General features: G+C 71.7%; 118 protein-coding genes, 1 tRNA gene, 1 pseudogene and 1 riboswitch (1 of these 121 only partly in view). Of the genes and pseudogenes, 55 read left to right on the plus strand and 65 right to left on the minus strand.

Going from position 1 to position 110,899, the window contains the following annotated elements:
• Window positions 1-88: 88 nt before the first annotated feature.
• The 3 genes from N553_RS0104590 to N553_RS0104600 are packed head-to-tail and all read left to right on the plus strand — an operon-like array spanning window position 89 to window position 2,051.
• On the plus strand, window positions 89-844 hold the full coding sequence (locus N553_RS0104590; RefSeq protein ID WP_369796669.1) for an alpha/beta fold hydrolase: 756 nt from the start codon (window positions 89-91) through the stop codon (window positions 842-844).
• Window positions 844-1,332 carry a RidA family protein gene (locus N553_RS0104595; RefSeq protein WP_028045553.1) on the plus strand — a complete coding sequence of 163 codons (489 nt, stop codon included), beginning with the start codon at window positions 844-846 and terminating at the stop codon, window positions 1,330-1,332. The genes N553_RS0104590 and N553_RS0104595 overlap by 1 nt, the downstream gene beginning before the upstream one ends.
• Window positions 1,332-2,051: an alpha/beta fold hydrolase gene (locus N553_RS0104600; protein WP_034620623.1), complete on the plus strand. Its 720-nt coding sequence runs from the start codon at window positions 1,332-1,334 to the stop codon at window positions 2,049-2,051. Before N553_RS0104595 ends, N553_RS0104600 begins: the two co-directional genes overlap by 1 nt.
• An 81-nt stretch (window positions 2,052-2,132) precedes the next feature.
• On the opposite strand, the gene N553_RS0104605 is transcribed toward N553_RS0104600, so the two are convergent.
• Window positions 2,133-2,969, minus strand: a complete 837-nt coding sequence (locus N553_RS0104605; RefSeq protein ID WP_028045555.1) for an alpha/beta fold hydrolase — start codon at window positions 2,967-2,969, stop codon at window positions 2,133-2,135.
• 130 nt (window positions 2,970-3,099) lie between these two features.
• Between N553_RS0104605 and N553_RS0104610 the strand changes: the two genes are divergently transcribed.
• The 4 genes from N553_RS0104610 (at window position 3,100) to N553_RS21095 (ending at window position 5,314) form a co-directional block, all read left to right on the plus strand.
• A complete protein-coding gene (locus N553_RS0104610; protein WP_028045556.1) occupies window positions 3,100-3,678 on the plus strand; it encodes a TetR/AcrR family transcriptional regulator in 579 nt (192 codons plus the stop codon).
• Window positions 3,679-3,757: 79 nt separating this feature from the next.
• Window positions 3,758-4,351 (plus strand): TetR/AcrR family transcriptional regulator, encoded by a 594-nt coding sequence (locus tag N553_RS0104615; protein WP_028045557.1) that lies wholly within the window; start codon window positions 3,758-3,760, stop codon window positions 4,349-4,351.
• Between the two features lies 1 nt (window position 4,352).
• Window positions 4,353-4,796, plus strand: coding sequence for a hypothetical protein (locus tag N553_RS0104620; RefSeq protein WP_028045558.1), 444 nt, complete (start codon window positions 4,353-4,355; stop codon window positions 4,794-4,796).
• 59 nt (window positions 4,797-4,855) lie between these two features.
• Window positions 4,856-5,314, plus strand: coding sequence for a GNAT family N-acetyltransferase (locus N553_RS21095; RefSeq protein WP_051639824.1), 459 nt, complete (start codon window positions 4,856-4,858; stop codon window positions 5,312-5,314).
• 27 nt (window positions 5,315-5,341) lie between these two features.
• Here the strand turns inward: N553_RS21095 and N553_RS0104630 are convergent, their stop codons facing one another.
• The 4 genes from N553_RS0104630 to N553_RS0104645 all read right to left on the minus strand — a co-directional run bounded on the left by N553_RS0104630 (window position 5,342) and on the right by N553_RS0104645 (window position 11,196).
• A complete protein-coding gene (locus N553_RS0104630) occupies window positions 5,342-7,003 on the minus strand; it encodes a diguanylate cyclase (RefSeq protein ID WP_156043701.1) in 1,662 nt (553 codons plus the stop codon).
• Window positions 7,004-7,133: 130 nt separating this feature from the next.
• Window positions 7,134-7,619, minus strand: coding sequence for a hypothetical protein (locus N553_RS0104635; RefSeq protein WP_028045560.1), 486 nt, complete (start codon window positions 7,617-7,619; stop codon window positions 7,134-7,136).
• A gap of 95 nt (window positions 7,620-7,714) precedes the next feature.
• Entirely contained in the window at window positions 7,715-10,156 is a 2,442-nt protein-coding gene (locus N553_RS21100; protein ID WP_231505160.1) for a bifunctional diguanylate cyclase/phosphodiesterase, read from the minus strand.
• Between the two features lie 146 nt (window positions 10,157-10,302).
• Window positions 10,303-11,196, minus strand: coding sequence for an alpha/beta hydrolase (locus tag N553_RS0104645; RefSeq protein ID WP_028045561.1), 894 nt, complete (start codon window positions 11,194-11,196; stop codon window positions 10,303-10,305).
• Between the two features lie 93 nt (window positions 11,197-11,289).
• Between N553_RS0104645 and N553_RS0104650 the strand changes: the two genes are divergently transcribed.
• From N553_RS0104650 to N553_RS0104670, 5 genes are all read left to right on the plus strand, one after another.
• Window positions 11,290-11,730, plus strand: a complete 441-nt coding sequence (locus N553_RS0104650) for a MarR family winged helix-turn-helix transcriptional regulator (RefSeq protein ID WP_028045562.1) — start codon at window positions 11,290-11,292, stop codon at window positions 11,728-11,730.
• Between the two features lie 110 nt (window positions 11,731-11,840).
• Complete coding sequence (locus N553_RS0104655) at window positions 11,841-12,440, plus strand: PilZ domain-containing protein (protein WP_034620629.1); 600 nt, start codon at window positions 11,841-11,843, stop codon at window positions 12,438-12,440.
• A gap of 408 nt (window positions 12,441-12,848) precedes the next feature.
• Complete coding sequence (locus tag N553_RS0104660; protein ID WP_231505161.1) at window positions 12,849-16,148, plus strand: glycosyl hydrolase; 3,300 nt, start codon at window positions 12,849-12,851, stop codon at window positions 16,146-16,148.
• Window positions 16,149-16,253: 105 nt separating this feature from the next.
• Window positions 16,254-17,444 (plus strand): M4 family metallopeptidase, encoded by a 1,191-nt coding sequence (locus tag N553_RS21105; RefSeq protein ID WP_034620632.1) that lies wholly within the window; start codon window positions 16,254-16,256, stop codon window positions 17,442-17,444.
• Window positions 17,445-17,477: 33 nt separating this feature from the next.
• Window positions 17,478-17,795: a protealysin inhibitor emfourin gene (locus tag N553_RS0104670; RefSeq protein ID WP_028045565.1), complete on the plus strand. Its 318-nt coding sequence runs from the start codon at window positions 17,478-17,480 to the stop codon at window positions 17,793-17,795.
• On the opposite strand, the gene N553_RS21110 is transcribed toward N553_RS0104670, so the two are convergent.
• The 5 genes from N553_RS21110 to N553_RS0104695 form a co-directional block, all read right to left on the minus strand.
• On the minus strand, window positions 17,754-18,857 hold the full coding sequence (locus N553_RS21110; protein WP_051640006.1) for an ABC transporter ATP-binding protein: 1,104 nt from the start codon (window positions 18,855-18,857) through the stop codon (window positions 17,754-17,756). The two genes, N553_RS0104670 and N553_RS21110, sit on opposite strands and share 42 nt — an antisense overlap.
• Entirely contained in the window at window positions 18,854-19,699 is an 846-nt protein-coding gene (locus N553_RS0104680) for an ABC transporter permease (protein WP_028045566.1), read from the minus strand. Before N553_RS0104680 ends, N553_RS21110 begins: the two co-directional genes overlap by 4 nt.
• A 15-nt stretch (window positions 19,700-19,714) precedes the next feature.
• The gene (gene modA, locus N553_RS0104685; RefSeq protein WP_028045567.1) at window positions 19,715-20,521 is read right to left on the minus strand and encodes a molybdate ABC transporter substrate-binding protein; all 807 of its coding nucleotides are present in this window, start codon (window positions 20,519-20,521) and stop codon (window positions 19,715-19,717) included.
• A gap of 18 nt (window positions 20,522-20,539) precedes the next feature.
• Window positions 20,540-20,950, minus strand: a complete 411-nt coding sequence (locus tag N553_RS0104690; protein WP_028045568.1) for a molybdopterin-binding protein — start codon at window positions 20,948-20,950, stop codon at window positions 20,540-20,542.
• Between the two features lie 89 nt (window positions 20,951-21,039).
• The gene (locus N553_RS0104695) at window positions 21,040-22,209 is read right to left on the minus strand and encodes an ROK family protein (RefSeq protein ID WP_231505162.1); all 1,170 of its coding nucleotides are present in this window, start codon (window positions 22,207-22,209) and stop codon (window positions 21,040-21,042) included.
• 84 nt (window positions 22,210-22,293) lie between these two features.
• Between N553_RS0104695 and N553_RS0104700 the strand changes: the two genes are divergently transcribed.
• From N553_RS0104700 to N553_RS0104715, 4 genes are read left to right on the plus strand one after another with little or no spacing between them, the layout of a single operon-like run.
• Window positions 22,294-24,477 (plus strand): alpha-galactosidase, encoded by a 2,184-nt coding sequence (locus N553_RS0104700; protein ID WP_051639825.1) that lies wholly within the window; start codon window positions 22,294-22,296, stop codon window positions 24,475-24,477.
• Between the two features lie 33 nt (window positions 24,478-24,510).
• Window positions 24,511-25,800, plus strand: coding sequence for an ABC transporter substrate-binding protein (locus N553_RS0104705; RefSeq protein WP_028045571.1), 1,290 nt, complete (start codon window positions 24,511-24,513; stop codon window positions 25,798-25,800).
• Between the two features lie 2 nt (window positions 25,801-25,802).
• The gene (locus N553_RS0104710; RefSeq protein WP_081844357.1) at window positions 25,803-26,747 is read left to right on the plus strand and encodes a carbohydrate ABC transporter permease; all 945 of its coding nucleotides are present in this window, start codon (window positions 25,803-25,805) and stop codon (window positions 26,745-26,747) included.
• Complete coding sequence (locus N553_RS0104715; protein WP_028045573.1) at window positions 26,747-27,649, plus strand: carbohydrate ABC transporter permease; 903 nt, start codon at window positions 26,747-26,749, stop codon at window positions 27,647-27,649. The genes N553_RS0104710 and N553_RS0104715 overlap by 1 nt, the downstream gene beginning before the upstream one ends.
• Window positions 27,650-27,756: 107 nt before the next feature.
• Here the strand turns inward: N553_RS0104715 and N553_RS0104720 are convergent, their stop codons facing one another.
• On the minus strand, window positions 27,757-28,104 hold the full coding sequence (locus N553_RS0104720) for a hypothetical protein (protein ID WP_028045574.1): 348 nt from the start codon (window positions 28,102-28,104) through the stop codon (window positions 27,757-27,759).
• A gap of 53 nt (window positions 28,105-28,157) precedes the next feature.
• The gene (locus N553_RS0104725) at window positions 28,158-29,240 is read right to left on the minus strand and encodes a winged helix DNA-binding domain-containing protein (protein WP_028045575.1); all 1,083 of its coding nucleotides are present in this window, start codon (window positions 29,238-29,240) and stop codon (window positions 28,158-28,160) included.
• Window positions 29,241-29,330: 90 nt separating this feature from the next.
• On the opposite strand from N553_RS0104725, the gene N553_RS0104730 reads away from it, so the two are divergent.
• The 3 genes from N553_RS0104730 (at window position 29,331) to N553_RS0104740 (ending at window position 31,525) form a co-directional block, all read left to right on the plus strand.
• Entirely contained in the window at window positions 29,331-29,702 is a 372-nt protein-coding gene (locus N553_RS0104730; RefSeq protein WP_197029905.1) for a DUF4406 domain-containing protein, read from the plus strand.
• Window positions 29,703-29,756: 54 nt separating this feature from the next.
• Entirely contained in the window at window positions 29,757-30,179 is a 423-nt protein-coding gene (locus N553_RS0104735; protein WP_028045577.1) for a DUF4259 domain-containing protein, read from the plus strand.
• 101 nt (window positions 30,180-30,280) lie between these two features.
• Window positions 30,281-31,525 carry an MFS transporter gene (locus N553_RS0104740; RefSeq protein ID WP_028045578.1) on the plus strand — a complete coding sequence of 415 codons (1,245 nt, stop codon included), beginning with the start codon at window positions 30,281-30,283 and terminating at the stop codon, window positions 31,523-31,525.
• 37 nt (window positions 31,526-31,562) lie between these two features.
• On the opposite strand, the gene N553_RS21115 is transcribed toward N553_RS0104740, so the two are convergent.
• From N553_RS21115 to N553_RS21120, 4 genes are read right to left on the minus strand one after another with little or no spacing between them, the layout of a single operon-like run.
• Window positions 31,563-32,330 (minus strand): ABC transporter permease, encoded by a 768-nt coding sequence (locus N553_RS21115; protein ID WP_051639827.1) that lies wholly within the window; start codon window positions 32,328-32,330, stop codon window positions 31,563-31,565.
• Window positions 32,327-32,692 (minus strand): CrcB family protein, encoded by a 366-nt coding sequence (locus N553_RS0104750; protein ID WP_231505163.1) that lies wholly within the window; start codon window positions 32,690-32,692, stop codon window positions 32,327-32,329. Before N553_RS0104750 ends, N553_RS21115 begins: the two co-directional genes overlap by 4 nt.
• Window positions 32,692-33,105 carry a CrcB family protein gene (locus N553_RS0104755; protein ID WP_028045579.1) on the minus strand — a complete coding sequence of 138 codons (414 nt, stop codon included), beginning with the start codon at window positions 33,103-33,105 and terminating at the stop codon, window positions 32,692-32,694. The genes N553_RS0104750 and N553_RS0104755 overlap by 1 nt, the downstream gene beginning before the upstream one ends.
• A complete protein-coding gene (locus tag N553_RS21120) occupies window positions 33,102-33,626 on the minus strand; it encodes a universal stress protein (RefSeq protein WP_034620636.1) in 525 nt (174 codons plus the stop codon). Before N553_RS21120 ends, N553_RS0104755 begins: the two co-directional genes overlap by 4 nt.
• 87 nt (window positions 33,627-33,713) lie before the next feature.
• Here N553_RS21120 and N553_RS0104765 point away from each other — a divergent pair, with 87 nt between their 5' ends.
• On the plus strand, window positions 33,714-34,343 hold the full coding sequence (locus tag N553_RS0104765) for an NADPH-dependent F420 reductase (RefSeq protein ID WP_028045580.1): 630 nt from the start codon (window positions 33,714-33,716) through the stop codon (window positions 34,341-34,343).
• A 20-nt stretch (window positions 34,344-34,363) separates the two neighbouring features.
• Here the strand turns inward: N553_RS0104765 and N553_RS0104770 are convergent, their stop codons facing one another.
• A complete protein-coding gene (locus tag N553_RS0104770) occupies window positions 34,364-34,798 on the minus strand; it encodes a DUF6194 family protein (protein WP_028045581.1) in 435 nt (144 codons plus the stop codon).
• Window positions 34,799-34,844: 46 nt separating this feature from the next.
• Window positions 34,845-35,264: a MarR family winged helix-turn-helix transcriptional regulator gene (locus N553_RS0104775; protein WP_028045582.1), complete on the minus strand. Its 420-nt coding sequence runs from the start codon at window positions 35,262-35,264 to the stop codon at window positions 34,845-34,847.
• Window positions 35,265-35,328: 64 nt separating this feature from the next.
• Between N553_RS0104775 and N553_RS0104780 the strand changes: the two genes are divergently transcribed.
• On the plus strand, window positions 35,329-36,069 hold the full coding sequence (locus N553_RS0104780) for a cyclopropane-fatty-acyl-phospholipid synthase family protein (RefSeq protein WP_028045583.1): 741 nt from the start codon (window positions 35,329-35,331) through the stop codon (window positions 36,067-36,069).
• Window positions 36,070-36,071: 2 nt separating this feature from the next.
• Window positions 36,072-36,887, plus strand: coding sequence for a bifunctional 2-polyprenyl-6-hydroxyphenol methylase/3-demethylubiquinol 3-O-methyltransferase UbiG (locus N553_RS0104785; protein ID WP_034620639.1), 816 nt, complete (start codon window positions 36,072-36,074; stop codon window positions 36,885-36,887).
• Here the strand turns inward: N553_RS0104785 and N553_RS21125 are convergent.
• The 5 genes from N553_RS21125 to N553_RS24115 form a co-directional block, all read right to left on the minus strand.
• Complete coding sequence (locus tag N553_RS21125) at window positions 36,878-37,732, minus strand: alpha/beta fold hydrolase (protein WP_034620642.1); 855 nt, start codon at window positions 37,730-37,732, stop codon at window positions 36,878-36,880. The genes N553_RS0104785 and N553_RS21125 overlap by 10 nt on opposite strands.
• Window positions 37,729-38,337, minus strand: coding sequence for a TetR/AcrR family transcriptional regulator (locus N553_RS0104795; protein WP_028045585.1), 609 nt, complete (start codon window positions 38,335-38,337; stop codon window positions 37,729-37,731). Before N553_RS0104795 ends, N553_RS21125 begins: the two co-directional genes overlap by 4 nt.
• A 75-nt stretch (window positions 38,338-38,412) precedes the next feature.
• Window positions 38,413-38,775, minus strand: coding sequence for a hypothetical protein (locus tag N553_RS0104800; RefSeq protein WP_028045586.1), 363 nt, complete (start codon window positions 38,773-38,775; stop codon window positions 38,413-38,415).
• Window positions 38,776-38,894: 119 nt separating this feature from the next.
• Complete coding sequence (locus N553_RS0104805) at window positions 38,895-39,539, minus strand: response regulator transcription factor (protein ID WP_028045587.1); 645 nt, start codon at window positions 39,537-39,539, stop codon at window positions 38,895-38,897.
• Window positions 39,536-40,804, minus strand: a complete 1,269-nt coding sequence (locus N553_RS24115) for a sensor histidine kinase (protein ID WP_051639828.1) — start codon at window positions 40,802-40,804, stop codon at window positions 39,536-39,538. Before N553_RS24115 ends, N553_RS0104805 begins: the two co-directional genes overlap by 4 nt.
• Before the next feature lie 140 nt (window positions 40,805-40,944).
• Here N553_RS24115 and N553_RS0104815 point away from each other — a divergent pair, with 140 nt between their 5' ends.
• The 3 genes from N553_RS0104815 to N553_RS21135 all read left to right on the plus strand — a co-directional run bounded on the left by N553_RS0104815 (window position 40,945) and on the right by N553_RS21135 (window position 43,312).
• The gene (locus N553_RS0104815) at window positions 40,945-41,289 is read left to right on the plus strand and encodes a VOC family protein (RefSeq protein WP_028045588.1); all 345 of its coding nucleotides are present in this window, start codon (window positions 40,945-40,947) and stop codon (window positions 41,287-41,289) included.
• A 121-nt stretch (window positions 41,290-41,410) separates the two neighbouring features.
• A complete protein-coding gene (locus N553_RS0104820) occupies window positions 41,411-42,463 on the plus strand; it encodes an NAD(P)-dependent alcohol dehydrogenase (RefSeq protein ID WP_028045589.1) in 1,053 nt (350 codons plus the stop codon).
• A 57-nt stretch (window positions 42,464-42,520) separates the two neighbouring features.
• Window positions 42,521-43,312, plus strand: a complete 792-nt coding sequence (locus N553_RS21135; RefSeq protein WP_081844360.1) for a YqjF family protein — start codon at window positions 42,521-42,523, stop codon at window positions 43,310-43,312.
• Window positions 43,313-43,319: 7 nt separating this feature from the next.
• Here the strand turns inward: N553_RS21135 and N553_RS21140 are convergent, their stop codons facing one another.
• A complete protein-coding gene (locus N553_RS21140; RefSeq protein ID WP_051639829.1) occupies window positions 43,320-44,057 on the minus strand; it encodes a PadR family transcriptional regulator in 738 nt (245 codons plus the stop codon).
• Window positions 44,058-44,231: 174 nt separating this feature from the next.
• Window positions 44,232-44,939 carry an SDR family NAD(P)-dependent oxidoreductase gene (locus N553_RS0104835; RefSeq protein WP_034620647.1) on the minus strand — a complete coding sequence of 236 codons (708 nt, stop codon included), beginning with the start codon at window positions 44,937-44,939 and terminating at the stop codon, window positions 44,232-44,234.
• 129 nt (window positions 44,940-45,068) lie between these two features.
• Here N553_RS0104835 and N553_RS0104840 point away from each other — a divergent pair, with 129 nt between their 5' ends.
• From N553_RS0104840 to N553_RS21145, 4 genes are all read left to right on the plus strand, one after another.
• Window positions 45,069-45,413: a YciI family protein gene (locus N553_RS0104840; RefSeq protein ID WP_028045591.1), complete on the plus strand. Its 345-nt coding sequence runs from the start codon at window positions 45,069-45,071 to the stop codon at window positions 45,411-45,413.
• An 86-nt stretch (window positions 45,414-45,499) separates the two neighbouring features.
• A complete protein-coding gene (locus tag N553_RS0104845; RefSeq protein ID WP_028045592.1) occupies window positions 45,500-45,865 on the plus strand; it encodes a YciI family protein in 366 nt (121 codons plus the stop codon).
• Window positions 45,862-46,092 (plus strand): hypothetical protein, encoded by a 231-nt coding sequence (locus N553_RS0104850; protein WP_028045593.1) that lies wholly within the window; start codon window positions 45,862-45,864, stop codon window positions 46,090-46,092. The genes N553_RS0104845 and N553_RS0104850 overlap by 4 nt, the downstream gene beginning before the upstream one ends.
• On the plus strand, window positions 46,089-47,423 hold the full coding sequence (locus tag N553_RS21145; protein ID WP_369796672.1) for an RNA polymerase sigma factor: 1,335 nt from the start codon (window positions 46,089-46,091) through the stop codon (window positions 47,421-47,423). The genes N553_RS0104850 and N553_RS21145 overlap by 4 nt, the downstream gene beginning before the upstream one ends.
• A 15-nt stretch (window positions 47,424-47,438) precedes the next feature.
• Here the strand turns inward: N553_RS21145 and N553_RS0104860 are convergent, their stop codons facing one another.
• Window positions 47,439-48,683, minus strand: coding sequence for an Nramp family divalent metal transporter (locus N553_RS0104860; protein WP_028045594.1), 1,245 nt, complete (start codon window positions 48,681-48,683; stop codon window positions 47,439-47,441).
• A 135-nt stretch (window positions 48,684-48,818) separates the two neighbouring features.
• On the opposite strand from N553_RS0104860, the gene N553_RS0104865 reads away from it, so the two are divergent.
• On the plus strand, window positions 48,819-49,919 hold the full coding sequence (locus N553_RS0104865; protein WP_028045595.1) for a GNAT family N-acetyltransferase: 1,101 nt from the start codon (window positions 48,819-48,821) through the stop codon (window positions 49,917-49,919).
• On the opposite strand, the gene N553_RS0104870 is transcribed toward N553_RS0104865, so the two are convergent.
• Window positions 49,909-50,874, minus strand: a complete 966-nt coding sequence (locus tag N553_RS0104870) for an AraC family transcriptional regulator (protein ID WP_028045596.1) — start codon at window positions 50,872-50,874, stop codon at window positions 49,909-49,911. The two genes, N553_RS0104865 and N553_RS0104870, sit on opposite strands and share 11 nt — an antisense overlap.
• An 80-nt stretch (window positions 50,875-50,954) precedes the next feature.
• Here N553_RS0104870 and N553_RS0104875 point away from each other — a divergent pair, with 80 nt between their 5' ends.
• On the plus strand, window positions 50,955-51,749 hold the full coding sequence (locus tag N553_RS0104875) for a hypothetical protein (protein WP_028045597.1): 795 nt from the start codon (window positions 50,955-50,957) through the stop codon (window positions 51,747-51,749).
• A gap of 18 nt (window positions 51,750-51,767) precedes the next feature.
• Here N553_RS0104875 and N553_RS0104880 read toward each other — a convergent pair whose 3' ends face one another.
• On the minus strand, window positions 51,768-52,535 hold the full coding sequence (locus tag N553_RS0104880; protein ID WP_028045598.1) for a hypothetical protein: 768 nt from the start codon (window positions 52,533-52,535) through the stop codon (window positions 51,768-51,770).
• A 165-nt stretch (window positions 52,536-52,700) separates the two neighbouring features.
• Here N553_RS0104880 and N553_RS0104885 point away from each other — a divergent pair, with 165 nt between their 5' ends.
• Window positions 52,701-54,011 carry an APC family permease gene (locus tag N553_RS0104885; RefSeq protein ID WP_028045599.1) on the plus strand — a complete coding sequence of 437 codons (1,311 nt, stop codon included), beginning with the start codon at window positions 52,701-52,703 and terminating at the stop codon, window positions 54,009-54,011.
• Between the two features lie 20 nt (window positions 54,012-54,031).
• On the opposite strand, the gene N553_RS0104890 is transcribed toward N553_RS0104885, so the two are convergent.
• Genes N553_RS0104890 through N553_RS0104900 form a run of 3 tightly spaced genes read right to left on the minus strand, consistent with a single transcriptional unit; the run spans window position 54,032 to window position 57,832 of the window.
• Window positions 54,032-55,000, minus strand: a complete 969-nt coding sequence (locus N553_RS0104890) for an ABC transporter ATP-binding protein (protein WP_034620652.1) — start codon at window positions 54,998-55,000, stop codon at window positions 54,032-54,034.
• A gap of 8 nt (window positions 55,001-55,008) precedes the next feature.
• Entirely contained in the window at window positions 55,009-56,751 is a 1,743-nt protein-coding gene (locus N553_RS21150) for an iron ABC transporter permease (RefSeq protein ID WP_051639830.1), read from the minus strand.
• A 7-nt stretch (window positions 56,752-56,758) separates the two neighbouring features.
• Window positions 56,759-57,832: a thiamine ABC transporter substrate binding subunit gene (locus N553_RS0104900; RefSeq protein WP_028045601.1), complete on the minus strand. Its 1,074-nt coding sequence runs from the start codon at window positions 57,830-57,832 to the stop codon at window positions 56,759-56,761.
• A 69-nt stretch (window positions 57,833-57,901) separates the two neighbouring features.
• A riboswitch (TPP riboswitch) is annotated at window positions 57,902-58,019 on the minus strand.
• A gap of 59 nt (window positions 58,020-58,078) precedes the next feature.
• Here N553_RS0104900 and N553_RS0104905 point away from each other — a divergent pair.
• From N553_RS0104905 to N553_RS0104915, 3 genes are all read left to right on the plus strand, one after another.
• Window positions 58,079-58,348, plus strand: a complete 270-nt coding sequence (locus tag N553_RS0104905) for a DUF4235 domain-containing protein (protein ID WP_028045602.1) — start codon at window positions 58,079-58,081, stop codon at window positions 58,346-58,348.
• An 88-nt stretch (window positions 58,349-58,436) separates the two neighbouring features.
• Window positions 58,437-58,853, plus strand: a complete 417-nt coding sequence (locus tag N553_RS0104910; RefSeq protein ID WP_028045603.1) for an SRPBCC family protein — start codon at window positions 58,437-58,439, stop codon at window positions 58,851-58,853.
• A gap of 74 nt (window positions 58,854-58,927) precedes the next feature.
• Window positions 58,928-59,284, plus strand: a complete 357-nt coding sequence (locus tag N553_RS0104915; RefSeq protein ID WP_231505164.1) for a MarR family winged helix-turn-helix transcriptional regulator — start codon at window positions 58,928-58,930, stop codon at window positions 59,282-59,284.
• Window positions 59,285-59,347: 63 nt separating this feature from the next.
• Here the strand turns inward: N553_RS0104915 and mnhG are convergent, their stop codons facing one another.
• Genes mnhG through N553_RS21165 form a run of 6 tightly spaced genes read right to left on the minus strand, consistent with a single transcriptional unit; the run spans window position 59,348 to window position 65,663 of the window.
• Complete coding sequence (gene mnhG, locus N553_RS21155; protein ID WP_034620655.1) at window positions 59,348-59,740, minus strand: monovalent cation/H(+) antiporter subunit G; 393 nt, start codon at window positions 59,738-59,740, stop codon at window positions 59,348-59,350.
• Window positions 59,737-60,135, minus strand: a complete 399-nt coding sequence (locus N553_RS24120; protein ID WP_051639831.1) for a monovalent cation/H+ antiporter complex subunit F — start codon at window positions 60,133-60,135, stop codon at window positions 59,737-59,739. Before N553_RS24120 ends, mnhG begins: the two co-directional genes overlap by 4 nt.
• Entirely contained in the window at window positions 60,132-60,683 is a 552-nt protein-coding gene (locus tag N553_RS0104930; protein ID WP_028045605.1) for a Na+/H+ antiporter subunit E, read from the minus strand. Before N553_RS0104930 ends, N553_RS24120 begins: the two co-directional genes overlap by 4 nt.
• Window positions 60,680-62,230 carry a Na+/H+ antiporter subunit D gene (locus tag N553_RS0104935; RefSeq protein WP_028045606.1) on the minus strand — a complete coding sequence of 517 codons (1,551 nt, stop codon included), beginning with the start codon at window positions 62,228-62,230 and terminating at the stop codon, window positions 60,680-60,682. Before N553_RS0104935 ends, N553_RS0104930 begins: the two co-directional genes overlap by 4 nt.
• Window positions 62,227-62,694 carry a Na(+)/H(+) antiporter subunit C gene (locus N553_RS0104940; RefSeq protein ID WP_028045607.1) on the minus strand — a complete coding sequence of 156 codons (468 nt, stop codon included), beginning with the start codon at window positions 62,692-62,694 and terminating at the stop codon, window positions 62,227-62,229. The genes N553_RS0104935 and N553_RS0104940 overlap by 4 nt, the downstream gene beginning before the upstream one ends.
• Entirely contained in the window at window positions 62,691-65,663 is a 2,973-nt protein-coding gene (locus N553_RS21165) for a Na+/H+ antiporter subunit A (RefSeq protein WP_034620658.1), read from the minus strand. Before N553_RS21165 ends, N553_RS0104940 begins: the two co-directional genes overlap by 4 nt.
• A 135-nt stretch (window positions 65,664-65,798) precedes the next feature.
• Here N553_RS21165 and N553_RS0104950 point away from each other — a divergent pair, with 135 nt between their 5' ends.
• Window positions 65,799-67,892 carry a (Fe-S)-binding protein gene (locus tag N553_RS0104950; RefSeq protein WP_028045608.1) on the plus strand — a complete coding sequence of 698 codons (2,094 nt, stop codon included), beginning with the start codon at window positions 65,799-65,801 and terminating at the stop codon, window positions 67,890-67,892.
• Between the two features lie 18 nt (window positions 67,893-67,910).
• Here the strand turns inward: N553_RS0104950 and N553_RS0104955 are convergent, their stop codons facing one another.
• Entirely contained in the window at window positions 67,911-69,398 is a 1,488-nt protein-coding gene (locus N553_RS0104955) for a PQQ-binding-like beta-propeller repeat protein (RefSeq protein ID WP_028045609.1), read from the minus strand.
• Window positions 69,399-69,504: 106 nt separating this feature from the next.
• On the opposite strand from N553_RS0104955, the gene N553_RS0104960 reads away from it, so the two are divergent.
• Window positions 69,505-69,966 carry a pyridoxamine 5'-phosphate oxidase family protein gene (locus tag N553_RS0104960; RefSeq protein WP_028045610.1) on the plus strand — a complete coding sequence of 154 codons (462 nt, stop codon included), beginning with the start codon at window positions 69,505-69,507 and terminating at the stop codon, window positions 69,964-69,966.
• Here the strand turns inward: N553_RS0104960 and N553_RS0104965 are convergent.
• Both N553_RS0104965 and N553_RS21170 read right to left on the minus strand, forming a co-directional pair.
• Window positions 69,963-71,228 (minus strand): threonine/serine exporter ThrE family protein, encoded by a 1,266-nt coding sequence (locus tag N553_RS0104965; protein ID WP_028045611.1) that lies wholly within the window; start codon window positions 71,226-71,228, stop codon window positions 69,963-69,965. The genes N553_RS0104960 and N553_RS0104965 overlap by 4 nt on opposite strands.
• Window positions 71,229-71,265: 37 nt before the next feature.
• Window positions 71,266-71,688, minus strand: a complete 423-nt coding sequence (locus N553_RS21170; protein WP_034620661.1) for a MarR family winged helix-turn-helix transcriptional regulator — start codon at window positions 71,686-71,688, stop codon at window positions 71,266-71,268.
• Window positions 71,689-71,781: 93 nt separating this feature from the next.
• On the opposite strand from N553_RS21170, the gene N553_RS0104975 reads away from it, so the two are divergent.
• Genes N553_RS0104975 through N553_RS0104990 form a run of 4 tightly spaced genes read left to right on the plus strand, consistent with a single transcriptional unit; the run spans window position 71,782 to window position 75,783 of the window.
• Window positions 71,782-73,674, plus strand: a complete 1,893-nt coding sequence (locus N553_RS0104975) for an ABC transporter ATP-binding protein (RefSeq protein ID WP_028045612.1) — start codon at window positions 71,782-71,784, stop codon at window positions 73,672-73,674.
• Window positions 73,671-74,018: a VOC family protein gene (locus N553_RS0104980; protein ID WP_028045613.1), complete on the plus strand. Its 348-nt coding sequence runs from the start codon at window positions 73,671-73,673 to the stop codon at window positions 74,016-74,018. Before N553_RS0104975 ends, N553_RS0104980 begins: the two co-directional genes overlap by 4 nt.
• Window positions 74,015-74,923: an RNA polymerase sigma factor gene (locus tag N553_RS25295; protein WP_028045614.1), complete on the plus strand. Its 909-nt coding sequence runs from the start codon at window positions 74,015-74,017 to the stop codon at window positions 74,921-74,923. Before N553_RS0104980 ends, N553_RS25295 begins: the two co-directional genes overlap by 4 nt.
• A 44-nt stretch (window positions 74,924-74,967) precedes the next feature.
• A complete protein-coding gene (locus N553_RS0104990; RefSeq protein ID WP_028045615.1) occupies window positions 74,968-75,783 on the plus strand; it encodes an MBL fold metallo-hydrolase in 816 nt (271 codons plus the stop codon).
• On the opposite strand, the gene N553_RS0104995 is transcribed toward N553_RS0104990, so the two are convergent.
• The 5 genes from N553_RS0104995 to N553_RS21175 form a co-directional block, all read right to left on the minus strand.
• Entirely contained in the window at window positions 75,780-76,127 is a 348-nt protein-coding gene (locus N553_RS0104995) for a hypothetical protein (RefSeq protein ID WP_156043703.1), read from the minus strand. The genes N553_RS0104990 and N553_RS0104995 overlap by 4 nt on opposite strands.
• Window positions 76,128-76,227: 100 nt before the next feature.
• Entirely contained in the window at window positions 76,228-77,352 is a 1,125-nt protein-coding gene (locus N553_RS0105000; RefSeq protein ID WP_028045617.1) for a hypothetical protein, read from the minus strand.
• Window positions 77,352-77,927, minus strand: a complete 576-nt coding sequence (dcd, locus tag N553_RS0105005) for a dCTP deaminase (protein WP_028045618.1) — start codon at window positions 77,925-77,927, stop codon at window positions 77,352-77,354. Before dcd ends, N553_RS0105000 begins: the two co-directional genes overlap by 1 nt.
• 22 nt (window positions 77,928-77,949) lie before the next feature.
• Window positions 77,950-78,597, minus strand: coding sequence for a response regulator transcription factor (locus N553_RS0105010; protein ID WP_255346998.1), 648 nt, complete (start codon window positions 78,595-78,597; stop codon window positions 77,950-77,952).
• Window positions 78,594-79,718, minus strand: coding sequence for a sensor histidine kinase (locus N553_RS21175; protein ID WP_051639833.1), 1,125 nt, complete (start codon window positions 79,716-79,718; stop codon window positions 78,594-78,596). The genes N553_RS0105010 and N553_RS21175 overlap by 4 nt, the downstream gene beginning before the upstream one ends.
• A 166-nt stretch (window positions 79,719-79,884) precedes the next feature.
• On the opposite strand from N553_RS21175, the gene N553_RS0105020 reads away from it, so the two are divergent.
• The 6 genes from N553_RS0105020 (at window position 79,885) to N553_RS0105045 (ending at window position 85,957) form a co-directional block, all read left to right on the plus strand.
• Window positions 79,885-80,274 (plus strand): DUF6069 family protein, encoded by a 390-nt coding sequence (locus N553_RS0105020; RefSeq protein ID WP_028045620.1) that lies wholly within the window; start codon window positions 79,885-79,887, stop codon window positions 80,272-80,274.
• A 100-nt stretch (window positions 80,275-80,374) separates the two neighbouring features.
• Window positions 80,375-81,379, plus strand: coding sequence for a hypothetical protein (locus N553_RS21180; RefSeq protein ID WP_051639835.1), 1,005 nt, complete (start codon window positions 80,375-80,377; stop codon window positions 81,377-81,379).
• 276 nt (window positions 81,380-81,655) lie between these two features.
• Complete coding sequence (locus N553_RS0105030; RefSeq protein ID WP_028045621.1) at window positions 81,656-84,106, plus strand: GH36-type glycosyl hydrolase domain-containing protein; 2,451 nt, start codon at window positions 81,656-81,658, stop codon at window positions 84,104-84,106.
• 75 nt (window positions 84,107-84,181) lie between these two features.
• Entirely contained in the window at window positions 84,182-84,748 is a 567-nt protein-coding gene (locus N553_RS21185; RefSeq protein ID WP_034620665.1) for an RNA polymerase sigma factor, read from the plus strand.
• Window positions 84,745-85,707, plus strand: coding sequence for a hypothetical protein (locus N553_RS0105040; protein ID WP_028045622.1), 963 nt, complete (start codon window positions 84,745-84,747; stop codon window positions 85,705-85,707). The genes N553_RS21185 and N553_RS0105040 overlap by 4 nt, the downstream gene beginning before the upstream one ends.
• 179 nt (window positions 85,708-85,886) lie before the next feature.
• Window positions 85,887-85,957: transfer RNA gene (locus N553_RS0105045), tRNA-Gly, on the plus strand.
• 46 nt (window positions 85,958-86,003) lie between these two features.
• Here the strand turns inward: N553_RS0105045 and N553_RS0105050 are convergent.
• Together N553_RS0105050 and N553_RS21190 are read right to left on the minus strand one after the other, a co-directional pair.
• Complete coding sequence (locus tag N553_RS0105050; RefSeq protein WP_034620668.1) at window positions 86,004-86,684, minus strand: hypothetical protein; 681 nt, start codon at window positions 86,682-86,684, stop codon at window positions 86,004-86,006.
• Window positions 86,685-86,915: 231 nt separating this feature from the next.
• On the minus strand, window positions 86,916-87,521 hold the full coding sequence (locus tag N553_RS21190; protein ID WP_051639837.1) for a GNAT family N-acetyltransferase: 606 nt from the start codon (window positions 87,519-87,521) through the stop codon (window positions 86,916-86,918).
• A gap of 56 nt (window positions 87,522-87,577) precedes the next feature.
• Between N553_RS21190 and N553_RS0105060 the strand changes: the two genes are divergently transcribed.
• Window positions 87,578-89,491, plus strand: a complete 1,914-nt coding sequence (locus N553_RS0105060) for a glycoside hydrolase family 15 protein (RefSeq protein ID WP_028045624.1) — start codon at window positions 87,578-87,580, stop codon at window positions 89,489-89,491.
• Between the two features lie 62 nt (window positions 89,492-89,553).
• The gene (locus tag N553_RS0105065) at window positions 89,554-90,222 is read left to right on the plus strand and encodes a hypothetical protein (protein WP_028045625.1); all 669 of its coding nucleotides are present in this window, start codon (window positions 89,554-89,556) and stop codon (window positions 90,220-90,222) included.
• Window positions 90,223-90,253: 31 nt separating this feature from the next.
• Here the strand turns inward: N553_RS0105065 and N553_RS0105070 are convergent, their stop codons facing one another.
• The 7 genes from N553_RS0105070 to N553_RS0105100 are packed head-to-tail and all read right to left on the minus strand — an operon-like array spanning window position 90,254 to window position 93,140.
• Complete coding sequence (locus tag N553_RS0105070) at window positions 90,254-90,631, minus strand: nuclear transport factor 2 family protein (RefSeq protein ID WP_034620670.1); 378 nt, start codon at window positions 90,629-90,631, stop codon at window positions 90,254-90,256.
• Between the two features lie 46 nt (window positions 90,632-90,677).
• Window positions 90,678-91,256 carry a hypothetical protein gene (locus N553_RS24125; RefSeq protein WP_051639838.1) on the minus strand — a complete coding sequence of 193 codons (579 nt, stop codon included), beginning with the start codon at window positions 91,254-91,256 and terminating at the stop codon, window positions 90,678-90,680.
• The gene (locus N553_RS0105080; protein ID WP_028045627.1) at window positions 91,253-91,786 is read right to left on the minus strand and encodes a DUF6286 domain-containing protein; all 534 of its coding nucleotides are present in this window, start codon (window positions 91,784-91,786) and stop codon (window positions 91,253-91,255) included. Before N553_RS0105080 ends, N553_RS24125 begins: the two co-directional genes overlap by 4 nt.
• Window positions 91,783-92,172 (minus strand): Asp23/Gls24 family envelope stress response protein, encoded by a 390-nt coding sequence (locus tag N553_RS0105085; protein ID WP_028045628.1) that lies wholly within the window; start codon window positions 92,170-92,172, stop codon window positions 91,783-91,785. The genes N553_RS0105080 and N553_RS0105085 overlap by 4 nt, the downstream gene beginning before the upstream one ends.
• On the minus strand, window positions 92,165-92,344 hold the full coding sequence (locus N553_RS0105090) for a hypothetical protein (RefSeq protein ID WP_028045629.1): 180 nt from the start codon (window positions 92,342-92,344) through the stop codon (window positions 92,165-92,167). The genes N553_RS0105085 and N553_RS0105090 overlap by 8 nt, the downstream gene beginning before the upstream one ends.
• A gap of 17 nt (window positions 92,345-92,361) precedes the next feature.
• Window positions 92,362-92,646: a hypothetical protein gene (locus N553_RS0105095; RefSeq protein ID WP_034621085.1), complete on the minus strand. Its 285-nt coding sequence runs from the start codon at window positions 92,644-92,646 to the stop codon at window positions 92,362-92,364.
• A gap of 47 nt (window positions 92,647-92,693) precedes the next feature.
• Window positions 92,694-93,140 carry an Asp23/Gls24 family envelope stress response protein gene (locus N553_RS0105100; protein ID WP_028045631.1) on the minus strand — a complete coding sequence of 149 codons (447 nt, stop codon included), beginning with the start codon at window positions 93,138-93,140 and terminating at the stop codon, window positions 92,694-92,696.
• A gap of 153 nt (window positions 93,141-93,293) precedes the next feature.
• Between N553_RS0105100 and N553_RS0105105 the strand changes: the two genes are divergently transcribed.
• Window positions 93,294-95,867: a circularly permuted type 2 ATP-grasp protein gene (locus N553_RS0105105; RefSeq protein ID WP_028045632.1), complete on the plus strand. Its 2,574-nt coding sequence runs from the start codon at window positions 93,294-93,296 to the stop codon at window positions 95,865-95,867.
• Window positions 95,864-96,781, plus strand: coding sequence for a transglutaminase family protein (locus N553_RS0105110; protein WP_051639839.1), 918 nt, complete (start codon window positions 95,864-95,866; stop codon window positions 96,779-96,781). Before N553_RS0105105 ends, N553_RS0105110 begins: the two co-directional genes overlap by 4 nt.
• Here N553_RS0105110 and N553_RS24130 read toward each other — a convergent pair.
• The 3 genes from N553_RS24130 to N553_RS0105125 form a co-directional block, all read right to left on the minus strand.
• Entirely contained in the window at window positions 96,778-97,641 is an 864-nt protein-coding gene (locus N553_RS24130) for a hypothetical protein (RefSeq protein ID WP_231505165.1), read from the minus strand. The two genes, N553_RS0105110 and N553_RS24130, sit on opposite strands and share 4 nt — an antisense overlap.
• A 379-nt stretch (window positions 97,642-98,020) precedes the next feature.
• Entirely contained in the window at window positions 98,021-98,551 is a 531-nt protein-coding gene (locus N553_RS0105120) for a DinB family protein (RefSeq protein ID WP_028045634.1), read from the minus strand.
• 294 nt (window positions 98,552-98,845) lie between these two features.
• Window positions 98,846-100,129 (minus strand): helix-turn-helix domain-containing protein, encoded by a 1,284-nt coding sequence (locus tag N553_RS0105125; protein ID WP_028045635.1) that lies wholly within the window; start codon window positions 100,127-100,129, stop codon window positions 98,846-98,848.
• A 223-nt stretch (window positions 100,130-100,352) separates the two neighbouring features.
• Here N553_RS0105125 and N553_RS0105130 point away from each other — a divergent pair, with 223 nt between their 5' ends.
• Both N553_RS0105130 and N553_RS21205 read left to right on the plus strand, forming a co-directional pair.
• Window positions 100,353-100,958 carry a TetR/AcrR family transcriptional regulator gene (locus N553_RS0105130; RefSeq protein WP_028045636.1) on the plus strand — a complete coding sequence of 202 codons (606 nt, stop codon included), beginning with the start codon at window positions 100,353-100,355 and terminating at the stop codon, window positions 100,956-100,958.
• A gap of 1 nt (window position 100,959) precedes the next feature.
• Window positions 100,960-102,087: a methyltransferase gene (locus N553_RS21205; protein WP_231505166.1), complete on the plus strand. Its 1,128-nt coding sequence runs from the start codon at window positions 100,960-100,962 to the stop codon at window positions 102,085-102,087.
• On the opposite strand, the gene N553_RS24970 is transcribed toward N553_RS21205, so the two are convergent.
• Window positions 102,084-103,001: a hypothetical protein gene (locus N553_RS24970; RefSeq protein ID WP_028045637.1), complete on the minus strand. Its 918-nt coding sequence runs from the start codon at window positions 102,999-103,001 to the stop codon at window positions 102,084-102,086. The genes N553_RS21205 and N553_RS24970 overlap by 4 nt on opposite strands.
• Window positions 103,001-103,582 carry a SigE family RNA polymerase sigma factor gene (locus tag N553_RS0105145; protein WP_081844368.1) on the minus strand — a complete coding sequence of 194 codons (582 nt, stop codon included), beginning with the start codon at window positions 103,580-103,582 and terminating at the stop codon, window positions 103,001-103,003. The genes N553_RS24970 and N553_RS0105145 overlap by 1 nt, the downstream gene beginning before the upstream one ends.
• Window positions 103,583-103,669: 87 nt before the next feature.
• Between N553_RS0105145 and N553_RS21210 the strand changes: the two are divergent.
• Window positions 103,670-105,632 (plus strand): annotated as a pseudogene (locus tag N553_RS21210) (NHL domain-containing thioredoxin family protein).
• A 7-nt stretch (window positions 105,633-105,639) separates the two neighbouring features.
• On the opposite strand, the gene N553_RS0105155 reads toward N553_RS21210, so the two are convergent.
• The 4 genes from N553_RS0105155 to N553_RS0105170 form a co-directional block, all read right to left on the minus strand.
• Window positions 105,640-107,076: a diguanylate cyclase gene (locus N553_RS0105155; RefSeq protein WP_028045639.1), complete on the minus strand. Its 1,437-nt coding sequence runs from the start codon at window positions 107,074-107,076 to the stop codon at window positions 105,640-105,642.
• Window positions 107,077-107,271: 195 nt separating this feature from the next.
• Window positions 107,272-107,487, minus strand: coding sequence for a hypothetical protein (locus N553_RS0105160; RefSeq protein ID WP_028045640.1), 216 nt, complete (start codon window positions 107,485-107,487; stop codon window positions 107,272-107,274).
• A gap of 39 nt (window positions 107,488-107,526) precedes the next feature.
• Window positions 107,527-108,528: a hypothetical protein gene (locus N553_RS0105165; RefSeq protein WP_028045641.1), complete on the minus strand. Its 1,002-nt coding sequence runs from the start codon at window positions 108,526-108,528 to the stop codon at window positions 107,527-107,529.
• Window positions 108,529-108,627: 99 nt separating this feature from the next.
• The gene (locus N553_RS0105170) at window positions 108,628-109,353 is read right to left on the minus strand and encodes a YafY family protein (protein ID WP_028045642.1); all 726 of its coding nucleotides are present in this window, start codon (window positions 109,351-109,353) and stop codon (window positions 108,628-108,630) included.
• A gap of 94 nt (window positions 109,354-109,447) precedes the next feature.
• On the opposite strand from N553_RS0105170, the gene N553_RS0105175 reads away from it, so the two are divergent.
• On the plus strand, window positions 109,448-110,137 hold the full coding sequence (locus N553_RS0105175) for an alpha/beta fold hydrolase (protein ID WP_231505167.1): 690 nt from the start codon (window positions 109,448-109,450) through the stop codon (window positions 110,135-110,137).
• Window positions 110,138-110,284: 147 nt separating this feature from the next.
• On the opposite strand, the gene N553_RS25555 is transcribed toward N553_RS0105175, so the two are convergent.
• The gene (locus N553_RS25555) at window positions 110,285-110,611 is read right to left on the minus strand and encodes a DUF6458 family protein (protein WP_231505168.1); all 327 of its coding nucleotides are present in this window, start codon (window positions 110,609-110,611) and stop codon (window positions 110,285-110,287) included.
• A gap of 95 nt (window positions 110,612-110,706) precedes the next feature.
• Window positions 110,707-110,899, minus strand: the final stretch of a protein-coding gene (locus N553_RS0105185; RefSeq protein WP_028045644.1) for a prolyl oligopeptidase family serine peptidase. The gene runs 1,868 nt beyond the window's last position; 193 of the gene's 2,061 nt are visible here — the last part of the coding sequence; its start codon lies off the right edge, out of view — the gene reads right to left on this strand; its stop codon occupies window positions 110,707-110,709.

Genomic DNA, 110,899 nt, shown 5'->3' on the forward strand with positions numbered 1-110,899 from the left:
CACGAGACGAAGGACGAGTGACATTCCGTACATCACCATTTCCGACGGGACCGAGATCTACTACACCGCGCAGGGTAGCGGTCGGCCGGTGCTCTTCAGCCACGGTTGGCCGTTGAGCTCAGACGCCTGGCAGGTCGAGCTGAAGCTGTTCGCCGACGCGGGATACCAGGCCATCGCGCACGACCGCCGGGGCCACGGCCGGTCGTCGAAGACCTACGCGGGCAACGACATGGACACCTACGCCCGTGACCTGGCCGAGCTGGTCGAGGCGCTCGACCTTCGCGACCTCGTCGTGGTGGGCCACTCCACCGGCGGCGGCGAGGTGGTCCGGTACGCCGCGCAGCACGGCGTCGGGCGCGTCTCGAAGGTCGTCACCGTCGGCGCCGTGCCGCCGATCATGGTGAAGTCCGAGAGCAACCCCGTGGGTCTGCCCATCGACGTGTTCGACGGCATCCGTGCCGGGGTGCTGAACGACGCGTCGCAGTTCTACCAGGACCTGACGACCCCGTTCTTCGGTGCGAACCGCGAGAACGCGAACGTCTCCCAGGGCGCGAAGGACGACTTCTGGCGTCAGGGGATGCTGGTCAACCTCGCGGCGGCCTACGACTGCGTCAAGGCGTTCTCCGAGACGGACTTCACCGAGGACCTCAAGGCGCTCGACGTGCCGATCCTCATCGCGCACGGCGACGACGACCAGATCGTCCCGATCGGTGGCGCCGCTCTGCTGTCCGCCGAGCTGGTGAAGCACGGCACCCTGAAGATCTACCCGGGGGCACCGCACGGCATCTCCGGCGACTTCCAGAAGCAGCTGGACGCCGACATCCTCGCGTTCGTGGCCGACTGATGGCCGGCATCGAGGCTCGCCTCGCCGAGCTCGGCATCACGCTGCCGCACCGTTCACCGGCACCGGCCGGCACCTACGTCCCGGCCGTGCTCAGCGACAACCTCGTCTTCACGGCGGGGCAGCTCCCGTTCGTCGACGGTGCCCTGCCGGTGACCGGCAAGGTCGGCGCGGCCGTGAGCGCGGACGACGCACGCGAGTGCGCCCGGACGGCAGCACTCAACGCGCTGTCGGCCGTGGCCGAGGTCGTGGGCTCGCTCGACCGGGTCGTCCGCATCGTCAAGGTCGTCGGCTTCGTGGCCTCCGACCCCGGCTTCACCGCACAGCCAGGCGTGGTCGACGGAGCCTCGACCGTCCTGGGCGCGATCTTCGGCGACGCCGGAGTGCACGCCCGGAGCGCCGTCGGCGTCGCGGTCCTGCCGCTCGACTCCCCGGTCGAGATCGAGCTCATCGTCGAGGTCTCACCCCCACTCACCCCCAAGGAGAACTGATGTCTGCCGCACCCACCGTCGTCCTCGTCCACGGCGCCTTCGCCGAGTCCGCCAGCTGGTCGGGCGTCATCGCCCGCCTCGTCGACCACGGCGTCTCCGTGGTCGCCACGCCCAACGAGCTGCGCAGCGTCACCACCGACGCCGCGAACGTCCGGTCCGCCGTCGAGGGGATCGGCGGGCCCGTCCTGCTCGTCGGCCACTCCTACGGCGGTGCAGTGATCACCGAGGCCGCGGTCGACAACCCCGCCGTGGTCGGCCTCGTCTACGTCGCAGCCTTCGCCCCGGACCACGGGGAGAACGCGCTGCAGCTGACGGGCCAGTTCCCCGGAAGCACCCTCGGCGAGACGGTCCGGCCCTACCCGCTCGGCGACGGCACGCATGACCTGTTCGTCGAGCGGGACCTGTTCCCGAACCAGTTCGCAGCCGATGTCGCGCCCGCAGAGGCCGCTATCCAGGCTCGGACGCAGCGACCCATCCGGGACTTCGCGCTGGGTGAGCCGCAGCCGGCGGCCACACCTGCGTGGAAGTCGCTGCCGTCGTGGTTCATCTTCGGCGACGCCGACAAGAACATCCCCGTGGAGGGCCTGCGCTTCATGGCGGAGCGCGCCGGAGGGCTCGCGACCGTCGAGGTTCCGGGCGCGTCGCACTCGGTCATGGTGTCGCAGCCCGACGCCGTGGTCGCCCTGATCCTGCAGGCGATCGAGCACCTCGCCGCGTAAGCACGAACGACGGCATCCCGGTCCCCTGGGTGGGGGCCGGGATGCCGTGGGTGGCGCGCCGCGCCTCGCCCAGCGGTCGGGTCAGCGCGCGAGGAAGGCCAGCAGCGCCTCGTTGACCTCGCCGGTGTGCGTGGTCAGCAGACCGTGCGGGGCGCCCTCGATCTCCACGTACTCGGCCGACGGCAGCGCCTTGACGAACCGGCGGGCCGTGGCGTCGACCGGCAGGATGCGGTCGCCGGTGCCGTGCAGGATGAGGGCCGGGACGTCGACCTTGGGGATGTCGGCACGGAAGTCCGTTCCCCAGGTGAGGGGCGCGGCCGCCGAGGCGACCGATCCCGAACCCGCTGCGACGTCCCACGCGTGACGGACCTGCTCCTCGCTGATGCGGGTGCCCAGGTTCTCATCCAGGTTGAAGAAGTCCTGGTAGAAGGCGGTGAAGTAGGCGTACCGGTCCTTGCGGACGCTCGCCGAGACACCTTCGAAGAACGAGGCCGGGACCGCACCCTCGGGGTTGTCGTCCGTCTGGGTGAGGAAGGGCTCGAGCGACGCGAGGAACGCGGCCTTGGCGACGCGGGCGGAGCCGTACGTGCCGAGGTAGCGCGCCACCTCACCGGTGCCCATGGAGAAGCCGACGAGCACGACGTCGTTCAGGTCCAGGGTCTCGAGGACCGTGTTGAGGTCGGCCGCGAAGGTGTCGTAGTCGTAGCCCACCGACGGCTGGCTGGACTGACCGAAGCCCCGGCGGTCGTACGTGATGACGCGGTAGCCGGCGTCGAGGAGCGCGGCCGTCTGGCCCTCCCAGGAGTTCCCGTCGAGCGGGAAGCCGTGGATCAGCACGACGGGCTGCCCGGTGCCCTTGTCCTCGTAGTGCAGCTCGATGTCGACCGAGTTCTCCGTGCCCACCGTGATGCGACCCATGATCTGTCCCTCTTCCTCCAGGGAGAACGGTCGTTCTCCTGCGGTGTCGCCTACAGTAGAGAACGCACGTTCTCAGCGCAAGTGCTGCGAGTGAACACGGGGCGACACCTCGGCGAAGGAACGGTGGACCATGACGAACGCGACCGATCCGACCAGCGAGACACGCGACCGCGTGGTCGCGACGGCCGACGCGCTGTTCTACGCCCGCGGCATCAACGCGGTCGGGATGGACGAGGTGCGCACGGCCGCCGGCGTCTCCCTCAAGCGCCTCTACGCCGAGTTCCCGGGCAAGGAGCAGCTCGTCCTCGCCGTGCTCGCATCGCGCCACCGGCAGTGGGAGGACGGCCTGGCGCAGACGGCGTCCGGCCTCGACGACCCACGACAGCGCCTTCTCGCAGTGTTCGACTTCCTCGAGGTGTGGTTCCGGGACGACACCTTCCGCGGCTGCGGCTTCATCAACGCCTTCGGCGAGCTGGGCGCCACGTCGCCGGCCGTCGCGGCTGCGGCACGCGAGCACAAGCAGTCCTTCCAGGACCGGATCGCCCACCTCGCCGTCGAGGCGGGCGCCGACGAGGCGCTCGGGCTGCAGCTCGCACTGCTCGCCGAGGGCGCTCAGACCACGGCGGCCATCGCCGGGCGCGCCGACGCCGCCGTCCAGGCTCGCCGCGCCGCCGAGACGCTCGTCGCCGCCGCCCTCGACGGACGCTGACGAGGCCGCCCGGGATCCCGGACCGCGCGACGAGGAGCCGACTCTTGCCAGATTTACTTAGCTGAGTAATGTGTGACGCGTGGAAGCCGCACGCGTCTACCGGAAGTCCACCGATCGCCGTCGGGAGATCCTCGACGCAACGATCGGAGCGCTCGCCGAGCACGGCTACACCGGTGCGACCTTCGAGCGCATCCGGGAGAACGCCCAGCTGAGCAGCACCCGGATGATCTCGTACCACTTCGCCGACAAGGCCGCACTGATGGCCGCGGTGGTCGAGACCGTCGTCACCGACGCTGCCGCGCAGATGGTGCCGGCAATGGGACGCGAGGAGACCCTCCGGGGCAAGCTCGCGGCCTACATCCGCTCCAACCTGCGCTATCTCGCAGACAACCGGGCAGCCGCACGTGCGGTGATCGAGGTGATCTCGAACGCTCCCCGCGCCGACAGCTCCCTGCGTGAGGACACGTCCGCCCTGCTCCTGGCCCTGCTCCTGACCCAGGGCCAGGAGGCAGGCGAGCTCCGCGACTTCGACGCCGCCGTCGTCGCCCGCTCCATCAGGGCCACGATCGACGCCTTCGCCACGCGCATGCCCGAGGGGCAGGCCGCCACGCTGCGTGCGATCGACGAGATCGTCGCGCTCTACGACCGTGCAACCCGACCGGAAGGACACTGACATGACTCTCGAGACGACGAAGAACGCCCCGGTCGCGACCGCGCTGGGCAAGGTCAGACGACTGTGGCTCGCCTGCGGCGTCCTATCGGTCATCACCCTGGCGGTCGCAGGCGTGCTGTCGGCGATCGACCCCGAGCTGGTCAACTGGGTCGTCTGGCTCCGCGGGAGTGTCGTGGCAGCTGCCTGCTTCGTGCTCGTCGCGGCCACGGCCGCGGCAGCCCGCGGAAGCCGGACGGCCTACGTCCGCATGCGGTGGATCTCGCTCCTGGCTCCGATCGGGATCGTGGCCATCGTCCTGGCGCCCGACACCGGCTACCCCGCCTGGATGAAGGTCGAGCAGGTCCTTCTGGGCGTCCTGATCGTGCTCATCGCCGTACAGCTCAACCAAGGTGCTGTGCGCCGCGCGTTCGCCAAGGAGCGGCCGGGGTCCACCTCGTCGCTGTGAGATGACGCTCCGCCGCACTGTCGCTTCCTCCTCGTCCGCGCGTTCGAGATGATCGGTCCATGAGCCGCGTGACGACCAGGCGCCTCACCCGGGGCGACGGCGACCACGCTCGCGCGATGTTCGCCACCATGGCCGCGGCGATCGACGAACCTGCCGAACCGCTCAGCGACGACCAGGTCGACCGGCTGCTGTGCTCGGACTCCTTCTGGGCGGTCGCCGCGTTCTCGGGCGATCGCGTGGTCGGCGGGATCACCGCGCACACGATCCCGATGACCCGGTCGCCCTCCGCGGAGCTCTTCGTCTACGACCTGGCGGTCCACGGCGACTTCCGGCGGCAGGGCATCGGCAGGCAGCTGGTCGTCACCCTGCGCGCCCAGGCTGCCGAGACGGGCATCACCGAGGTCTTCGTGCCGGCCGACGAGGATGACGACGAGGCACTCGCGTTCTACCGGTCGCTGGCCGGGCAGGAGTCACCTGTGCGCATCTTCGCGTGGGATGCCGCACCCGGAGAACGGTGAGCCCGCCCACCGCGAGCGGCGCACACGTCAGGCCTCGGCGACGACGACCCGGTCCTTGCCGGCCTCTTTGGCGGCGAGCAGCGCGAGGTCGGCGGCATGCAGCGGGTGGTCACCCTCGAGGAGTGGTCCGACGCCCACCGAGACGGTGACGGCGAGACCAGGTGCGAGCTCACCCCAGGCACGGCGCCGGACGAACTCGTGGACGCGCCGGGCAACCGTCTGGGCAGCCATCGCTCCCTCGCTGGGCAGGATGACGAACTCGTCCCCGCCGTAGCGCGCGACCACGTCGCCGCGGCGCGACGCGGCACGCAGGATCTCCGCGACGGTCTGCAGGACAAGGTCGCCGACCGAGTGGGACCACGTGTCGTTGACGAGCTTGAAGTTGTCGATGTCGATGAAGACCGCCCACGCCCCGACCGGCGCCGCGGCGAACGCCTCCGGGAGACCTCTGCGGTTGGCGAGCTGCGTCAAGGGGTCCTGACCGGCCGCGCGGCCGGCCCGGAAGGTCTCCGACGCCAGGCGGCGCAGGTCGTGCCGGTCGCGCAGCGCGGAGTAGCGGGCCTCTCGTTCGGCCCACTCCCGCTCGAGGGCCGCCTGGGCGGTCTGCCGCCACAGGTCCATCGCCGGTTGAGGTCCGTGCTCGGCGACCATGAGGTCGGCCATCTCGGCGCGAGCGTTCGCCGCCCACACCGCCCGGCTCGGGCTCTGCGTCGCCTCGAGCACGGCGTCGAGCTGTTCCGTCGCCGCGCGGTAGTCCTTCGCGGCGCAGTGCGCTCGGGCCAGGACGAGGTGCAGCAGGTGCGTCTCGAGGAGCTCCGGCCGGGCGGAGAAGCCCTCCGCGGCGGCCCGGGCGCGGCTGAACGCCAGGTCCGCCTCGCCCAGGTGCAGCAGTGCGTACGCCTCGATGACCCCGGCACGGGCCTCCATCGACGGCAGGGACGCTCTGCGCGCGAGCCGGCGCATCCACGTCGCCCGGCCGAGGGTCCGCACGAGGTGGGCGGCGGCCTCGTCCGCGCGCCCCTGGGTGATCAGGGCGGTCGCCCAGTACGCGCTCAGCAGCGCCGACTCCTGGGCGACGAGGAGCTGCGGCTCGGGCTGGTTGTCGCGCGTGATCGCGGCGAGCGCGGCCTCCGACTGCTCGACCAGGTGTGCCGACCGCATCGCCAGGGCCACCGCCATGCTCGCCGACAGGTGGCCGTAGCTGCCGGCCGGGACGTCCTGGAGCAACCAGTCCGCCTCAGCCATCGCGGCGATGGAGACGCTGTGCTCCCCCAGGTGGTTGCTGGCCTCCGCGATCACCGCGAGCGCCTTGGCCCGCCACGCGGGCATGGGCTCCTCGCCCAGGGTGTGCAGGAGCGCCTGGGCGGCCGCGACGGCGGTGCGGTGCTCACCGAGCTCCTGCAGGGCGATCGCCTCGATGTAGCGCAGGTAGCGCGAGGTGGAATGGTCGCCTGCGGCGTCCGTGACGAGGACCCACTGGCGGCACTGCGCCACAGCCCGGGTGGAGAACCCTTCGAGGTAGCTCTCGTGCGCCACGTCGGACAGCCCGTCCAGCGGTCCGAACTCCGGCACCAGGACGAGCTCGCGGGACACCCGCGCAGACGTGCGTGCCGCCTCGTCCAGGACGGGCTCGTCGTGCCCGCTCAGGCGCGCCAAAACCGCGTCTGAGTCGGCATCTGTGAGAGCCACGACCCCTCCATCGGGGAGACGAGTGCCACGAGCGGTGCGTCAGTCGACGCCCGAGTGGCCTATCGGCAGCTCGGCTCGATTTTCCAGCATTCTCCTGCGGCCGACCGCTCGCGTGTGGCGAAAGGGCGGGCTAACTCTGCGCGGGACCGCTGCCGCGCAGGAACGTCATCTCCCAGTTGACCGCCCACGTCGACCCGCCGTCCCACGAGAAGGCCTGCTGCCACCGTGGGTCCGGCTGCTCGGTGAACCACTCGAACCGCACCAGCACGTCGGTGTCCCGGATCCGCTGCACCGCGTCGAACACGCCGTGGCCGTCGACGAACCTTCCGACCACCGGCTCGTCGAGCACGCCCGGAGCGCGATCGGAGCTCCACCAGATGCGCCACAGGTCCTCGTCGGGCGAGTACAGCCGTAGCGCCAGTCCCTCGAACGCGCCGAGCGGCGACTCGTGGACGATGAGGCGATCGACGTTCCCGCCGCCTGAGAGCACCGGCTCGCAGGTGCCGACGCCGACGAACTCCACCCACACCGTGCCGTCGGGGTCGGTGACGTCGCGGAGCCGGCGGTTCTGCACTGCCCACTCGCCGTGCAGGAAGTCGAAGTCGGTCGAGGTCATGGCGGGCAGGCTACGGGCGACCCCCGACAACGCTGCCCGTCGTCGCCGAGCGCCCAGGCGGCTCCTCTCGTCGCCGCACCTCAGCGCGAAGCAGCTCAGGCGACCTCGACGGGGCGCGTGGGTGCCACGAGCTCGTCGGCCGGGGGCCGCGACGGCGTGGGGATCAGCGGGCGAGCACCCAGCGCCGCCCCGATCTCGGTGGCGGGCACGGGCCGGCCGAACAGGTAGCCCTGACCGTGCTCGCAGCCCAGTCCCCGCAAGGCGTCGGCCGCCTCGGTGGTCTCGATCTGCTCGGCGACGGCGGGCAGCTCCAGGCTCGCGCACAGGTCGACGATCGCGCGAGCGAGCGCACGGCGCCGACGGGCCTCCGGGTCGGAGCCCGACGACAGCTGGGTGAACGCTCCGTCGATCTTGACGATGTCGACAGGGAGGTCCTGCAGGTAGGCGAGCGACGAGTAGCCGGTCCCGAAGTCGTCGATGGCGACGCGCACGCCGTGTGCACGCAGCTCCGCCAGGTGCGCGACGCCGAGCGAGCTCTCCCCTCGGCCGGGGCCGAGCAGGGTCGTCTCGGTGAGCTCGACCACGAGGGCGCTCCCCGGCAGACCCGCCGCCTCGAGCGCATCCAGCACCGTCGATACGATGTCCGGCCGCCGCAGCTGACGCCCTGACACGTTGACGTGCAGTACGACGCCGTGCTGGTCGAACCAGGGCCGTGCGTCCAGGCACGCCCGACGCAGCACGTGCTCGCCGATCGGCACGATGAGCCCGGTGTCCTCGGCGACAGGGATGAACTGGTCCGGCATCACGAGCCCGCCCGGCGCTTCCCAGCGCGCCAACGCCTCCACCGCGACGACCCGGTGGTCGTCGAGGGAGACGACGGGCTGGTACCGCACGATGATCTCGTCGCGGCTCACCGCGTGCCGGAGCTCCTCCGCCAGCTGGAGCCGACCGAGCTGCTCGACCCGCAGCCCGGTGTGGAACACCCGAACCTGGTTCTTGCCCGCAGCCTTCGCCGCGTAGAGCGCGAGGTCGGCGTCGCGCAGCACCTCCTGCGAGGCGTCGGAGCGGTCGACGAGGCGGACGCCGACGCTTGCGGTGATCCGAAGCGCGCGCCCGTCCACCACGAAGACCTCGGCCAGCGCGCGGACCACCTTCCCGGCGACCGCGACGGCCTCGTCCTCGCTGACCCGCTCGAGCACGACGGCGAACTCGTCGCCACCGAGGCGGGCAACCGTGTCGCCCTGGTAGACGACTTCACGGAGCCGGCGTCCCACGTGGACGAGCAGCTCGTCCCCGACCGGGTGGCCGTGCTCGTCGTTGGCGTCCTTGAACCCGTCGAGGTCGACCATGAGGACGGCGCGGCGCGTGTCGTCTCCGGTCGGCACGGTCGAGAGGCGTTCGGTGAAGTAGGCGCGGTTGCCCAGCCCGGTCAGCGAGTCGTGCTGCGCCTGGTGCAGGAGGAGCCGCTGGAGCCCGCTCTGCTCGGTCAACGCCTGCGAGAGCTCGGCCGACTGACGGTCCAGCTGGATGGCGCGCCGCTGCGCGATGCTGGTCCCTGCGACCAGACGTGCGACGAGGAACGCGGAGAGCAGCGAGACGGTGACCAGCGGCACGGCGAGGTCGGACCAGGCCACCGTCACGAGCGAGCCGGGCCGGAAGGTCAGGAGGAACGTGAGCGGGCCGACCGTCGAGATGACGACGAAGACGCCACCTCGGGCCACGGTCAGTCCGACGCTGGGCACGGCGTCGGCCGAGCCCTTGACACCGGGGTGCAGCGCGGCGGCGCCGAAGAGCACGAACCACACGAGCCAGCTCGCGCTCCCGATGCCTTCGGCGAGCGACGTGTCGAGCAACGAGATGCCCGGGCTGCCGTCGCCCATGAGCGTCACGGTGTAGAGCATGTCCGCGACCGTGGATGCGCAGATGCCGGCGCCCACGAGGGCGTAGGCGACGTTGCCGTTGCCGTAGCGGAACCACAGCCGCGAGCCCATGAACAGGACGCCCAGTCCCATCGCCAACGAGGCGACGGCGATCAGGCGTCCCGGATCGGCCAGCACGTCGTCACCGAGGAAGCTGCGGTACACCAGCGCCCAGTAGAGGAGGCCCATGCCGACGACCACGACGAAGGCGTCCTTCGTCGCGCTCTCGTGCCTGCTGCGCAGGGAGTTGCGGGGCAGCAGGCACAGGCCGATCGTCAGCAGCGGGTAGGTGAGCGCGTAGACCCCGTCGAGCCAGAGCGGGACCAGGTCGTCATCCCCGACGACGACGTACCACGTGGTCCAGAGCAGGTCTGTTGCCGCCCACCACGCTGTGCCGGCGATGAGCCACCACCACGCCGCAGGGGCGGCGGGACGCCGACGGCGTACCCCGATCACCATCGCGACGACGCCCAGCACCGGAACGACGTCCCAGAGGACCTCACCGGGCCAGCCGGGAACGACCATGACCATGCCGGTGACGACGAGGCCGGCGACGAGGAAGACCAACCAGGGCGGTCCAGGAAGGGTCGCGAGCCGGCGGCGCGAGGTCGCAGCCAATCGTCACCTCCGGTCGTCCGTGGGGTCATGGGTCGCGACGCGACCACCCGGTCGGCCTCAGGAGAGGCCCCGCCGTCCGATCGGCCGGTCGAGGCCGAGGATGAGGAGCTGCGCCGGATGAACCAGGCAGCTGCGGCCGTCGCCTCCTACGAGCCGCTGGCCCTCACGTGGCTCGCCAGGAACCGCCCCGCGCGGTCGAGCGCGCGGTCGGCCTCGTCGAGCCGGCCGGCGAAGTGCTGGAACACGTGGGGCGCCCGGGCGACGACCTCGAGCGTCACGTCCAGGTGCGCCGCGGCTGCGCGCGTCGCGAGCCGGGTCGAGTCGTCGAGCAGGACCTCGTTGGTCCCCACCTGGACGAGCATCGGGGGCAGCCCACGGAGGTCGGCCAGGAGCGGGCTCACGCGTGGGTCGCCGGGATCGTGCTCTGCGACGTACGTGGACGCGTACTCGGCGATGTCCACCGCGTCGAAGATCGCGTCGTCCGCCTCCTTGGAGTGCAGGCTCTCCCCCGCGAGGGTCAGGTCTACCCACGGCGACATGAGGGCGACGGCCGCAGGCTGCCGCAGGCCGTGGTCCCGTGCGGAGAGCAACAGCGCGAGTGCGAGGCCACCGCCGGCCGAGTCGCCCGCGACCACCACCTGCGACGCGTCGTGCCCGGAGTCCAGCAGCGCCCGGTATGCCGCGAGGCCGTCGTCGAGGGCGGCGGGGAACGGGTGCTCCGGCGCGAGGCGGTAGTCGAGCGAGTAGGCGACCGCGTGCGCGCGGCGGGCCAGGGCGGTCGCCAGTCCGGCGCCGGAGCGAGCGGACCCCTTGAGGTAGCCGCCGCCGTGCAGGTAGAGCAGCACCGCGGTCTTTGCGCGCTCCGGCTCCAGCCGCAGCGCCGGCACCCCGCCGAGCCGGACGTCGGTGACCTGGACGTCCGGCTCGACCGGGCGCGAAGCGAACTGCTCGAAGCCGGCGCGCTGCTCCGCGAGGGAGGCAGGGCCTTGGGATCCGCTGCGCAGTGCGACGTCGATGGCGGTGAGCTGGTCCTGGGACATGTCGGCCTCCTGGTGACCTCGAGATAGATTCCTGGGCAACCATCTGGAGGCGGGATGCATTCCCAGGAATCTATTTCTCGAGAGGGTGGACTCATGGCGGTCGATCTCGGGTCGGTGCTCATCGACCTCGTCCGCGTCGAGACGCGGCTCTACAACGGCGTGGACGCGCGTCTCAAGGACGCCGGCGGCCTCACGCTGCCGCAGCTCGAGGTGCTCAGCCTGATCCGCGACGTACCGGGCTGCCGCGTGCTCGACATCTCGCGGACGATCTCCATCACGGTCGGTGCGGCGAGCAAGGCCGTGGACCGCCTGGAGGAGCAGGGCTGGTGCCGGCGCACGGTGGACCCCACCGACCGACGCTCGTCCGTGCTGTCACTGACTGCCGACGGCGCGACCGCGGTCGACGGCGCCACCCCGGTGTTCGAGGCCGCCACGCGCGACACCTTGGGCGGGCTCCTGCCCGAGCCGGACCTCGAACGACTGGCGCACCTCTTGCGCACGCTGCGTGCCGCACTGCAGCCCACCACGGACTGACTCGCGGCCGAACCTCAAGAACGCCCCCGAACAGCCGATTGGACGTTCGCAGGACCAGTAGCCCTTGCCGCAGAGTGCGGCCGCGCCGATCGGACGGGACAGACCTGACCATGCACGACCTCGCACACTGCACCCTCGAGGCTGGCGACCGAGAGCTCGCCGGCTACGTGGTGACGTGCGCGGACGGGAACCTGACCTTTGCCGCAGAGCGGGGTGTCATGGGCACCTTCCGCACCGGCGACGACGTCCAGGCGCTCGTGCTCGACGACGTGCGCGGTGAGGTCAGGTACGCCGGCTACGTCTCGCAGGTCGGCGTGACGACGGTGCGCATCCAGGGTCTCGAGCTCACCTCGATGCTGCAGAAGCGCAAGGTCGCGCGGGTGAACATCGCGCAGCTGTGCACCGGCGTCGCCGTGTCACCGGACGGGACCACGCGCGACATCTCGTTCGTGGTCGTCGACATCAGCGCGCACGGCATGCGCATCTCCACGACCACCGAGCTCACCGACGACGAGCGGGTCGTGTTCGAGTTCCCGGCCACCGACCGCATCGTCCCGCTCGACGCCGAGGTGCTCCGCGTGCAGCACACCGGCAACAAGCTGATCCAGTACGGCTGCCGCTTCGTCGACCTTGCGGAGAAGGACATGGACGTGCTGTTCCGCTTCGTGCTCCAGACGCAGGGATCGCACCGGCGCAACCGGCTCGGCTGACCCAGCCGGCGACCCCAGCACGCGCCGCGACACGCTCCGTCGTCACCGCGGGTGATGTCTTCAGCAATGCTTGCACTTGACCTCATCGACATGCTGAGCGACTCTGGGTTTGCAGCCTGTTGGCACACGTCAGTGCCGACACGTTCCAACGGGCGGGGCACCTCAGCGTGGAGGGAGCGCTCCCATCGGGGCAACCCTGCTCGACCTCGGTCGCTGAAGCAGGCACCGAGTCCGTCCTGGACGGCCGTCGTGAGACGTTCCGTCACCTCGCCAGCGGTCCCGCTGCGGTCGACAACCCCGTCGGCCGTGGCGCGAAGCAGCGAGCGTGGAGACAACTCAATGTCAAGTCAAGCAGGCCTCGAGCGCACGGGGCCATGGACTGTTCAGGGCGGTCGCCGGTGGGTGGCCATGATCGTGGCCGGCGCCTTGCTGGCTTATCTCGTGCAGGTGATGGTCCTCCCGCTGCCCCGGGCAGCTGCGGCCGTCGGCGTCGGCTCCGGGAGCTACGCGGAGGGGACACCGACCGGCGGCGCGGTGCCCACCGAGTGCAACGACGCACCGGTGACGGACCCCAAGGCGCACGTCACGGCGAACTTCCCGGCGGGCGCGGTCCCCACCAACGACTGGTGGACGTCGCTGCTGTGGCGCAAGTTCAACTGTGCGTCGATCTCCGAGAACCTCATGGCCCACCCCCTGGCGCTGCACGCGTTCACCGACGGGCTCGGCGTGAGCTACCCGACGACCGCGACCATCTCGGGCACCGCGACCGGCGTCGGCGAGTACCACTACCCGTACGCCGAGGACTTCCGCCTGGGCATCGCCGGGCTGTCCGCCGATGGCAAGGTCGACGGGTACTCCGACTGGACGGTCAGCGAGCTGTGGACCAACGGCAGCAGCAGCCTCCGGACCACGTTCGGGCACGGCCTGCCGTTCGTGTACGCGACGAAGACCGGCGGGAACGCGACGCTGACCGGAGCCGCGGCCCCGACGGTGTGGAGCAACGGGAACGCGGCCGTCGGCTACACCATCAACGGGCACGACTACGCCGCGTTCGGCCCGACCGGCTCCACCTGGTCGGTCTCGGGCAACACGATCAGCTCGTCGCTCAACGGCGGCTCGTTCTTCTCGGTCGCCGTGCTTCCGACCACGCCGAGCAGCAGCGCGGCCGACCGCGTCGCCGCGCTCAACGCCTTCGCTCCGTACGCCCACAACCACGTGACCGGCACCAAGGTGACGTGGTCGTACGACGAGGCCACCGCGCGCATGACCGCGTCCTACGCCTTCACCACGACGGCGAAGCAGGGATCCGGCACCGGCACCGTGTACGCGCTGTACCCCCACCAGCGGGACAACCTGTCCGGTGCGAACCTGACCGGGTACTCCTACGTCTCCCCGCGCGGCCCGATGAGGGTCGTCGTCGGGAGCTCGCAGTTCCAGACCGTCACGCCGTTCAACGGTGTGCTCCCCCAGCTGGCCAACACCGGGTTCCCGGCCGGGTCGGCGGACGCCGCCCAGCTGGGCAGCTACGTCGACCAGGTGGCCACGGGCGACCCGTTCGCCGGGTTCGGAGACGACACCTACTGGACCGGCAAGGCCTTCGGGCGGATCTCGCAGGCGGCCCAGATCGCGAACATGACCGGGAAGCCGGCCGCGCGCGACCAGCTGGTCGGCGCCATGAGGACCCGGCTCTCCGACTGGCTCACGGCCTCACCCGGGGAGACGACCAGGTCGTTCTGGTACAACAAGTCGTGGGGCACCCTGATCGGCTACCCCGCGTCGTACGGCTCCGACACGGACCTGAACGACCACCACTTCCACTACGGCTACTTCGTGGTCGGTGCGGCGACGGTGGCGGAGTTCGACCCGGCGTGGGCGGCCGACTCGGCGTACGGCGGCATGCTCAACACCGTCATCAAGGACGCAGCCAACTGGGACCGGTCCGACACGCGGTTCCCGTTCCTGCGGGACTTCGACATCTACGCGGGGCACGACTGGGCCGCAGGGCACGGGGCCTTCGCCGCGGGGAACAACCAGGAGTCGTCGTCGGAGGGCATGAACTTCGCCAGCGGCCTCATCCAGTGGGGGCAGACGACCGGCAACAAGACGGTCCGTGACCTCGGTATCTACCTGTACACGACGCAGGCGTCGGCCATCCAGAACTACTGGTTCGACACCGACGACGAGGCGTTCCCGGCGGCGTTCGGGCACTCGACGGTCGGCATGGTGTGGGGCGACGGGGGCTCGTACTCCACGTGGTTCTCCGCCGAGCCCGAGATGATCCAGGGCATCAACCTGCTGCCCAGCACCGGCGGGCACCTGTACCTCGGGTACGACCCGGCGTACATCACGCGCAACCTCGCCGAGCTGGAACGCAACAACGGCGGGCCCGCGACGGTGTGGAAGGACATCCTCTGGGAGTTCCAGGCGCTGGCCGACGCCCCGACGGCGCTGACCCAGTTCCGATCCCAGGCCGACTCCTACGCGATCGAGGAAGGCGAGTCCCGGGCGCACACGTTCTACTGGCTCAAGAACCTCGCCGGGCTGGGGACCGTGGACAGGTCGGTCACCGCGAACACGCCGCTGCACGCGGTGTTCGTGAAGAACGGGGTGCGGACGTACCAGGCCGCGAACCCGAGCGGGTCGGCGATCACCGTGACGTTCTCCAACGGCGTCACCCTTGCGGTCCCGGCCAGGTCCGTGGCCAGCTCGAACACCACGGCACCGCCCGCGGACACGACCGCACCGTCGACCCCGACGGGCCTGACCGCCTCCGGGACGACGTCCACGTCGACCAACCTCGCCTGGTCGGCCTCGACCGACGCCGTCGGCGTCACCGGGTACGAGGTCCTTCGGGCCGGCGCAGTCGTCGGCACCGTGTCCGGGACCACCTACGCGGCGACGGGCCTGAGCCCGTCGACGGCGTACGGCTTCACGGTCCGGGCGCTCGACGCGGCAGGCAACCGCTCCGCGAGCAGCGCCACGGTCACCGTCACGACGGCCGGGTCCGGCGGTGACACCACGGCACCGTCCGCGCCGTACGGTCTGGCCGCCTCGGGCACCACGTCGTCGGCGACGACGCTCGGGTGGACCGCCTCGACCGACAACGTCGCCGTCACGGGGTACGAGGTGCTCCGCAACGGGACGGTCGTCGGCTCGACCGCCGGGCGGACGTACACCGCGACCGGTCTCGCGGCGTCGACGGCCTACACGTTCACCGTGCGGGCGTACGACGCGGCAGGCAACCGGTCCGGCGCCAGCAACGCCGTCGCGGTCACGACCACGGGTACGTCGACGGGCGGTGTGGACGCCACGTCACGGATCCAGGCCGAGGCCTACAACGGCATGGCCGGAGTCGCGAAGGAGACCACGCAGGACGTCGACGGCGGCCAGGACGTCGGCTGGATCGCGAACGGCGACCACATCCGGTTCGACAACGTGAGCTTCGGCGCAACGGCGCGGTCGACCCTCGTCGCCCGGGTGGCGTCCGGTGCGGCCGGCGGCATCAGCGGGCTGGTCAACGTGCGTCTCGACAGCCTCACGGGTCCGTCGATCGGCAGCTTCGCGATCGCCAGCACGGGCGGCTGGCAGAGCTGGCAGACCGTGCCGGCCAACATCGTGCCCACCACGGGCACGCACACCGTGTACCTGACGTTCGACTCCGGGCAGCCGGCCGACTACGTCAACGTCAACTGGTTCACGTTCCAGTAGCGCACGGCTCGGGACTACCCCCCACGGGTGCTGCACCGGTATCAGGCGGTTCTGGCCGACCTCTTCCAGTCGCAACCTTTTCGCAGGCACCCGAGGGGGGTAGTCATGAGCACCAAGGAGCACGCCAACTGCATCACACCGCCTTTCCTGCTCGAGAAGCTTCTGGAGTCACCCGATCCTCAGATCAGCGACGCGGCACGGCGGACCCTGCTGACCAGCGCCCAGCTGCGCGGTGAGCGTCTGACCGCCGCGCCGTTCGCCGCTGCCGCGCTGTTGTCCGCACCGGGCACCGGCACACGGCGCATCTTCGACACCGAGCACCGGGAGAACACCGCAGGCCCGCTCGCGCGGTCCGAGAAGGGGCAGGCCGTCGCCGACGCGTCGGTCAACCAGGCGTTCGACGGGCTCGGCCTGACCCGCACGTTCTACCTCGACGTCCTGGGCCGCAACGCCATCGACGGGCGGGGTGGCCGGCTCGACGGCTACGTGCACTACGGGACGGCGTTCAACAACGCGTTCTGGGACGGCCGGCAGATGGTCTTCGGCGACGGGGACGGCCGGATCTTCTCCGATCTGACCGGTTCCATCGACGTGATCGCGCACGAGCTCACGCACGGCGTGACCGAGGCGGTCGCCGGTCTCGAGTACCACGTCCAGCCGGGCGCCCTCAACGAGTCGGTCTCCGACGTGTTCGGCTCGCTGGTCAAGCAGTACGGGCAGCACCAGACCGCGGAGGACGCCGACTGGCTCATCGGGAACGACATCTTCACGCCCGGCTTCGCGGGTGACGCGCTCCGGTCCCTCAAGGCTCCCGGCACGGCCTACGACAACCCGACGCTCGGCCACGACCAGCAGCCGGCGCACATGAAGGACTTCATCGTCCTGCCCGACACCGGTTCCGGTGACTGGGGCGGCGTGCACTACAACTCCGGGATCCCCAACAAGGCGTTCTACCTCGTCGCGACCGCGATCGGCGGGTACGCGTGGCAGGCACCGGGCCACATCTGGTTCGAGGCCCTCAAGGCGTCACGCCCGAGGACCGACTTCGCGGAGTTCGCGCAGATCACCCTCGAGAAGGCCGGCCACCTGTACGGGGCGTCCTCGACGGAGGCGAGCGCCGTGGCGGACGCGTGGAAGCAGGTCGGCGTCAAGGTCGTGCGCCCCAAGGCGTCCGTCTCGGCGTCGGTGGCCGCGGTGGACCCGATGCCGGACCTCACGGAGCGGCTGGACCGCATCTCTGCGAGCATCGACGCTCTGACGACGCTCGTGCGCGAGTCGACCAGGGAACCCGTATGACGCGCGCGCTGCCGCACAACTGAGGGAGGCACCGTGGCCACGAAGGTCACCCTCCAGACCGCCGGGGGCATGGCGGCACCGTTCGCTCCGCCCCCGACGGTCGTCGAAGCGGACGACCTGGACGAGGCCGCGCAGCAGGACCTGCACCAGCTGGTGAAGGCCGCGGATGCGCGCGACCCGGCAGCGGACGATGACGGGCCGGGTCTGCGCCGTGACGCCCAGTCGTACGAGATCACCGTCGAGGACACCGACGGGTCGGTCGTGGTGCTCTCTGCCGTCGACGGCGCAGTGACCCCGCAGTTCGCGCAGCTACGGGACTGGATCCGGGACCACGGCCGTGCGGGGGGCTGACGGGCCGTAGACCTCGAGCTCGGTGGCCTTGGCCGACAGCCACACCTGTCCCCCGGGTCGCAGGCCGAGGTCGGCGACGGCTGCCGGGGTCACGTCCACGAGGACCGACGGCTCACCGTGCAGGTCGAGGCGGACCCGGTCGGTGAGCAGCGTGAGGCCCTCGATCGTGGCCGGCCAGGTGTTGCGTGCGCTGGAGACGTCCGGACGGTGCGGGCTGACGATCACGGCAGACGGGCGCAGCGCGACGAGGACGGCGCCGTGCTGACCGTGGTCGGGGACGACGAACGTCCCGCCCGCGTCGAGCGTGACCTGGTCGCCGTCGGCGGTCCCCGTGTAGAGGTTCAGGCCGACGAGCTTGGCGACGTACTCCGTGGCAGGCCGGCGCGCGACGTCCGCCGGGCTGCCTTCCTGGACGATCCGCCCGTGCTCGAGCACGACCAGGCGGTCGGCCAGGACGAGGGCCTCCACGGGGTCGTGCGTCACGACGAGGCAGGGTCCGTCGAAGCTGGACAGGTGACGCTTGAGCTCGGACTGCACGTCGAGCCTCGTGCGCGCGTCGAGGGCGGACAGCGGCTCGTCGAGCAGCAGCAGGGCCGGGTCACCCGCGAGGGCGCGACCCAGGGCCACGCGTTGCGCCTGGCCACCGGACAGGTCGCCGGGCCGCCGCCCGGACAGCTCGGTCAGGCCGAGCCGGGCCAGCCACCGGTCGGCCGTCGTACGGGCGTCGGAACGGCTCATCCCCCGTGCGCGCGGAGAGAACGCGACGTTGTCCCGCACGCTGAGGTGGGGGAAGAGCCGGTAGTTCTGGAAGACGAGCCCGACGGGCCGGTCGGCGGCCTCGACGAAGGTGCCGGTCCCGGCGTCGTCCAGCACCGCCCCGTCGAGCAGGACCTGGCCGCCGGAGATCGGCGTGAGGCCTGCGAGCGCGCGGAGCAGCGTCGACTTCCCTGACCCGTTGGGACCGAGGACCGCCACGACCTCACCTGGCGCGGCGACGAGGTCCACGTCGAGCGTGAAGCCGCCGCGGGCCACTCGTGCCCGAACCGCGAGCCCGGCCGTCATGCGGCGACCCCACCCCGGAGCCACCTGTCACGCAGGGCGACGAGCACCGCGACCGACACGAGGAGCAGGACGAGGCTGAGCAGGATCGCGGCGTCGGGCTCGGTCTCGAGGGCGTAGTACACCGCGATGGGCAGGGTCTGCGTGCGGCCGGGAAAGCTGCCGGCGAACGTGATCGTGGCCCCGAACTCTCCGAGCGCGCGTGCCCAGCAGAGCACCGCACCGGCCACGAGCGACGGCCCGATCAGGGGCATCGTGACCCGCCGGAACACGGTCATGCGGCTCGCACCGAGCGCCGCCGCGGCCTCGTCGAGTCCGCGGTCCGCGGACCGGAGCGCGCCTTCGACGGTCACGACGAGGAAGGGCATCGCGACGAACGTCTGGGCGATGACGACGGCCGCCGACGTGAAGGGCAGGGTGATGCCGAACCACTGGTCGAGGAGCTGCCCCACGAACCCGGTGCGCCCGAACGCGAGGAGCAGCGCGACGCCACCGACGACGGGCGGCAGCACCAGCGGGAGCGTGACCAGGGCGCGCACCACCCGAAGACCGGGGAACTCCGTGCGCGCCAGGACCCACGCCATCGGCACACCGACCGCCAGCGAGATCGCCGTGGCCGTGGTCGAGGTCCACAGCGACAGCCGCAGCGCCTCGCCCGCCGCCGACCCGTGCAGGATCGTCCACGCGTCGCCCCAGGGCGCGCGGATGGCGAGGCCGGCCAGCGGGACCACCAGGAAGAGGATCCCCACGAGCGCCGGTAGCAGGAGCGGGAGCGGCGCCGACCGCGACCCTCCCCCGGTGGTCGCTCGGCGCGCGCGCTCCTGCGGGCTGAGCGTCGATGGCATCGTCTTGTCCTCCGGTCAGGGCTTCTGGAAGCCGAGCGTGGACAGCACGTCCGCAGCGTCGGACGAGAGGACGAAGTCCACGAACGCTGCCGCGACGTCGGCGTGCTCGCTGCGGGCCAGCGACGCGACCTGGTAGCTCGTCGAGGCGTTGACGTCGTCCGGGATCTCGATGCCCGTGACCTTCTCGCCCGCGGCGACCACGTCGGTCACGTACACCACGCCCGCGTCCACCTCACCGAGCTGCACCTTGCTGAGCACCGACTTGACGTCCGGCTCGAGCGTGACGGGGGTGACCGTGATGGCCGCGCTGGTGAAGACCTTCGCGGCCGTCGCACCGCAGGGCACCTGCGGCTGGCACAGGGCAGTCGTCACCGCCGGGTCGCTCAGGTCGTCCAGGTCCGCGACCCGGCCGGGGTTCGCCGGTGGGACCACGATCTCCATGCTGTTCGTCGCGAAGACCACGGGCGAGGCGGCCGCACCGGCAGCGACGACGTCGTCCATCGTCGCCGCACTGGCCGACGCGAAGACGTCGGCGGGGGCTCCGTCGGCGATCTGGGCGGCCAGCGTCGAGCTCGCGGCGAAGCTGAACGTCACCGTCACACCCGGGTTCGCCTCCTCGAACTGCTCGCCGATCGTGGTGAACGACTCGGTGAGCGACGCGGCCGCGAGGACCGTGATCTGACCGTCGAGCCCCGGAGCACCGGACGGCGTGCCGGAGGTGGTGGCCCCGAGGTCCGAGGCGTCCGAGCACCCGGCGAGGCTGAGCCCCGCGCCGAAGCCGATGACCACGGCGACGAGCACGGGAACGGGACGACGACGCATCAGCGAGCTCCTCGACGGTCAGTGCGCGCGCGGGATCTCGACGGACACGTTCGTCGCCTTGACCGCCGCGACGGCGAGCACGCCGGGCTCCAGACGCAGCTCGTCGGCGGCCTCGCGGCTCATCAGGGACACGAAGCGGTGCGGCCCCGACTGGATCTCGACCTGGGCCATCACGGTGTCCTTGACGACGCGGGTCACCAGGCCCGTGAACCGGTTGCGGACCGACGCCGCCGCGATGTCACCGGGAGCGAGCTGTGCGGCGTCGCGCGCGAGCTCCTCCGCGAACCGTGCCAACGCCGCACCGTCGACCGCCTGCCGACCGGAGGCGTCTGTCGTCGTCTCGATCCGACCACTCTCGGCCCAGCGGCGCACGGTGTCTGCGCTGACGCCGAGCAGGTCGGCTGCCTCTTTGATCCGGAACGTTGCCACGCACGCAGCGTAGCCGCAGATGCGGTCGACGAGTTCTGTTGCGCACGCATTCGCACACGGACGGGCTGCTGGAAGAAGCAGGTGCGCGCTCAGGGAGTCAGCAACCCGGTCCCGGGCCGGTCGAAGCGGATCCGGTCGAACGCGTACTGGATGGCCACGGCCGCGGCCCCGCGAGCCCAGGCGGTGAAGCTGGACTCGTCGACGTACAGCTCGACCTTCGTGGCGCGCGGGTCACGGTTGGCGGCCAGTGCAGCACGGACCCGGTCGTCGGCCACCGACATGAGGCCGATGCCGTCACCCGCGAGCACGACCGCCGGCTGCAGCGTGAGGTTGGCGGCCAGCGCGACGAACCGACCGAGCGCGTCTGCGGCCGAGTCGACGACCGTCCGCGCGGCCGGGTCGCCGACGGCGGCGAGTTCCAGGACCTCCTCGTAGGTGACGGCGCGCTGCAGGGCCGCGGACACCTGCGACGCGATCGACCCTGACGTGAGCATCGCCTGGGCGCACCCCCGGTGACCCTCCTGGCAGACGGGTCCGGTCGCACTCAGGGGGATGTGGCCGCCGAGCCCCACGCCCGCATCCGGCGACCGGACCACCTCACCGTTGACGACGAGGGCGTAGCCGATGCCAGCGCCGATGGTCAGGACGACGAAGCCTGGGATGTCTCGGCCCAGGCCGAACCACCGCTCGGCCTCGGCGAGCGCGACGAGGTCGTTCTCGAGGACAGTCGGCACTCCCAGCCCCGCCTCGACGAGCTCGGCGAACGCGACGTCGTGCCAGCCGAGGAACGGTGCGAACTCGACGCGGCCGTCCCGGACGGTTCCACCGAGCGACACCCCCACCCCGGCGATCCGGGAGACGCCCAACGCGCGGACAGCGGCCACGAGGTCAGCGGCGACGCTGGCGGGCTCGGTCCCGGTGAGCGGCCGCGTGCCGGTGGCGAGGAGCCCGGCACGGACGTCGGTCGCAACGACGTGCACAGCATCACCCGTGAGCTTGGCACCGGCGAACGACGCGAGACCCGGGGCGACGTCGAGGGGCTGTGCGGGACGGCCGACCGACCCGGACTTGTCCTCGAGCTGGACCATCAGGCCGTGGTCGAGGAACGGCTTCGCGAGGCGCGTGAGGCTCGGCGCGGACAGGTTGAGCCGGCTGGTCAGGGCGGTGCGTGAGATCGGCCCATGGATGAGGACGGCCCGGGCGAGGGCCTTCTCGGTCTCGGTGAGCATGCTCTCGTGCGGCTGCATTGGTTCCATCATGGCACCAACACTCGCGGCGCACGCGCGGATCCGGCTGCGCACGATCTCTTGCGGCAGTTCTTTTTTTCATGTTAGAACTAATGCATGAGCCACCCCTCCCCCTCGACCGACCGCGACGACGCCGTCGGCACCCCCGCGCCGGCGACAGGGCACGTGCTGCACCTGCACCGTGGAGGCACCAGCGTCGTGCTCGACCTCGGCACCGCACCGCACCCGACGCTCGTGCACTGGGGCGAGGAGCTCGTCGGCTCCACCGATGCCAGCCTCGCCGACCTCGCCGTCGCGGCGCGGCCGCAGCGCGTGTCGGGAGGCCTCGACGAGCCCGCCCGCCCCACACTCGTGCCCACCCCCGCCGGTGGGTGGCTCGGCACGCCCGGCATCGAGGGACACCGAGACGGCGCCTCGTTCAGCGTCCTGCTCCGGCTGGTCGACGTGCAGGCCAACGACCACCGGGCACTGCTCTCGCTCGTCGACGACGAAGCCGGCCTCGGCGCCCAGCTGGAGCTCCGGGTCGGTCCCGCCGGCCTGGTCCACCAACGGATCACCCTGCGCAACACGGGCACCACCGCGTACACGGTCCAGTCGCTCGCCCTGTCGTTCCCGGTGCCGTGGGACGCCACCGAGCTGCTCGACACCACCGGCCGTCACCTGCGGGAACGCTCGCCTCAGCGGCGCGGGTTCACCCACGGCGCGCACGTGCGCGAGAGCCGTCGCGGGCGGCCGGGCGCCGACTCGACCCTGCTCCTCGCGGCGGGCCGTCCCGGCTTCGGGTTCGAACGGGGACGCGTCCACGGGATCCACGTCGCCTGGAGCGGCAACCACCGGGTGCTCGCCGAGCGGTCCTCCACCGGCGACGCCGTGCTCATGGGCGGCGAGCTGCTCGTCGCGGGCGAGGTCCTCCTGGCCCCGGGCGCCTCGCTCACGTCGCCGACGGTCATCGGGTCCTGGGGGGACGGGCTCAACGCACTGTCCCATCGGTTCCACGACGAGTGGCGCCGCCGCCCGGCCCATCCCCGGCGCCCCCGACCCGTCACGCTGAACACCTGGGAGGCCGTGTACTTCGACCAGGACCTCGGCCGTCTCACGGCGCTCGCGGACGTGGCGGCGCAGGTGGGCGTCGAGCGGTTCGTCCTCGACGACGGATGGTTCGACGGCCGCCGGGACGACACGACCAGCCTCGGCAGCTGGTACGTCGACACGCAGGTGTGGCCCCACGGGCTGCACCCGCTCGTCGACCACGTCCGGTCGCTCGGCATGGAGTTCGGGCTCTGGGTCGAGCCGGAGATGGTCAGCCCGGACAGCGATCTCGCGCGTGCGCATCCAGACTGGATCATGCGCGGACGCATGGGCATGCCGCCGTCAGCCAGGCACCAGCAGGTCGTCGACCTCACTCACCCCGAGGCGTACGACTACATCGCGCAGCGGCTGAACGCGCTGCTCGACGAGTACCCGATCACGTACCTCAAGTGGGACCACAACCGCGACCTCGTGGACGCCGGAAGCGGTCCGCAGGGCGTCGCCCGAGTCCACGAGCACACCCTGGCGCTGTACCGGTTGATGGACTCCCTCAAGCAGGCGCACCCCGGCCTGGAGATCGAGAGCTGCGCATCGGGCGGCGCGCGCGTCGACCTGGGGATCCTCGAGCGCACGGACCGGATCTGGACCAGCGACACCCTCGACCCGCTCGAGCGGCTGGACAACCAGCGGTACACGGCTCTGGTGGTGCCGCCGGAGATGATGGGCATGCATCTCACGAGCCCCGTCGTGCACTCGACCGGCCGGACGGTCGACGTCGACTTCTCTGCCGCGGTCGCCCTGTTCGGGCACTTCGGCATCGAGTGGGACCTCACCGCGACGGACGAGAGCACTCGCGGCCGCATCGCGTCCTGGGTGGCCTACGCCAAGCAGATCCGTCCCCTCGTCGCGAGCGGACGCACGGTCGATGTGGACCACACGGACCCCGGCATCGACGTGCGCGGCATCGTCGCAGCGGACCTGAGCAGCGCGGTCTTCACCATCACGCAGACGGCGACGACCGCGGCCTACCCGCCGGGCCGCGTCCGGCTGCCGGGCCTCGACCCGGCACGCCGCTACCGGCTCCGCACCCTCGACCCCACCGGCCCTGGGCACGACGCCGCCCAGTCACCCCTGGCCTGGCGCGCACACCCTGTCGCGCTGACCGGCCACGAGCTCGACGCCGTCGGCGTCCGGCCCCCTGTGCAGTTCCCGCAGCAGTCCACGGTGGTCGAGCTCACGGCCACCGCCTGACCTGCTGCTCCATCAAGCGCGAGGAGGCGCACGATGAGACACCCCACGAGGAGACGCGGGCGACCGCTCGCGGCCGCCGTGCTCGTTGCCGCACTGGCTGCGGTCGGCGGATGCGCGTCCGGCCCGTCCGACGACGCGACCGAGCTGAACTTCTTCCAGTTCAAGGGCGAGGCGCTCGAGGACTTCAACCAGATCATCACGGACTTCGAGGCCGAGAACCCCGACATCCACGTCGTGCAGAACCAGGTCGCAGACGCCGACACGGCGATCCGGACCCTGCTCGTGAAGGGCAAGGCGCCCGACGTCATCACGCTCAACGCGAGCGGGAACTTCGGCAAGCTGGCTCAGGCCGGCGTGTTCCACGACTTCTCCGACGACCCGCTGCTCGACACGATCAACCCTGCGGTCCAGGACATCATGCGTGACCTCGGGACCCACGGTGACGAGGTCAACGGTCTGGCGTACGTCAACAACGCCGACGGGGTCATCTACAACCAGGCCATCTTCGAGCAGCAGGGGCTGGAGGTCCCCGAGACGTGGAACGAGCTCATCGAGGTCTGCGAGAAGCTGAAGGCAGCGGGGATCACCCCGTTCTACGGCACTCTCGGCGACTCCTGGACCGCGATGCCGTCGTTCAACGGCCTCGGTGCCTACCCCGCGCAGGGCGGCTTCTTCGACAAGATGCGCGAGCAGGGCGAGGGCGTCGGCAAGGCGTCGCCGGTGTCCTTCGAGAAGGACTTCGCCACGACGCTCGACCAGCAGGCGCAGCTGTACTCGTACATGCAGGACGGGTACCGCGGGAAGACCTACGACGAAGGGAACGCGGCGTTCGCGAACGGTGAGGTCGCGATGCTCCTGCAGGGCATCTGGGCGCTGAGCCCGGTCAAGGCCGTCAACCCCGACATCCAGGCCGGCATCTTCCCCTACCCGGCGACCGAGGACCCCGACGACCGGGTCCTCGTGTCCGGCGTCGACGTCGCCGTCACGGTCCCGAAGAACGGTGCGAAGCACGACGCGGCCATGCGGTTCGTGAACTACCTGTTCCAGAAGGACGTCCAGGAGAAGTTCGCCGCATCGCAGAACATGATCCCGTCCGTGAAGGGGACGCAGATCAGCGACGAACCCGCACTCCAGTCCGTGAAGCCGTACTTCGACGAGGGGCGGCTCGCCGGGTTCATCGACCACCAGATCCCGCCGAGCATCCCCCTCACCCCGACCGTCCAGCAGTTCCTCTACGACGGGAACGCGCAGGCCGCGCTGGCCACCCTCGACAGCGAGTGGCGCAAGGTCGCCGCGCGCACCATCCCCGTGACGGGAGACTGACCATGGCTGCATCCGTGCCCGCTGTCCGGGCAGGTACCACCAGCACGCGCGAGAGTAAGGCGACACGCGAGACCGCCGTGCGCGTCAAGAACAAGCGCGCCCACTCCACCTACTACTGGATGGTCTGGCCGGCGGTCATCGCCTTCGCCCTGTTCCACACCGTTCCGGTCATCACCGGCGTCTTCTACTCGCTGACCAACTACGCCGGCTACGGCGAGTGGAACTTCGTCGGCCTGTCCAACTACGTCAACCTGTTCAAGGACGACCGCGTCCTGCAGGCCTACGGGTTCTCGTTCCTGTTCGCCATCGTCGCCACCGTCCTGACGAACGCGATCTCCCTGGCGATCGCCATGGGGCTGAACGCGAAGATCGTGGCGCGCAACTTCTTCCGCGGCGTCTACTTCGTGCCGTACGTCCTGGCGATCCTGGTCATCGGGTACGTGTTCCAGTTCTTCTTCTCCAGCTCGCTGCCGAAGATCCTGTCCGGCATCCCGCTGATCCGGGACAACATCCTCACCAACGAGACGTGGGCGTGGACGGCGATCGTCGGGCTGGCCGTCTGGCAGGCGTGCGCCTTCACGATCATCATCTATCTCTCGGGCCTGCAGACGATCCCCCGCGAGCTGTACGAGGCGGCATCCCTGGACGGCGCCCCGGCGTGGCGACAGTTCAGGTCGATCACGTTCCCACTGATCAGCGCGTTCTTCACGATCAACGTCGTGCTCTCGCTCAAGGGCTTCCTCCAGGTGTTCGACCCGATCGTCGCCCTCACCAACGGCGGCCCGGGCACAGCCACCGAGTCCGTGACGCTCCTGATCTTCCGGGGCGGGTTCTCCGGCGGGGAGTTCGCCTACCAGACAGCGAACGCGGTGATCTTCTTCATCGTCATCACCATCGTGTCGCTGTTCCAGTTCAAGGTCCTGCAGCGCAGAGAGGCGGACTTCTGATGACTGACGCCGTTGCCACCTTCGGCCAGGCCGAGCAGGTCGTGCCCGAACGCCGTCGCCGCTCGAAGCCGTCCGACGACGACACCCGCAAGATCAACTGGTGGGCCACCGCTCTCATCGCGGTGTGCGCCCTGACCGTCGTCGTGCCGCTGTACCTGGCGGTCGTCGTCGCACTCAAGACGCCGGACCAGCTGGCGTCCGGCACCGGCTTCGAGTGGCCGAACCCGATCCGGTGGGCGAACTTCTCCGAGGCGTGGTCCCGCACCAACTTCTCGCAGGCCCTGACCAACACCGCGCTCATCACCGTGGGGTCGGTCGTCTTCACGCTCCTGACCAGCTCGGTGGTCGCGTACGCCCTGGCCCGCAACATGCACCGGCCCTTCTTCAAGGGCGTGTTCTTCTACCTGCTCGCGGCGCTGTTCATCCCGTTCCCGATCATCATGCTTCCCCTGGTCAAGCAGACCGCGTTCCTCGGCCTGGACAACCAGGGCGGCATGATCCTGCTCTACACGATCTACGGGCTGTCGCTGAACATCTTCATCTACACGGCGTACATCCGGTCGATCCCGATCGAGCTGGAGGAGGCCGCCCGCGTCGACGGGGCAAGCACGTGGAGGGTGTTCCGCCAGATCATCTTCCCGCTGCTCATGCCCATGAACGCCACAGTCGGGATCCTCACGTGCGTGTGGGCGTGGAACGACTTCATCATGCCGCTGGTCGTGCTGACCGACCCGGCGGCGCGGACCCTGCCGCTCGCGCAGTACGTGTTCCAGGGCCAGTTCAACACCGACTACACCGTCGCCTTCGCGTCCTACCTGATGGCGATGGCTCCCCTGCTCGTGGTCTACATCTTCTCCCAGCGCTGGGTGATCTCCGGCGTGACCCGGGGGTCCATCAAGTAGCCGGGGGTCCATGTAGCAGGCAGCCCTCAGCCGGCCGGCGCTCGCGGGAGCCACCCGTCGGGCGCCGGCCAGGCATCGGCTACCTCTGCCGGCGCGGGACCGGTCGGTCAGCCCCGGCGGCTCCAGGTCAGCATGACGAACAGGTCGCGGTCGCCCGTTCCGCCTTCCAGCACCGCGCGGGCGAGCGCCGGTCGGCCGGCCTGCTCGCACGACCAGAGCTCGAAGTCCATCCTCTGCGACCACGCGGGTGCCAGGAACCCGAGCACCGTCTCGCCGTCCATGACCTTGACGACGCCGTGCGAGGTACGGGCCAGCTGCACGGCGAACCCGCGGTCGGAGCGGTATGCGCGGCCGGGCGCCGTCGAGGGGAGGAACCCGTGGACGCGCACGGGCACGTGCCCCCCGCCCGTGGGTACGAGGCGACCGGGCAGCCGGGTCGAGGACGTCGGGTCCATGCGCGGAAACTACTCCACCTGTCGCGTCGCGACACGCCGGAACGGTGCGAGCACTACTCGATGACGACCCGGTCGCTGTCACCGTCGGACAAGAACGACGCGGTCGCGGCGCCCTCCTCGGCGAGCGCGCCCAGCTCGTGGGCGCTCAGGGCACGCACGGGTGTGACAGTCACGGTGTCCGCCTGGACCTTCCACGTCGCCGAGACGCGTCCGTCGACGAGGACGACGCGGGTGCCGGCCACGGACAGGCCGCGGTGGGCGTCGTCGACGATGCGTGTGCGGTCGTCGTAGCCGAGCAGCGCGTTGTCGAACGCGGGCAGGAACCGGACCGGCGCCGGCGTCTCGGGATCGGGGCGCGGGGCGCCGGGCAGGTCCCACAGGACGCGGCCGCGCTCGTCGCGGAACGACACGAGCTCGTCGCGCATCGCCTTGACGGCACCCGGCAGCCCGGCGATGCCCGACCAGGACCGGATGTCGGCGGTGGCAGCCGGGCCGTACGCGGCAAGGTAGCGGCGCACGAGGGCCTGGCCCACGAGGTCGTCGGCGGTGAGCGGGTCGATCTCCCTGCCGAGCCATGACGACAGCAGTGCGACCTGCACGCCGGCCTTGACGCGCCACAGTCCGCGTGGCGGTGTCTGGGCGACGGGGACGAGGCATGCGATCGCGAGCTCTGCATGGGCGCGCGGCCGGGGTACGGGCCATCGCGCGACGAGCACCTGAGCGAGCTCGGACATGGATCGCGGTTCGCCGTCCGCCAGGAAGTCGCGGGCCACCTCGGCGAACTGGACCAGGTCGACGCCGTCCAGCTCGGAGCGGTAGATGCCGAGCATCCGGCCGCGGAGCATCGCGTCGTGCCGGGCCCGCCAGGCCAGCATGTCCTGCGAGGTGACCAGGTGGACGGTGCAGCGCATGAGGTGGGCCCGCACCACCTGGCGTCCGACCACGAGTGCATCCAGGGCGGACGGGTCGAACCCGTGCAGCCGGGACCACAGGCCGACGAACGGCTCCTGGGGCTCCTGCGCCTGCAGTCCGCCCAGGTGCGCGACGGCCGCAAGGACGTCGAGGTCCGCGCGTTCGAGCAGGAGCTGCCTGGCGAGCGTCGCCCGGTTCAGCGCGGGCAGTGTCAGGACGGTCACCGGACCCAGGATGGCTGGTCGACTACTGGGACGTCGAGGTCGTCTGCACGCTCTTGCACGTTTTTTCCGACTATTGCATACTCGGTCGATATGACGACCCCACTGATGATCCTGATCGCCGGCCCGTACCGCTCCGGCACGGGCGACGACCCCGCCCTGATGGCCCAGAACCTCGAACGGCTCGAACAGGCCGCCTGGCCGATCTTCCGCAGCGGCCACGTGCCGATGATCGGCGAGTGGGTGGCACTCCCCGTCCTCAGCAGCGCGGGCGCCGCCGGTCCGTTGAGCGCACTCGCGCCGAGCGTCATGTACCCGACCGCGGAGCGCCTGCTGCAGCACTGCGACGCGGTCCTGCGCCTGGAGGGTGAGTCGACCGGTGCCGACCAGGACGTCGCGATCGCGCACGAACGCGGCCTGCCGGTGTACCGCCGGGTCGAGGACATCCCCGGCTACGTGGCGTAGGGCACGGGGTGGCTCGTCTGTGCGACCCCCCGCGCACCGGCTACCGTTTTTGTCATGGGGACCTGGGGATTCGGACCGTTCGACAACGACACCGCCGCCGACTGGGCCGGCCACCTCGACGGGGCCGCCCCCGCTGCCCGGCCCGCACTGATCCGCGAGGCACTGACAGCCGTCGTCACGGCGAAGGACTACCTCGATGCCGACGACGCCATGAGCGCGATCGCCGCCGCCGCCGTCATCGCCGGGACACGCCCCGACGGCCCCGAGATCGACCACAACTACGGTCCGGACGCGGGCACGCTCGCCGCTCTGCAGCTCGACCGCGACCTGGACACGCTGGCCACGCAGGCGCTCGTGCGCGTCATGGACGAGGGGTCCGAGTGGCGGGAGCTGTGGGAGGAGGCGGACGAGTTCGACGACGCCCGTCGCGTGCTCGACGCGCTGCTCGCAGCCATCGAGAGCGACGGGACGTCCTGAGCCGGCCGCCGCCTGGCTCGAGGGCCGTGGCCAGGGCCACACCGCTCCGCGCAGGAATGGATCGGGCTCATCCGGCCATCCGGGGCTAGCGTCTGGTCCTTGTGAGCCGGTTGACCGACGTCGTCGTGCCGCCACGGCTGGGCAACCGGTTCCGTTGGCTGCTCGCCTCGTCGTGGACCTCGAACCTAGGCGACGGGATCCTGCTCGCGGCAGGTCCGTTGCTCGTGGCCTCACGCACCGACGACGCCTTCCTCGTCGCACTGGCTGCTCTGCTGAACTGGCTGCCGCCGCTGGTGTTCGGCCTGTGGGCCGGCGCGGTGACCGACCGGGTGGACCGGCGACGCCTGGTGATCACGGTCGACTGCGTCCGCGCGACTCTCGTGGCGGTGCTGGCGGGGTCGATCTTCGCGGACGTCGCCACGATCGGGGTGGTCCTCGTCGCGATCTTCCTGCTGGCCACCGCCGAGACGTTCGCGGACACGGCGTCGAGCACCCTCGTCCCGATGCTCGTCCAGCGCGACGACCTCGCACTGGCCAACTCACGGATCCAGGCGGGGTTCGTCACCGTGAACCAACTGGTCGGACCGCCGCTGGGCGCACTGCTGTTCGCAGCCGGGCAGGCGTTGCCGTTCGCCGCCGACGCCGTCCTGGTGGCCGCGGGAGCGCTGCTGATCTCGCGCATCTCGCTACCGCCCTTCCGCAGCGAGCACCACGACACCCACATCCGGCACGACATCGCCGAGGGGCTGCGGTGGGTGCGGCACCACGCGGCCGTGCGGACCCTGGTGCTCACGATCCTGATCTTCAACGTGACGTTCGGTGCCGCGTGGTCGGTGCTCGTCCTCTACGCGCGCGAGCGGCTCGGGTTGGGGGCCATCGGCTTCGGCCTGATCACGACTGTCGGCGCGCTCGGCGGTCTTGCCGGGACGCTCTCCTACGGCTGGATCACCGCGCGGGTGTCACTGGCCAACCTCATGCGCGTCGGTCTGGTGATCGAGACGTTCACGCACCTCGGCCTCGCCCTGACCACCACCCCGTGGGTCGCGCTCGGCATCTTCTTCGTGTTCGGTGCGCACGCGTTCGTCTGGGGCACGACGTCGGTCACCATCCGGCAGCGAGCGGTCCCGACGGCCCTGCAGGGGCGGGTGGGGAGCGTGAACCTCGTCGGGGTGTACGGCGGTCTCGTGCTCGGCGCGGGCATCGGCGGCGCCCTCGCGCAGCGGTACGGGATCACGGCACCGTTCTGGTTCGCCTTCGTCGGGTCGGCGATCTTCGTGGCGCTCATCTGGCGCGAGCTGCGGCACGTCGCCCACACCGATGCCCAGGACGCACCCGACCCGGTGTAGCCGACCCGGTGTAGCCGACCCGGTGTAGCCGGCGGGATCAGCCGCTCGCGCCCTGACCCGGTGGCACGGGCGTGCGTGAGCCGAGACGGTGCGCGAGCAGCTGAACGGTGACCACCGCGGCCACCGACTCCGCGGCGAGCAGGCCGACGAGCACGAGGAGCTGCACCTGGGCCGCCCCGGCCGGTGACAGGCCACCGAGCAGGAGCCCCACGAACGCACCCGGCAGCGTCACGAGCCCCGCGCTGCGGGTCTGGTCGAGCGCGGGGACGAGCGATCGCGCGACCGCTCGGCGGGCCTGTCCCGCGACCGCCTGCCGAGGGGTCGCACCCAGGGACAGCCACGCCTCGACCTGGTCCCACTCAGCGCGCAGGTCGTCGCGCAGCCGCCCGCCGGACAGGGAGACCGCGGTCATCGCGCCGCCGATGACCTGCCCGGAGAACGGCACGACGGTCTGCGCCTGGAACGGCAGGGCGCCACTGGCGAGCACGGGAACCACGGCGGCGAGCGCACCGAGGACGATCGCGAGCGCGACGGGGGGCCACGTCCCACGGCCCAGCCCGATCCGCCGCACGGCCGTCCACGACGCTGCTCCGAGCATGAGCAGGAGGTACACCACCACCCCGCCGGGGTGCTCGAACACCCAGGCGATCACCAGCGCGACGAGCGTCAGCTGGACGGCCGCCCGCCCTACCGCGACAAGGGCGTCCCGGCGGACACGCACCCGGGCGACGGTCAGGACCGCAAGGACGATGCCGACGAGGACGGCGAGCGCGAGCGCGATCCGCCACGCGGGGACCACGGTCACAGCGCAGCCATCACCGCGACCCCGAGCGCCGCGGCCCCGAGGCAGAGAAGCACCGAGCCGACGGCGTTCACCGTCGCCCGGCGCACCTCGCCCGCCTGGATCAGGCGGACGGTCTCCACCATGGCCGTGGAGAACGTGGTGTACCCGCCGCAGAAGCCGGTCGCGGCGACGGTCAGGGCCGTCGAGCCGAGGCCGTGGTAGAAGTGCGCACCGGCGAGCAGACCGATCAGCAGGGAACCGGAGACGTTGACCAGCAGCGTCGCAAGGGGGAAGACGCGGGTCCAGCGGGCACGGATCGAGCCGTCGACGACGAACCGGGTGGCGGCCCCGACACCGCCGAGCACGGCGATCAGCACGACCATCAGGCGGTGCCCCGACGGGCGGCCAGCGCGATGCCCGCGACGCAGCCGAGGATCCCGAGCACCAGGCTCGCTGCGGCGTACACGAGCGCGGTCGTCACCTGGCCTGCCGCGAGCAGCCGCTCGAGCTCGAGCGCCAGGGCGCTGAACGTGGTGAAGCCGCCGAGCAGACCGGTACCGAGGCCCAGCCGCAGCACGCGACCGCGCCGGCTCTCCGCACCGCGCCGTAGCAGCGCCTCGAGGAGCGCACCGAGCAGGAAGGAGCCCACGACGTTCTCGACCAGGGTCGCCGTCGGGAAGCCGTTCGCGGACGAGCCGATGGCGTGGGTGACGGCCCACCGTGCCGTCGTGCCGACCGCGCCGCCGAGGGCCACGACCGCGATCAGGCGCGGGTCGTGGTGCGGCGGACGGGTCACGGGCTCTCCTTGGGGTGCTGGGGGACGATCGTGACGGGAACGGGCTGCGTGTGCGCCAGGCGTCCAGCGGTCGACCCGCCCACCAGGTGGTTCATCCAACCTCCGAGGCCTGCCCGACGACTCCCCACGGCGATCATCCACGCGTCGTGCTCGGCAGCGACGCGTGCGAGGGCGTGTGTCGGCTCCCCGACCGTGTAGACGAACCGCCATGGGCCCGTGTAGCCGCTCAGGTTCTCGGCCACCTCCGCGGCGCACTCGTCGTCGGCGAGCACCCGGTCCTCGCCGGCGTCGACGTGGTCGGGGTCCAGCGGAGTCGACTCCAGGGACCCGTCGCCGTGGGCCGCGACGAAGGTCCGGGCCAGGTCCGACCACACGCACACGAGGTTCGCGCCGAGCGCCTGGGTCAGCTCTGCGGCAGCGTGCACGACCCGCTGGGACTGGCCCGGCACCACACCCACGACCACCGCGCGCGCACCCTCGACCGGGGTGCCGTGCCAGGGGTGCGGTGCCGAGCGAGCCATCGTGTGCAGCCTCCGGATGTGACGTTACCGTCGCTTCTCGGTGGCGACTTTCGGAACAGCGGAGGCTCCGGTTCGGTTGGCCACGGCATGACCACCATCGGATTCATCGGAGCGGGCCAGATCGGCGGCACGCTCGCCAGGCTCGCCATCGCCCGCGGCTACGACGTCATCGTCAGCAACTCGCGCGGCCCTGCCACCCTCACGGAGCTCGTTGCGGAGCTCGGTGACCGCGCTCGCGCCGGGACACCGGCCGAAGCCGCCGCGGAGGGCGACCTGGTCGTCGTCACGATCCCGGTGAAGGCGGTCCCGTCTGTGCCGGTCGCCGAGCTGGCCGGCAAGCTCGTCATCGACACCAACAACTACTACCCGCAGCGCGACGGCCAGATCGGGGCCCTCGACGACGGCTCGACGACGGTCTCCGGCTACCTGCAGCAGCACCTCCCGACGTCGGCCGTGGTCAAGGCGTTCAACAACATCTACTTCGGCGACCTCGGCACGCTCGGCGTGCCGACGGGCACCCCGGGCCGGATCGCCCTGTCCGTGGCCGGCGACGACCCGGAGGCGCGCGAGACGGTCGTCGCGTTCATCGACGAGCTGGGCTTCGACGCCGTCGACGTGGGCCCGCTCTCGGAGAGCTGGCGGTTCGAGAAGGACCACACCGCGTACGGTCTGAAGTCCGACGTCGCGGGCATGACCAAGGCGCTCGCGGAGGCCTGAGGGCCCGGCCGCCGCGCGGGCTACACGTCTGCGCGGCGGTCCCAGCGAGCGCGCGCCGCGGCATGGGCGCGATCGAGCAGCTCGACGACGACCGCGCCCGTGCGCTCGGCGGGGTTGGTCACCGCGACCCAGCCGAGCTCGCCGTAGACGGGATGCCGGTGGACCACGTCCGCCTCGGCAGGGTCCGCCGGCGGGTCGGGCACCGCACCGCGGCCGACGTGGATGTTGACCCGCCAGCGGCCGTCGTCGTCCAGCTGCGACGTGTCGTCGTCCGGGTAGTCCTTCGTCACGATCGTGGCGAACGGCTGGGTGGTCGCCGGGATCTCGCCGTCCGGCGCGTAGTAGAAGAAGTAGTCGCCCCACGCGATCTCGGGGAACTCGCTGCCGACCGTCGGGGCGAGCACGAGGATCCCGTCGAGCGACCGGAGATGGCTGAGGACCTGGTCGAGTTCCATGGCGTCGATCTTGCGACTGTCCGGGCGAGCGCGCTCGGGGACGGCGTCAGGCGCTGCCGAGGCGACGCAGGACGTCGATGGCGCCCTGGAGTGTCGCGCGGTCGTGCTCGTCGAGCGTCCCGACCGCCGAGGCCAGCCAGGTGTTCGTCGCGTGCCGGTCGGCGTCGACCGCGGCGCGGCCTGCGGCCGTGATCTCGATGATCATGCGGCGCCCGTCGGCCGGGTCCGGGGTCTTGCTGACCTGGCCGGCACGTTCCAGGTCGGCGACGATCACGGCCATCGACTGGGGCGTGATGCGCTCGCTCGCCGCGAGCGCAGACGAGGTGGCCGGACCGTGGTTCGAGAGGCGGTTCAGCGCGCGGCTCTGCCCGAGGGACAGCGACTTCTCGGCGATCAGGCGGCGGTAGATGGGGCCGAGGGCGTCGCGCAGCTCGAACGCGAGCTCGGCGGTGTCGGTGGTCGTCACTCGCGCAGCCTACGGAGCGTCTATTCGCTCGTCGCCGCGGAGGCGCGGACGTACCGTCCCGCTCATGGACATCCCTCGGCAGCACACCATCCGCGAGGCCAACCACAGGATCCTCGACCCCTTCACCGACGAGAAGCTCGCGACGCTGGGGCGTGCGTTGCGACTCACCCCCGGCACCTCGGTCCTCGATCTCGCGTGCGGCACCGGCGAGATGCTGTCCACCTGGGCACGGGCCCACGGGACGGTCGGCACGGGCGTCGACAGGAGCTCGGTCTTCATCGCGCGGGCGCGTGAGAGGGCCACGTCCTTGGGCGTCCAGGTCACCTTCGTCAACGGCGACGCGTCCGGCTACGTCGCGGAGCGCCCGGTCGACGTCGCGGCGTGCCTCGGCGCGAGCTGGATCGGCGATGGCGTCGTCGGAACCCTCGACCTGCTGGAGAAGTCGCTGCGGCCGGGCGGCCTCGCGCTGCTGGGCGAACCTTTCTGGCGCGAGGACCCGCCCGACGAGGCGACCGTGCAGGGCAGCGGCGCACCGTCCCGCGACCGGTTCCGCTCTCTGCCGGCGCTCGTGGAGTCGTTCGGGGAGGCCGGCTGGGACCTGGTGGAGATGGTGCTTGCCGACGAGGACAGCTGGGACCGGTACGTGGCCGCGCAGTGGCTGACCACACGGCGGTGGCTCGACGAGAACCCGTCCGACGAGCTCTGGACCGAGATGCGCGCGGAGCTGGACACCGCGCCGCTCGCCTACGTCACCTACCAGCGGCGCTACCTCGGGTGGGGCGTGTTCGCGCTCATGCGTCGCTGACCGTGGACGCCGTCCAGAGGTACTACTCCGAGCAGCGGCTGCACGAGCGCGACCGGCTGCTCACGCCCGAGGGCTGCCTCGAGCGTGTCCTCACCACACGTCTGCTGGAGCCGCACCTGGGCGAGCCGGGCGTCGCCCTGGACCTCGGCGGGGGCACCGGTCCGTACTCGGTGTGGCTGTCCGAGCTCGGCTGGGACGTCACGCTGGCCGACCTCTCGCCCGACCTGCTGGCCATCGCCCGCGAGGAGCTGCCACCGGGCACCGTCCGGGACGTCGTGCAGGTCGACGCACGAGACCTGTCACGGTGGGATGACGACACGTTCGACGCCGTCGTGAGCCTCGGCCCGTTCTACCACTTGACCACCGTGGACGACCGTGTGGCCGCCGTCCGCGAGCTGGCGCGGGTCACCCGCCCCGGCGGTCTGGTCGCCGTTGCGCTGGTTCCCCGCTACGGGCTCGTACGCAGGGTGCTCGCGCTCGCCGACGAGCGGTGGCAGCTGGCCGCGCCTGCGTTCGTCGACCGCCTGCTCGAGGACGGCGTGCTCGACAACGCGCTCCCCGCCCGGTTCACTCACGTCTACGGTGTGCAGCCCACCGAGGTCCGCCCGTTCTTCGAGGGGCACGGGTTCTCGACCGTCACGCTCGCCTCCACGCACGGGTTCCTCACCGGGGTCGAGGACGGGCTCGAGGCGCTGCGGCTCGCACACCCGGACGCCTACCTCGACCTGCTGGACCGGCTCGTCACCACCGCCGACGACCCCGCCGTGCTCGGCACGGCCGGCCACCTGCTGTATGTCGGACGACCTGGTCAGAGGTAGTCGACGACCGCCGCGATCGTCTCCGCGTCCCGCAGGATCCGTCGGTGCCCCAGGCCGTCGCTCAGCCTGACCTCGGCGTCGGGCCACGACTCCGCGATCAGGAGGCCGTCCGCGGGGTCGGTCTCCTTGTCCGCGCTGTCGGCGACGACCAGCAGCGGCGGCAGGTCGGTCCGGCCCGCCGCGCGCTGCGGCACGGCGAGGGTGTCGAGCGACCGCTCGGCCAGGACCTCCATGCGCTGCAGCAGGAGCTGACGGGTGCTCTCCTTGAACCCGAACGCGCTGGCGAACGCCCGCGTGTACTCGACGGGCTCGGCCGGCGGCGCGATCAGGACGAGCCGATCGGTCACGGTGCCGTCCAGCACCGCGAGCGCGGCCGCCGCGGCGCCGAGCGAGTGCCCGATGACCGCGTGCGCGTGGCCGTGCGCGGCGATGACCGTCTCGATCGCGTCCATCATCTCGATCAGGCTGCTGCGCTTGCGCCCCAGCCCGCCCGCGCCGGAGGCACCGTGGCTCGGGGCGTCGTACGCGATCACCTGGAACCCGGCCGCCACGAGCGGCTCGACGAACGCAGCCATCTGCGCCCGGTGGCCGCCCCACCCGTGCACCAGGTACACCCGCGGGCCCTCGCCCCAGGTCTCACCACTGATACCGCCGGCCAGCTGCCACGGCGTCGACCCCGGAACCGCCTCACCGGGCTTGGCGTGGGTCGGGGTGCACCACATCCGCAGGGCGCCGCGCGCGACGAGGCTGGGGGCGACCTTGTCGAGCGTCTGCACCGAGATCCGGAGCCTGCGCGGGACCTGCGCCCGAACGAACGTGCTTTTCTGCGTGGCTGTCTGGGTCATGAGGTCTGTGCTGCCTTCTGGGAGACGACGATCGAGTCGAGCAGCCGCTCGAACGCGTAGCGCGCCCGGTCGTCGGCCGTCGGGTCGTGCAGGAGCCGGCGCGCGTGGAAGTGCGCCAGCATGAGGCCGTGCAGGTCGTGCGCGAACTGCTCGGGGGCCAGGTCGTCGCGCAGCTGCCCGTCCTTGGCGCCCGAGCGGTACATCTGCGCGAGCGAGTCGGCCAGGTCCCAGTGCTCGCGGACCAGCTGGTCACGCACCACGCCGGGCTGGTCGTCGAACTCGGTGGACGCCGACACGAACAGGCAGCCCGCGGACCCGTCGTTCGAGAGTTCGAGCCACCGCTCGAACACGGTGCGGATGCGGGGGATGCCCCGGGGAGCCGCGAGCCCGGGCAGGATGACCTGCTCGACGAACCGCTCGCGCGCCTGACCCAGGACGGCGAGCTGCAGCGACTCCTTGGACCGGAAGTGCGCGTACAGGCCGCTCTTGGACAGTCCCGTGGCGGTGGCGAGCGACCCGATGGTCAGTCCGGCGACGCCGAGACGCCCGGCGATCTCGACCGCCTGGTCCAGCACCGCCTGCCGCGTCTCTTCGCCCTTGCTCACCGCCGAAGAATAGCACGATCGTGCTGCTCGCCGCCGGCGGTCGCGCAGGACGTCACGGCCGGCCGGGACGGGACGTCACCCGCGACCGTGCGACACGTCTTCGCACACGCGCGTATCGCTGTTGCCGGGCGCGTCGCACAGGTCCTCGAGGTACGAGCGCAGCTCCGCTTCGGTCGATCGCACGTCAGCCTGCATGCCGGTGCGCATCCACTCCTCGGCCGTCGCACACTCTGTGAGCGTCGCACTCTCGGCATCAGCGAGGCTCAGCGCGCTGCTCTCCCCCGACGCCGAGAGCTGGACCGCCTTCAGCGCGGCCTCGCAGGTCGTGATGACGCCGATCGGATTGACGGGCGGATCGCTCTGGCACGCGCTCATGGCCAGCACGATGAAGGCCCCCGCGCCGAGTCCGAGTACCCGCCCCGAGCGTCCGGCACTCACGGCCGTCCCTCCATGTCGCGCACTCCTGTGGTGATGGACCCCGGCCTGTCGAACCCCGGTCCGATCCCAGCATGTTCCAGGATCGGGCGCACGGCCCCCGAGCCGCTCCTGGATACCGCCTACGCCACCAGCCCTGACTCGTAGGCAGCGATCACGAGCTGGACGCGGTCCCGGCAGCCGAGCTTGCGCAGCGCCTCCGAGACGTGCGACTTCACCGTCGGCTCGGCGATCCACAGCTCCGCGGCGATCTCGCCGTTCGACAGCCCACGCGCGACGGCCAGCAGCACCTCACGCTCCCGAGGCGTCAGGTCGCCGATGCCGTTCACGGGCGTCCGGGCGGGCGTCCGGGCAGCGAAGTCCTCGACCAGGCGCCGGGTGACCGTCGGGCCCAGCAGCATCGACCCGTCGGCGACCAGCCGCACGGCCTCGACCAGGCGGTCCGCGGTGACGTCCTTGAGCAGGAACCCGCTGGCCCCGGCGCGCAGGGCGTCGTAGACGTACTCGTCGAGGTCAAAGGTGGTGAGGATCAGGACGCGCGTTCCGGGGTGCTCGGCCGAGATGCGCTCCGTCGCCGCGATGCCGTCGAGCACGGGCATCCGGATGTCCACCACGGCGACATCGGGCTTCGTCGTCGCGACGAGGCTCAGCAGCGCGCGACCGTCGGCAGCCGAACCGACGACGCTCAGATCCGGCGCGGCACCGATGATCGCCGCGAACCCTTGGAGGACCACTGGCTGGTCGTCGGCCACGACGACGGTCGTCACGCGGGCACCGGCAGCGCGACCTCGAGCAGGAACGTGCCGTCGACCGTCTCCGTGCGCAACGTCCCGCCGAGCGACTCCACCCGCTCCCGCATCCCGATCAACCCCCGACCGGGCTCGTCCTCGGAGCGAGCCGTCGTCGGGCCGACCGGGTTCGTGAGCGCGAAGCCGACGCTACCCCGCGACTGGCGACGCTCCAGCGTCGTCGTCGCACCCGGTGCGTGCCGGCGGACGTTGGTGAGCCCCTCCTGAACGGCCCGGTAGAGCACGTACCCGTGCCCAGGGCCGACGTCCTGCCACGTCCCGACGACCTCGACCGGCTGGCCGGCGGCCACCGCCGAGGCCACGAGCTCGTCGACGTCGCACGCGGTCGGCTGAGGCGCGCGGTCGTTGACATGCTCGGTCCGCTGCAGGACGACGAGCACCTGCCGCAGCTCCGTCAGCGCCTCGCGGGCGTCGGCCGCGATGGCTGCGAGCACGGCGCGCGCCTCGTCGTTCAGGCTCGGGTGCACGAACGGCGCCGACTCCGCACGGACCGCGACCAGCGACACGTGGTGCGCCACGACGTCGTGCAGGTCCCGGGCCAGCCGGGCGCGTTCACCGGCCAGCGTGTCCACCTCGTGCGCGTGCAGCTCGAGGACGACGGCCGAGTCCCGGCGAGCCCGCGAACGTCTGCTCGCACCCGCGGCGGCTGCCGACGCCACGAAGCCGAACATGACGACCATCCCCGACGCGAAGCCGATCCAGGCGTAGTCGCGCGTCCCGGAGTTCGTCGCACCGATCGGGACCGCGATGTAGAGCGTGTCCGTCGCGCAGAACCGGGCTGCGAGCAGGGCCGCGACCACGAAGGGGAGGATCGCGCGCCGGACACCGTCGATCGCCGCGAGGAACGAGACCGCGGCGACGCCGAGCCACCATCCGAAGGCGGGCTGGGCGCTCGAGGCGAACAGCACCAGCACGAAGGGGGCGAACGTCAGCAACGTCCCCCGCCCGGGCCACCACCGGCCGACCAGGACTCCGGTGATCGTGAGCAGGAAGGCGATGCCGAACACCGGGTCGGTGTACCAGCGCACGTTCGTCTCGTAGCTGACGGAACCGCCCGAACCCGTGCCTGCGTAGAACCCGACGTTGCTGACCACCGGCGTCGTCACGAGCACCCAGCCCACGATCGCGGCCACGAGCACCGAAGGCCCCCAGTCGCGCCAGCCCGCCCCCTGCGCGGGCCGGAGGGTGGGGGCCTCGGCACTCATTGCGTCGACGCTCGTCATGTGGTCATCGTGACCGATCACGCATCCCCGCCGACACCGTCCCGAGACGGATCTCGGAGCGGTCGTCACACTTCGCGGGAATGATTCGTCAGGTGGAGGACGGCGGACATCCGCCCCTGATACACGGAAGAAGGACGAACATGACGGACGGACTGAAGATCGTCGTGGTGCCGGTCAAGGACCTCGACGCGGGCAAGGCGTTCTACGGCGCGCTCGTGGGCGTCGAGCCCATGACGGACGAGCCCTACTACGTCGGGTACGAGACCGCGGGCATCCACCTCGGGCTCAACCCGCACGGTCACGAGCAGGGCATGACGGGTCCCACGTACTACTGGATCGTCGACGACCTCGAGGCCTCGCGTGATGCACTCGTCGCGGCCGGCGGCTCGGTCCTGCAGGACGTCACCGCGGTGGGCGGCACCCGCACCATCGCGACGGTCGCCGACGCCGACGGCAACGTCATCGGGCTCGCGCACGACGCCTGACCGACCGCACGCAGAACGGGGGTCCGCACGGGCCCCCGTTCGTGCGCCGGGCAGCATCGGGCGCGAGGGCGCAGGCTGGCGCATGATGGTGCTCCCCGCCGTCATCTCGAGGAGATCCGCTGTGCCCCTGACCGTCCCCGCCCTGCTCGCTCGCTCCGCCGGTGCGAAGTTCGAGCGCGGCACCATCGAGCGCCGCGAGCTCGGAGAGCACGACGTCCTCATCGACATCGCCTACGCCGGCATCTGCCACTCGGACATCCACCAGGCGCGCGAGGAGTGGGGCTCGGCCACGTTCCCGATGGTCCCCGGGCACGAGATCGCCGGCGTCGTCTCGGCTGTCGGGTCCGGCGTGACCACGCGTTCCGTGGGAGACCGCGTCGGGGTGGGCTGCTTCGTCGACTCGTGCCGCGAGTGTGCTCGCTGCCAGGCGGGCGAGGAGCAGTTCTGCGAGCGCGGGATGGTCGCCACCTACAACGGGCGCCAGTACAGCGGTGAGCCCACGTACGGCGGGTACTCCACGCAGATCGTCGTCGACGAGAACTACGTCCTGCGCATCCCCGACGAGCTCGCGCTCGACGTCGCCGCGCCCCTGCTGTGCGCAGGCATCACGCTCTACTCACCGTTGAAGAACTGGGGCGCGGGTCCCGGTCGTCGCGTCGCGATCGTCGGCATGGGTGGTCTCGGGCACATGGGCGTCCAGCTCGCGCACGCGCTCGGCGCCGAGGTCAGCGTGCTCAGCCAGTCGCTGTCCAAGGAGGCGGACGGCCGTTCCCTCGGCGCTGACCGCTACTACGCGACCAGCGACCCGGAGACGTTCGCACGGCTCCGCGGGCAGTTCGACCTGATCATCAGCACCGTCTCGGCGGACCTCGACATGGACGCCTACCTGCGCATGCTCGCGTTCGAGGGCTCGTTCGTCTTCGTCGGCCTCCCGGAGAACAAGCAGTCGTTCCGCGTGTTCTCGCTCACCGCGGGACGCCGCTCGATCTCCGGGTCGAACATCGGCGGCATCCGCCAGACGCAGGAGATGCTCGACTTCTGCGCGGCCCACGGGATCGCGTCACTGGTCGAGACCATCACCGCCGACGACGTGGACACCGCCTACGACCGGGTCGTCGCCAGCGACGTCCGCTACCGCTTCGTCATCGACACGTCGACGATCCCCACGAGCTGACGCGTCCGGCCCGGTCGGGGCTCCGCCGGGTGATGCAGCGGGCCTAGGTTGGCCAGCATGGACCCCATCCAGGCCGTCCCGCCGCCGCTGACCGGGCGCGCGATCCTCACGCAGGAGTGGCAGCGGGTGAGCATCCTGCACTGGCGGGTGAAGTCGGCCGACATCGGCCGGTTCTACCCGCCCGGCACCCGTCCCGACGAGTTCGACGGCTCGTCGTGGGTGGGTCTGCTCGCGTTCCGGCTGGCACGGTTCCGCATCGTCCCCGGACCGCGTCTGCCGTACATCGGCGACTTCCCCGAGACGAACGTGCGGCTCTACACGGTCGACGACGACGGTCGGCGCGGGGTGCTGTTCCGGTCGCTCGAGGCGTCGCGGGTCCTCACCGTGCTGGGTGCGCGGACGGTCATGAACGTGCCGTACCAGTGGGCCCGGATGTCGCTGGACCGGGTCGACGACGTCCTCGACTACCGATCTACCCGGCTGACCGGCACCCGGCCGTCCTCCCGGATGGTGGTGCGGCCGTCGTCGGAACCGGTCGTCGGCGACCCGCTCTCCGACTTCCTCACCGCCAGGTGGGGCGCGCACACCGTCATCCGCGGGCGGACGCGGTTCGTGCCCATCGAGCACGAACCGTGGCCGCTGCGCCGCGCCGAGCTGGTGTCGCTGGACGACGAGCTCGTCGCCGCGGCAGGCATCGCCGTCGACGGCCCGCCGCCGTCGGTCCTGTACTCCCCCGGTGTCCACGCCCGCTTCGCGGTCCCGCAAGGAGTTACGCGGCCTCGGCGGGATGACCAGGGCGGAGACGGCGACGGCCCCCCGGCCGTGATGTCGGGGGGCCGTCGGTCATGAGGTGTCGTCAGGCGTCCTGGACCGGCGCGTCGGACACGGGCGCATCCGTCACGGGCGCGTCCGTCACGGGCGCGCCCGTCACCGGGTCACCGGCGAGGATCAGATACAGGTCCCGACGCGAGCGCTCGAGGACCGCGAGCGCCTGGGTCGCCTGGTCGTCCGTGCCGGACCGGGCGACCTGGTGGGCTGCCGCGGCGAGCGCCTCGAGCGCGCCCCGCAGGTTGCGGCCGGGCGACGAGGGCCGGCTCGCGGCGTCCTCGAACGGGCTGCCCAGCTGCTCGGAGTTCTGGGCGACGTAGGCGGTTCCGGCGTCCGTGAGACGTGCGAGCTTGCGCCCCGACTCGGCGGTGATGGTCACCAGACCCTCGTCCTCGAGCAGGTTGAGCGCCGGGTAGATGGCGCCCGGGCTCGGCCGCCACTGGCCGCCGGACCGCTCGCCGATCTCCTGGATCAGCTGGTAGCCGTGCATCGGCTGCTCGTCGAGCAGCAGCAGGACCGCCGCGCGGATGTCACCCCGTCCGGCTCGCCGGCCAGGACCACGGCCGCCGGGGCCGAAGCCACCGAAACCGGGGCCGCCGAACCCGCGGGGGCCTCGCGGGCCGCCGTGGTGCTCGCCGTGCGGGTAGAAGACGCCGCGGGGGCCGCCGCGTCCAGGGTCGAAGCCCTCCTCGAAGGGAGCGCTCGGGAAGTCGCCGCGGCGCTGCCGGCCGCGAGGATCGGACGTGTCGTTGTGGTGGTGTCGCATGAGTGGTTCTCCTTGGAAGACGTCGGTGCCCGGGCCGGTGCGGCCCGGGGGCGTCGCCGGCTGGCGCGAGAATCGCGTCGGCTCTGCGGCGTCCGGGAGGTGGTGCTCTCCACCGGATGGTCGTAAAGATATATCGTTGATAGGACGTTGACAAGTCCTATCGATACATCGGTCTCAGAGCCGCGCGAGCACCGCACCGCCGTGGACGCCGAGCACCTGCCCTGTGGTCCAGCCCGCGTCGGGCGACACCAGGTAGGCCACCGCGGCCGCCACCTCCTCCACCGTCCCGGGACGGCCGGCGGGGATGCGCGCGACCCTGCGGGCCTGCTCGTCGTCGTCGAGACGGCCCGTCCAGAACTCGGTGTCAGGGACGAAGCCCGGAGCCACGGCGTTGACGGTGATCCCGTCGGCGGCCACCGACGCTGCGGTGCCCGTCACCCAGGAGTTGACCGCGGCCTTCGCCGCACCGTACGAACCCGCGCCGCGCAGGGCGGCCACCGAGCTGAGCGCGACGATCCTCCCGCCGGGCCGCGTCATCCTGGGCAGCAGCGCCTCGCCGAGCAGCACGGTCGTCAGCACGTTCAACCGGAACTCGTCGAGCCACACCTCGGCCGTCGCCTGCAGCCCGTCACCGGTCCGGGCGAGCATGCCGCCGGCGTTCAGCACGAGCACGTCGACCGCGCCGAGCCGGTCCGCGAGCGCCTGGACCTCGTCCGGCTCCCTCAGGTCGGCCACCTCGACACCCATCGCCCCGGCGGACGCCCGCTCGAGCACGTCCCGCCGGCGCCCGACGATCACCACCTCGTCGCCGTCGGCCAGCAGCCGCTGCGCCACGGCCAGGCCGATCCCCGTGCCGCCACCTGTCACCACTGCACGTCTCATGGAACGAGCGTGCCGGGACGCGTCCCGGCAGGCGATCCGAGAGGGGTCCGTGCCGGCCTGCAACGTCGCCTGGGCCCGGTCGATCGAGCGCCGGCTGGCGCGTCATGGGGATGACGAAAGGATTGACGCATGACCGAGTACCTCATCACCCTGCGCGGAGACGCCAGCGTCTGGGAGACACCGGACGGACCGCGCCTCCAGGCGTGCCACACCGCCCACGACGACTTCTACCGGGCGTGCGCCGCGCAAGGCCACACGGTCGTCGCGAACGCGGAGCTGGACCACTGGAGGTCCACCGTGGTGCGGATCCGGGAAGGGGTCCTCTCGATCACCGACGGCCCGTTCACCGAGCCGACGGAGGTGCTCGCAGGGGTCTACCGGATCGCCACCGACGACCTCGACGGGTTGGTCCCGCTGATCGGCGACCTGCTCCGGGTGACCGGGGAGACCGCCGAGGTCCGGGCCATCATCTGACGGGTGTCGATCCGGCGAACCCTCGCGCGTCATCCCGCCGACGGGGCACAGTAAGGGAGCCCCGACCACGACCGAGGAGATCAGCGATGGCCGCGAAGTGGATGGTGCTCCTGTACGGCAACGAAGGGTTCTGGTCGTCGGCGACCCAAGAGATCGCCGACCGGATCATGGAGGAGCACCGCGCGTACGGCGCGGCCTGCGCCGAGCGGGGCTACACGCTGCTCGGGGGTGAGGAGCTCGACTTCTCGTCCAAGGCGTTCAGCACCCGTCGTTCTCCGGGTGGCGCGGTGCAGGTGACCGAGGGGCCCTACAGCGAGACCGTGGAGTACCTCGGCGGGTTCTACATCGTCGAGACGGACGACCCACGCGGCCTGGCTCAGCTCACGGGCGAGATCCTGGTGACCGACGGTGGGGGCGGCGTCGAGATCCGGCCGGTGGTGCTGCACCCGTGAGGTTCGTCGTCCTGGCGTTCGGGTCCTCCGCACGGTCGGACGTCGCGCTCGCCCCCGCCGAGACCGGGACGCTCGTCGTCGACGGTGCCGTGCACCCCGCAGGTTTCGACGGCGCTGCTGCAGCGCTGACCGGGTTCTCGCTGGTCGAGGCCGTCTCGCTGGACGACGTCCTGGACGCACTGCCGCCGCGGGGCACCTTCGAGGTTCGCCCGGCGGACGTCACGTGACGAAGCAGTCCACGACCGCTCGCGCGTCGGACGACGAGTCCGGGGTGCTGGCACAGGACTCGTCAGCCGCGCTCGCCGACGCGTGGCAGACGTCGTGGTCGCGGTTGATCGGCCTCCTGATCGGGCAGTACGCGCGGCCGGACCTGGCCGAGGATGCCGTCTCCGACGCGTTCGAGGCCGCGGCCCGCCACTGGCCGGTCGACGGTGTGCCCACGAACACCGGCGCCTGGCTGCTCACCGCCGCGCGCCGTCGCGTCCTCGACCGCCTCCGCTCCGAGGCGGTCCACCGCCGGAAGGAGCCGTTGATGGTTGTCGACGACGAGATGCGTGCCGCGGCCGCCGCCGTCGTCGACCCCGGCGCACACGTGGCCGACGAGCAGCTCCGGCTGATCTTCGCGTGCTGCCACCCCGCCATCGCACCGGACGACCGCGTCGCCCTGACGCTGCGTTTCGTCGTCGGTCTCACGACCACGGAGATCGCCCGCCTCCTGCTCGTCCAGGAGACCGCGATGGCCGCCCGGCTGACGCGCGCCAAGAAGCGGCTCGCCTCCTCGGGCATCCCCTTCGCGACCCCACCGGCGGCCCACCTCGACGAGCGCCTCGACGTGGTCGCGACCGTCGTGTACCTCGCCTTCACGTCGGGGTACCACCCGGGTGCCGGCGAGACGGCGCTGCGCGTCGACCTCGGCGACGAGGCGATCCGGCTGCTGCGCGTCCTGGACTCGCTGCTCCCTGACAGGCCCGTGGTGCGCGCCCTCCTGGCCTTGCTGCTCCTGCAGCACTCGCGCCGCGACACCCGTCTCGCCCCCGACGGAACGCTGGTCCTGCTGCCCGACCAGGACCGCACCCGGTGGCACCACGCGGAGATCGCGGAGGGCGTCGCGCTGCTCCAGTCCCTCCCGTTGTCCCCCGTCATGACGGAGGCGGACACGTCGTTGGTGACGCGCCTTGCTCAGGAGTACCGCCTCCAGGCTCTGATCGCGGCCGAGCACGCCACCGCCCCGACCGCCGAGGACACGCGCTGGGACGTCATCGCCGGTCTCTACCTGCAGCTCGAGCGCCTCACGGGTTCGCCGGTCGTCCGGCTGGCCCGGGCGGTCGCCGTCGCGGAGGCGTCCGGCCCCGACGCCGGTCTGCTGCTGCTCGAGGGCCTCGAGGACGCCCTCCCCCGACACCACCGCGTCCCCGCGGTGCGCGCCGAGCTGCTGGTCCGGTCCGGCAACCCGACCGCGGCCGCGACCTCCTACCGCGAGGCCCTGACGCTGGTCACCAACCCCACGGAACGCGCTCACCTGGAGTCGCGCCTGGCTGCGCTGGCCGGCGCCGAGTGACCGCGGTCTGAGGCGTCAGCTCAGGGCCAGCAGGACCAGAAGGGTCAGGTTCAAGGCGACGACGAGCCCGACCACCACCAGGAGCGTCGCGTGGAGTCGCGGGCCGTTGCGGTAGCTCCCCATGACTGCGGCGGACCGGGTGAGCCGGACCAGCGGGATGACCGCGAAGGGGATGCCGAAGGACAGGATCACCTGGGACACCACGAGGGTCCAGGTCGGGTCGGCGCCCATCGCGAGGAGCAGGAGCGCCGGGATGAGGGTGACCGCGCGCCGCACCACCAGGGGAACGCGCCGGTGCAGGAGTCCTTCCATGATCGTCGCGCCCGCGTAGGCACCGACCGATGTCGAAGCCAGACCTGAGGCGAGCAGCCCGATGGCGAACGCGATGCCGATGCCGATGCCGAGGGCCGCCACGATCGCGTCGTACGCACCGGGGATGGAGTCGGTGCCCTCGACGCCTCGAAGCGCGGACGCGGCGAGCAGCAGGAGCCCGATGTTGACCACGCCGGCGATCGCGAGCGCGCACCCGACGTCCCAGCGGGTCGCTCTCAGCACCCGCGGCACGTCCCCGCGAGCTCCGTGGCGGTCGCGGGCGAGCGCTGAGTGGACGTAGATCGCGTGGGGCATGACGGTCGCACCGAGCATCGACGCGGCCAGCAGGACGGAGCCGGGGCCGTCGAACCGCGGCACCAGGCCGGACAGCACGCCGCGCGCATCGGGCGGCACGACGAACAGCCCGGCCAGGAAGCCGATGGAGATGATCGCGAGCAGGCTCACGATCACGAGCTCGAACCGCGACTGCCCGTACCGGTTCTGCGTGAGCAGCAGGAGCAGCGAGACGACGCCGACGATGAGCCCGCCCAGGGCCAAGGGAGTCCCGAAGAGCAGGTTCAGGGCGATGGCCCCACCGACCACCTCGGCGATGTCCGTGGCGGCGGCGACGAGCTCCGCCTGCGCCCAGAACGCGAGCCTGGGCCCACGTCGCAACCGCTGGCCCAGCAGCCCCGGAAGCGACTGCCCGGTGACGAGCCCGAGCTTCGCGGACTGGTACTGGACGAGCACGGCCATGGCGTTGGCCACCACGAGCACCCAGAGCAGCAGGTAGCCGTAGCGTGCTCCGGCGGTGAGGTTCGCGGCGACGTTGCCCGGGTCCACGTAGGCGATCGCGGCCACGAACGCCGGCCCGAGCAGGAACGCGAACCGGCGCCGGGCCGCGGCGGCGGGCGCCCGGTCGACGTCGACGGTCGTTCTGCTCTGCATCCTGCGCTCCAGAAGTTCGGCCTACCGAACTTATGGTACCGGAGCGTCGCAGTTCCGCCATGGCGCCGGACCCCCCCGGCCGCGCCCCGGACAATTGGATCGACCGCGGAGAGACGGCGCGCGAGGGTGGTGAGCATGACGACGTGGTCCCTCCGCGAGGTTCCCGCACTGGAGAGCACGAGCTCCCCGGGTTCCTGGCTGCTGGACGGATTCGTGCGGGCCACGAACGCGGTCCTCCTGGACAGCTGGGGCAACCACGACCTCGACCGGTCGGCGCAGGAGATCCTCGGTGCGCTGCACGACGCGAGCTACGTCCGCAAGATCCGCCTGGTCGCGGTGGCCGACGGCACCACCGACGACCCGGACCGGGTGCTCGGCTACGCGGCGCTGGACATGCCGCTGCGCGACAACACCCACCTGGGCATCGTGGACATCGGGGTCCGCCCCGACCACCGCCGCCGGGGCATCGGTTCCGGCCTGCACGACGCCGTGATCGCGCGTGGGACCGAGGCCGGTCGATCGACGTTCCAGGCGTCGACCGACCAGCGGGTCGAACCTCCCGACGGTCCGGACGTCCTCACGCCGTCGACCGGCGAAGGTCGGGTCTCGGCCACGGCGGACGGAACGCGCTTCGCGAGGACGCACGGGTACGCGCTCGCCCAGGTGGCCCGGTACTCGGTCTTCGACCTCCCCTTCGACCAGGACCATGTCGGACGCCTGCGACGGGATGCCGACGAGCACGCCGGGCCCGACTACCGCCTGGTGTCCTGGTCGGACCACTGCCCCGAGGAGTGGGTCGAGCACTACGCCGTGCTCGTCGGGCGGATGAGCACGGACACACCCGTGGGTGGCCTGGACTACGGCGAGGAGGGCTGGGACGGCGAGCGGATCCGCACGACGGAGAAGCAGCTCGAGGAGCGCGGGGTCGGTCTCCTGGTGATGGCAGCCGAGCACGTCCCGACGCACACGCTCGCCGCGTTCACCGAGTTCAAGACGATGCCGCACGCACGGGACTTCGTGCACCAGAACGACACGCTCGTGCTCCAGGAGCACCGCGGGCGTCGGCTGGGGATGCTGGTCAAGGCCGCCAACCTCCAGCGGCTCGCGGCGCAGCGGCCGCTCGTCCGGCGCGTCGGCACGTGGAACGCCGAGGAGAACAGCTACATGCTGGGCATCAACGTCGCGCTCGGCTTCCGGCCGGCGGGCGGGTCGGGCGAGTGGCAGCTCACCCGGTAGCCGCGACGAGGCTCGCACGGTACTGCTGCGGGCTGACCTGGTGCTCGCGCTTGAACGCCGTGCTGAACGCGAACGGCGTGCCGTACCCGACCTGGCGCGCAACCGACGCGACTGTCGCGTGCGGCTCCTGCAGCAGGTCGGCGGCCAGCGACATCCGCCAGCCGGTCAGGTACGACAACGGCGGCTCGCCGACGAGCGCCGTGAACCGTCGCGCGAACGCGGCGCGCGACAGCCCGGTGCTCGCGCCGAGCCGCTCCACGGTCCAGGGTGCGGCCGGCTGCTCCTGCATCAGCAGCAGCGCGCGCCCGACGACCGGGTCGGCCGATGCCCGGTACCAGCCGGCCGCACCGGCGCTGCTGGACGACGTGGGCTGCTGCGCCGCGAACCACCAGCGCAGCACCGCGATCAGGACGAGGTCGAGCATCCGGTCCAGCACGGCCGCCTGTCCCGGTTCGTCGCGGGAGATCTGGGCGGCGAGGTAGTCGATCAGGGCACTGGGGACGTGCTCACGTGGCGCGACGACGACCGGCGGAAGTCCCGCGAGGACGCGCCGGCCGACCATGCTCTGCGACTCGTAGGTGCCGTTGAGCAGCAGGGTGCTGCCGTCGGGCGCGTTGCCCCAGGTCCGCACCCCGACGTCGGTCATCGGCGGGGTGCCCGGACCCGCCAGCGGGACGCAGACCTGGCCGGGACCGATGCGCACCTGCGGGGCTGTCGCGGGGTCGTCGGCGACCGTGTAGTCCGAGGTCCCGCGGATGACGGCGACGTCCCCGGCACGCAGGAGCACGGGCTCGCACCCTGTCGCCAGGATGTACGCCTGCCCGCGCACCAGCGCGACGACGGTGAGCGGTGCCCGGTCCTCGATCCGCATCGCCCACGGCGGCTCGAGCGAGCACCGCAGCACGAACGCGTCCCGGGCACTCGGTCCGGCGAGCACAGCCGACAGCGGGTCCATCGCCTCACAGTAGACGCCTACGTATGCTCGCGCGCTTCTGAACGATTGAGACGCTCCCGAGCAGGCATTCAGATAGACGCATGACAACATTCATCGCAGGAGGCACCGGCAAGACCGGTCGCCGCGTCGCAGCTCGTCTCGAAGCCCTGGGACACAGCACCCGGATCGGCTCGCGGAACGGCACGCCGCCGTTCGACTGGGACCGACCCGACACGTGGGACGCAGCCCTCGACGGCGTGGAGCGCGCCTACATCGCCTACGCACCCGACGTCGCAGTACCGAGCGCACCGGAGCACCTGGCGATGTTCGGGAAGGCGGCTGCCCACCTCAGTGCCATCACCCTGCTCTCCGGTCGAGGGGAACCGCAGGCGCAGGAGGCCGAAGCGGCGCTCAGGAGCAACGCACCCCAGAGCACCGTCCTGCGTGCGAGCTGGTTCGCGCAGAACTTCTCCGAAGGCCTGTTCGTGGACGACATCGTGACTGGTCGTCTGGCACTGCCCGTCGGGGACGTCGGCGAGCCGTTCCTCGACGCCGACGACCTCGCCGACGCAGCCGTGGCGACCCTCGTCGAGAAGGGTCACGCGGGACGGCTCTACGAGCTCACCGGGCCACGCCTGCTGTCGTTCGCCGATGCCGTCCACGAGATCGCGGACGCCGCGGGCCGCGCGGTGACGTTCCAGACCGTCACGCCGCAGGAGTACGCCACGACCCTGGAGGGCGCCCCGCCGGACGTGGTCGAGCTGGTCCTGATGCTGTTCCGCGAGCTGTTCGACGGACGCAACGCGCACCTGGAGACGGGCGTGGCAGACCTCCTCGGCCGCGAGCCCCGCGACTTCCGGGCGTTCGCGCAGGCGAACCGGGAGGCGTGGCGGTGAGGCGCGGCCCGGGACCCGTCAGGTCGTCCTGACGGCCTTGGGCATGGACATGGACCACCAGCGCCCCCACCGGTCCTCCACCTCGGCGAACGTGACGTCGTCGAGACCGTAGGTGGACAGGATCGCGTTGACGGTCCCGTGGGGCGGGGTGGCCGCGGCGGGCACCTCCATGATGACGAAGTAGATGGCGCTGATCCCGTGCAGCCGCAGCCCGAACTGCAGCGGTGTCATGTAGTCGACCGTCCCCCCGAGCAGCGTGCCGTCCGGGCGGCGGGCCTGCACGTGACCGCCCACGGGGACGCTCCGGATGCCCGCGATCCCGGCGTTGTCGAGCAGCCGGTCTCCGGGGGTGCCCGCGTCCAGGCCGAACGTCGACAGGGTCCGACGGTCCTCCCCCGGGTGGACGGTGATCGCGAACGCGAGCTGGTGCACGAACGCGATCCACTCCTCGTCGACCACGTCGCGGACGCCGTCGAACGAGGAGGTCCCCTGGTGGCTTCGGCGGGTGACCGTCAGCCGGGTGTGGCCGGGGACCGAGACCGTCGACCGTGCGGTGATGATCACGTCGTGGTGCGGCCACGTGAGCGTGTGGATCGTCTCGTTCCCGACGACGTCGTGCGCCTCGACCGGTCCGACCGCGAACAACGCCTGGATCTCGGCATCGAGCCCGTCGTGGTCCCACCGGTACCACCGGCGCACCAGCTGAGGTTCACGCAGGTGGGGCCACACGGCCGCGAGCGGGACCGGGATGTCGACCGACACGACCTCACGGAGCTCCAGCGTCATCGCTGCTCACCTCGCCCTCCGACAACGACGTTAGTCAGGGATGGGCGAGCACGCTCGTCGGGCAGCCACAGGCTCGCGCGGCGCATGACGAGCACAGCACGACGCGACGGGTCTATCGTCGGGCGTGCCGGCCGCGGCACCGGCGGCATGACCCGAGGGAGTCGCATGTCCGAGCCGGTACCCGCCGCGAAGGCGCACCTGAGCGTGCGAGGAGCCATCGTGCTCGGCGTCGGCGCGATGGTCGGTGCCGGGATCTTCGCGCTGCTCGGCCAGGCCGGTGCGGTGGCCGGCTCCGCCGTGTGGCTCTCGTTCCTGCTGGCCGGGATCATGTGCACGGCGCTCGGGTACACGCTCGTGAAGTTCGCGATGCGCTGGCCGTCGTCCGGCGGGATCATCGTGTACCTGTCGCACGGATTCCGCAGCCGTCGGCTCGTCGGGGTGGCGGCGTGGTTGGGGTACCTCACCGCGATCGTCGTCGTGGGCGCCATGGTCGCCGCGTCGTTCGGGGACTACGCGGCGGACGTGATCGCCGACGGCCCGTCCGGCGGCTGGTTGTCCAAGGTGTGCGCCGTGCTGCTCATCGCGTTCGGCACCTGGCTCACCATCGCCGGCCCGCGTCTGGTCGACAGCGTTCAGTCGGTGATCGTCGGCCTGCTCCTGGTCGTGTTCGCCGTGTTCATCGTGGGCACGTTCTCCCAGGTCGACTTCGCGCTGCTCGCGCCGAGCACGTACCCGAGCGTCAACGACATCATCGCCAGCATCGCCCTGACGTTCTTCGCGTTCCTCGGCTTCGCGGTCATCTCCTTCGTGGGCGACGACCTGCCCGAGCCTCGACGGCAGATGCCGATCGCGCTGTACGCCGCTCTGGCCATCACGACCGTGCTGTACGTGCTGGTCGCGGTGTGCGTGTTCGGCACGCTCCCCGTCGACGAGGTGGTGGCCGCGGGACCCCGGGCGCTCGCCGTGGCTGCCGAGCCCACCTTGGGGCAGGCGGGCTACACGATGATGACGATCGCCGCACTGCTCGCGACCTCGTCCAGCGTCACCGCGATCCTCTACAGCTCACGCGCGCTGACCGGCGCGCTGGCGGACTCGGGCACGTTCCCACCGGCCTTCGGTTCGCGGACACGGCTGGGGAGCCACGGTGGGCTGCTGATCACCGCCGGGCTGACGATCCTGTTCGTCACCGTGCTGGGTCTCGGCGCGCTCGCATCCGTCGGTAGCGCGGTGTCCCTGGCGGTGTTCCTGCTCGTTGCCATCGCGGCGTTCCGGCTGCGGTCGGAGCTGAACGCCTCGACGCTGCTGACGGCCGCGGCGACGGTGATCTCGGCCGTGGTGCTGGCCTGGTTCGTCGTCGACCTGTTCCGGGCACAGCGGCGCTCGTTCTGGTTCATGATCGTGCTGATCGTGCTGGCCGTCGTCGTCGACGTGGTGTGGACACGACGACGACAGTCAGCTCAGGACCAGCCGGCCTGACAAGGGCCCGGGGGCAGCCGTCAGAGCGGCAGGACCGCCAGAGCATCCGGTTCCACGCCGAGCTCGACCACGTCGCCTTGCGCCCAGCGGCCGCCCACCGGACCGAGAGCCGTCACCGCACCGATGCCGTCGACCTCGACGCGGACCTCGGACCGCCCGCGCCGGGACGCGACGCCGGTGACCGTGCCCTTGGCGGCCCCGGCGCGTCCGACCACGAACGCGCCCTCGGCGAGCGCGATCGTGGCATCCGCGACCGATCGGGATCCCAGCGCCTCACGCAAGGGCGCGGCAGCCGCCGCACCTACGGGCACGAACGCCTCGTAGCCGAGGAACGACGCGACCTCCCGTGACACCGGGGAACGCCACAGCTCGGCGGGGGCCGCGACCTGCAGCAGGCGGCCACCCGACATGACGCCGACGCGGTCGGCCACCGCGAACGCCTCGTCGTGGTCGTGCGTGACGAACAGGGCGGTGGTCTCCGTGGAGACGAGCGCCGCGCGCAGGTCGACGGCGAGCCGCTCGCGCAGGGTGCGGTCGAGGGCGGACAGGGGCTCGTCGAGGAGGAGCAGCCGTGGCTGCGGGGCGAGCGCGCGGGCGAGCGCGACGCGCTGGCGTTCGCCGCCGGACAAGGTGGTGACCGACCGGTCGCCGAAGCCTGCCAGGCCGACGAGCTCGAGCAGCGCGTCGACCGAGGCGCCCCGGGGCAGCCCGTAGCCGACGTTGCCGCTCACGGACCGGTGCGCGAACAGCTGCCCGTCCTGGAACAGGAGCCCGAACCCGCGCCTGTGGACCGGAACGCCCGCGAGCGAGGAGCCGTCCCAGCTCACCGAGCCGCCGACGAGCGGCTCGAGGCCCGCGACCGCCCGCAGCAGCGACGACTTCCCGCACCCGGACGGCCCGAGGAGCGCGACGACCTCACCGGTCTGGACGGCCAGGGAGACGTGGTCGACAGCCGTCGCGGCCCCGTACCGCACGACGACGTCCTCCATGTGGAGTGTCACCAGTCACCTCCGGATCCGGTGGTCCGCAGCCGCTCGCACGTCGCGACGATGAGTGTGGTCAGCACCGCGAGCACCACCGACGCCGCGAGTGCCATCCCGTAGTTCTCCGGTCCGGGCCGGCCGATCAGCCGGAAGATCACCACGGGCAGGGTGGGCCGGTCGGGCCGGGCCAGGAACGAGGTCGCCCCGAACTCGCCCAGCGACGCCGCGAACGCGAACCCGATCGCGAGGCCCAGCGCGCGAAGCGACAGGGACAGGTCGACCGTCCGCAGGACGCGGAACGGGGAGGCACCGAGGGTCGCCGACACCTCGCGAAGACGTGGGTCGATCGCGCGCAGCACGGGCAGCACGGTCCGCACCACGAGCGGCACCGCGACCACGGCCTGCGCGATCGGCACCAGCAGCGGGCTGGTCCGCAGGTCCACCGGCAGCCCGAACGGGTGGTGCATGGACAGCAGGAACCCGAACCCGACGGTCACCGCGGACACGCCCAGCGGGAGCATGAAGAGCGCGTCCAGCCCGGTGACGGCTCGCCGAGCAGAAGCACGGCGTGGGCGACGTGACACGACGAGCGCCACCAGCCCGCCCACGACGAGCGCGATCGTCGTGGCGTCCAGCGCGATCCGCAGCGAGTTCAGCGCCGCCTGCCACACGGTGACGGTCAGCGACCCGCCGGTGGTGCCCAGCGCCGTGTAGTTGTCGAGGCCCCAGCCGCGGGGGGTCTGCAGCGAGCGGACCACGAGGTTGACCAGAGGCGTCGCGATGAGCAGGACGACCACGCCCGTGACGCCTGCGGCCACCAGCGAGAGCGCGTGCCCGTCACCGGGCGGCATGCCCGGCGGACGACGCCACGACAGGACGCGCACCGCCAGGGCCGGCTCCGACAGGTCCAGTGCGCGCTCACGTCGCGACCGCGCCCGACCTGCCACCACGAGCACCCCGGCGACGACGACGAGCTGCACCACCGACAGCACGGCGGCGGCCCGCAGGTCGAGGAACTGCGTGGTCTGGATCCAGATCTCGGTCTCGATGGTGCCGAACTGCAGCCCGCCGAGGATCAGGACGGTGCCGAACGCGGTGGCGCAGAACAGGAAGGTCAGAGACGCCGCAGACGCGATCGCGGGCGCCAGCTGCGGCAGGGTGACCGTGCGGAACGCCTTCCAGGGCGACGCCCCCAGCGCCCGGGCGGCCTGCTCGGCGCGCGGGTCGAGGCGCTCCCAGAGGCCACCCACCGCCCGGACGACGACCGCGTAGTTGAAGAACACGAGCGCCGAGACGATGGCGGCCAACGTCCCGTCGAGGTGCAGGAAGCCGAGGGGTCCCCCGTCGACGAGCAGCGAGCGGAACGCGACACCGACCACGACGGTCGGCAGGACGAAGGGCACGGTGACCAGTGCGCGGAGCACCCCGCGCCCCCGGAACGCATGGCGGTAGAGCACGTACGCGCCGGGCACGCCGAGCAGCACCGAGATGGCCGTGCCCAGCGAGGCCTGTGCGATCGTCAGGCCGATGATCCGCCAGGTCCGCGCTTGCGTGAACACGTCGGCGAACCCGGACAGATCCAGGTGCCCGTCGACGACGAACCCCTTGCCGACCATCACGGTGACCGGCCACACGAAGAAGACGGCGAGGAACGCCAGCGGCACGGCGACCGCGAGCGTCCAGAAGGCGACGACGCGCGCCCGTCCCGACGGCGCTGCGGGAGCGGTCGTCGTGGGACGGGCGAGCGTCGTGGTCATGACCGGATCACCCGATGACGGTCGCGGACCACTGCTTGAGCCAGTCCGCTCGGTTCGTGGCGATGTCGGCGGGCGGCACCTCGAACGGGTCGGTCGCCAGCGGCGCCCAGGACGCCCACTCGGCGGGAAGCTCCGCGGCCGAGCTCACCGGGTACATGTACATCGAGTCCGGGATGTCAGCCTGCACGTCGTCCGACAGCAGGAAGTCGAGCAGCTTCTCGGCACCGGTCGGGTTGGCGGCGCCCGTGAGGACGCCCGCGTACTCGACCTGCCGGAAGCACGTGTCGAGCAGTGCGCCGGTGGTCGGCTCGGTGCCGCCCTCGGGCACGGTGAACGGCGGCGACGACGAGTACGACAGGACGATCGGACGCGGCCCGCCGCCCCCACCACCGGAGAAGTCGGTCTCGTAGGCGTCGGTCCACCCGTCGGCGACCTGCAGGCCATTGGCCTTGAGGTCGTTCCAGTACTGCAGGTAGCCGTCTTCGCCGAACGCGCCGATGGTGGCCAGCAGGAACGCGAGCCCGGGCGACGACGTCACCGCGTTGGGCACCACGGTCAGGTCCTTGTACTCGGGCTTGGTGAGGTCCTCGAGGGTGACCGGCTCGGCCAGCTGGTGCGCCGTGAACCAGGCGTGGTCGACGTTGATGCAGACGTCGCCGTCGTCGATCGCGGTCAGGGCGTCGGACCCGTCGACCGCGTACTGTGCAGCGTCCTTGGCGGCCGGGACCTTCGAGACGTAGGACTGCACGACGCCCTCGTCGATCGCGCGCGACGCGAACGAGTTGTCGATGCCGTACACGAGGTCGCCCAGGGGTGCGCTCTTGGTGAGCACGAGCTGGTTGACCAAGGTCCCCGCGTCACCGGGCTGGACCACCTTGACCGTCAGCCCGGTCTTCTCGGTGAACGAGTCCAGCAGCCCGTCGGACAGCCCGAACGAGTCGTGCGTGACCAAGGTGACGGTGCCGTTCCCGCCGGAGGACGGTTCGTCGCTGCTGCCGATGGCCGAGCACGCGGTGAGTGTGGCGGCCGTCGAGGCCGCGACGACGGCCATGACCGCGGTGAGCGAGAAGGTTCTCGCCATGTGTAGTGCTCCTCCTTGGTCGAAAAGGAGGGGGTCCCCGTGGAGCGCCCACAACGGGTGCGACCACGGAGACTGAGAAGCCCGACTCCCTACGCCGGTATCAACCGGATCAGGTTCGAGGGTCTGCGGAGGCCCGCACTCTCAGCGTCCAGGCCATGTCGCACCTGACGCTCCCCTGTCGTTCGTCGGTGATCCTACGCCCGTTCGGGCAGCGCCCGGGGGGCCTCGCCCGCTAGCGTTACCTGCATGTCCGACAAGCCCAAGGCCACCATCCTTGCCAAGGTCATCGGCGCGGTCGCCACCGTCGCCGCCGCGTGGCTGGCGCAGAAGGTCATCAGCAGCGTGTGGAAGGCCCGAACGGGCCACAAGCCTCCGACCGTGGAGGACACCGGCGACTCGCGGTTGCCGGAGATCGTCATCGCTGCCGCCCTGACCGGCGCGTTCGTCGCGATCTCCCGGGTGCTGGCGACCCGTGGCGCCGCCCGTGTGGTGGCCCGGATCGAGGACGAGGACTAGGTCCTTCTCGCAGGAGCGCGATCGTGCTTGCGTCGCATTAGTCCGTGCGCCTATAGTCGCCGCACGGACTACATCAGGAGGAAGAACCATGTGGACGACCGAGCACACCGCCGAGACCGACCTGCCCCGCGAGACCGTCTGGGCCGCGCTGGCCGACCTGCACCGCGGGGTCCTCACCTACGACGGCGCCGACACGTTCGAGCTGCGCGGCCCGTTCGAGGTCGGGAGCACCGTGGCCGTGACGCCGGTGGGCCAGGGCACGTTCGAGTCGCAGATCGTCGACCTGGTCGAGCCGGCCACCTACGCCGACCGCACCTCGTTCGGTGACGTGACGCTGCTGTTCCGGCACACGCTGGTCGCGCTCGACGGCGGCGGCTCTCGCGTCACGCACCGGCTCGAGATCGACGGCCCGTCGGCCGACCAGGTCGGGCCCGAGCTCGGGCCGCAGATCAGTGGCGACTTCGGCGAGTCGATGCAGGCCCTGTTCGCCGCCGCCCGCCGGTGACCCGGTTCGCCGGAGGTCCGTCGCAGAGCCCGGGGTTCCTGCTCTGGCACACGACGATGCGCTGGCAACGGGTCATGACCGCCACGCTCGCCCCCCTCGACCTGACGCACGTGCAGTTCGTCCTGCTCGCGTGCGCCTGGTGGCTGGGCGAGCACGGCGACCCGCCGCGGCAGTCGCAGGTCGCGGCCCAGGCGGGTACGGATCCGAAGATGACGTCCGACGTCGTCGCCCGCCTTGAGGCCAAGGGGCTACTGCGCCGGGAGCAGGACCCCGCGGACGCACGGGCCAAGTTCGTGCTCGTCACGCCCGCCGGCGCGGCCCTGGCCGCTCGGGCGATCAAGGTGGTCGAGGACGCCGATGCGTCGTTCTTCACCGAGGTCGACTCGACGGCCCTGGCCTCGACGCTGAGGACGCTGTCGGGCATCGGCTGACGGTCGGCCACCCGGGGTCCCGCTCGGCTCGACCGTGTGCGGTCGCGCCGATCGGGCACCGGCTCACGTCGTCGGCGGGTCCGCCGCAGGGGCGTCGGTCAGCTGCTCTGTCGCGCGCTCCATGTCCGCGGTCAGCTCGTCGACCACCAGCAGGTCGTCGCGGATCTTGCCGGTCCGGTAGCCTGCCCGGCCGACCATCTGAGCGGCGACGGGCGCCGTGAGCATCTGGAACACCGCGACGAGCACGAGCGCCCACACGGCACCGCCCGACCGCAGCCGCAGCGCCAGGCCGATCAGGACGAGCACCAGACCGAGCACCTGCGGCTTGGTTCCGGCGTGCATGCGGGACAGCAGGTCGGGGAAGCGCAGCACGCCGACCCCCGCCGCGAACGCGAGGAACGCACCGCCGATCAGGCAGATGGCCGACACCACGTCGGCGACCGCGGTCCAGGTCATCGGACCTCCCCGTCATGGCGCTCGTCGGCCGACTCGCGACGCCCGAGCCTGCGGGCCTCCTCGGCCTCGTCCTCGGCGGCGATCCGCTCGGCCTCTTGCGCGGCGATCTCCTCACGGGTGCGGACGCGACCCTCACCTACCGGCTCCACGGAGGCGAAGCGCGCGATGGTCACCGACCCGACGAAGCCGACCATCGACAGCACCACGAGGATCGGCACGACGTCAGCACGCCGCTGGATCGCGGCGTACAGCGCGATCGCCGCGATCATCGTCGTGACCACGATGTCCAGGCCGACCGTCCGGTCGAGCATCGACGGGCCCTTCTCCACGCGGATGATCGCGAGGGTCGCGCCGACCGTGAGCAGGACCCCGCAGACGATGATGACGGCGGTCATGCTCGCCTCCGGAGTCCTGCGGCCTCGAGCTCCTCGTCCGACGCGAACGCACGCAGCACCCGCTCCTCCTGGTCCAGGACCGACCGGCGGGCCGCCTCGATGCCGCCGCTCTGCCGCACGTCGAGCACGTGCAGGTAGAGCTTGCCCGTGAGCCGGTGCGCCTCGACCACGAGCGAACCGGGCACCAGCGACGCGAGCTCGGCGGTCAGGGTCAGGTAGAGGTCGGAGTGGCTGCGCAGCTGGACGCCGATCACCGCACCGCGGGTCTGGTACCCGGGGCGCAGGGCGATGAGGCTGACCTCGAAGGACGCCCTCACCAGATCGGCCGCGAACCGCGCGAACAGTCGGACGATCCCGATCGGACGCAGCCGCCCGTGGAAGTCGATGGGCGCCATGCGCAGGCCGTTGGTGACCAGGAGGCCGATCACCAGGCCGGCGAGCACGTTGCCGACCGACAGGTCACCCCAGAGCAGCACCCAGACGACCGTCAGCCAGAGGATCGTCGGCCACTGCGTGTGCCAGCGGATCCGGCGCTGGTGCGGGCTCATCCGTGGCTCCCTTCGGGCGCGGAGGGCGCTGCGTCGGCGGACTTTCCGAGACCTCGCTCGCCGTCCGGCAGGACCGCGTCGATGTAGGGCGTGCGCGCCTCGAGCGAGGCCGCCGCACGGTCGGTGTACCCGTACAGCGGCCCTGCGGCACCCGTGAGCAGGAGGCCGATGCCGACCAGGGCGGCGGTCGGGGCGACCATGCCGAACGGCAGGCGAACCGGTGGGCGCTCCTCCTCGGGTGTCTGCCAGAACGCCTTGTTCCAGGCCTTCACCAACGCGTAGAGCGTGAGCAACGACGTGACCACGCCCCCAGCAACCAGGACGTACGTCAGCGTTGTCCCTTGTTGTACACCGGCCTCGAGGAGCCCGACCTTCCCGAGGAAACCGGACAGCGGCGGGATGCCGGACAGGTTCATCGCGGGCACGAAGAACAGGATCGCGAGCACGGGCGCAGCCTTGGCCAGGCCCCCGAGACGCGTCAGGGACGTCGTGCCACCGGCACGCTCCACCAGACCCACCACGAGGAAGAGCGCCGTCTGCACGGTGATGTGGTGCACGACGTAGTAGATCGACGCCGAGTAGCCGGCCTGCGTGGACAGCGCGATGCCGAAGACCATGTACCCGATGTGGCTGACCAGCGTGAACGAGAGCAGACGCTTGATGTCGTCCTGCGCGACCGCACCGAGGATGCCGACCACCATCGTGGCCAGGGCCGCCCACATGAGCACGTCGTCCAGCTGCCCGCCTGGGAAGAGGAGGGTCTGGGTGCGGATGATCGCATAGACGCCGACCTTGGTGAGCAGGCCGGCGAACACCGCGGTCACCGGTGCGGGCGCGGTCGGGTAGGAGTCCGGCAGCCAGGCGGACAGCGGGAAGATGGCCGCCTTGATCGCGAACGCGAGCAGGAGCATGACCTGCAGGACGAGCCTGGTGCTCGGGTCGATCTCCGGCAGCCGGAGGGCCAGCTGCGCCAGGTTCACCGTGCCGCACGCCGCGTAGATCATCGCGATCGCGACCAGGAACAGGACCGAGCTCAGGAGCGCGACGACGATGTAGACGGTGCCCGCGCGGATGCGTTCGCCGCTGCCGCCCAACGTGATGAGCACGTAGGACGCCGCGAGCAGGATCTCGAACCCGACGTAGATGTTGAACAGGTCGCCGGACAGGAACGCGTTCGCGACGCCTGCCGCGAGCACCAGGTACGTCGGGTGGTAGATCGAGACGGGCGCCGACTCCTCGTCGTCCTGGTTGCCCTGTGCCAGCGAGTAGAGCAGCACGCAGAGCGTGACCGCCGCGGAGATGGTGAGCATGAGCGAGGACAGCCGGTCCGCGACCAGGTTGATGCCCACGGGCGCCGCCCAGTCGCCGACGTCGACCACGAGCGGGCCCTCGTCGGCGAGCACGAGGAGCGTGATGGAGGCAGCGAGCACCAGGCTGAGCGCGGTGACGCTGACGAGCCGCTGGACGTTCGGGCGGCGGTAGAGCGCGAGCGCGAGGCCCGCGGAGAACAGCGGGATCACGACCGGGAGCGGGACGACCCAGTTCACAGGGCACCCCGGTCGGTCTCGTCGCGCGCCTGCTCCGCCTCGTCGTCCAGGGTCTCGGTGGACATGTCGGTGTCGGCGTCGGTCACGGCACGCTCGTCGCGCGCGGCGAGGCGGGCGATGCGGCGGTCCTCGACGTCGTCCTGGACCTCGTCGTGCCGGTTCACCTGCCACGAGCGGTAGGCGAGCGCGAGCAGGAACGCGGTCATCCCGAGCGTGATGACGATCGCCGTGAGGACCATGGCCTGCGGCAGCGGGTCCGCCATCGGCCCCTCGCCCGACCCGACGATCGGCGGGCGTCCGGCAGCGCCACCGGCCACCAGGAACAGCAGGTTCGCACCGTTGCCGATGAGGATCACGCCGATCAGGACCCGGCTGAGGGACCGCTCGAGCAGCAGGTAGACGCCCGCAGCGAACAGCACGCCGATGGTGACGACGAGGACGAGGTTCGGGCTCATGTCGATCATGCGTCGTCCCGGAACGCGGCGATCCGCTCGGAGGCCCCGCCGCCCACCGGGTCCTCGCCCGTCTCGGCGCGACGGTCGATCTCGGCGCCCAGGCTGCGCAGGATGTCGAGCACCAGCCCGACGACGACGAGGTAGACGCCCACGTCGAAGAACAGGCTGGTCACCAGGTGGAGGTCGCCGACGACCGGCAGGTGGAAGTCCAGGATCCACGACTCGAGGACCGACCCGCCGACCAGCAGTGCGACCAGGCCGACGCCCGCCGACAGGAACAGCCCGAGGCCGAGCAGCAGACCAGGCTGCACCGGGGCGGCTTCTCCGAGCTCGTACCGGCCGCCCGCGAGGTAGCGCACGATCAGTGCGATGCCCGTGACCAGACCGGCCGCGAAGCCACCGCCCGGGGCGTTGTGCCCGCTGAACAGAAGGAACACCGAGTACACGAGCATCGTGTGGAAGAGCAGCCGGACCACGACCTCGAAGATGATCGACCGGCGTTGCGGGGCGAGCGTCCGTCCGGCCTGCAACCACTCGCGGTCGCGGGCTGCGCTGACCGGTGTGTCCGCCTCGGGTGCCCGCAGCGCCGCCATCGGGTCGGTCGACCCACCCCAGACGGCGCGGTCGCGCTGCGCATCCTGTGCCCGGAAGATCGCGCCCGTCCGCCGGGACAGGAAGACCAGCGACGCGACACCGGTGGCAGCGACCAGCAGGACCGAGATCTCGCCGACCGTGTCCCACGCCCTGATGTCCACCAGCGTGACGTTGACGATGTTCTTGCCGCCGCCCCACGTCACAGCCTCCTCGGCGAAGTCCGCGGACACCGGAAGGTGCACACGGGCACCGGGGGCGACGAGCGCGACGCCGGCCACGACCACCCCGACGGCGAGCCCCAGCGCGAGCCGCACCCAGCGGCTCGCGACGAGGGGGCGGTCGGAGAAGTAGGGAGGGAGCCGTCGCAGCACCAGGACGAACACCACCAGCGTGACCGTCTCGACGAGCACCTGGGTGAGCGCGAGGTCCGGTGCGCCGTGCAGCAGGTACAGACCGGCCATGGCGTACCCGCCGACGCCCAGCAGGATCACGGCCTTGAGCCGGCGGCGTGCCCGCGTGACCAGCAGTGCGGAGGCGATCGCCGCGGCCGCGAAGACGGCCTGCGCGGGGTCGTCCCACGGGATGTAGTGCCCGGGAAGCGTCGTCCGCAGGAGCGGCCCACCGACGGCGAGGACGAAGACGACGAGGATCAGGCCGAGGTAGACGGGCAACGAGCCGCGCTGGGTGAGGCCGGTGACGTCCGCTGCCAGGTCGTCGAGGCGCCGCATGAACCGGCGGTAGATGAGATCGGCCTCCGGCCCCCGGTAGAGGTCCGACTGCCAGCGCTCCACCCGGTCCCGCACCGCGAACAGCACGGCGCCGCTGAGCAGGATGGCCAGCGTCAGCACGAACGTCGGCGTGACCCCGGCCCACAGGAGCAGGTGCCCGGGCTCCCCGGACGGGTAGGTGTTGGCGTACGGCGCCAGGAGGTGCTCACCCAGCTGGGGCAGCAGTGCGACGGCGAGCCCGAGCGCGCCGAGGATCATCGCGGGCCAGACGAGCAGGAGCGACGGGTGGCTGATGGGCGCGGGTGCCGCGTCCTCGTGGGCCGCGTCCCCGAGCGAGACGTCCGACTCGGTGACGGCGGCCGGTGCGACCGCCCGCTTGGTCGCGAACGCCCCCCACCACAGGCGCAGCCCGTACGCGACCGTCAGCACGGAGCCGACAGCCACGGCGGCGAGGATCGCCGGGTCGTCGTGCAGCGACTCGAGCGCCGACTCCTTGGCCACGTACCCCGCGAACGGGATGAGCCCGATCATGCTCGCCGTCGCCAACGCCCCGGCCAGCGCCGTGATGGGGAGGGTCTTGCCGACGCCCGACAGCCGTCGCAGGTCGCGGGTCCCGGTCGCGGCGTCCACGACCCCGACGACGAGGAACAGCGCCGCCTTGAACATCGCGTGCGCGCCGAGCATGGCCAGGCCCGCGAGCGCCGCAGACCGGGTTCCCAGCCCGACCAGCACGATCATCATCCCCAGCTGGCTGACCGTGCCGAACGCGAGGATCAGCTTCAGGTCGTGCTGGCGCAGCGCCCGGTACCCGCCGAGCAGCATCGTGCCGCAGCCGAGGACCACGACGATCCCGTGCCACGTGGGGTCCGACGAGTACGCCGGGGCGAACCGCGCGACGAGGTAGACACCGGCCTTCACCATCGCCGCGGCGTGCAGGTACGCGCTCACGGGCGTCGGCGCGGCCATCGCCGCGGGCAGCCAGAAGTGGAACGGTATGAGCGCGGACTTGGTGACCGCCCCGGCCAGGATGCACACGATCGCGACAGTCACCGCGGTGGTCCCCTGCGGCGGGTGCGCGACGACCGCCGACAGCCGGTACGTGCCCGCGGCCTCGCCGAGCAGGATGATGCCGACGAGCATGGCCAGTCCGCCGGCGGTCGTGATGACGATCGCCTGCATGGCCGCGCGCCGGCTCGCCTTGCGTTCGGCGTAGTGCCCGATGAGCAGGTACGACGTGACGGTCGTGAGCTCCCAGAAGACGAACAGCATGAGCATGTCGTCAGCGGTGACCAGGCCGAGCATCGCACCCTCGAACGCGACGAACACCGCCGCGAACCGTGCCAGCCCGCTGGCGGTCGTCGTGAAGTACGCCGAGCAGTAGACGAGCACGAGCGCGCCGACACCGCCCACGATCAGCGTCATGAACCACGAGAGCGTGTCCAGCCGGAACGTCAGCTCGATGCCCAGCGACGGGATCCACTCGACCGTCTCGGTGGGTCCGTCCCCACGCTGGACCGCCGACGTCCAGCTGAGCGCCCACGCGGCCGCACTGGCGGGGGCGAGCGCGAGGACCCAGAACGCCTTGCGACCCAGCAGCCGGACGAGAGCAGGCGCGACGAGGGCTGCGATCACCTGGAGCGTGAGGAGCAGCAGCAACGTCCGGCTCCGTCCTGTAGGGCGGGGTCTGGATTGGTCTGAACCTTATCAACGCATTGCGGGTAACCGGTTCCCGGTGTCCGTCGCTGCGCGCCAGGGCAGCCCGGCGTGGGGCCGGCCAAGTACCGTGGCGCCGTGAATGCGCTGCAGCTGACCTGTCTCGGGATCGTCGTCGTCTCGACGGTGGTCGGCGTCGGCCTGTTCGCGCGCGGTGTGGCCGCGATCGTGCGGACGGTGCGGATCGGGCGGGCGCTGCCTGGCCGGTGGACGCCGGTCGGTGCGCGGACCCGGACGCTGCTGGCGGAGGTCTTCGGGCACGGGCGGTTCCAGCACAAGCCCGTGGTCAAGGTCGCGCACTGGGTGGTGATGATCTCGTTCCCGCTGCTGTTCCTCGCGCTCGTGACGGGGTACGGGCAGGTGGTCGACCCGTCGTTCACGCTTCCCCTGATCGGGAGCTTCGCGCCGCTGGAGTGGGCGATCGAGGCGTTCGCGTGGGCCGCACTGATCGGCATCACGGCGTTGTTCGTCCTCCGGCTCCGCCTGCTGCCGCGTGGGGCGGACCCGCGGCGGTCACGGTTCTTCGGGTCGCACCAGGTCCGCGCGTTCTTCGTCGAGTTCACGGTCGCGGCCGTGGTGCTGGCGGTGATCGTCCTGCGCGCTCTGGAGTACGCGCTCGGCGGCGGCGCGGCGTGGCACTACCCCCTCACCGCGTGGTTGGGGGCGTTGCTCGACTCGGTCCCGACGACGACGCTCGAGGCCGCCGTTGTCGTCGTCGCGACGGTCAAGATCGCGGTGTCGATGTCGTGGTTCGTCGTCGTCGGGTTGCAGCCGACCATGGGCGTCGCCTGGCACCGGTTCCTCGCGGTGGCGAACGTCTACGCCAGGCGTGAGCCGACAGGCGGCGTCGCGCTCGGTCCGCTGCAACCGCTGCGCACCCCGACGGGCGAGCCGATCAACCTGGAGGCTCTCGAAGACCTGCCCGACGACGCACGCCTCGGGGTCGGCGCGATCGAGGACTTCACGTGGAAGGGTCTGCTCGACTTCTCGACGTGCACCGAGTGCGGCCGCTGCCAGGACCAGTGCCCGGCGTGGGCGACCGGCAAGCCGCTGAGCCCGAAGCTCGTCACGCTGGCGCTGCGCGACCACGCGGCGGCGACGGCGCCCTACCTGTTGCCCGAGCCCGACGAGTCCCACGCCGGCATCGACCTGCTCGGCGGCGGCATCATCGACCCGGACGCCCTCTGGGCCTGCACCATGTGCGGTGCGTGCGTGCAGCAGTGCCCGGTCGACATCGAGCACGTCGACGCGATCGTGGACATGCGCCGCTACCAGGTGCTCATGGAGTCGGCGTTCCCCAAGGAGCTCGGCGGGACGTTCACCAAGCTGGAGCGGCAGGGCAACCCGTGGGGGCTGCCCGCGCGGCAGCGGCTCGGCTGGGCCAAGGGTCTGGACTTCGACGTGCCGGTGGTGGGCGTCGACGTGGAGTCCGCCGCCGAGGTCGAGTACCTGTTCTGGGTCGGCTGCGCGGGCGCCTACGAGGACCGCGCGATCCGCACGACGAAGGCCGTCGCCGAGCTGCTCCACACCGCGGGCGTGAGCTTCGCGGTGCTCGGCGACGGCGAGTCGTGCACCGGCGACCCCGCACGGCGCGCGGGCAACGAGATCCTGTTCCAGATGCTCGCGAGCGCCAACGTCGAGATGCTCAACGAGGTCGGCGCGCAGAGGATCGTCGTCACCTGCGCGCACTGCTTCAACACGATCTCGCGCGAGTACCCGCAGCTCGGGGGCCGCTACGAGGTGGTCCACCACACCGAGCTGCTCAACACGCTGGTCGCGGACGGCCGACTGACACCCCTGCCCTCTGATGACGAGCGTGCGATCACCTACCACGACCCCTGCTACCTGGGCCGGCACAACCAGGTCTACGCCCCTCCGCGCGACCTGCTCGGCGCGATCCCCGGCCTGACGGTCACCGAGATGCCTCGCGCCAAGGAGCAGTCGTTCTGCTGCGGCGCCGGGGGTGCGCGCGTCTGGATGGAGGAGACGATCGGGACGCGGATCGGCACCGCACGCGCCGAGGAGGCCCTCGCCACGGGCGCCTCGACGATCGCGACCGCCTGCCCGTTCTGCACCGTCATGCTCACCGACGGCGTCGCGGCTGCCGGCGGGACCGCCGAGGTGTCCGACATCGCCGTCCTCCTGCTGGACCGCGTCCGCGAGACCCCCTGACAGGTTCGCGCGCCGGTTCTACCCGAGCTCGGCCAACTCGCCGGACGCGTCCCCGTACCCGATGAGCTTGCCGCCCCAGATCGCCAGGTGGTCGATCCCGTCGGGGTAGGGCGCGCGTGACACCTCGGTGCCGCCCTCGAAGTCGTAGGCGACCAGCAGCGGTTCCGCGTCGCCTGCCGACGGCTCGTAGCCGACCAGCAGGTGGTGGGCATCCGTCAGCAGCATCGCGGGCATCAGGCCCCGGTCAGGTCGCATACGCCACAACGTCGCGCCAGTGCGCCCGTCGAGCGCAGCCACACCGCCCGAGCCCAGCACGTAGAGGTGTCCGCGGACGACGAGCACAGACGACGCGCCGCCCGAGACCTCCGTGGACGACCAACGCTGAGATCCGGTGTCCGGATCCCACGCGTGGAGCGCCTGGTCGGTGGTCAGGAGCAGCCGGACGGAACCGTCGTCCACCTGGGCCGACAGCAGGGCACCCTGCAGGGTGCCGACCGCGCTCGTGTGCCCGTCCGAGGTCAAGATCGTCACGGTCTCAGACCCTGCCGCGTCCCACGACTCCAGGATGATCCGGCCCGTCGGGTCGACCTCCACACCCCTCGAGCTGCCCTGGTCACCGGACCAGTCACGCACGACCTGCCCGTCGGCTGACACCAGCTGCACGTCACCGGTGGAGGTCCGGAGCGCGACGAGCTCCCCCGCGCGGGACGCGTCGATCTGTCGCCACGTCAGGTCGGCCGCGACCTCGCCCGACGCGATCGGAACCACGTGCGTCCATCGGATCTCGCCGGTGAGCACCGCCCTGCTCGTGAAGACGTCAGCCGCCTGCTCGGCAGCCCCGACGACGATCTGCCCACCCAGCAGCGTGAAGGTCTGCGCGCTGGGAGCAGGCCAGTGGGCGAGCGGCGTACCGGTGGCCGTGTCGAGCACCTCGACGAACGCGGTCGTTGCGGCAACCAGCTCCGCACTGCCGTCCGTGTCGAGCGTCTTCACGCCGCCGTCCGTGACGAGGCAGACGACCCGCGTGGCACTCGAGACGTCCGCGTCAGGCCCGACGTCCGGCTCGCACCTGCTGGCACCGAAGACCGACAGCGCACCCGCAAGCGCAGGCACGGGGCCGAGCAGCTGCCTGCTCCACAGCGGGTCGCCACCCGAGTCGGTGCGCCACTCGTACGTGAGAGAACCGTCGGCCCCACGCACCAGCTCACTGCCCTGCGACCCGAACAGGAGCCGGGCGTCCGCCTCCGAGTACCGGCGACGGACATCGAGCGGTCCGTCCACCTGCGCAACCACGCCGTCGACGGCAGCCAGTCGCGTGATCTGGGCCTCCTCACGGGACCGGAGGACCCACTGCACGGCACCCAGGACGACCACGAGCAGCACGGCTGGGCCGACCAGCCACCACCGCAACCGGCGCCGCGACCGCGCAGCCTCGAGCACGTCCTCGTGCGGGCGCTCAGGTTCACCGTCGAGCAGCTCGACCGTCTGCATCCCGTGCCCGCCCATGCCGGGACCGTACCGGGCGCCGACACGTTGCCGAGCCAGAACGCGACGACCTTCCTCAGCCACACCAGCACAATGGGCAGAACACACGTCGACCGGAGGCGAGTCAGTGTCTGAGCAGCCCGGACCCCGCAGCACCGAGACTCGTCGGCAGGACGCTCTCTACCGGCTCGGCCACGACGTCGACGCCTGGGTCGCCACGGCGGACACCGGCACGGGCGAACCCCGGCTGACGCCGCTGTCGTTCCTGTGGCACGAGGACGCGCTGGTGTTCGCGACGACCACGACGAGCCCCACGGGGCGCAACCTCGCCACCAACGAGAGCGTCCAGGTGGGGATCGGCCTGACCCGGGACGTGGTGCTCGTGCAGGGAACGGTCGAGGCGGTCGCAGCGGACGCGATCGCCCCCGACCTCGGAGACCTGTTCGCCGCCAAGGCAGGCTTCGACCCTCGTCGGCAGTCTGCGCTCTACTCCTACTTCCGGGTCACGCCGCGCAGCATCCAGGTGTGGCGGGAGGAGAACGAGCTCGCGGGTCGGTGGCTCATGCGCGACGGCGTCTGGGCCGCCTAGCGCTCGTAGGCCCACGTGCGGTCGGTGAGCATCCGGGCGATGGCCAGACCGATCGCGAGCGACGCCACGACGAGGGCGGCCTCGACGCCGGACGCGAGCGCCTCGACGGTGTCGCCGTTCGAGATGTGGAAGACGGCCTGGTAGGCGAGCACCCCGGGAACCATGATCGTGACGGCGGGCACGTAGACGGTGATCCGGGGGACGTCGAGCCGCGGTGCGACGACGGCGGTGATCAGCCCGACTGCCAGCGCGGCCAGTGCGGCGCCGACCTGCGGGGGCGTGCCCGCCTCGTTGAGGTAGATGCGCGGCACGTTGGCGACCATGCCGATCACGGCTGCCGCGAACGCGATCCGCCACGGGCTGTTGAACATCAGCGCGAAGCCCAGCACGCCGACGAAGCTCGCGGCGAACCGCAGGGCGAGCAGGACGCCGGAGCCGAGGACGGGTGCGCTCGCCGGCTCGGGCACCAGCCCGACGACGAGCGACAGCGCCCAGACGGCGAGCGCGGCCGAGGTCAGCACCATGATGGCGTACGTCAGCCGGGCGACACCGGCGGAGAAGTCCATCTTGGCGAGGTCGAGGAAGCCCGTCACGAGCGGGAACCCGGGGATCAGGAACAGCACCGCCGAGATGTACCCCGCCTCGTGCGGGACCCCGGTGTCGCCCACGGCCTCCACGAGCGAGACGAATGCCAGGTAGCCGAGACACGCGACCAGGGCGCAGAGCATGGTCACGGCGAAGACGTTGAAGCCGCGGTGGACCATCGTGCGGCGCAGCGCCTGGCCGAGGAACGCGCCGAGGAAGACGCCGAGGATCTCGACGACGCCACCGTGGTTGAGGAACGAGAACGCGGCGCACGCGATCGCCGCCCACAGGGCGTTCAGCGCCACGGGGTACAGCAAGGGCTTGTCGGCGATGCGATCCAGGCCCGCGGTGACGTCCTCGACCGTTGCGCGGCCTGCGGCGTCGAGATCTCCGACGAGACGCTCCAGCGCCGTGAGCCGGTCGACGTTGATGCCGACCGAGCGCACCTCGGTCACCTCGGTGCGGAAGCTCGCGCCGCGGTGCGACGTGGTGGTGATCTCGGTGAGCGTCACGTGCGCCTCGTGGCGGTCGATGCCGAGCGCTCGGGCTACCCGGCCCATCGACGCCTTGACCCGGTAGGAGCCGGTGCCGGAGGACAGGCTCAACCGTCCGACGCGCAGGACGACGCCGGACCGACGGATCAGCTCGAGCTCGTCGTCGTCCGGGTCCGTGGTCACGAGACCATGATGTCGTGCCGCACGCCCCGAAGGCGGCTCAGTCCGTCTCTGCTCCGACGACGCGCAGCAGGCGCAGCAGCTCGGTCTGCTCGGTGGGCGACAGCCGCGCGAGTCGGGCGGCGATGTACTCGTGGCGCAGGTGTGCGGACGCAGCCAGCAGGTCGTGCCCGGCGGGGGTCAGCTCGACGAGCGTCGCGCGGCGGTCGGTCGGGTCGGGGAGCCTGCGCACGAGGCCGTCGGCTTCGGCGACGTCGACCTTGGAGGTCACGGAACGGGGTGCGACGGCGAGCGCGTCGGCGAGCGCGCCGGGCCGTTGGGCGGAGCCGCAGCCCGCGAGGGTGCGCAGGAACCGCAGCTGACCCGGTGCGTAGGGCCCGGCCTCTCGTCGGACCCCGCGCAGGATCGTGTACAGGAGCTCGAGCAGCTCGCCGGAAGCATCGCGCCCGGTTTCGGTGTTCACGCAGTGGAGGCTACCGCAACTTGTGAGCCAGTCACATAGTGAGTTAACCTCACCAATGCGCCGACCCCGACGGCGCGCGCAAGGAGCGAAACCATGAGCCAGTCAGCCCCCACCATGCGCGGCTTCTTCAAGGACCAGTCGGTCCGTGAGCACAAGCTCACCAAGGACACGCTCCACCGGATCCTGGAGTTCGCGCGGCCGTACCGCGGCCGCCTCGCGGTCTTCGTCTGCCTCATCGCGCTCGAGGCCGCTGCCGGCGCCGTCACCCCGCTGCTGTTCAAGAACCTCATCGACAACGGCATCACGCCCGGCAACACCCAGGTCGTGATCACGATCGCCGTCGCGGTCGCCGGCCTGGCGATCCTGGGCGCGGGGCTGTCCGTCGCCGACCGCTGGGTGTCCGCGCAGGTGGGCGAAGGTCTGATCCTCGACCTGCGGACCGCAGTGTTCGACCACGTGCAGCGCATGCCGCTCGCGTTCTTCAGCCGGGCCAAGACCGGCGCACTGGTTCAGCGCCTCAACGGTGACGTCCTCGGAGCCCAGCAGGCGTTCACCAGCACGCTGCAGAACGTGGTCAGCAACGCGCTCACCATCGTCTTCGTCCTCGCAGCGATGTTCAGCATGTCGTGGCAGCTGACGCTCCTGAGCCTGGTCCTGCTGCCCGCGTTCGTCCTGCCCGCCCGCTGGTTCGGCAAGAAGATCGCCAAGGTCACCCGCGAGAGCTACGAGATCAATGCCGACGCCGCGCAGATCATGAACGAGCGGTTCAACGTCGCCGGTGCGCACCTGGTCAAGATCTTCGGCGACCCCGAGCGGGAGTCGGCCGCCTACGCCGCCCAGGTCGGCCGCGTCCGCGACATCGGCGTCACGCGCGCGCTGTACTCGACGTGGTTCCGCGTCGGCCTGACCACGCTCGCGTCGGTCGCGGTGGCGACCGTCTACGGGATCGGCGGCGTCATGGCGATCAACGGCCAGCTCACCGTCGGTGTGGTCGTCGCGCTCACGGCCTACCTCGGACGGCTCTACGGTCCGCTCACCTCGATGTCCAACGTCCAGGTCGACGTCATGACCGCGCTCGTCAGCTTCGAGCGCGTGCTCGAGGTGCTCGACCTGGAGCCGACGGTCGCCGAGAAGGCAGGCGCGAGCGACCTGACGACCGCGGTCGCGACGAACGGCGCGAACGTGACGCTCGACCACGTCGGCTTCCGCTACCCCAGCGCCGACGAGATCTCGCTCGCCTCGCTCGAGTCCGTCGCCACCCTCAACCGGGAGGTCCACGGCGACACGCTGACGGACGTGAGCTTCGAGGTACCCGCCGGGCACATGGTCGCGCTCGTGGGTCACTCCGGGGCGGGCAAGACGACGCTCTCCCAGCTGGTCACGCGCATGTACGACCCGACGCAGGGTGCGGTCCGCATCGCGGGCGCCGACCTGCGCGACGTCACGCAGGCCTCCCTGCGCGCCACCGTCGGCGTGGTCAGCCAGGAAGCGCACCTCTTCCACGACTCGATCGCGGAGAACCTGCGCTACGCACGCCCCGAGGCGTCCGACGAGGACATCCACACCGCCCTGCGGCAGGCCCACATCGCCGACCTCGTGGACAGCCTGCCGGACGGCATCCACACCGTCGTCGGCGACCGCGGCTACCGGCTCTCCGGCGGTGAGCGCCAGCGCCTCGCTATCGCGCGCATGCTGCTCAAGGCGCCGGACGTCGTGATCCTCGACGAGGCGACGGCCCACCTCGACTCCGAGTCGGAGGCCGCCGTGCAGGCAGCGCTCGACGAGGCACTGTCCGGTCGGACCAGCATCGTCATCGCCCACCGGCTCTCCACGGTCCGGCAGGCGGACTCGATCGTCGTCCTGGAGCGAGGGCGCGTGATCGACCAGGGCACGCACACCGAGCTCCTGGAACGCGGGGGCGTCTACGCCGAGCTCTACCGGACGCAGTTCGCCCCGGCCGCGACCGCCGGTACGGTCGCCGCATGATCGGACGCATCGACGAGGTGGTCCTCGACAGTGCCGACCCGCCCGTGCTGGCCGAGTTCTGGGCGCAGGTGCTGGGTGGTGCGGCGGTCGGCCGTGACGACGACTGGTGGTACGTCGACCCGCCCGGCTGGACGCGTGTCGCGTTCCAGCGGGTGCCCGAGGGCAAGACCGTGAAGAACCGGGTGCACCTCGACGTCGAGGTCGCAGACATCGCGGCCGCCACGATCGAGGCCGAGGCGCTCGGTGCGGTCCGCCACGGGGAGCTCCACACGGGAACGGCAGGCTCCTTCCAGGTGCTTCTCGACCCCGAGGGCAACGAGTGGTGCGTGGTCAAGCCCGCGTGAGCACGGACCCCCGCGTCGAGGACGCGTTCGCCCTCCTGTACGCCGAGTCGTACGGCCGCATCGTCCGCTACGCGGCGCGCCGGGGCGCCGGCTCCGCCGAGGACGTCGCCGAAGGAGTCTTCCGCCTCGCCTGGACGGCTGCGGGCCAGGGCGTCCCGGTGACACTGGGCTGGCTGGTCGGCGCAGCCGACAGCCTCCTGCCGAGGGTCGACCTCGGGCTGGAGCGCCGCGTGCTGCGGCTCCGGTTCTGGGACAAGCTGAGCGTCACCGAGATCGCGACAGCGACGGGCCTGTCCCGCACCGCCGTGATCCGGCACCTGAACGCCGCGAGGCGCGTGCCGGGCGAACCGAACCCGACGCCGGAGGTGGAGGCTCCCCTTCCCGAGCGCGCGTGGGCGGAGCTGCGCAGGCTGGTCCCGCGTGCCGCGGCGAGCCTCGAGAACGCCCCGCCACGACGAAGGCGCCTCAGCACGGCTACCCGCGCGGGCCTGGCGGTCGTCGCGGTCGCCGTCGTCACGATGATCGCGCTGGCGCCGAGGATGGCCCCGCCCCAGTTCGACGGCGTCCTCGACTTCCCGTTCTACACGTCGACCGCCATGCTCGAGGGCGCCTCCGACACCATCGTGCGCGGCACCCTCCAGAGCCTCGAGGACGGGACCGGCACCGTCGACGTCACAGCGACCGCGAAGGGCTCGTCGGCGGGCTCCTTCACCTACGACGACCGCACCGACGCACCGACCAGCGCGCTCGTCGTCGGCGACGAGTACGTCTTCCTGCTCGCTGACGGCGCCCTGGTGAACAGTGCCCAAGGCTTCTACAGGGTGCAGGACGGCACGGCGGTCCCGATGACGACGAACGCGGTCCAGCTGTCCGCAGCGACCCTGGATGCGCTCGGCCTGGAGTAGCGGAGGGGGTTGCCGAGCCGATGCGCCTCGACCACGATCGAGCCGTGACCTTCTGGATCTGCCGCACCTGCGGCGTGGAGCACTCCGAGCGACCCGACGTGTGCGCGATCTGCGCCGACGAGCGCCAGTGGGTCCCCGCGTCGGGCCAGGCGTGGGCCACGCTCGAGGAACTCGCCGACGAGGGGTACGCGGCGCACCTCACCACACTGGAACCCGACCTCTACGCCGTCACGAGCACCCCGAACGCGGGGATCGGCCAGCAGTCCAAGCTGGTCCGGACGCCCGACGGCAGCGTCCTGTGGGACCCGATCGGCTTCCTCGACGAGCCGGTCGTGCAGCAGATCTTGGCCCTCGGACCCGTCGTCGCGATCGTCGCGAGCCACCCGCACATGTACGGCGTGCAGGTCGAGTGGAGCCGCCGCCTGGGCAACCCACGGGTCCTGGTCGCCGAGTCGGACGTGCACTGGCTGGGCCGCCCCGACCCGGTGGTCGAGACGTGGAAGGGGACGCTCGAGCTGACGCCCGGGCTCACCCTCAGCCAGCCGGGCGGGCACTTCCCCGGAAGCGCGGTCCTGCACTGGGCCGCGGGCGCCGAAGGTCGTGGCGTCCTGCTCGCCGGGGACACCGTCTTCGCGAACCCGGACCGCAGGTCGGTGGCCTTCATGCGCAGCTACCCCAACCACCTCCCGCTGTCGGCCGCGGTGGCCGAGCGGGTCGCCGCGCACCTCGAGGAGCTCGCGTTCGACCGTCTCTACGGCAACTTCGCGAACGTCATCGACCGCGACGCCCGAGCCGTCGTCCGGCGCTCAGCCGACCGGCACATCGCCTGGGTCCGCGGCGACCACGACGACCTCACCTAGCTCCGGTCGACGGCCGCGACGCGCTCGAGGTACGACGAGTAGATCTCCCGGAGCGTCGTCGCGTACTCGACGTACCACTCGGTCAGCAGCCGGTCCGAGTCCTTGACGGCTTCCAGACGAAGGCTGATGGCCCGTTCGTGCAGCGCGGAGAGCTCGGCCGGGACTCCGATCGGATCGGGTCGCACGAGACCGTGCCGCACGAACGGCAGGACCATGTCGGCAACCCACAGGTCCGCGAGCACGAGGTCCGCCTTGAACTCGTCGTACGCGGGCTTGTCGCTCCCGGGCGGGAACGCCGTCTCCCACCACCGGTCGACCGCACCCTCGAACTGCTCAGCAACCATCACCACCTGCGTGTCCCTTCGTCGCGACCTGCGAAGGAATCTAGGCCACGAGCAGCGGCCGTCGGACCACCAGGTCGACGTGGACCAGCACCGCCGAGTCTCAGACGTCCTCGGGGTCGACCAGGAAGTCGGCCTCGTCGGCGATCTCGCCGCCGGTCGCCGCATGGACCGCTCGGGCCAGCGCCTGCACCTGCGGGGCCGCCCTGCTGCGTGCGACACGGTGCTCGAACGACGGCTTCTCCGCCTCGAGCTCCTCGACGAAGCGCGGCTCCCAGTGCACGCGGTACGCCACCACCCCACGAGTGGTCCACGGCAGGCCGCGAAGCAGGGGCGGCAGCTCCGTCTCGGCGGCCGCCTCGATCGACAGCATCCCGTCGTGCTCGAGGTCGACGAGCACCCCGAAGGCCTCGGCAGGCGGCGGTGCGGCCATCATCAGCTCGTCGTACGCGGCCGACTCGTCCATCAGCCGTTGCCGCTCGACCGGGTCGGTCACGCCGTACTTCTCCAGGGCGTCGTGCAGTCCGGAACCGCCGGCCTCGGTCACCCACGCGGGCCGCTTGCCCGCGTCGCGGCCCACGCCGGGCAGCGGACCGTCCCACGTGCCCGTGGACTCGCTCAGCCGGGCACGCTGGTGCACCCGTTGCACCACGGCCAGGGCCTGTTCCGGTTCCAGCCACCGGTCCGAGTAGACGGTCAGGTCGATCGCGCCGTCGACGTCCGGGGTCAGGACGATGCCGTTGTCACCGATCCGCACCGCGCCCCCGAGCCGGCGCGCCACGGCGACGAGCCACTGCAGCACCCGCTCCTCCTCGCGCACCGGCATGGCGTCGGGGAACGCGCGCTTGAGGCCGTCGCGGTCGCCGCCCGGGTACGGCTTGCGGCCGCGCTCGCGTGGGGCGGAGACGACGTACGCGTACGTCGACCAGGACGGCAGTCCCAGGCTGGCCGCGTCCTCTGCCTCGACCGCGTACGGACCCGTCGCGGTGGAGAGCCGGGCGATGCGGAGCACGCGGGCCGGGACCATGCTGGCGTTCACCGCTCGGATGCCCAGGGCCGCCGTCATCGGGCCCATGATCCCGCGCGGCTGCGGGAGCTCGCTCTCCTCCCAGCGCGCCTGCGGGAACCGGCTGACCGCCAGCACCTCGACCTCGTCGTCCCCCACGTCCTCGGGGAGCACGAGCAGGTGCTGGTTCTTCAGCCCTCTGGGCAGCCGGGGTGCGCTCATCAGACCTCCGTACGGTGGAAGTTCTGCCAGGACCGCGACGCCGTCGGGCCGCGCTGGCCCTGGTAGCGCGAGCCGTACTGCGACGAGCCGTACGGGTGCTCGGACGCCGAGGACAGCCGGAAGAAGCACATCTGGCCGATCTTCATGCCGGGCCACAGCAGGATCGGCAGCGTCGCGACGTTGGACAGCTCGAGCGTCACGTGACCGGAGAAGCCGGGGTCGATGAACCCCGCCGTCGAGTGGGTGAGCAGCCCCAGCCGGCCGAGCGACGACTTGCCCTCGAGCCGTGCGGCGACGTCGTCGGGGAGCGTCACCGCCTCGTACGTGGACCCGAGGACGAACTCGCCAGGGTGCAGGACGAACGACTCGCCCGCGTCCACCTCGACCAGCCGTGTGAGCTCGGGCTGGTCCTGCGACGGGTCGATGACCGGGTACTTGTGGTTGTCGAACAGCCGGAAGAACCTGTCGAGGCGCACGTCGATGCTCGACGGCTGGAGCATGGACGCGTCGTAGGGCTCGAGAGCCACACGGCCCGACTCGAGCTCGGCCCTGATGTCACGGTCGGAGAGCAGCACGGGGCCACGGTAGTCGGTGTTGCTAGGCCAGATCTGCGTCGTGGACGAGCAGGGCCACCTGCGTCCGGTTCTCCAGCCCGAGCTTGAGCAGGACGCTGGACACGTGGCTCTTCACGGTGGCCACCGACAGGTACAGCTCACGCCCGATGTCCGCGTTGCTGGCGCCCCGGCTGATCGCCACGACGACGTCCCGTTCGCGCTCGGTGAGCGCGTTGAGCCGCTCGCGCGCCGCGAGGCGGCTGTCCCCCGTGCGGGCACTGGTGTCCATCAGGCGACGCGCGACCCGAGGGCTGAGGACTGGCTCGCCGGCTGCGGCCGCCAGCACCGCCTCGACGATGCGCCCCGGCTCCGTGTCCTTGAGCAGGTAGCCGCTCGCCCCCGCGCGCATCGCGGCCTCGACCTCGTCGGCCGTGTCGAAGGTCGTGAGCACGACGACCGCGGGCGGGTCGTGCCGCGCCCTGACCGTCGTCGTGGCAGCGATCCCGTCGGTGCCCGGCATCCGCAGGTCCATGAGCACCACGTCGACGGGGTGCGCGTCGAGCAGCGCGGACACCTGCGCCCCGTCGGCGGCCTCCCCGACGACCACGATCCCGCTCGCGCCGTCGAGCATGAGCGTCAGCCCGGCACGTACGAGGGCGTCGTCGTCGACGACGAGCACCCGGGTGGTCACGACTCCCACGGTAGCCACGCCTCGAGCCGGAACCCGTCACCGGACGGTGCGGCGTGCACGCGTCCGCCGAGCAGCTCCACCCGCTCGGCCAGCCCGATCAGCCCGGTGCCCGTGCCGTTGGGCTCCCCCTTGCCGCCTGCGGAGTTGGCGACGACGACCCGGACGCCGTCCTCGGCCCGCACCTGCACGGTGACCGCCGACCCCGGGGCGTGCCGGCGTGCGTTGGTCAGCCCTTCCTGGCACGCCCGGTACACGGCCAGGTCCAGCGCGGTCGGCAGCTCCAGGGCTGCCGCGTCCAGCGTCACGTCGACCCCGGCCACCCGCGTCTCGTCGACGAGGCGGGCCACGTCCGCGAGACCCGGCGTCGGCCGCAGGTCGTCAGGAGAGGTGCGCAGGACGCCGATCACGGTCCGGAGCTCCTCGAGGGCCTCGCTGGCGTTGGCCCGGACCACCCCGGCGGCGCGTGCCACCTGCTCCTTGGAGAGATCCGTGCGGTACTCGAGCGCACCGGCGGTCGTCGCGACGAGGGTCAACCGGTGCGCGAGGGTGTCGTGCATCTCCCGCGCGATCCGCGTCCGCTCGGCCGTCCGTGCCTCCTCGACGCGACGCTCCTGGTCGCGCTCCGCCCGCCGCGCCCGCTCGCGCAGGGAGTCCATGAGCTCCGCCTGGGTGCGCCAGAGCGCACCCCAGCCGAGCAGCGCGGCATGCACCGCAAGGTCACCGAGGAGCCACCACTGCAGCGGCACGCCCACACCGCCGGGCCACCAGAGCGCCCGCACCGCGGTGCCGAGGGCGCCGAGGCCGGCCACCCAGAGCGTCGTGCTCAGCCGGTGCCGCCGCGCCGCGGCGAGCGTCGTCGTGTACGACGCGGGACCGGCGACAGGGCTGAGCGCCGACAGTGCGGCGGTCACGACCGCCGCGCGGATCGGCCGGCGACCGACCAGGAAGAACCCGGCGAGCGACGCGGTCGCGATGAGGGGCAGCGACCACCCGGGCAGCGGGTTCTCGGGGTCGTGCCAGCCGGCCCAGACGGTGATCGAGACCAGCACGCAGAGGACGCCGGTGAGGGCGGAGCGGGTCTGGCGGTACCAGGGTCCGGGGGCGCATTCGTCGGTGGTCATGCGGCGAGCGTAGGAACGGTCGTCGGCGGCGCGATACCTACTGAAGTCGGGGGTCGGGCACCCGATCGGCGGAACGCTCCTGGCCGTCGGCGGGACGCGCCCGGCCGCGGTGGCGCGGGAACGTTCCTGGGTCCTCACCACGACCGTCACGCACAAGGAGCACACCATGACCACCGCTACCGTCCCCACGACCGCTCGCCGCGTCCCCGCCTGGGCCGTCGTCGTCGCCGCCCCGATCGCGCCGCTCGCCGTGTGGGCGCTCGCCCACCTGGCGTTCGACGTCGCCCTGGAGGCCGGCGACCCGGCGATCACCGTCGGCCCGGCCAGCATCGTCGCCGTGTCCGTGCTCGTCGCGCTCGCAGCGTGGGGTGTCCGCAGCCTGTTCTTCCGTGGCCACCGGACCGGGTGGTTCCTCACCTGCGGCGTGGCCCTGCTGGTCTCGCTCGTCGGCCCCCTGGGAGCGACCACGCCGGCGGCGATGCTCTGCCTGGCGCTGATGCACGTGACGGTCGCGGCGACCGTCACCCTGGGGCTGGCACCGCGACGAGTGGCCTGAACGGGTCCGCCCGCGAGCGCGCACGGGTCCACCCTGCGGCGGGGGCCGGTCCCACCCGGGAGGGGTCTGCCCGGGTGGGACCGGCCGCGAGCATGGGGGCATGAGCGAGATGACCGCACCGCTGCGCACGTCACGCACGCGTGGCCGACTGCTCGCGCTGCTGCTGCTCGTCGTCGCACCCGTCTGCGCGGAGTACCTCACGGCGTACGACCCGGAGGTCACCGGGCAGGCGGCGGCACTCGTCGGTGGCCTGCTCGTCCTCGGTCCCCTGTACGGTGCGCCCGCAGTCCTGATCCGCGAGCTCGCGGCCCGCACCGGCATGCACTGGACCGGCATCCTCGCGATGGCCGGAGCGTTCGGCGTCCTGCAGGCCGGCGTGGTCGACCAGTCGCTGTTCGCGATGCACTACCTCGGCTACGACTCGTGGGCGCAGGAGCTCGGGCCCACCCTGGTCGCACCGCTCGGCGTCTCCGGCTCGTTCGCGCTGAACTTCCTGCTCGGGCACGTCATCTGGAGCATCGGCGCGCCGATCGCGCTCGTCGAGTCGTTCGACCGCCGATCCGGACGACAGCCCTGGCTCGGCGCCCCCGGCATCGTCGTGCTCACGGTCCTCTGGGTCCTCGCGTCGCTCGCCGTGTGGTCCGACATCCGCGGTGACGGCAGCGACCAGGCCTCGGCGGGGCAGCTCGTGGGTGCCGTGGCGGTTGCGGGTGTGCTCGTCGTCGTCGCGTGCACGTTCGGTCGCCGCCGCCTTCCGCCGCCCACCGCGAGCCGGGTGCCGGGGCCGGTCGCCGTTCTCGGCCTGGCGTTCGTCGCCTTCGCGGGCTACGAGGCCATCCCGGCCAGCTGGCTCGGCGTTGCCGTGGGGATCCTCATCCTGCTGGTGACGGCCGTGGTGCTCACGCGGTGGTCACGGTCCGCGTCCTGGGGTGCGCGGCACGTCGCCGCCGTCGCGGGGGCGGCCGTGGTGGCGCGGGCCCTCGTCGGCTTCGCGTCGGTCGCGTCGACCACCCCGCGGCCGCCGGGCGGCTACGCCCAGAACACCGTCCTGCTCATCCTTGCTCTCGCGCTGACCCTCAGCGCGTCGGCCGGCCGGCGCACCTGACACCCGCATCGCCTTGGCGGCCGTCCGGTCGTGCGCAGCCCGCGATCAGCGGGTCGGTGCCCGGACCATCCCCGCAGGTGGCACGCATTCGACAGGCTCGGCGGCCGACCGTGCGCGGGCCGGGCCGTACGCACACGTTTCCTCACGGCGTCGAAGCGGTTATGCTCGCGGCCGGGAGATGCATGGGAGCGCTCCCGCACGATTGCTGCACTGCCTAGGGACTCCACGCGACGACGCAGCCCGTAGGACGCGCAGCCGAGCACCGAAGGACTCACCATGCGGTACGGCCACTTCGACGACGACGCACGCGAGTACGTCATCACCACGCCCCACACCCCGTACCCGTGGATCAACTACCTGGGCTCCGAGCAGTTCTTCTCGCTCGTCTCGCACCAGGCGGGCGGCTACTCGTTCTACCGCGACGCCAAGATGCGGCGCCTCACGCGGTACCGCTACAACAACATCCCCGCCGACGCGGGCGGCCGGTACCTGTACGTCAACGACGGCGGTGACGTGTGGACCCCGTCCTGGCTGCCGGTCAAGGCGGACCTCGACCACTTCGAGGCCGCGCACGGCCTGGGCTACACGCGGATCACCGGGGAGCGCGGCGGCCTGTCCGTCGAGACGCTCCTGTTCGTCCCGCTCGGCGAGACGGCTGAGGTGCAGCGGGTCACGGTGACCAACACCTCCGACGCGTCCAAGACGGTCACGCTCTTCTCGTTCGTCGAGTTCTGCCTCTGGAACGCGCAGGACGACCAGACCAACTACCAGCGCAACCTGTCGATCGGTGAGGTCGAGGTCGAGCAGGACGGGCCGCACGGGTCCGCGATCTTCCACACCACCGAGTACCGCGAGCGCCGCGACCACTACGCCGTCTTCGGTGTGAACACGCCGGCCAGCGGCTTCGACACCGACCGCGACACGTTCGTCGGCGCGTACAACGGCCTGGGCGACGCGGCGGTCCCCCGCGCCGGGGCCTCCGCCAACTCTGTCGCGTCCGGCTGGTACCCGATCGGCTCGCATCAGGTCGACGTCTCGCTCGCACCCGGAGAGTCGCGCACGCTGACGTACGTCCTCGGCTACGTCGAGAACGAGGACGCGGACAAGTGGGCCGACGACGCCCACCAGGTGGTCAACAAGGAGAAGGCGCACGCGCTGCTCGGACGCTTCGCGACGACGGAGCAGACCGACGCCGCCTTCCAGGCGCTGAAGGACCACTGGCGCCGCCTGCTGTCGACCTACTCGGTCACCAGCAGCGACGAGAAGCTCGACCGCATGGTCAACATCTGGAACCAGTACCAGTGCATGGTCACGTTCAACATGTCCCGGTCCGCGTCGTTCTTCGAGACCGGGATCGGCCGCGGCATGGGCTTCCGCGACTCCAACCAGGACCTGCTCGGCTTCGTGCACCTCATCCCGGAGCGTGCCCGCGAGCGCATCCTGGACATCGCCGCGACCCAGTTCCCGGACGGCTCGGCGTACCACCAGTACCAGCCGCTGACCAAGCGTGGGAACGACGACATCGGCTCCGGCTTCAACGACGACCCGCTGTGGCTGATCGCCGGTGTCGCGGCGTACATCAAGGAGACCGGCGACGACTCGATCCTCGACGAGCAGGTGCCCTTCGACAACGAGCCCGGCTCGGAGGTGAGCCTGTTCGAGCACCTGACCCGGTCGTTCGAGTTCACCGTGAACCACCGCGGCCCGCACGGTCTGCCGCTCATCGGCCGGGCCGACTGGAACGACTGCCTGAACCTCAACTGCTTCTCGACGACCCCCGGAGAGTCCTTCCAGACGACGGAGAACCAGGCCGGTGGCGCCGCGGAGTCGGTGTTCATCGCGGCCCAGTTCGTCCTCTACGGAGCGGAGTACGCGGCACTGGCCGCACGCCGAGGGCTGCCGGAGGTCGCCTCTCAGGCGCGCAAGGTCGTCGACGAGGTGCGCCAGGCGACCCTCGACCACGCGTGGGACGGCGACTGGTTCCTGCGCGCCTACGACTACTACGGCAACCCCGTCGGCACGGCCGCGGACACCGAAGGTCGCATCTGGATCGAGCCGCAGGGCTTCGCGGTCATGGCCGGCATCGGCATCGAGGACGGCCGCGCCCTCACGGCGCTCGACTCCGTCGAGGAGCACCTGGCGACCCCGCACGGCATGGTGCTGCAGAGCCCGGCGTACACGACCTACCGCGTGGAGCTCGGCGAGGTGTCCACCTACCCGCCCGGGTACAAGGAGAACGGCGGGATCTTCTGCCACAACAACCCGTGGGTGATCATCGCCGAGACGAAGGTCGGGCGAGGCGACCGCGCGTTCGACTACTACAAGCGCATCACGCCGGCGTACCGCGAGGAGATCTCCGACGTGCACCGCGTCGAGCCGTACGTGTACGCGCAGATGATCGCGGGCAAGGAGGCCGTCCGGCACGGGGAGGCCAAGAACTCGTGGCTGACCGGCACCGCGGCGTGGAACTTCGTCGCCGTCTCGCAGCACCTGCTCGGCGTCCGGACGGACTACGACGGGCTCGTCGTCGATCCGCAGATCGGGTCCGAGGTCCCGGAGTTCACGGTGACGCGCGTGGCCCGCGGTGCGACGTACGAGATCCACGTGACCGCTGGTGCTGCGGCCGAGGTCCGGGTCGACGGCGTGCCGATCGACGGTCACCTGGTGCCCTACGCCCCGGCTGGTTCCACGGTCCGGGTCGACGTCACGGTCACCGTCGCCGCCTGACCCTCCGAGGCATGTAACGCTCGCCGACGAGCCGGACACGTCAGTGTTGTCCGGTCTCGTCGTCGAAGGGCCTCCATGAGCACGCCGGAAGAGCGGTTCACCGCCCTGTTCGACGCGACCCACCGACCGCTGCTCGCGTACGCGGTCCGACGGGTGGCCGACCCCGCGGACGCGGCAGACGTCGTCGCGGAGACGTTCCTCGTCGCCTGGCGACGCCTCGACGACGTCCCGACCGGTGACCGTGCGCGCCCCTGGCTGTTCGGCGTCGCGCGCCGCGTCCTGGCGAATCTGTACCGCGGCGAGCATCGGCGGCACGCGCTGGCTGACCGGCTGCGCGAGGACCTGTCGGAGACCGCCCCGGCCGAACGCACCGAGCCCACCGACGTCGAGATCGCGCTCGGGAAGCTGGGCGACGACGACCGCGAGCTGCTGCGCCTCGTGGCGTGGGAGGACCTGGCTCGCGACGAGATCGCGATCGTCCTCGGCATCTCGCGCGCGACCGTCCGCCTCCGGCTGCACCGTGCCCGGCAGCGGCTGCTGCAGCAGATGTCGGCGGCCGAGGACACGAAACGCATCCCGGCAACCGGACACGTGGTGAGCGGATGGGCAACGGCCCGTCCCGATGTGGAGGAGGCCCGATGAGGGACGCCGACCTGACCGCTCGGCTCCGCGCGACCGACCCGGTCGGGCGGACCGACCTCTCCCGCATCGATCCGAGCGCCCTGAGCGCGTTGCGAGAGGGGATCACCATGAGCATGCCCGAGGCCACAGGCACTCGCCGTCGAACGCGTCGGCTCGGCAGGCGCGGCCTGTTCGCGGCCGGGATCAGCGTGGTGCTGGTGGGCGGCGGCGCCGCGTACGCCGGCCACCTAGAGTTCGCCGGCGGCGCCGGCGACGGGGTCAACTGCCAGCACGTGTGGAACGAGACCGCGATGGGGGTCCCCGCCGTCATGGGTCCGAACCTGACCGGCGACCCGGTCACGGACTGCGCGGGCTACGTCTCCGCCGCGGGCCTGTCGCCGATCCTTGACCCCGTGGCCTTCGCCTACGACGGCATGGTCTTCGTGACGCCGTCCGACCAGGTGCCACCCGATGCGGTCCTGCTGGCACCGTCACCCGACGGCGCCGCCTCGCGCGAGCTCGAGGCCAGCCTGCGCGACTGGGTGGACGGCGGGGCGGCGCACTGCCCGGACGTCCCGACCGCGACGGCGTTCGCGCAGTCCGAGCTCGACCGGCTCGGGCTCGACGGCTGGACGGTCACGTACGACGGGGCCGCCAGGTCGTGGAGCTGCGCCGATAGCTGGGTCGACATCCCGAAGAAGAGCATCAGGATCCTGGCGAACGGCGCGGAGGACCTCGAGGTCGCCGCCGGGCCCCAGACGTCTGGCGTCCGGGACGCGCTGCGCGCCGGGATCACCGACACCTGCGTCAGCGCCGGCGACGCTCGTGCGGTCGCCGACGTCGCGCTGGCGGTGCTCGACTTCGATCCCTGGCCGACGACGACCGTTCTCGACGAGTCCGCACCTTGCGCCCGCGTCGACATGGAGGTCGGCGGCAGCATCCAGGTCACCGTCTACGGCCCGACGGCCGCACACCCCTGACCGGCGCTGGGCGCGTGCGCGCAGGGGGCGCACCCGCCGCGCTGCGCTCGTCGGAACCGAGCCCCGAGGACCGCGCCGACCGCTGCGTCAGAGGCGGGTGCGCGAGCGGATTTTCGCGGCACCCGATCGGTCCGGGTATGCTGTCCGGGCTGACGAGGGGACGTCCCCAGAACGGCAACGCGGGTGTAGTTCAGTGGCAGAACTTCAGCTTCCCAAGCTGATAGCGCGAGTTCGATTCTCGTCACCCGCTCCCACTTTCCAGAACGGCTAGCGGCCTCCCTCGGCCCGGCGCCCCGTCAGCCGGCCTTCGCGTCGGCGAGCTCCCGTCCGGCCGGCACCGCGGCGTCGTCGCGGCGCGGCAGCAGGGCACGGCAGGTGCTCACCGCATCGACGAGCATCGCGACCAGGTCCGCGTCGGGCCGTCGCCCGACGGCCACCGCCGCCAACGACACGTCGACGACACCCCGCGGCAGCCCACGAATCCGGCGAGGCGTGCCCATCTTGGCGGTGAACCGCTCGGCCCACGCAGCCTCCTCCGGCACGGCCGCCAGCGCGTCGACGGTCGTGCGACGACGCATCTCGGACGGACGCCCGTCGAACGGCTCGAGAAGCCGGTCCACGGTGATCAGCGCGACGGCCAGGACCCGGACGTCGTCCGCGCGCGCCACGCGCAACGCGTGACGGGCGGCGACGTCGGCGATCTCCAGCGCCCACGCCGGGTCGTCGCTCGTCGTGCCGACGAGGTCCGGGACCAACCGCGTCAGGCCGGCGCGGCCGCCGTCGTCGACGAGGTCGTTCACCACGCGGGCGAGGTGGGACAGGAGTGGGTGGGTGCACGTGGGGTGGTCGCTCCAGCGCTCGCCCGCGAGCACGCTCGTCCACTCCATGAGGCAGCCGCCCTGCTCGGGGCGGCGATGTCTGCCGGGCCGCAGCTCGGGCAGGACGTCGGGAATGCTGGGTGCGGGGCGGGTGCGCATGGTGACCTCCGACCGGTGGTCCGGTCAGTGTCCGTCCGTCGGGCCCAGAGGGCAACGGGTGGGCGTGACCGACGTTCCGACGACGGGCACTTGATGAGCGCGTAGGGCCGCGCTCCGCCCTCCAGGAGCACGGCCCTACGACGTCGGGAACAGGATGCACCCGGGTCGGGCTCGGAGTCAATTCCGTCATGACACGTGTCATCAACGGCTCTTGGTGCCTGCGGTCAGGCGCTACAGCAGATCGAGCGTCAGCATCCGGGCACCCCCGTCAGGCCCGGCGTCCGCGAAGCCGATGCGCTCGTAGAACGCTCTCCCGCCGACGTTCCGGGCATCGACGCCCAGGTGCAGCCCGGGGACGCCCCGGTCACGCAAGGCGTCGGCCAGGGTCTCGATCAGCCGGCGCCCGAGCCCGCGGCGTTGGGCGCGCGGAAGCAGGTCGATGTGCAGGTGCGCCGGGTGCTTCCGGTAGAGAGGCTCGTCGACCGGCTTCGCGTCGTGGATCGTGCGGATGAGCCGGTGGTCCAGCGTGCCGTCCTGGGGATCCTGCCCGAGCGGGTGCTCGGCGCGCAGCACCGGGAACCACGACGACTCCAGCCAGCGCTGGAACGGGTAGGTGTCGGCCGTCGCGACGACGTAGCCCGCGACCCCCAGGTCGTCGACCACGACGAACGTCAGGCCGGGGTCCGCGACAGGGTACGGACCGGCGTAGAGGTGTCCGAGCAGGTCGGGGTCGCGGTACAAGCCGGTCGCGTCGACACCCGCGTCACCGGTGAGCAGGCAGATGCGGTAGAGCGCCGGCAGGTCAGACGTGTGGAAGGGCCGGATCGTTTCGGGCATGTGACGACTTTGCCATCCCTGCTGACAACGGCGCTCGGCAGGACGACGCTGAGGTCATGCCCACGGTCACGGACCATCCCGAGACGCATCGCTCCGCCTTTCCGCCCATCGCGAGCTATGCGTTCCTGTCCGACTGCGAGTCCAACTGCCTGATCTCGCCCGCGGGCGCGGTCGAGTGGATGTGCGTCCCGCGGCCGGACTCACCGAGCGTCTTCGCGTCGATCCTCGACCGGGGCGCTGGCTCGTTCCGCGTCGGCCCGCACGGGACGCGGGTCCCGTCGGCGCGCCGCTACCTGCCCGGAACGCTCGTGCTGGAGACAACATGGCAGACCCCGACGGGCTGGCTCATCGTCCGTGACGCGATGGTCATGGGCCCGTGGCACAACCAGGACGAGCGCTCGGTCACGCACCGCCGCACGCCCACCGACAACGACGCCGAGCACATCCTGCTGCGGACCGTCACGTGCGTCAGCGGCACCGTCGACCTGGAGGTCGAGTGCGGTCCGGCGCACGACTACGGCCGGGACGGGACCCGCTGGGCGTACGAAGGGACCGGCTACAACTCCGTCTACGCCGAGTCCGAGGCCGGCCCGACCCTGCGCCTGACCAGCAGCCTGCGTCTCGGCATCGACGGCCGGACCGCGTCGGCCCGCACCCGCATGTCCAACGGCGACAAGGCGTTCATCGCACTGTCCTGGTCGCCGCTGCCCGCGCCGACAACCTGGGAGGCCGCCGCCGACCAGCTGTGGCGGACGCAGGAGTTCTGGCGCGAGTGGATCACGCAGGGAGTCTTCCCCGACCACCCGTGGCGCACCTACCTGCAACGCAGCGCGCTCACGCTCAAGGGTCTGACGTACGCCCCGACGGGTGCGCTCCTCGCGGCCGCCACCACGTCACTGCCCGAGACCCCTGGCGGCGAGCGCAACTGGGACTACCGCTACGCCTGGATCCGCGACTCGACGTTCGCGCTGTGGGGCCTCTACACGCTGGGCCTCGATCGAGAGGCCAACGACTTCTTCGCGTTCATCCACGACGTCTGCCGGGACAACAAGGACCTGCAGATCATGTACGGGGTCGGCGGGGAGGAGAAGCTCGAGGAGTTCGAGCTGGGTCACCTGTCCGGCTACGAGGGTGCGCAGCCGGTGCGCATCGGCAACGCCGCCTACGACCAGGAGCAGCACGACGTCTGGGGCGCCGTGCTCGACTCCGTCTACCTGCACACGCGGTCTCGCGAGCAGCTGCCCGAGGCGCTGTGGCCCGTGCTCAAACGGCAGGTCGAGGCGGCGATCAAGCACTGGCACGAGCCCGACCGCGGCATCTGGGAGGTCCGCGGCGAGCCGCAGCACTTCACGTCGAGCAAGCTCATGTGCTGGGTGGCCCTGGACCGCGGCGCCAGGCTGGCGCGCATGCACGACGAGCACGACTTCGCCGAGCAGTGGAGCAAGCTCGCCGACGAGATCCACGCGGACATCTGCACCAACGGCGTCGACCAGCGCGGCGTGTTCGTGCAGCGGTACGGCTCCGACGCACTCGACGCCTCGCTCCTGCTGATCCCGCTCCTGCGGTTCCTGCCGGCCGACGACCCGCGCGTCCGCGCGACGGTGCTCGCCGTCGCCGACGAGCTCACCGCCGACGGCCTCGTGCTGCGCTACCGCGTCGAGGAGACCGACGACGGCCTGTCCGGCGAGGAGGGTGCGTTCACGATCTGCTCGTTCTGGCTGGTGTCCGCACTCGTCGAGATCGGCGAGCTGGAACGCGGCAGGGCCCTGTGCGAGCGGCTGCTCTCGTTCGCCAGCACGCTCAACCTGTACGCGGAGGAGATCGACCCACGCACCGGCCGGCACCTGGGCAACTTCCCGCAGGCGTTCACGCACCTGGCGCTCATCAACGCGGTGGTCCACGTGATCCGCGCCGAGGAGACCGCGGGCCACGACGGCGTCCACTTCGAGCCGCCCAACCGCGGCGGCTGAGCCCCACGAGGAACAGCACCCGTGCCCGACTGACCGGAAGCGCTCACCCTAGGGTTGCCTGCATGGACGCAACGCCGGGTGACGAGCCCGACACGCTTCGGCTCGGCCCGGAACATCTCGACCTTGCGCGTCGACTGGTCGAGTCGTTCCTCGAGGGGATGATCGCCGCAGGGCTGATCGATCCCACGGGGATGTCCGAGGCTGAGATCAACGCGCAGGTGCTCCAGCGCCTGGACTCCGACCCGAGCTTGATCGCGCAGTCGGTGATCTCGATCAGTCACGAGGACCAGCTGCTCGCGGCGGCGCGGGAGTTCGGGCCGGCGAAGCTCGAGCTCGCCGTGATGATGTACGCGACGTGGATCGAGCACAAGCTCAACTACCTGCTGCTCTGGGGCCTGGGCAAGAAGGGCTTCGACCCCAGAGAGGCGTCGGAGATCATCAAGACCGCCAGCCTCCACCAGAAGACGGGATCGACGTTCCGCCTCGTTTTCGACGAGGCGTTCGACCCCGACGCGGCCAGGGGAATCCGGACCGTCGCCGAGTCACGCAACAGGTTCGTGCACTACAAGTGGACCTCCACACCGATCGACGACCCGTTTCCCGACGATGACAGGGACGACCTCATCGACCTGGCAGAGCGGATGGTCGAGGTCCTCGACACCGTGCACGAGCAACGGGTGCTTCGCGGCTACCGCGTGAGGCGTGGCGGCGCGCCAGAGGCGGCCACCTGACCTTTCCCCGGCGATGGGATCCGGTCGGCGATCACCCGTCGGAGGAGGCGGTGTACGGCTTGCCGGGCCAGTACGCCCACTCCTCGAAGTGCTCCGCGCGTCCGTCGGGCGCGAACCTGAGCACCCACAGGTCCCGGTACTCCTGCGCCTCGTCGTCCGTGTACTGCACCAGCACGCGCACCACCGCGTTCGGCCCGTCAGCGGCGATCACGGTCGCGGTCATCTCGAACGGGGTCGGGTCTAGCCAGAAGCCTCGGATGGCGTCGAGACCCTCCAGCGGCTCCGCGTCGTACGGCGAGCGCAGGTACCGCGCGTCCTGCGTGAACAGGCGGTCGAGCACGTCGACGTCCTGCGATCGCCACGCCTGCTCGTACCGCTCGATCCACCCCGCGACCGCATCCCTGCCCATGTCCGTGCCCCTCCCGGTCCGTTGTCCGCTCAGCCCGTGCTGCGCCTCACTGCACCCGCGCTCGTTCGGAAGCCTCCCGACGCACCGACAGCTCGAGGCGCGACCTGAGCTGGTCGTCCGGGAGCACGACCGCGAGGTCGGCGAGCACCCTGTCGCACGAGGCGATCACCGATGCGAGGTCGGCATCCGGGTAGACCGCCACCCGGAGCCGCACCACGCGCTGCTTCCGGTCCGTCAGCACGGCACCGCGGGCCGAGAGGACGCCCGGCTCGTCGGCCAGCACGTCGGCGGCCGTCGCGACCGCCGGCGCGGGCAGGACCGTCAGGACCCCGGGCACGTCGCCCGGCGGCAGACGCAGAGGCCCCACCCCCCGACGGGGAATGTGCGCAGCGAGCCACCACCCGCCCAGACCGACGAGAACCGCCCCCGCGGCGACCGCGAGGACCACGAAGCTGCCCGTGCCGGTCACCTCGCTCGAGTCCACCTGCACGGACGGCGGCACCGACGGCCAGACGTCCTCCAGGAACCCCGCCTGCCAGCCGACCACGGCCACGCCCAGCGCGATCAGCACCAGCCCGAGCAGCAGGACGACCACCCTGTCGACCGCCAGCGCACCGCGCCTCATCTCACGCCTGCCACGTGTCGCGTCGAGACGTGGACCGTGACCGGCTTGGCGAGCGGTGCAAGCCGCTGCTGGACGGCCGCCAGCACATCAGCGTCGACATCGTCGCCCTCCAGCGCAGTGACCTTCACGGACACCGACGACCGGCGCGCCGACGACTGCGCGGACAGCACGTACGGGACGTCGGACGCGGCGCTGCTTGCCAGGCGGGCGACGTCGGCGACACCGATCGTCGTACCCGGGACATCGAGCGGCACCCGTGTGCGCACGCGGCGCCCCAGGGCCACGAGCACCAGCCACAGACCGAGAAGCGCGACGACGACACCGCCCGCGGTCGTCGCCGCCGAGGGCTCGATGCCGTCGGCGCCGTCGATGACCGGCACGAGCCACGTCTCCCCGTCGACGTACCCACCGACGACCAGCGCGTCACGGATCACCACCACGCCCAGGGCGATCACCAGGATCGACAGCACGACACCGACCCAGCCGACCCGGCCGGCGCGCGTGGCCTCTGGGGCGGGCGCGAAGTTCATCGGACTCTCGGTGCTGCGGCGGCCCGCGCGGGCCGGACGACGTCGCGGACGGTGACCGTGACCGCGTCGAGGTCCTGCGCGGCCTGGCGCACGAGCTCACGACCGACGGACGTCTGCACCTCGCGAGCGACGTCGGCGGCCGACGACGGCCAGACGAGCGCGATCTCCAACGACACCCGCGCCCGGTGGCCAAGACGCTGCCACTCGACCTTCGGCGTGCTCGGCGCGACGCCTGGGACGCCGCGCGCCACCTGCCCCGCGATCCGCTCGAGCGCGTGGTCGGTGATGGTCAGGGTGCCGCGAGGCGTCGGGGCGATCGCCCGCTCGCCGAGCGGCTCGATGACCTGCGTGTCCACCTGGTCCTCGGGTGGGGCGGTCTCAGCCACGGCGCCGCCCGACGACGACCCCGCTCAGGTCCAGGCGCCCGTCGAGCACCAGCGCGACGACGACGCCGATCCCCCCGAGGACGACGGCGAGCAGGAACATGGACAGGCCGCCGATGGCGGCGACGAGCGCGAGCAGGATGCCCGCGAACAGCCCGGTGGCAACAGACGACATGGGTCAGCTCCTCTTCATCAGACGACGTCGATGTCCTCGACGTGCACGTGCACCGGCATGGGGGCGATGGCAGAGACCGCGCGCTGCACGCGGCCCGCGGTCGTCCGGACCGGTTCGGACCCGTCGACGACGACGTGCACCTCGGTTCCGCCGTCGTCGAAACGGACGCCCGTGACGCGCCGGCCGGGCAGGTAGGTGCCGAGGCCGCCGAACCGGCCGCCGTCGAGGCGGACCACACCGGGCAGCGCCAGGACGACCGCCTCGACCTCCTCGGCCAGGTTCGCCGGTTCGACCCCGACCACGACCACCTCGTGTGCCGGGTCGGTCCTCGGCCGCGTCGCCGGATCCGTCACTGGACCCGGGCCTCGACCACCACGGGTTCGACGTCCTCCTCGGGCAGGTGCACGTCGTTGACCACCACGTTGACCTCGACCACCGTCAGGCCGGTCATGCGCTCCACAGCGCTGATGACGTTGCGACGGATGCCGGTCGCGAGGTCGGCGATCGACACCCCGTACTCCGCGACCAGGTCGAGATCGACTGCTGCCTCCGTCTCACCGACCTCGACCGACACGCCCTGCGCGTGGTTGGTCCGTGCGCCCGGGATCCGCTCGCGGATCGCGCCGAGGGCGCGTCCCCCGCCGCCGCCGAGCGCGTAGACGCCGGTGACCTCCTTGGCGGCGATGCCGGCGATCTTGCTCACCACCGTGTCGGCGATCGTGGTGGTGCCCTCCGCGCTCACCAGGGCGCTGGGACGGCGTGGGTTGGCGGCCTTGCCGGGGGGTGTCTCGCTCATCGTGGCCTCGCTCGACTGGGATGGGAACGGCGAGGTGGTTCCTCGCCGTTCTCACAGTGCGCCCGCGAACGCGCGAGCGCGAGCGGTGAGCGTGCGCCAACTCACCGCAGCCTGAGTCGTACCGACCGCGGCTCGGTAGGGAAGACTCTGCCTGTGACCGACCTGCTCTCCTCGCCGCGTCCCTCGGGCGGCGTCCAGGAGCACGCGGCCGACTGGTCCTGGCTGCCGGACCCCGCTGACGTGCCCACCGCCCCGGCCCTGGCGCACGCACGCGACGAGGCCGAGCGGCTCCTTGCGGACCACGGCGTCACCTACGGCGCGGACCGCTCCGACGGCGACCACCACCCGTGGCGCCTGGACCCGCTGCCCGTCACGATCGACGAACCCGAGTGGGCCCGGCTCGACACCGCCCTGGTGCAGCGCGCCGAGCTGCTCGACGCGATCCTGCAGGACGCCTACGGTCCGCGCCGGCTCCTCACCGACCGGATGCTTCCGCCGACGGTGGTGCTCGGGCACCCGGGCTTCGCCCGGGCGGTCGACGGGCTGCGGCTGCCGGGCGGACGCGAGCTCGTGCTCACGGCGACCGACGTCGTGCGAGACGGCGAGGGCGCCTGGTGCGCCGTCGCCGACCGGACGCAGGCACCCAGCGGCGTCGGGTACGCGATGGAGGACCGGCGCGTCGTCGCGCAGGTCCTGTCCGGGGTGTACCGGCAGGCGTCGATCCAGCGGCTCGGCCCGTTCTTCCGGTCCCTGCGCCTTGCGTTGCGATCCGTGGCCCCTGGCCAGGCCGAGCACCCGCGCATCGTGCTCCTGACCTCGGGCGCGAGCAGCGAGACCGCGTTCGACCAGGCGTACCTCGCCAGCATGCTCGGGCTGCCGCTCGTCGAAGGGCCCGACCTGCTGGTGCGCGAGGGCCGCGTGTGGATGCGCGGCATCGAGGGTCTCGAGCCGGTCGACGTCATCCTGCGCCGCGTCGATGCCGAGTGGTGCGACCCGCTCGACCTGCGGCAGGGCTCGCGGATCGGAGTCCCGGGCCTGGTGCGCGCGGTGCGTGCGGGCGCCGTCAGCGTGGTCAACCCGCTCGGCAGCTCGGTGCTGGAGAACCCGGCGCTGCTCACCTACCTGCCCCGGCTGGCCCGGGTCGTGCTCGACCAGGACCTCCTGCTCGCGTCGGCGCCCACCTGGTGGTGCGGTGAGGAGCGCTCGCTCAAGCACGTGGTCTCCCGCCTCGACGAGCTCGTGATCCTGCCGACCGTGCGCGGCACCGACGTCGGGACGATCCTCGGCTGGACGCTGAGCCACCGGGAGCGAGAGCAGCTCGCGGCCCGCATCGCCGCCGAGCCGTGGCTCTGGGTGGGACAGGAGCCCGTCGGCCCGGCAGGTCCGATCGTCAACGGCACACCCGTCGGCGTCGGCAGCGACCTGCCCGCCTCCGACGGGGTCGGTCCGCCCGACCTCGGCCCTCGGGCGGCCGTGCTGCGGACGTACGCGGTCGCGCACGACGGCTCCTACACCGTCATGGCCGGCGGTCTCGCCAGGGTCGCCGAGGGGCACGTCGTGTCGTCGGCGCTCGGCGCGGCCGCCAAGGACGTGTGGGTCCTGTCGTCGCAGTCCGAGGCCCAGCTCGAGCCATGGGCACCGTCCGACGAGTCCTCCGCAGGCGAGGCGGCCCAGACCCGGCGACCCGCGACGGGCATCTCGCCGCGCACCGCCGAGAACCTGTACTGGATGGGCCGGTACGCAGAGCGCGCCGAGGACACGTCCCGTGCGCTGCGCGTGGTCATCGACCGCTGGGACGACTTCCACCGCCTGCCGGCATCGGCCGGCGGCCGGGCCCTGCACGTGCTGCTAGAGCCCTTCGGCGAGGCGCCGTCGCTGCGCGACCTGGTCCTGGACCGGCAGGCGGTCGGCACGGTCGCACGGTCGATCCGGATGCTCGGCGCCTCTGCCGCCGCGGTCCGCGACCAGCTCTCCACGGACACCTTCGGGCCGTTGGGGCGGATCGACCGCGCACTTCGCGACGAACGCAGCAGGTCACGCGGCCGCACCCAGAACGACCTCCTGGACCTGGGCGCGCTGCGTGCGGACACCGCGGACACAGCCACCGCCGGTCTGCGGACGGTGCTCGACAGGGTGCTCGAGGGTCTCCTGGCCGTCGCCGGGATCGCAGCCGAAGGGCTCGTGCGGGACGTCGGCTGGGACTTCCTCGAAGCGGGGCGACGCATCGAGCGCGCTCAGAACCTGATCGAGAGCCTGCTCGCCTCGGTGGTCCAGCGTCGGGCCTCGGACGTCGACGGTCTCGTGCTGGAGTCCCTGCTCCTGGCTCACGAGTCCGCGATCACCTACCGTCGCCGCCACCAGGCCGTGCCGACCGCCGCCGACGTGCTCGAGCTGCTGCTGCACGACCGCACCAACCCGCGGTCCCTCGCCTTCCAGCTGGACCGCCTGCGCGAGGCGCTCGCCCTGATCCCCCTGGCCGGCCGCTCCCCCGACCAGCGCGACCACCTCCTGTCCGACGTCGTCGACCTGCTCGACGAGCTCGACACGGTCACGTTCGTGGCTGCGACCTCCGACGAGGGCCGACGGCAGCGGCTCGCGGAGGCCCTGGAGTCGATGCTGTGGCGCCTGCAGTCGACCGCCGACGAGATCGAGCGGGTGCACTTCGCCAAGGTTGCGCCGAGCCAGTCGCTCGAGGACCCCTGGGACGCCCGGACCGGTGCCGCATGACCACCCGCCGGTACGACCTGGTGCACCGCACCACCTACGTCTACGCGAACGTCGTCACCGACTCGTACGGCCGCACCACCATGACGCCCCGCGACGTTCCCGGTCAGGTGTGCGTCGACACGGTCGTCGAGATCTCGCCGGAACCGTCGGACACCGCCGCGCACGTCGACTACTACGGCAACCGGACGACGTACTTCGGGGTCACCACACCCCACACCACGCTCGTCGTGACCGCCCGGTCCACCATCGAGGTCACACGCCCTACGCCGTCGGCGGAGTCCCTGCCACGCATCGGGTGGCAGGAGGTCGCCCGGCGGGTGGCCGCGGGCGACGTAGACCGGCTGGACCCCGAGCTCGCCGACCTGCGTGAGGCAGTGCTGCCGTCGGCGCACGTCTCGTTCGCCGACGAGGTCCGCGAGTGGGCGGCACCGACCTTCGCGGAGGACAAGCCGCTCGCCGACGTGCTGGTCGAGCTGGCCCACCGGATCCGCACGGAGCTGGCGTACCGCTCGGGGAGCACCACCGTCCACACCACGCAGGCGCAGCTCCTCGCGCAGATGGCCGGCGTCTGCCAGGACTTCGCGCACCTCATGATCGCGGCCCTGCGGCTCCACGGGCTGCCCGCCCGGTACTCGAGCGGCTACATCGAGACGCGCCCCGCACCCGGACGGCAGAAGCTGCGCGGCGCCGACGCGTCGCACGCCTGGGTGTCCGCATGGGTCCCGGGTGCAGGGTGGGTCGAGGTCGACCCCACCAACGACCAGCTGGTCAACGACCAGTACGTCCTGCTCGGCTGGGGTCGCGACTACGACGACGTGCCGCCCCTGCGCGGTGTCGTCTTCACGGAGGGCTCCGGCTCGCACCTCAAGGTCGCCGTCGACCTCGCTCCCGCCGGCAGCCCGCGCTTCGACTAGCGGGCGGCGGTCGCCAGGTCCAGCAGCTCACCCGGCGGCACGACGAAACCGCCGCTATCCACCACCGTGCCCCCCGCGCCCCTCCACAGCGCCGCCGCGATCCGGGCGACCGACTGCTGGACGCGGGAGCGCGCGATGACGTGCAGCGGTGAGGGCGACTCGGTGAGCAGCTCGTCGGGTTCGAGCGGTTCCCAGGTGACCTGGTAGGCCCAGGGGCCGTACTCGCCGACGTCGAGCGCAGAGAGGGCGACCGGTATCTCCCGGGACCGGGCCAGTCGCACGGTGACCGCTCCGTCGTACTCGAACGTCGCGGTGACGGACATGGCACCGGCGCCGGGCTCGACGGGCGGGCCCACGCGGGCGCCGCTCATCGCCGGTCGGACCAGGAGTCGGGCGTCCCGTCCGGTGAGTGCGAGCGGTGACCAGAGCGTGAGGTCGACCGCCGCACCGGGGTCCGGGCTGACGAGGCGCGAACGGTCGGCCGGGACGATCGCTCCACCGACCCGCCGCGCCGCCGCGGACATCCAGCCGTAGACGAGGGTGACGTCGACGCCCTCGGCCACGTCCAGCGCGTACAGGTCGACGTCCCGGGCGCCCAGACCGGCCTCGCGAGCGTGGTCGCTGTCGATCTCCGTCGGCCCCTCCAGGGCCAGGCCCGGCGCTAGCGCGATCAGCCCGGGAACCGTCGGCGCCTCGGCGACCATGCCGCGGAACCGCGCGCCGGTCTGGCGCCGGGTCCGGGCCACGGGGGTCCGCGCCCACGACGCCTCCTGGAACCAGGCCGTCGCGAGGGCGATCGGGTCGGCACCTCGGGGGAGGACGAGGACGTTCCTGCCGTCGACCTGCTCGGGGAGTCTCACCGGCACCTGCTCCATGGCCGCGGACCGTACACATCAATTGATGCGGGCGTGTTTCCGCCCGGCGAGTCGCGCTGCGTGCCCACACCCTCGCGCCGCCGGGGTTGCAGGTCAGACCGGTTCCCGCGGCTCCGATCGAGCGCTCGTCCACCGATCCGGGCGCCTGTGCACAGGGCTGTGGACAGGGCCTGTGGACAAGAGCCGTCGTGTGTGGGTACTGGGGCCCAAGCGCGCCCGTCCTGCCGCGTCGGCGCCTGCTCCTTCGCCACACACGGTGTGGACAACTGCTGTGGATAACCAGCGCGACGCCCCGCGCTCAGCCCTCCACAGCCGCCCCAGGTCACCACCGCGGTGACACGCCGGACGACACGCCGACGCGGGCTCAGGCGCGGACGTCGTACGTGTGGTGGACGACGTCGTGCAGGAAGTACTGCCCGAGCGTCAGGACCGTGAACTGCGAACCGTTCGAACGCGTTCCCGCACGCTCCCACTGGTCGGGCGCGACGCTGTCGAACCGCGCCGCCAGCACGTCCGCCGCGGCCGTCAGCTCGGCTGAGACGACCGCCGGGTCCTGCAGGTCGTACCGGTCGGCGAGCGCCGTCGCGTCCTGGTCCCAGTTCTCGAACAGCGGGTCGTCCTCGGTGAGCAGCAGCTCGAGGCGCCCCCCGAAGATCCGCAGCACGTCGCGCACGTGCGCTCCGTACTCGAGGGTGGACCAGGTCGTGGGAGCCGGTCGTTCGCGGGCGTCGGGGCGGGCGAGCGCTGCAGCCCAGCGGGGCGCGAGCTCGCGGACCGTGCCACCGATGGCCGGTCCCTCGATCGCGGCGGCGGTGAATCCGCACTCCGGGCACTGCTGCGCGAGCACCCAGGTCCAGTCCTTGGTGTCGGGCTCAGGGATCGCGTTCGTCGTCACGCGGAGCAGGCTAGCTGCCGGTCGACCCACCGCCCAGCGACGAACCGCCGGTATTCGACCAGATCCGGCCACATGCCGTCCGCTCGGGCGACGAGTCCCCTCCACCCGTCGCCCGAGCGGCCCGGCGGGCGCCCGCCCCTCGCGAGCACACGCCGGCGGAGGCCACATCGTGCGGTCCGTCGCCTCGATCGCCCGTTCCGTCGGAGCTCAGCCCCCTGAGGGCTCCGCTGGTTCAGACGGTAGGCGTGGGGGGGTTGCAGGACCGTTGCAACCGTTCGGGTCCGTAGCCCCGGGCTACCGGCCGCCCGGGCGGCGTGCGCCGAGCCGTCGCGCCAGCAGGTCGAGCCTGCCCAGCGCCTGGACGTGGGCCGGCGTGCCGCGCGGCGCCAACCGCGCCAGTCGTTCCCAGGCCTGCCAGTCGTCGGAGCCCTCATCAGACGCGACCCATCGGCTCACAGGGCCAGGCTCTGGCGTCGCGAGGATGGCCGCGCGCACCTCGGTCGAGAGCTCCTCGCGCGCCCGCTCGACACCGGGTGCGACGGACCGTGCGAGCACACGATTGCGGTAGGTCGACAGCGCGGCGTTGACCTCGCCGCCCGCGAGCAGGTCGCGCACCAGGTCGATGTCCGTGCGCAGGCGAGCAGTCAGCCGGTAGGGGCGAGACTCGCTCAGCAACGGGCCGACGATGCGACGCAAGCGTGAGACCTCGGCCCGCACCGTGACGTCGGAGATCGTCTGCTCGCTGAGCAGGACGGCAAGCTCGTCGGCGCTCAAACCGTCCGGGTGGCGGGCGAGCAGCAGGAGGATCTCGGCGTGCCGCAGGCTGACCCTCACGTCGACGCTGCCGATGCGAACCGTCGGACGGGCACAGAGCACCCTCAGCGCCGGCATCGCGTCGGCTGCACCCTCGGGCCGCACGACGAGCCGGCCGCCGCCCGCTGTGCGCTCCAGGGCGAGGCGGCCGAGCTCGGCCTCGACCGCCGCGACAGCTGCCCGGACCAGGGACATCACGACCGCGGACGCGACGATGGCACCGCCTGTCACGTCGACCACGCCGAGCACCTGGCCGCTGGGCGCGTGCACCGGGACGGCCGCACAGCTGAACGGGTGGACCTTGCGCGCGAAGTGCTCGTAGCCGACCACCTGGACGGGTTGGCCGATCTCGAGCGCCGTGCCCAGCGCGTTCGTGCCGGCGCAGTCCTCGCGCCAGACCGCTCCTTCGACGAACCCGACAGGTTCCATCTGGCGCCGCACGCCCTGATCACCCTCGACCCACAGCAGGCGGCCCGCGTCGTCGCTCAGGGCGGTCACCCACCCGGCGTCGGATCCCGGGGCGACGAGGAGCTCACGGACGACCGGCATGGCGTCGGCGACGGCGAGCGCGCCCCGGTAGGCCGTGAGCGAGCGACCCGCCAGCTCGACCGGCGCGTTCTGCACCTCGGGGTCGACGCCGCTGCGCACGCTGCGCCGCCACGACTCCGCCACGACCCGCCGCACGTGCCGACCCGGCGACCGCCCGGTGGTGACGAAACGCTCGTGGGCGGCGCTGACGTGAGCGGAGTCCGCGAGCTCCGTCATCAGACTCCTGTCGACCTCGTCGTCGCACTGACCTGCGCGTCTCTTCGGCGCCGTGAGTCCTCGCCGCGGGCGCGCACCGAAAGTCTACGAAGTGACACCGTGTCAGCGCTTCACCCACTGACCCCCCAATCTCGCTTCACCCCCTGACCACCCACCTCGGGCTTCCGGGGAGATCCACCTCACGAACCCCGGTGTTCATGACAGAACGTGCGAGGATGTCACCATGCCCAAGATCATCGGCGGCTCCTTGCACGAGCACCGCGAGCAGACGCGCCAGAAGCTCTTCGCCGCGCTCTCCGCGCTGATGGCCGAGCAGGGGTTCGACGCCATCACGCTCGCCGAGATCGCCGCCGCGGCAGGAGTCGGGCGGACGGCCGTGTACAACCACTTCCCTGACAAGGAGTCCCTCCTGCTGGGGTTCATCACACACGAGACCGAGCAGTACGCGGCGACCCTGCAGCGCTCGCTGGACGACATCGACGACCCCACCGAGCAGCTCCAGATGTACGTGGTCCAGCAGGCCGCCCTGACCCGCGTCTACCACCTCGCCCCCGGGCCCGAGCTGCGGTCGGTGCTCTCGCGCGGCACCCAGCAACGGGTGCGTGAGCACGTCGTGGTGGTCGAGCAGATCCTGCGGCGGATCCTGGCCGCGGGCATCGAGTCCGGCGCGTTCCCGGAGCAGGACCTCGACGTCACGGTTCCGCTGATCAACGCGTGCCTGTCCGGTCGCGGCCTGCCCGCCGAGGGACCGGAGCGAGACCGTGCGATCGAGCAGACGGAGCAGTTCGTGCTGCGCGCCGTCGGTGCCCTCGCACCCGTGCCGGCCTGACGTGCCCAGGAACCGCAAGAACCGCAGCGCAGCCCCGCCCGCCCACCACGGCAGCCACCCCACGTCCCGCAGGCCCGGCGTCCGGCCCACCGCCCGGCGGTCGGTGGCCGTCGAGCTGACCTTCCTGCCGGGCCTGGCTCAGATCGCGTCCGACGAGGCATCGGGGCTCCTGACCAGCGGACCGCCCCGACCCGTGCCCGGCCGCGAGGACGCCCTCGAGATCTCGCTGCTCGGACCCCTGGCCGACGTCGCGGCTCTGCGGACCGCCGTCGCCGCGTTCGTCGTCCTGCGGTTCGACGTTCCGCGTCCCAAGTCGCTGACCAGCGGCGACCACCTGCAGCGCATCGTGGATGCCATGGGGTCGTCGCAGCGCGTCGGCCGTTCGGCCTCCTTCCGGTTCGAGGCCGCCGGGTCCGACTCCGCGGTCTTCGCGCGGCTCGCGTCCCTGCTGTCCGAGGCCACAGGGCTGCCCTACGACGAGAAGAACGGCGAGCTGGTCCTGCGGGTACGCCGCGGGGTCACAGCTGGCGCGTCCGGTGATCCCGGCTGGGACGTCCTGGTGCGGGTCGGTCCCCGCCCGCTCTCCGCGCGGCCCTGGCGGGTAGCGGACTACCCCGGCGCCGTGAACGCGACCATCGCCGCCGCCATGGTGCAGCTCGGCGGCGTCGACCCCGGCGACCGCGTGCTCAACCTGATGTGCGGGTCGGGCACGCTGCTCGTCGAACGGCTGCTCGCGGGTCCGTCCGCCGCGGCGGTCGGCGTGGACGTCGCCTCGGAGGCCGTCGCCGCGTCGTCGGCGAACCTCAGGGCGGCCGCCGTCACCGCGCAGGTGCTGCAGGGCGACGCGCTCGACCCCGTCCCCGGGTCGTTCGACCTGATCCTCGCCGACCCTCCCTGGGGCACCCTGCACGGGTCGCACGAGTCGAACGCCGCCCTGCACGCGGGCCTGCTGACCGCCGCGTACGCGGCCGCAGCCCCGGGCGCCCGGTTGGTCGTGCTGACGCATGAGATCAAGATCATGGAGCGTGCCGTTCGCGACGCCGACGCCCTGTGGCACGTGCGCGAGCAGGTCCGCGTGTTCGCCAAGGGTCACCACCCGCGCATCTACGTGCTGGACCGCACGGACTAGCAGGTCGCCCAGGCGACGCACCCGCTGCTCTCGAGCGTCGGCTCCAACGGCTCGGTGTCCGAGGGCCTGGACTCCAGGTAGGCGGTGTGACCGTCGGTTCCCGCCTCCTCCAGCGGCGCCAGAGTCGCCGTGTCGACCACCCACCGCCACCCGGCCAGCTCGCCCGCGGTGAACTCGATCGCCGTCCCTGCTCGCCCCGTCGAGTCCGTGCTCGCCGGGACGACCACCGTGCCCGGCAGGCCCGCGGCGATCGACCACAGCGCGGCGCGCAGCGCCGGTGAGGCGGGGCTGCGGAACAGCATGGTGTGCACAGCGTCCAGCACCTTGTCGTCGTCGGTCCCCGAGCCGCGGTCCGGCTGCAGGCTGCCCCGGAGCAGCGCCTCCAGCTCTGTCGGGTCGGTCGGCAAGGTGTAGAGCACGTCCCAACTGACCAGGACCTCGGCCCCATCGATGGTCACCGTTCCCCAGGCCGACGGCCCGATGCCCGAGTAGGTGTCCAGGTTGCCCTCGCTCACGAGCATCCCGGGGTCGGTGTGGCCCAACCAGCTCTCCTCGTGATGCACCTCGCCGCCCTGGACGATCTCGGTTGAGACATACCAGAACTTCGCGTCCGGCCAACCGTCGACGACGACCGCGTCGCTCGGGCTCACCGTCGGGGTCGGCGTCGGTTCGTCCTGCGTGGCGACGACCCCGTGCGGGTCGGGCTGCGCTGGCGGTACGGCGACCGTCCAGAGCCGGTCCATCGGAGCCCACGCTGCCCCGCCGACGGCGACGACCGCGAGGAGCACCACCCCCGACCGACGCGCGGTGCGCCGCCGGCGAGCAGCACGCACAACCCCCGTGGTGTCCACCGCGATCGTCGGAGCAATGACGTCGATACGGGCACGCAGGTCACGTGCGAAGTCCTCGCTCATCACTGCATCCCCTCGCTGGACAGTGCGGTGCGCAGCTGCCCGAGCCCGCGCGACGCCGTCGACTTCACCGTGCCCAGCGAGACGCCCAGGTCGGCGGCGACCTCGCGTTCGCTCATGCCTTCCAGGTGCCTCAGCACGACAATCCGTCGCTGCCGGGCGCTCAAGGTGGCGAGCGCCCGCACGAGCCGGTCGCGTTCCGCGTGGACCTCCGACCCGGCGTCGACACGCCCGTCCGGAACCTCGTCGGGAGCCGTCAGGACCTCACGCCGGTGCTTGCGCCACGTGTCGATCCGCAGGTTCGCGAGAGTCTTGCGGGTGTATGCGAGCGGATCACGCTCACGGGCGGTCGACCACGACACGTACGTGCGCATGAGCGCCTGCTGGACCAGCTCCTCCGCGCGGTGCGTGTCGCCGCAGAGCAACCAGGCCGTGCGCGCGAGCTGGCCCGACGCCTCTGCCATGAACGCCGTGAACTCCGCGTCGCGTGAGCTCGACCGGGCCGGCAGGGAGACGACGAGGACGTCGTCGGCCACGAGGTCGTCGCGAGGTGGCGGCTCCGCGTGCGGGGTACAGGTGCTCACAACAAGTACACGGTTGGGGATCGCCAGAGGTTGAGTCCCACGTCGGAGCAGGCACGGCGACCCACAGCGACGTTGGACAATGGGCGCGTGCGTGAGAGTCGGCTGCCCAAGGTTCGTGCGTCCGAGCTGGTCGGACGGGGGTGGCTGAACACAAGGGGGCAGGTCCCTGTCCCTGAGCGACCTGCGCGGCAAGATCGTGATCCTCGACTTCTGGACGTTCTGCTGCATCAACTGCCTTCACGTCCTGGACGAGCTCCGTGAGCTCGAGGCACGGTACCGCGACGTGCTCGTCATCATCGGGGTGCACTCACCGAAGTTCGCGCACGAAGCCGACCCGGTCGCCCTCGCGGCCGCCGTCTCGCGCTACGAGGTGCACCACCCCGTGCTCGACGACCCGACCCTGATCACGTGGTCCGCCTACACCGCACGGGCGTGGCCCACCCTCGTCGTGATCGATCCCGAGGGCTACGTCGTTGCCCAGATGGCCGGCGAGGGGCACCGGCGCAACGTCGAGATCCTGGTCGAGGAGCTCGTCGCGCGGCACGAGTCGAACGGCAGCCTGCACCGCGGGGACGGTCCGTACGTCCCGCCGGCCCCGACCGAGGGGACGCTGCGGTTCCCCGCCAAGGTCATCGCCCTGCCGGACGGGCACCTGCTGGTCGCGGACGCAGGGCACCACAGCCTCGCCGAGCTCGACGGGGACACGCTGGTGCGGCGGATCGGGTCCGGCGAACGTGGTCTCGTGGACGGTCCTCCCGACGAGGCCCGGTTCAGCGAGCCGAACGGGCTCTGCCTGGTGCCCGAGGCGCTGCGGCCCCGGCTCGGCTACGACGTGCTCGTCGCCGACACCGTCAACCACGCGCTGCGCGGGGTCCGGCTCGCGGACGGAGCCGTGACGACCGTGGCCGGGACCGGCGAGCAGTACATGGTCGGCGCTGTCGACAACTTCCTCCCGTTCGACGACGAGCTCGACGAGGAGCTCGCGTCGCTGGCGGTCATCGGCGAGCCAGGTGACGCGTCGGCGGCGCTCGCGTCCTCGTTGGCGCCGACCTCCGGGGACGCCACGCGGCCCGCCGTGCCGTTCGTGCCCGGTCCTCGCCGGCAGAAGCTGTCCTCACCGTGGGACGTGGCATGGTCGGGGGCGCTGGGCGGGTTCGTCGTGGCGATGGCCGGGAACCACACGTTGTGGCAGCTCGACGACAGGCAGGGCTCGATCAACGCGCTCGCGGGCACCATGAACGAGGGACTGCTGGACGGCCCGCTCGACGACGCCTGGTTCGCGCAGCCGTCCGGCCTCGCGGTGGGTGCCGACGACAGGATCTGGGTGGCCGACTCCGAGACCTCGGCACTGCGCTGGGTGGACCCGGTGGAGCGGACGGTGCACACGGCCGTCGGCGAAGGGCTGTTCGACTTCGGCCACCGCGACGGTCCCGCCGCGGAGGCCCGCCTGCAGCACCCGCTCGGTGTCGCGGTCCTGCCCGACGGTTCGGTCCTGGTCGCGGACACGTACAACGGCGCCGTGCGGCGGTACCACTCCGGCGAGGTCACCACGCTCGCGACCGACCTTGCGGAGCCCAGCGGGCTCCTGGTCCTGGACGACTCCGTGGTCGTGGTCGAGTCCGCCGCGCACCGGCTCACCCGGCTGCCGCTGCACGGTGTCGGCCGGCTCGAGGACCACGGCGCGCACCGCACGCAGCGTCCCGTCACCGAGCTCGCGCCCGGCGAGGTCCGGCTCGACGTCGTCTTCACGCCCGCGACCGGGCAGAAGTACGACGACCGCTACGGCCCCTCGACGCGTCTGCAGGTCTCCTCGACCCCGCCCGGGCTCCTGCTCGACGGTGCCGGTGACGACGTCCCGCTCGACCGCGTGCTGCGCCTCGACCCGTCCGTGCCCGAAGGCGTCCTGCACGTCACCGCGCACGCTGCGAGCTGCGACGCCGACCCGGCGATCGAGTACCCCGCCTGCCATCTGAACGCGCAGGACTGGGGCGTGCCGGTGCGCCTCGTCGAGGGTGGCGCGACGACGCTCACCCTGCCGTTGCACGGGTAGCGCTGGGCTACCGGGCGCCCCGCACGGCCACGCCCGCGAGAGCATCCAGCGACGTCAGCACGACGTCACCGGTCGCCGCCGTCGCCGACATCCCGATCTCGACGAGCCACGGCCCGTAGCCGACGACGACGGTCGCGAACTGCGCACCCACCTCGGCCGGGCTGCCGCCGCGGGCGACCGCCGAGGCGGGGTCCTCGGGCGACGCACCTTCACGCCGGGTCAGAACGGTCCAGGTCGATCCGCCGAGCGTCTCGGTCGCCGCAGCGGCGAACGCGCACAGCCGAGGCACGACGCCGGGCTGGGACGCCGCGACGGCGGCACAGCCCGCGACGAGCACGCGCTCGGCGGTGACGTTCGGGTCGGCCGTGGCCGGGACCGTCGCCCGCAGCGCACGCGCCCGCGCACGCTTGGCCTTGTACTGCGCGGCATCGGCTTGCCGGAACAGGTGACGCGCCGAGACCGATCCGGTGACCGCCGTCGAGGCGATGCCGTAGGAGATCGCCGCGCCGTGCGGCAGCGGGAAGGCGGCCACGGTCGACGCCATGGTCTCGGCGACCTCCGCCCGACGCCGTCCGACGGTCACCAGGCAGAACTCGTCTCCGCCGATGCGGGCGGCGGTCGAGCCCGGCAGTGCGTCGGCGGCACGGCTGAGCACGTCCGCCACGGACCGCAGCAGGTCGTCGCCGGCGTCGTGACCCAGGTCGTCGTTGACGCGCTTGAGCCCGTCGACGTCGCACATGACGATGCACGTCTCGTGACCGGACTCGAGCGCCGACTCGGCCTCGGAGTCGGCGACCCGGCGGTTGGCCAGTCCGGTCAGGGGGTCGTCGGCCACCAGGTGGCGGACCTGCGCCTCGAGGTCCACCCGCGCGACCGCCCCCGCGACGAGCGCTGCGAGCACCTCGGCGCGTGCGACATCGTCCACCCGGAACGGCGTGCCCGGTCGCGAGCGCGTCGCGCAGAGCTGCCCCCAGACCGTGCCGTTGACGATCAGCGGGGATCCGAGCCCGCTCGCGGCGTCGACCTCCCGCAGCAGGCCGACCTCGATCGGGTCGCCCGCGTCGGGGTCGTCGTCGGCCGTGGGCTCGTCGTGGACCGTGCGCGCGTGGGCGACCCAGCTGGCGCGGTCGCGGATCATGGCCCGGAGGGCGGGGCGGTCGTTGGCGCGGTAGGACGCCCGGGACAGCCACACGAGTCGCGGGTCGGTGGGGCGGGGCTCGACCGCGACGGTTCGGCAGGTGTCCTGGTCGATGCGGCAGAACGCGACGCTCTGGGCGTCGAGGACCTCGAGCGCCGTCGACGTGGCGACGTGGGCCACCTCATCGATCGACCGGCACCGGTCCAGGCGGTGCGCCGCGAGCGCGAGGGCGCGCACGCCGACGGTGCTCGCCACGGACCTGCTGCCCGAGCGCGCACCTTCAGTCGACATGCCGCGACGCGTCACGGGGCAATCATCGACCCTCGCAACCGCTCACGGCGATCGCCGAGCACCCGAGCTCGTCGAGATCACCCGTCATCGCGCGACAATTCGCGCGATCTCGGCGCATCTCGGCGGGTGCACACGGGCCCCAGCCGCGGGCTGAACCCGAATGGCCCAACGTGACGCATCGACCGCGACGGTCTCGCACCTCAGGCCCGGTCAGGCGGACGCGCGGATCGCACCGACCACGCGGACGTGGACGTCCACGCCGTCGACCATGCCGGGCAGATCGTGGCGGCCGTCCCGAGAGACGTTCACCCGGATCTCGTACCCGTTGCCGTTTCTCGCGATGCCGATACCGCGCACATCCGAGCGGCCCTGCAGGGTGGTGCGCAACCGCTCTTTCGCGGCCCGCGCCTGCTCGATGTCCGCCACTGTGCTCCGCCTTCCACGCCGTCGGCGCCGCGGCGGACCCTAGACCAGGGTTGCGCCCAGTGCGCCGAGCACGGCATCGATCGGGTTGACGTAGGTCAACCCTGAGCCATTCTGGCCCCCGGACTCCGAGCCTGCAAAGAGCAGCCCGAGTGCGACACCATCCTCACGGTAGACCAACGACCCGGAGTCACCCCCGCGCGAGAACGGTCCGGGGCCCGTGGACTCGACCTCGATCTGCCTGTCGAAGCTCAGCTCACCGAGCTCGTCGCCGTACCCGACCACCACGTCGTCGAGCTCGATCGCCGTCACCCTGCCGTACGTCACGGCCGTCGTCCGGCCGATCTTGGCGACGGACTCGCCACCCAGCACCCCCGCGGTCGTCGTGACCCTTCCGACCGGGTACTGCAGGTCCGGCTCGGTGAACTCGTCGTCCAGCCGCGCGACCGCGCAGTCCACGAGCGCTCGACCGTTCGGCTCGAGCTCCACGCGTGCAGCGAGGGTGCCGACGCGGTCCCGGGGGGCTCGTCCGCCGTCCGCCGGACCTGGCTGCACGACCACGTCGCCCACCGATGCCTGCGGGGTGCCCGACAGGACGTGGTAGTTGGACAGCACATGAACTGCACCGTCGACGTGCACGAAGGCCCCGAGCGTTCCGGCGCTGACGTCGACGTGTGCGATCGAGGCGCCGGGCCGCAGCGGCCGGACCCGACCGGTCTCCCCCAGCGACCGCGCACGGATCACCGGTGGACGGGGGCGGACGTCGGTCTCGTCGCTCAGACCCCGTATGCGGCCCGTCCGGCGCACGTCGGTGTCCTCGGGTCCGATCTTGTCGACGACCCTGCGTGCGACGCTGCGGACCGACGAGGTGCCCAACCGGTAGCGCACGGCGAGCTGGTAGGAACCGTCGGGCTGGCGTGCCAGACCCAGCGCGAGGGCCGGCGCGCCGTGGGCAACGTCTGACGGTCGCACGAGCCTCTCGGAGAGCTGCCGCGTGTAGTCGACCATCTGCGCCTTGACCTCGCGCGCTTCACGCTCGTCCATCTGTCCCCCTGGTTCGTCGGCGATCACCGACATGCTCTCCGATGAATGCTCGGTCTGTCCGGGCATCCGCCAGTCTGCACGCCGGCACCCACACGCACGTCAGGGCCACGCGGCGGGGTCCGACGGGCGAGCGGAGACCGGTCGGGCGTCCGCAGGCGGTTCCCCGACCGATGCGACGGGCCGCGGCTCGTAGTGCTCGGGCGTCAGGTCGGCGCGCACGACCCGGTCGAGGCGGAACCAGCGGACGTCGGCGCGCAGGCGGCACCACGCGATCAGGTACCAGAGGCCTCCCGTGCGAGCGAGCACGATCGGCTCGATGCGCCGGCGGGTCACCCGAGCGTCCGAGGCCTCGTACTCGATCGCGAGGACCCAGGACCGGTCGAGCGACTCCTCGACGGCACGCAGGACCTCCGGGCCTGGACCCTGCGCGGGCACCGCCCGGGACCACACGCGGGCCGCGAGCGCATCCGCGCGGCGGCGGGCGTCGGGCGGGAGGGCGTCGAGCACCTTGGCGCGGGCGGCGTCGGCGTCCGTCCCGAACGGGCTTCCCGGCGGCAGCGCGCGGACCGCGAGCGCGAGGGCGACGGCCTGCGCCGGCGTGAAGTTCACCGGCGGGAGACCCATCGACGCCTCCAGGACGTAGCCGCCGCCGAGCCCAGCCTGGGCCGTGACAGGGAGGCCGGCCTGCTGGAGCGCGGACACGTCGCGCTTGACCGTGCGGGCCGACACCTCGAACAGCCTCGCCAGGCGCGTGCTCGTGGTCCCGGCCGGTCCGGCGCGGCGGAGCTCCTCGGCGAGCGCGTAGAGGCGGTCGGTGCGGTTCATCGTCCCAGCATGGTGACACAAAGGTGACAGGAGGGTGTCACCACGAGGCGTGGACGCTGGTCATATGACAACACCACGATCAACACCAACCTCAGTGATTCTCGTTCCCGGCGCATGGCTCGGGGCGTGGGCCTGGGACCGCGTCGTCGGGACGCTCCGCGACGAGGGACTCGACGCCTACCCCGTGACCCTTCCCGGACTTGAGCCGGACGCGGTCGACCGCGGTTCGATCACGCTGGACGACCATGTGCGGGCGGTTGTCGACCTCGTCGACGGTCTCGACGGCGACGTCGTGCTGGTCGGCCACAGCGCCGGGGGCACGGTGCTCAGCGGGGTCGTGGACCAGCGGCCCTCGAGGATCCGGCGGGCGATCTACGTGGACAGCGGACCGCAGCAGGACGGGGCGGTGCCCAACCCGTTCCTCGGCACGGACCAGCCGGAGGAGCCGATGCCGTCCTGGGAGGTTCTCGGCGACCAGAGCCTGCAGGGGCTTTCCGACGACGACCTCGCCGAGTTCGCCCGGCGGGCTGTCCCCCACCCGGCAGGGGCACGCCGCGGCCCGGTGCGCGTCGGCGATCCCGAGCGCTTCTCGGTCCCTGTCACGGCGATCTGCACGAGCATGTCCTCCGAGCAGCTCAAGCCCATGGCGCACGGAGGACCGCCGTTCTTCACCGAGCTGTCAGAGTTCGACGTGACCTACGTCGACCTGCCGACCGGCCACTGGCCCATGTGGTCGCGCCCGGACGACCTCGCGGACGCGATCGTGCAGGCGACCCGCGTCTGAGGAGCCCAGCGCACCGCGCGTCGGCCCTGCGCCGCCGGATCCCTGGCGGACTCGGCCGACGACGACGAACGCCACCGACGTCGCACTCGCGTCGGTGGCGTTCGTCCTTGCGGCCCGTCGTGCTGTGGGACCTGGCGTCCGTCCCGGTCAGACTGCCGGCGGAGCCGGGGGTGCCGCCTGGGCCGGGGGCGCCTGCGGAGCAGGGGCGGCCTGCGGGGCAACGGGCGCCTGCGCCACGGGGGCTGCCTGCGGGGCAGGGGCAGCCTGCGGCGTGGTCCGCTGCTCGATGACCTCACGGTGGCTCGTGTTGTTGCGCTGGGCGTTGAACGCGACCGCCAGGATCAGCGCGAGCACCCCAGCAGCCATGCAGATGTAGCCGATCACGGTCAGGTTCACACCGTCGATCCGGTCACTGACTCCGAACGACATGATCGCGCCGACCACAATCAGGCCGATTCCGCCTCCGATACCCATGTCGGTCCCTTCCGTTGCGGCGGGCTACTGGTCGCCCGTCCATGACGGGCGAGTCTGGTGCCGGACCACGGGCGCCGCATCTTGAGAACCGAATGTCACCCCAACGTGTCGGGGTAGAGGGCCTCCTCGCCCAGCACGTGCTGCGCCAGGAACGCCTCCACCACCTGGTACCAGACGATCGCGTGCTGCGGGCTGAGCACCCAGTGGTTCTCGTCGGGGAAGTAGAGGAAACGGTGCGGGCTCTTCCCGTCGCCGTCGGCCGGCAGACCGCTCTTGGACAGCAGCTCG

It is taken from the genome of Cellulomonas sp. URHE0023, from assembly GCF_000688475.1.
Taxonomy (GTDB): Bacteria; Actinomycetota; Actinomycetes; order Actinomycetales; family Cellulomonadaceae; genus Cellulomonas.

Bases quoted from the DNA above. Each gene is read 5' to 3' on its own strand.
- N553_RS0104595 (WP_028045553.1), top strand. From the start codon at position 844: ATGGCCGGCATCGAGGCTCGCCTCGCCGAGCTCGGCATCACGCTGCCG.
- N553_RS0104600 (WP_034620623.1), top strand. From the start codon at position 1,332: ATGTCTGCCGCACCCACCGTCGTCCTCGTCCACGGCGCCTTCGCCGAG.
- N553_RS0104605 (WP_028045555.1), bottom strand. From the start codon at position 2,969: ATGGGTCGCATCACGGTGGGCACGGAGAACTCGGTCGACATCGAGCTG.
- N553_RS0104610 (WP_028045556.1), top strand. From the start codon at position 3,100: ATGACGAACGCGACCGATCCGACCAGCGAGACACGCGACCGCGTGGTC.
- N553_RS0104620 (WP_028045558.1), top strand. From the start codon at position 4,353: ATGACTCTCGAGACGACGAAGAACGCCCCGGTCGCGACCGCGCTGGGC.
- N553_RS21095 (WP_051639824.1), top strand. From the start codon at position 4,856: ATGAGCCGCGTGACGACCAGGCGCCTCACCCGGGGCGACGGCGACCAC.
- N553_RS0104635 (WP_028045560.1), bottom strand. From the start codon at position 7,619: ATGACCTCGACCGACTTCGACTTCCTGCACGGCGAGTGGGCAGTGCAG.
- N553_RS0104645 (WP_028045561.1), bottom strand. From the start codon at position 11,196: ATGTCCCAGGACCAGCTCACCGCCATCGACGTCGCACTGCGCAGCGGA.
- N553_RS0104650 (WP_028045562.1), top strand. From the start codon at position 11,290: ATGGCGGTCGATCTCGGGTCGGTGCTCATCGACCTCGTCCGCGTCGAG.
- N553_RS0104655 (WP_034620629.1), top strand. From the start codon at position 11,841: ATGCACGACCTCGCACACTGCACCCTCGAGGCTGGCGACCGAGAGCTC.
- N553_RS0104660 (WP_231505161.1), top strand. From the start codon at position 12,849: ATGATCGTGGCCGGCGCCTTGCTGGCTTATCTCGTGCAGGTGATGGTC.
- N553_RS21105 (WP_034620632.1), top strand. From the start codon at position 16,254: ATGAGCACCAAGGAGCACGCCAACTGCATCACACCGCCTTTCCTGCTC.
- N553_RS21110 (WP_051640006.1), bottom strand. From the start codon at position 18,857: ATGACGGCCGGGCTCGCGGTTCGGGCACGAGTGGCCCGCGGCGGCTTC.
- N553_RS0104680 (WP_028045566.1), bottom strand. From the start codon at position 19,699: ATGCCATCGACGCTCAGCCCGCAGGAGCGCGCGCGCCGAGCGACCACC.
- modA (WP_028045567.1), bottom strand. From the start codon at position 20,521: ATGCGTCGTCGTCCCGTTCCCGTGCTCGTCGCCGTGGTCATCGGCTTC.
- N553_RS0104695 (WP_231505162.1), bottom strand. From the start codon at position 22,209: ATGATGGAACCAATGCAGCCGCACGAGAGCATGCTCACCGAGACCGAG.
- N553_RS0104700 (WP_051639825.1), top strand. From the start codon at position 22,294: ATGAGCCACCCCTCCCCCTCGACCGACCGCGACGACGCCGTCGGCACC.
- N553_RS0104705 (WP_028045571.1), top strand. From the start codon at position 24,511: ATGAGACACCCCACGAGGAGACGCGGGCGACCGCTCGCGGCCGCCGTG.
- N553_RS0104710 (WP_081844357.1), top strand. From the start codon at position 25,803: ATGGCTGCATCCGTGCCCGCTGTCCGGGCAGGTACCACCAGCACGCGC.
- N553_RS0104715 (WP_028045573.1), top strand. From the start codon at position 26,747: ATGACTGACGCCGTTGCCACCTTCGGCCAGGCCGAGCAGGTCGTGCCC.
- N553_RS0104720 (WP_028045574.1), bottom strand. From the start codon at position 28,104: ATGGACCCGACGTCCTCGACCCGGCTGCCCGGTCGCCTCGTACCCACG.
- N553_RS0104730 (WP_197029905.1), top strand. From the start codon at position 29,331: ATGACGACCCCACTGATGATCCTGATCGCCGGCCCGTACCGCTCCGGC.
- N553_RS0104735 (WP_028045577.1), top strand. From the start codon at position 29,757: ATGGGGACCTGGGGATTCGGACCGTTCGACAACGACACCGCCGCCGAC.
- N553_RS0104750 (WP_231505163.1), bottom strand. From the start codon at position 32,692: ATGGTCGTGCTGATCGCCGTGCTCGGCGGTGTCGGGGCCGCCACCCGG.
- N553_RS21120 (WP_034620636.1), bottom strand. From the start codon at position 33,626: ATGGCTCGCTCGGCACCGCACCCCTGGCACGGCACCCCGGTCGAGGGT.
- N553_RS0104765 (WP_028045580.1), top strand. From the start codon at position 33,714: ATGACCACCATCGGATTCATCGGAGCGGGCCAGATCGGCGGCACGCTC.
- N553_RS0104770 (WP_028045581.1), bottom strand. From the start codon at position 34,798: ATGGAACTCGACCAGGTCCTCAGCCATCTCCGGTCGCTCGACGGGATC.
- N553_RS0104780 (WP_028045583.1), top strand. From the start codon at position 35,329: ATGGACATCCCTCGGCAGCACACCATCCGCGAGGCCAACCACAGGATC.
- N553_RS21125 (WP_034620642.1), bottom strand. From the start codon at position 37,732: ATGACCCAGACAGCCACGCAGAAAAGCACGTTCGTTCGGGCGCAGGTC.
- N553_RS24115 (WP_051639828.1), bottom strand. From the start codon at position 40,804: ATGACGAGCGTCGACGCAATGAGTGCCGAGGCCCCCACCCTCCGGCCC.
- N553_RS0104815 (WP_028045588.1), top strand. From the start codon at position 40,945: ATGACGGACGGACTGAAGATCGTCGTGGTGCCGGTCAAGGACCTCGAC.
- N553_RS21135 (WP_081844360.1), top strand. From the start codon at position 42,521: ATGGACCCCATCCAGGCCGTCCCGCCGCCGCTGACCGGGCGCGCGATC.
- N553_RS21140 (WP_051639829.1), bottom strand. From the start codon at position 44,057: ATGCGACACCACCACAACGACACGTCCGATCCTCGCGGCCGGCAGCGC.
- N553_RS0104835 (WP_034620647.1), bottom strand. From the start codon at position 44,939: ATGAGACGTGCAGTGGTGACAGGTGGCGGCACGGGGATCGGCCTGGCC.
- N553_RS0104840 (WP_028045591.1), top strand. From the start codon at position 45,069: ATGACCGAGTACCTCATCACCCTGCGCGGAGACGCCAGCGTCTGGGAG.
- N553_RS0104845 (WP_028045592.1), top strand. From the start codon at position 45,500: ATGGCCGCGAAGTGGATGGTGCTCCTGTACGGCAACGAAGGGTTCTGG.
- N553_RS0104860 (WP_028045594.1), bottom strand. From the start codon at position 48,683: ATGCAGAGCAGAACGACCGTCGACGTCGACCGGGCGCCCGCCGCCGCG.
- N553_RS0104865 (WP_028045595.1), top strand. From the start codon at position 48,819: ATGACGACGTGGTCCCTCCGCGAGGTTCCCGCACTGGAGAGCACGAGC.
- N553_RS0104870 (WP_028045596.1), bottom strand. From the start codon at position 50,874: ATGGACCCGCTGTCGGCTGTGCTCGCCGGACCGAGTGCCCGGGACGCG.
- N553_RS0104875 (WP_028045597.1), top strand. From the start codon at position 50,955: ATGACAACATTCATCGCAGGAGGCACCGGCAAGACCGGTCGCCGCGTC.
- N553_RS0104880 (WP_028045598.1), bottom strand. From the start codon at position 52,535: ATGACGCTGGAGCTCCGTGAGGTCGTGTCGGTCGACATCCCGGTCCCG.
- N553_RS0104885 (WP_028045599.1), top strand. From the start codon at position 52,701: ATGTCCGAGCCGGTACCCGCCGCGAAGGCGCACCTGAGCGTGCGAGGA.
- N553_RS0104890 (WP_034620652.1), bottom strand. From the start codon at position 55,000: ATGGAGGACGTCGTCGTGCGGTACGGGGCCGCGACGGCTGTCGACCAC.
- N553_RS21150 (WP_051639830.1), bottom strand. From the start codon at position 56,751: ATGACCACGACGCTCGCCCGTCCCACGACGACCGCTCCCGCAGCGCCG.
- N553_RS0104900 (WP_028045601.1), bottom strand. From the start codon at position 57,832: ATGGCGAGAACCTTCTCGCTCACCGCGGTCATGGCCGTCGTCGCGGCC.
- N553_RS0104905 (WP_028045602.1), top strand. From the start codon at position 58,079: ATGTCCGACAAGCCCAAGGCCACCATCCTTGCCAAGGTCATCGGCGCG.
- N553_RS0104910 (WP_028045603.1), top strand. From the start codon at position 58,437: ATGTGGACGACCGAGCACACCGCCGAGACCGACCTGCCCCGCGAGACC.
- N553_RS0104915 (WP_231505164.1), top strand. From the start codon at position 58,928: ATGACCGCCACGCTCGCCCCCCTCGACCTGACGCACGTGCAGTTCGTC.
- mnhG (WP_034620655.1), bottom strand. From the start codon at position 59,740: ATGACCTGGACCGCGGTCGCCGACGTGGTGTCGGCCATCTGCCTGATC.
- N553_RS24120 (WP_051639831.1), bottom strand. From the start codon at position 60,135: ATGACCGCCGTCATCATCGTCTGCGGGGTCCTGCTCACGGTCGGCGCG.
- N553_RS0104930 (WP_028045605.1), bottom strand. From the start codon at position 60,683: ATGAGCCCGCACCAGCGCCGGATCCGCTGGCACACGCAGTGGCCGACG.
- N553_RS0104940 (WP_028045607.1), bottom strand. From the start codon at position 62,694: ATGATCGACATGAGCCCGAACCTCGTCCTCGTCGTCACCATCGGCGTG.
- N553_RS0104955 (WP_028045609.1), bottom strand. From the start codon at position 69,398: ATGGGCGGGCACGGGATGCAGACGGTCGAGCTGCTCGACGGTGAACCT.
- N553_RS0104975 (WP_028045612.1), top strand. From the start codon at position 71,782: ATGAGCCAGTCAGCCCCCACCATGCGCGGCTTCTTCAAGGACCAGTCG.
- N553_RS0104980 (WP_028045613.1), top strand. From the start codon at position 73,671: ATGATCGGACGCATCGACGAGGTGGTCCTCGACAGTGCCGACCCGCCC.
- N553_RS0104995 (WP_156043703.1), bottom strand. From the start codon at position 76,127: ATGGTTGCTGAGCAGTTCGAGGGTGCGGTCGACCGGTGGTGGGAGACG.
- N553_RS0105000 (WP_028045617.1), bottom strand. From the start codon at position 77,352: ATGAGCGCACCCCGGCTGCCCAGAGGGCTGAAGAACCAGCACCTGCTC.
- N553_RS21175 (WP_051639833.1), bottom strand. From the start codon at position 79,718: ATGACCACCGACGAATGCGCCCCCGGACCCTGGTACCGCCAGACCCGC.
- N553_RS0105020 (WP_028045620.1), top strand. From the start codon at position 79,885: ATGACCACCGCTACCGTCCCCACGACCGCTCGCCGCGTCCCCGCCTGG.
- N553_RS21180 (WP_051639835.1), top strand. From the start codon at position 80,375: ATGAGCGAGATGACCGCACCGCTGCGCACGTCACGCACGCGTGGCCGA.
- N553_RS0105030 (WP_028045621.1), top strand. From the start codon at position 81,656: ATGCGGTACGGCCACTTCGACGACGACGCACGCGAGTACGTCATCACC.
- N553_RS21185 (WP_034620665.1), top strand. From the start codon at position 84,182: ATGAGCACGCCGGAAGAGCGGTTCACCGCCCTGTTCGACGCGACCCAC.
- N553_RS0105040 (WP_028045622.1), top strand. From the start codon at position 84,745: ATGAGGGACGCCGACCTGACCGCTCGGCTCCGCGCGACCGACCCGGTC.
- N553_RS0105050 (WP_034620668.1), bottom strand. From the start codon at position 86,684: ATGCGCACCCGCCCCGCACCCAGCATTCCCGACGTCCTGCCCGAGCTG.
- N553_RS21190 (WP_051639837.1), bottom strand. From the start codon at position 87,521: ATGCCCGAAACGATCCGGCCCTTCCACACGTCTGACCTGCCGGCGCTC.
- N553_RS0105060 (WP_028045624.1), top strand. From the start codon at position 87,578: ATGCCCACGGTCACGGACCATCCCGAGACGCATCGCTCCGCCTTTCCG.
- N553_RS0105065 (WP_028045625.1), top strand. From the start codon at position 89,554: ATGGACGCAACGCCGGGTGACGAGCCCGACACGCTTCGGCTCGGCCCG.
- N553_RS0105070 (WP_034620670.1), bottom strand. From the start codon at position 90,631: ATGGGCAGGGATGCGGTCGCGGGGTGGATCGAGCGGTACGAGCAGGCG.
- N553_RS24125 (WP_051639838.1), bottom strand. From the start codon at position 91,256: ATGAGGCGCGGTGCGCTGGCGGTCGACAGGGTGGTCGTCCTGCTGCTC.
- N553_RS0105080 (WP_028045627.1), bottom strand. From the start codon at position 91,786: ATGAACTTCGCGCCCGCCCCAGAGGCCACGCGCGCCGGCCGGGTCGGC.
- N553_RS0105090 (WP_028045629.1), bottom strand. From the start codon at position 92,344: ATGTCGTCTGTTGCCACCGGGCTGTTCGCGGGCATCCTGCTCGCGCTC.
- N553_RS0105100 (WP_028045631.1), bottom strand. From the start codon at position 93,140: ATGAGCGAGACACCCCCCGGCAAGGCCGCCAACCCACGCCGTCCCAGC.
- N553_RS0105110 (WP_051639839.1), top strand. From the start codon at position 95,864: ATGACCACCCGCCGGTACGACCTGGTGCACCGCACCACCTACGTCTAC.
- N553_RS0105125 (WP_028045635.1), bottom strand. From the start codon at position 100,129: ATGACGGAGCTCGCGGACTCCGCTCACGTCAGCGCCGCCCACGAGCGT.
- N553_RS0105130 (WP_028045636.1), top strand. From the start codon at position 100,353: ATGCCCAAGATCATCGGCGGCTCCTTGCACGAGCACCGCGAGCAGACG.
- N553_RS24970 (WP_028045637.1), bottom strand. From the start codon at position 103,001: ATGAGCGAGGACTTCGCACGTGACCTGCGTGCCCGTATCGACGTCATT.
- N553_RS0105165 (WP_028045641.1), bottom strand. From the start codon at position 108,528: ATGGACGAGCGTGAAGCGCGCGAGGTCAAGGCGCAGATGGTCGACTAC.
- N553_RS0105170 (WP_028045642.1), bottom strand. From the start codon at position 109,353: ATGAACCGCACCGACCGCCTCTACGCGCTCGCCGAGGAGCTCCGCCGC.
- N553_RS25555 (WP_231505168.1), bottom strand. From the start codon at position 110,611: ATGGGTATCGGAGGCGGAATCGGCCTGATTGTGGTCGGCGCGATCATG.